The organism is Clostridium aromativorans (assembly GCF_020908015.1).
Classification (GTDB): Bacteria; Bacillota; Clostridia; order Clostridiales; family Clostridiaceae; genus Clostridium_B; species Clostridium_B aromativorans.
The window spans coordinates 115,344-230,686 of record NZ_JAJJPB010000002.1; the positions used below are offsets into that span (position 1 = coordinate 115,344).

Consider the following 115,343-nt stretch of genomic DNA (forward strand, 5'->3'; position numbering starts at 1 on the left):
GAGTTCTTGAAGTCAACTTCCAGACCGTCTTTTTTTAAAGACTCCATAAGTCTTCTCACCTTTTCCTCACCCTTACAGTTTTTACCGGCTATTTTATTGTAGTGTTTCCCGTTTTTAATGGAAAATATGGTACCTATTATTCTGTCAACATATTCTATTCTATACAATTCTTTCAAATAGAATTCCGCTGAAGCAGAAATCAGATATATCTTACAGCCTTTATTTTTCAATTTTTTCATAGTATCTAAGCCATCTCTATATAATATCTTACACATTCTTTTTTCGTAGAATTCTGCCGTCAGGCATTTCATCTTTTCCTCACTTATGCCGTTTATAAATGAAATAAAATTTTCCTTGGCCTTTTTTGCAGTGAACAATCCTATTACGAATAAAAAAGCAGAAATGATGCTGAAAGGTGCATACACTATGAGCTTTGGATCTTTTTTCACCATGAATATGTAAAATTCCATAAGGGTTTCCCGGCTGGTTAAAGTAAAATCAACGTCAAATATAGCAAGTTTTGTCAAATAATCACCCCATCTATTCTTTAAGCAGTAAACCTTGTTCTTTTCTATAATATCATATGGATAACTTGATTGAAAAGATAATTTAACTATGATATAAATTGCAGGCAGTAACAAAGTCACAATATCTGATATTTGAGCCTTGAACAAGGTAGGAAATTGTTCAGGATAATGATAAAATGTAATTATAATATTAATATTTTATTAAATTTTAAAGAAGGGGTTTACAATGAGTGAATGTGTTAGTAACTTTTTTTTATACAATGATGAAATAAGAAAAAGGGAGGAATTTGAAGATAATATATTTAAAGAGGGAAAGTCCCTGTATGAAGTAATTCGAATAATAGACGGAAAACCTTTATTTTTAAAAGCTCATCTGGATAGACTGAACAATTCTTCTAATATAACAGACTTAAAACTGTGGCTCGGCAGAAAAGAAATTGTGGACAGTATCTTTAAATTGATACATATAAATGAAATTTACAGCGGCAATGTAAAGCTTATATTTAATTTTTATAAAAATAATAAGTTTTTGGCATATTTTGTAGAACACCATTATCCAACTTCAAGGGACTATGAAGTGGGGGTGAAAACCGATTTTTTTCACATTGAAAGAGAAAATCCAAATGCCAAGGTGATAAATAGGAAGTTTAAGGTCCGGGTGAATAAGAAGATAACGGAAAGCGGTATATTTGAAGCAGTACTTGTGGATGATGAAGGTAATATAACTGAAGGCAGCAAGTCCAATATATTTATGATAAAAGGTGAAAAGGTTATAACGGCACCTTTTAAAAGGGTACTGCCCGGGACTACCAGAAATATTATAATGCAGATCTGCCTTGGATTGGGATTGGAGGTACTTGAGGAAGATGTGAATTACAGGGAAATAGATAAATTTGACGCCATATTTATATCAGGCACTTCTCCCAAGGTACTTCCTGTAAAGAGCGTGGGAAATATTGAATTTAATTCTTCAAATAATAAAATACTACTTCAAATAATGGGGGCATATAACGAGAAGATAAGAAAGGATATAGAGAATTTTGTGTTTTAAATAAACAGGGGAGTGATTGTTTAAGATGAAAAAGATATTTAAGGGAGTTTCACTGGAAGACTGTTTGAAATCCGCCAGTTATGAGTTAAATAAACCCAAAGAACAGTTAAAATATAAAGTGTTAAAGCAGAAAAAATCCTTTTTTAAAAAGAAGACGGTAATTGAAGTCTTGATAGATGATGACGAAAAAGATATGGCACCTTTAAAGTCCTATGAGAATAATGGAACCATCAAAGTGGTTAAGGGGAAGGTAATTGTAAAAGATCCTGCAGCGGACGGGAAACCTGCAGTAATTTGTAGAAGTAAGCATATGTCGATTTCTGTAGATGGGGCTGAAGTTGAAAAAAAGTGTGAAGTTTTTTCAAACAGCAGTATAGAAGTGACTTTTCATAAGGATGAACCCAGAAGAGAACTCAACATGCACGTGTCCTATGATAAAATGAAGGCTTACGCGGAAGTTAAATATATACCTGAAAATAAATACGCATTGAAGGATATGGAAGAAAGCCAGAAAGCCAGCTTGAAAACTGAAATATTAGAGAGTGTTTCCCCTGCTAAATACACTGTGGAAGAAATTAAAGAAGAATTATCCAATAATAAAGTAGTTTATGGTATAATAGAAGAAAATTTGAAAAAAGCTGTAGAAATTAGTGAGAGGGTTCTTGTAGCACAGGGAAAGGAACCTGTAAATGGAAAAGATGATCTAATAGAAGTGAAATTTAAAACTTTTGCAGACCTGGAAGAGGATGTGGGAGGCAATGTGGATTTTAAAAGCATAGGAGCTGTAAATGCAGTAGAAAAGGGAGATGTAATTGCAGTAAGACATGTGGGCACTAAAGGTGAAAATGGATATGATGTATACGGGAAAATAAAAAAGTGTAAAAATGGAAAGCAGTTGAAGCTCAAAGCTGGAACCGGCTGCCTTCTTAAAGATGAAAATACAGTTGAAGCAGCTGTCAGCGGAAAACCTTCTGTAAATGGGAATACTTTTTATGTCCATCAGGTCCATGAGATCAATGGCGATGTGGATCTGAGTACTGGAAATGTAAAGTATATAGGAGATATAGTTGTACACGGTGATGTAAAAGAGGGAATGGAAGTGGAGTGTGGAAATGACCTTGTCATAGACAGGGAAGTGGAGAGAGCTACTATAACTGCATTAGGCGATGTAGCTGTAGTTGGCAGTGTTGTTGCATCGAAAATATGCGGTGGAGGAGAAAATGTAACAAAGCTCCATGCTCTGGAACATCTGAAAAAATTCAATGAGAATTTGACCAAATTAATTGAAGTGGTAAAGGAGATAAAATCCTATGATTTGCTTGGACGCGATAAAAGTGATGGAGAAATAATAAAAGTACTATTGGAAAATAAATTTAAAGTTCTTTTGAGGTTGGGTATAAATGTAATTGCAGATTTGAACACTCAAAATGAAGAGGATGGAGAAGATGAAATAGTTAGATATATAAGGACAAAACTTATGGGAATAGGACCTATAAGTATAAAAAATTATTTGGAATTAAATGAGTTGATAGATGAAATAAGTGATAAAATAAAGTATTTTGAGGATACCCTTGCGCTTCCGGTAAACGTGAGTTTATCATACTGCCAGGACTCAAATATACAGAGTTCGGGTAATGTAATAATTACAGGAAAAGGAGAATATGTATCGACTATTACAGCTAATGATTCTATTGAATTTGCAAGGGAAGGAAGTGTGGCAAGAGGAGGAATTCTAAAATCTCAGAGGGAGATCAAATGCAAGGTTGTTGGGAGTATGGCAGGAGTGTCTACAAAACTCCAGGTAGGAAGCAAGGGCCATATATGGGCTGATATAGCTTATCATAATACTGTATTTAAAGTGGGAAACAGGGAGATGGTTCTGGATTCACCAAGTAAAAGTGTACATGCTTACTTAAAGGACGGACTTATAGTAGTAGATAAATTCGTCCTGTAAAAGTCATAGATTATTTTAAAATAATTAAGGAGGATTTTTGACAATGGGCAATAAGGAAATAAAAGTGTTGATATTTAGTATAGGCGAAGAATACTATGCTACAGATATTATGGAGATAGAGAGAATTTTAGGATATGAAGAAACTACAAAATTGCCTGATTCACCTGATTTTGTGGAGGGGGTAATAAATTATGAGGGAAATATACTTCCTGTAATATCCCTTGCTAAAAAGTTTGGACTTGAATCCCAGCAGAAAAAGGATCAGGCTAAGATCATAGTTACAAAGCAGGATGAAAATAAAATAGGCGTAATAGTTGATGTAGTATCTGAAGTAAGAGATATAAATACCGATAATATAGAAGTACCACCTGAAATAATAGCGGGAATATCAAAAAGATATATCAAGGGACTTATTAAAATAGATGATAAGATAGTAATATTTTTAAATATGGCAAGGATATTGACGGAGAAGGAAAAGGAACTCATATAATTTAAATTGAAAGGTTGCATATTTATGGAGGGAAAAGAAATAAAGGTAGGAATAGCAGACATGAATACAGCCGGTTCCCCAGATAAAATTATAACCATTGGTTTGGGTTCCTGTGTGGGCATAGCACTGTATGACGATAAAATAAGTGTAGGAGGATTGGCACATATAATGCTGCCGGACAGCACTCAATTCAGCAATAAAAAGAATCCCATGAAATTTGCTGATTTGGCTATCCCTCTGCTCATAGAAAAATTGGAGAAATTAGGTGTAAATAGAAAGAACTTAAAGGCAAAAATAGCGGGAGGAGCATCCATGTTCAACTTTTCAGATAAAAGCATGATTATGGATATAGGAAATAGAAATGGAAATGCTGTAAAACATATACTAGAGGAGTACTCTATTTCCATATTGGCGGAAGATCTGGGGGGCAATAAAGGAAGAACCATGATATTTGATACTTACGATGGCAGGGTTAAGATAAAGACAGTAGGAATAGGAATAAAAGAAATTTAAAGGTTAATGGAGTGATAGCAATTTGGAGGAAATTAAGGTTTTAGTAGTAGATGATTCTGCGCTTATGAGGAAAATAATTTCGGATATGATAAACAATAATCCATCTATGGAGGTCATAGGCACTGCAAGAAATGGTGAAGATTTTTTAGACAAGCTTTCCACGAATTTTTGGAAAGGCATGCCTGATATAATAACCCTTGATGTGGAAATGCCAAAGATGGATGGTATAACTGCCCTCGGTGAGTTGAAGAAAAGAGGTATTGAAATACCTGTAATAGTTTTAAGCAGTATCTCCAAAGAAGGTACGAAGCTTACTATGGAATGCCTTGAAGCAGGTGCATTTGATTTTCTGCCAAAGCCGTCCGGCACCATATCTCTAGATATAAATAAAGTCCAAGCTGAACTCATAAAGAAAATAAAGGCAGCTTATAGAAATGTAAGCAGGATAAAAAATATACCAGATCCAGTTTATAAAGATGAAGGCCCTAAAAGGGCAGCTGCTGATTACATAAAGGCAGATCCGGGAAATGAAATGGACGGTGGAATTGAGCTCAGGAGAAATGTAGATGCCGTAGTAATAGGAGCTTCTACAGGAGGACCCAAAGCGCTGTATACAGTCATAACGCAATTCCCAAAAGACATGGGGGTGCCTGTATTTGTGGTGCAGCATATGCCTGTAGGATTCACAAAAGCTTTTGCAGAAAGACTTGATTCCAATTCAGATATAAAAGTGATGGAAGCACAGAACGGCATAGATGTAATGAAAAATACTGTTTACATAGCTCCGGGCGGATTTCACATGGAAGTCTGGAGGGACAGAAAAATACATTTAAATGAAGAACCTGCCATATGGGGGGTAAGACCTGCAGTGGATAAGTTATTTTTATCTGCTTCGAGGGTATATGGAGAGAATATCATAAGTGTGGTTTTAACTGGCATGGGAAGAGACGGTGCAAATGGAACCGTCGAGATCAAGAAAAGTGGTGGAATCACCATAGCAGAAGATGAATCCACCTGTACTATTTACGGCATGCCTAAGGCAGCTTATGCCACCGGCAAGGTAGATTTGGTCCTGCCCATAGATAAAATAGCAGACGAAATTTTGAAGATAATAAAGCTCGGCAGGAGGTAGACTTATGGTTGTGGATATGGATTATTTTGAAAAATGGGTTCTGAGAGAATTCAATATAAATCTGTCTGCCTACAAACCAAATCAGCTGCACAGGCGGATAAACAGTCTTATGTCCAGGGTTGGAGTGAAAACCATAGAGGATTATATAGCGCTTTTAAAAGTGGATAGGATGCAGAGGCAGAAATTCCTGGATTTCATAACTATAAATGTATCTGAATTTTTCAGAAATCCAGAGATATTTGAGGAGCTTAAAATCAAGTTAAAAGGAGATCTGCTTTCTCGAAATAACTATTTGAAGATATGGAGTGCAGCATGTTCCATCGGAGCTGAACCCTATTCGGTGGCCATCTATTTAGATGAACTGAGCCCCGGGGGAAGGCATAAAATAATTGCAACAGATATAGACAGTACTATAATTGAGAGGGCCAAAAAGGGTGAATATGTTTCATCGGAAATAAAAAATGTAAAAAGGGAATATTTAAATAAGTATTTCACATTAAAGGACGATAAATATATTATAAGTGATAAGATAAAAAATCTGGTTACCTTCAAAAAACACGACCTGATATTGGATAGCTATGAAGACAATTTTGACTTGATAATATGCAGAAATGTGGTGATATATTTTAATCAGGACATAAAAGATAAAATATATAAAAAATTTAGTCAATCCCTGAAAAAAGGGGGACTGCTGTTTGTTGGAGCTACTGAAAGCATCTATAATTACAGGGACTATGGTTTTGAGAAGGCATCTACCTTTATGTACAGAAAGCTATAAGGAGGGGGAAAATGGATACATCACAGTATATGGCTATGTTTCTTGAGGAAGCAATGGATAATTTACAGACACTTAATGATTCGCTGCTTCAGCTTGAACAGGAACCGGATAATATAGATAAGGTGAATGAAATTTTTAGGGTTGCACATACCATAAAGGGAATGGCAGCTACCATGGGATTTAATGAAGTGGCGGAATTGACTCATAAGATGGAGGACGTATTGTCTGAATTCAGAGACGGCCAACTTAAGGTTACGCAAGATGTAGTAACGGTATTGTTTAAATGCCTGGATACCCTTGAGCAGATGATAAAAAATATAGAAGATGAAGTAGATGAAGAAGTGCCTATTGAAGGCATTATAGAGGAACTTGAAAAGATTTCGGGAAATCCTCAAGAAGCATCCGCCGGCAGGGAAAATGTGGGAGCTGAAGACAATAAAACAGACAGTGAAGTAGAAGCCAAAGACATAGACAATTCTTCTGTAAAATTGAACGAATATGATATAAATGTGGTTAAACAGGCAAAGGATAAGGGCTTTAATGCCTATGAGATAAAAATCAACCTCAGCGAAAGTACACTGCTGAAGTCGGCCAGAGCTTTTCTGATATTTAAAAATTTGGAGGAGATCGGGGAGATAATAAAGTCCATCCCCGGTACAGAAGATATAGAAAGTGAGAACTTTGAATTTGAAATACAGCTTGTTTTTCTGACTAAAAGTGATGAAGAAAAAGTTTATAATACCTTGAAAAATATATCCGAAGTGGAAAGTGTGGATATAGAAAATGTGGATATAAAATCGGTAAAGGCGAAAAAAGTTAAGGAAGATGCGGCCAAGGAAAGCGAGATAAAAGCTAAAGTTAAAAGTCAGGCTGAAAATATAAAGCCCAAACCTGCTGCTGCGGACACTAAGAAAAAGGAGAGCAAAAAAACTTCGAAAAAGGAAAATCACAAGAAGATCCACCAGTCTGTGAGAGTGGATTTGGAAAGATTGGACAAGTTCATGAACATGGTGTCTGAGCTGGTTATAAATAGGACAAGACTTGAGCAGATAAGCAGCAACTACAAATTGACGGAATTGAATGAAACTCTGGAGCAGGTTGCGAGGACCACTTCTGATCTCCAGGATCTGGTAATGAAAATCAGGATGCTGCCGCTGGACACAGTATTTAACAGATTTCCCAGGATGATAAGGGATTTATCCGTTGAACTGGATAAGGAAATGGAACTTATAATTCAGGGAGCAGACACGGAACTTGACAGGACAGTAATAGATGAAATAGGAGAGCCTCTTATCCACCTCATCAGAAATGCAGCAGATCATGGTATAGAACCTAAAGAAGAGAGAATTGCAAAGGGAAAGGATCCCGTGGGAAAGATAAAACTCATTGCCTATCAGGAAGGGACCAAGGCGGTGATAAAAGTAGAAGATGACGGAGGCGGAATACCTGTAGACAAGGTTCGGGAAAAAGCAGAGGATATGGGTATAAATACCGATGGAATGTCGGACAGTGATATAAAAAATCTGATATTCATGCAGGGCTTCAGCACCAATAAGGAAGTAACTGATATTTCAGGCAGGGGAGTTGGCATGGATGTAGTAAAGACCAAAATATCCTCTCTCGGGGGAACCGTAGATCTCATAAGTGAAAAAGACAAGGGTTCTTCCTTTATAATAAGACTGCCTCTCACACTGCAGATAATTCAGGTACTGCTTATAGGGGCGGGAAATGAGACCATGGCCATATCGCTTGGATATGTAGATAGAGTTATAGATTACAGCGATGATATGGTTAAAATGACAAGCAACCGGGAAGTTATAATATATAATGGAAATGTTATACCGCTTATAAGGCTGTACGAGAAACTGGGAATTGAAAAATCGGACAGCAAGAAGAAATATATTGTTATAGTTAAAGTAGGAGAGAAAACTGTAGGACTCATGGTGGATTCACTTTTGGGGCAGAGAGAAATTGTAATAAAACCTCTTGGAAAAACACTACAGAACCTGAAAGAATACATGGGGGCAACAATACTTGGTGATGGACTTGTAACACTTATATTAGATGTTGCTTACCTAGTATGAGGAGGATAGGTATGAATTATAAGGAGCTCACTCCTATACAGTTGGATGCACTGAAAGAAGTTGGCAATATAGGTACAGGAAACGCTGCTACAGCTCTTTCCCAGCTTTTGAATAAAAAAGTTGACATGACTGTACCTTCTATAAATGTTGTGCCCTTTGAGGACATCTTCCAGAGTATAGGAGGAGATGAAATAGTTGTAGGGGTAATAGTCAGAATACTGGGTGATGCACCTGGAAATATACTATTTATATTTGAAAAGAATACTGCACTTGATCTCATATACATGCTTACGAGCCAGAAAAAAGAGTATATTGATGAGATGGGAAATTCCGTTGTATGTGAAGTTGGAAATATAATAGCCAGTTCTTATATGAATTCCATGGCTAAATTTACAGGATTGTATGTTATACCTTCTGTACCTGCAGTTACCTGTGACATGCTGGGGGCCATACTTTCAACTACATTTATAGAATCAGGACAGTTTGATGATTATGTCATTGATATAGAAACACTGCTTATGCAAAATAACAGCAAGGTGAGCGGGCATTTTTATTATATTCCTGTGCCCGGATCTCTTGAAAAAATTTTAAATGCTTTAGGAATAGGATAATAACAGTAGTATATAATTTTGGAGGGAAAAAAATGGCTAAAATATTAATTGTGGATGACGCTGCATTTATGAGGATGATGATAAAGGATATATTGGAGAAAAACGGATTTGAAGTGATAGGAGAGGCAAACAATGGTATAAAAGCTGTGGAATTATATAAAAAGGAAAGACCTGATGTAGTGACAATGGATATAACAATGCCGGATATGGATGGTATTGAGGCCGTAAAGGCCATAAAGGCTTTGGATCCAAGCGCCAAAATAATAATGTGTTCCGCGATGGGACAGCAGACCATGGTTATGGATGCAATAAAAGCTGGTGCGAGAGATTTTATTGTAAAGCCATTTCAACCGGATAGAGTACTGGAGGCAATAAGTAAAGTTGTGAATTCATAGTAAGATGTAAAATTAAAGTTAAAATTTCACAACCAATATAAAGGTAATATAATTTATAACGAAATATTTTAGTAGTATTAAATTCAATGTTAAACTTTGTTAAAATACGTATAAAACTGTGACTTTGATATGCCAGCTTACAAGTACATAGTTTATGTATCCATATGCGCATGGAGGTGTAGATATGCAGGTTGTTATATTTAGATTGAATAACGAGCAATTTGCTGTGGAAACAGCTAAGGTTCAAAGTATAAATGATGCAATGGAAATAACGAGGGTCCCCAAGGCACCGGCCTACATAAAAGGGCTTATAAATTTAAGGGGAAATGTAATATCACTTTTGGATATAAATCTTTTAATGGACATTCCCAAGAGTGACAAGAGTGAAAACAATATAATAATACTGGAAATGGAAGATGAACTGGTAGGTGTAACTGTAGATCAGGTGGATGAAGTTTTGGATCTAGAAGAAAATGTTATTGAGAAGATAAATGATGAAAGAAAAAAAGCCTATATAGAGGGAATAGTAAATCTTGAAAATAGAGTAGTTACACTAATCGATATAGACAAGCTTCTTTCAAATTAGAATTTTCACGAGAAATGAGGGAAGAGAATGGCAGATGTATTATCACAGAATGAGATAGATGCCCTTTTAGCTGCCTTGTCTGCAGGAGAACTTACTCCTGATGAAGTGCCTAAAGAAGAGGAAAAGCAAAAAGTAAAGCCCTATGATTTTAGAAGTCCGCAGAAGTTTTCTAAGGATCATATAAGAACTCTGGAACTTATTCACGACAACTATGCCAGAATAATTTCAAACTATTTGACTGCACAGGTAAGAAGTAATGTAAAAGTAAAACTGGAATCAGTACAGCAGATAACCTACGAGGAATTTATTCACTCTGTGCCAAATCCTACTGTACTTACCATATTTAAAATGCCGCCTTTAAGCGGCTCCGTGCTGTTTGAAATAAATCCGCAGTTCGTATTTGAAATTATAGATCTCCTCCTGGGGGGAAGTGGAACGGGTAAGTATAAAGCCAGGGAATTCACAGATATAGATAAAAATATTATAAAAGTGGTGAATGCAGGACTTATATCCAATTTAAAACTGGCCTGGGAAGATGTAATGTCGGTGGAGACAGAAGTAGAGGGAATTGAGACGAATCCCGCATTAAATCAAACTCTTGCACCTAATGATCCCGTGGCGCTTATAACTTTTTCTGTGGAAATGGGTAAAAGCAATACTTTCATAAATATATGCATTCCCTATCTGAGTATAGAGAAGGTATTGGATAAGCTGGTGGTACAGTACTGGTTTCAGGACAGCGATGAGGATGTAGTAAATGAGTCCAGAGAAAAGCTCAGAAAGAGACTCAATATAGTTGAAATGCAGCTTTCTGCCGTACTTGGAACTGCCAGACTCACAGTGGAGGAATTTTTGAATCTGAATATAGGAGATGTGATTACCTTAAATGAAAACACTAAAAGTCCTATAAAGATGATGGTAGAAGACAAGGTATATTGTTATGGAAAGCCTGGCATAATAGGAAAAAACATGGGCGTTGAGATACTAGATATTATAAGTAAGGATGTGGAAAATTATGAATGATGGGAATGGGTTTCTTTCACAGGAAGAAATAGATGCACTTTTAAACGGAGGAGACAATAAGAAAGATAAAGAAAATAAAGCAGATCCGGCGTCAGAAACTGGCTCCCAGGATACCTCCGAATTGTCGGATGTAGAAAAAGATCTGTTGGGGGAAATAGGAAATATATCCATGGGATCTGCATCCACAGCGCTTTCTACAATAATAAACCAGCAGGTGAATATAACTACTCCGGTGGTGACTTTGACCACTTTGAAAAAATTGAGAAATGAGTTTGAAATTCCCAATATTGCGCTGGAAGTTCAGTATACCAAAGGAATAGTAGGTGAAAACCTTCTTGTGATGAAAGTGACAGATGCAGCTGTTATAGCAGATCTCATGATGGGAAACAGCGGTGAACTGGATGGAAAGAAATCTGAACTCAGTGAAATAGAGGTAAGTGCGGTATCTGAAGCCATGAATCAGATGATAGGTTCTGCAGCCACTTCCATGGCCACCATGTTTATGAGAGAGGTGAATATATCCCCTCCTAAATCAAAAATATGGACGGATCTCACAGAGCCGCTGTCCGAGGGAATAGGTGACGAGGAATCTGTGATCAAGGTGTCCTTTTCACTTAAAATAGGTAAATTAGTAGACAGCCATATAATGCAGCTGTTTCCTCTGGCAACTGCAAAAAAAATAGTTTCCATAATGATGGGTCAGGAAGGAGAGGAGGAAGCAGCAGCTGAATCCAAAGCCAAAGCAGTGGAAAACAAAAGTGAAGCACCTTCTGGTGATGCTGTTTCACAGGCCGCAGCAGCTTCTTCCGTTCCGCCGCAGCAGAGCAATTCACCTTCCGGCAGCGGCATAAATGAAAAGCCTATAGAAACAAGTGCGGTTAAGAAACAGGTACCGGTGCAGCAGGCGGCATTTCAACCCCTTGGCAAACCTAAAACCGTGGAGAATGTGCCCAGAAATATAGATCTGATATTGGACGTGCCACTTGAGATATCGGTAGTGCTTGGAAGAACCAAAAAGAATATCAAGGACATATTGAATCTTGGTACGGGATCTCTGGTAGAACTGGATAAACTGGCCGAGGAGCCTGTGGAGATACTGGTAAACGGAAAGAAGATAGCTTACGGCGAAGTCGTAGTAGTGGATGAAAATTTCGGTGTGAGGATAACGGGTATTGTGAGCAACGAGGAGAGGATTAAATCCCTGAAATAGGTTTTATTACAGTTGAGAGTTGAGAGTGAAGAGTTGATGGTTTTGGTTGGTTTTCAGTTTCTGCTGAAAATCTTCATTTTCTGTTGGCTCTTCAATTTTGATATTAGTAACCTTTAATGGGAATTATAATTGAATTGATATATAGCGTTAAAGTGGGAATTTAAGGGGACTTTGGTCCTAAAATAACATGTTTATCTTTTATCCAAAGTATAAACCTTAAATATATATACCCGATAATATTATTAATGACAAAGAACATTTGGAGTCGTTGAATTTAAGGGAGTGTATTTATATGAAGATTAATGGGATCATTTTGAACCAGGCATTGAATATCTACGGGGGAAATAAGAAAGAGCACGTGACAATTAAAAATATGGATAAAAAGGATTCCATTGAAATTTCGTCTGCAGGAAAAAGTTTGAGTTCTTATTCTCCTGAGGATAAATTCATAAGTTCTGAAGAAAAAATAGAAAGTATAAGAAAGGCTGTGGAAAACGGAACCTATAATGTAGATAAAAAATTGGTGGCATCTAGAATTTTAGATGCCATGAAGGGGAAAATATTATAGTTCTCCCCATAGTTCTATGGAGGTGAGATGCGGTGTCACTGCAGTTGATGAACATAATGGAAAACGAGTATTCAGTTTTAAAAGAACTTCTTAAGGCCCTGGAGGATCAAAATCAGTACCTTTTAAAAAGAGAAGTGTTTAAACTGGATAAAATAGTGAAAGTACTGGAGGAGAAGAGCAAAACCGTAGCTTTCTGGGAAGTGGAAAGAAGAAAAATTACAGACAAAAGACCTATGAGAGAAGTTATTGCAGAATCCAAGGATGAAAATATGAAAAAAACCTATGAAAATATAGTGGAATTACTCAGAAAAATGCAGCTGCAAAAGGATACAAACGAGGCCCTTATAAAACAGTGGCTTGTATTTACCAACCAGATGCTCAGGGCACTCAATCCAGCCAGAAAAGCAGTTACCTACAACGCACTGGGAAAGAGCAGATAGTTTAGCAATGCACAATGCATAATTGAGAGTTAACAATTGATAATGGACAATTAACAGTTAATGATGAAATTTTTAATTCTATTAAAAATTTCTACCTAAAATTGTCAACTGTCAATTGAAAATTGTAAATTGGAAAAAAGGAGTTGATTAAATGCCGGGATTGTTTTCAATATTCAATACAGCAAAGAGCGGGCTTTTTTCGCAGCAGACGGCAATAAATGTGACATCTCACAATATAGCAAATGCAAATACAGACGGGTACTCCAGGCAGAGGGCGGATCTTGTAACCACCCCGCCCTATACCATGCCCAGCATGAACAGTCCAGCTAGCGCAGGACAGCTGGGAACAGGAGTGACGGTGGCCTCTATAGATAGAATAAGGGACATTTTTCTGGACTACCAGGTAAGGGTGCAGATGGGTGTAAGCGGCCAGTATACAGCTAAGGATAAATATCTGACTCAGGTGGAAAATGCCCTGAACGAACCTACGGATACTGGAATTTCCTCGCTTATACAGCAGTTTTTTAGTTCATGGCAGGACCTGTCAGGCTCCACAGAAAATACAAGCACCGTTGCCCAGCAGGCTTATCAGCTGACTAACAGCATAAACAGCACTTATTCACAGCTTACAAGTATCAAGGACAATACAAATACCGAGATAAAAAACCTGGTGGTGGACATAAACGGCATGCTGTCCCAGATATCCAAATTGAACCAGCAGATTAAAGATGTCAAGATATCCGGACAGAACCCCAATGATCTCATGGACAGCAGGGATCTTCTCCTGGATCAATTGAGCAGTGAATTTGGCATAACCATCAACCAGAGATCTCTGGACGGCATTGACGTCACCACCTCAAGCGATGGAGTCGATGGTACAGCACCTATTGGAACTGACGGTAATCCGCTCAATATAGTCCAGTCCGATAATCCGGACAGTTATGATGTAGCCAGTTTTTCTTATATAAATAGCATAGATCCTAACTCAGTCGATGCCAGCGGAAACGGTACTTATACTGTTGTATATTACAAGAAAGGGGATACTCTTACGGATGCTAACAATAAAGTTACACTTACAGTCACTATGACAGCAGATGAGGCAAAGCAACTGGATGAGAGCAGGGTGCTCTGGGCCGACAGTACTGGTATGGCTTATAAGGATACAAATGGAGATAATAAAATTGCTACAGACGGAAAAAAGCTTGATGGCACTGAACCTGTGGATTTTAAGCAGCTTATGCTTTTCAAGCCGCCTACGGGTGAGTTAAAGGGATATATGGCTGTACAGCAGAATGTGGATGATTATCAAGATACGCTGAATAAATTTGCTAAGGCACTTGCTCTTTCCGTAAATTCCATAATAAGCCAGAGCAGCACTTGGGTTGCAGATGGAGACAATGCTGGGTCTCATGAAGGCGGCATAAACAATTTCTTTGTAAATGCAGATCCTGCATCTTCCACTTATGGTGCTGATGATGAAAAGAACATAAATGCTGGGAACATAACAGTAAATGTGGCCATCTTAAATGATCCTTCAAAAATAAAAACTGCCACCAAATACGATTCAAAGGGAAATTCCCTCAATGACAGTACCGATGGAAACAGGGCCGCAGCAATAGCACAGCTGGCAAACAGTCTTATGAATATACAAAGTGTGACTTCAACTTCAACTAGAGATGAATTGGTTGAAGACATATTTTCCACAAATGACAAGTTGAACAATGTGTATTCTGTAGGAAGCGTGACGGGAGGCTCCACTATTGACAATTACTTTGATGATCTGGTGAACAAAGTTGGCATGCAGGAGCAGGAGGCAAAAACTCAGGTGAGCAATGAAGCCACCCAGCTCGCCAACTATACCCAGTCAAGGGAATCTGTATCAGGGGTTTCCATGGATGAGGAGATGACAAATCTCATACAATTCCAGCACTGCTACCAGGCAAATGCAAAGATGATATCGACAATTGATGAACTTTTGGATGTAGTGGTAAATGGACTTAAAAAATAGTTATACAATGGATAACTGACAATTGACAATGCACAATGGACAGTTAAAGGAATATTTATTTGAAATGTGGAGATATTTTAAATAAATATTATTGTTCGAGGAGTTAAAGTATGAGTTTGAATGTAATAGAGAAAAAATCCTTTCAGTTTTCCATTGATATAGTGCATTTGTATAAAAAACTATGTGAAGAAAGAAGAGAATATATTTTATTTAGGCAATTTCTTAAGTCGGGAACCAGTATAGGTGCAAATGTTAAAGAGGCGTTAAGCGGCCAATCGAAGAGAGACTTTCTTTCTAAAATGAATATAGCATTGAAAGAAGCAAATGAAACGGAATACTGGATTGAATTGCTGATTAGCACAGGTTATATAAATAAAGAGAATTCTATATTGTGTAAATGCAAAGAGTTATGTAAGATACTAAATTCCATAGTTAAGACTACAAAAAATAATTGTGAATCGTGAATTGTTAATTAAAGAAAGGGGTGTGTGATTTTTGAGAGTAACAAATAAATTATTGTCGAATAATTTTCTTTCAGATATGCAAAGAAATCTTACAAATTTAAGTAAAATTCAAACGCAGATGTCTTCCATGAAGAATTTCTCGAAGCCTTCGGATGATCCCATAAATGTGCAGAGAGCAATGCAGCTTCAGACTTCAATAGATTACAATGCCCAGTATGCCGTGAATATAAAAGCTGCCCAGGGATGGATGCAGACCACGGATACAGCTCTTGTTCAGCTCAATACTGTGCTTACAAAGATAAGAAACAACCTGGAGAAGGGCGGCGGAGATGGAGGCTATACCCAGGATGAAATGGATAAGATCAACGATGAAGTAAATCAGGAGGTATCACAGATTGCACAGCTTTTAAATACAAACTTCAAGGGAGAGTATGTATTCGGGGGTACTGCAGGGCTTTCAAAACCTGTAAGTACTTCAACTTATGATATAATCCGCAGCACGGATGTTTATAAAGGCTGTGTCAGAATAGATTATTCAGATAAAGATGGGAATACGGTAGATTATCTCCCTGATGTGGTGTCAGATGGATTTGATAAAGACCAGTGGACAAGTGGAAATATAAAGCTTGATCTTTTTGAAAGTGATGGAACAACTGTTGATAAAGAAATAACGACGTTAAATGCCAAAAGCTTGGATGGAGGAGATCCTGAAAACATAGATGATGCAGTTAAAAATTTAAATGCTCAAATACAGTCCAATCCTGATTTCAGGGATAAAGTAAATGTTGTGAAAACCAATGACGGCAATATAAAATTTCTGGCTGTAAATAGTAGTGAAATCATAAAAATAAGCAGTACTGATATTGATAATTTATCAGGGGTCAATGGCAAGCAGCTTTCCAGCATGGATCTGGAAAACATAGGAGCTTCCAAAAATATAGAGGTATCCCAGGGAGTTGTTCTGGATTACAATACCACAGCGGTGGATGTGATGAAATATGGTTCCGGGGATAATGATGATATAAGACTTTTGATGGACAGGATAGAACATCATATGGCGGGACAGGTATGGGACTGTAAAGATGCTGAGGGGAATAAAATAAAGGCAACTGATGAAGGGGCAACGCCACTATTGAATGCTGATGGAGATATAGAAAAAGATGCTGATGGAGATGATATTTACTATACATGGGTTAACAATCAGGATAAGGCTAAAGAGCAACTTACAAATCAGGATCTTATAGATATAGATGCAGCTTCGAAGCAGGTGCTCAAGGTGGATTCCCAGATAGGCGCCAAGGAAAAGAGAATGGATGGATTATCGGATCAAAACTCTTCTTCTAAAGTGGACATGACTGACATACTCTCAAAAACAGAGGATATAGATATATCGGAAAAAACCATAGAATATGCAACCATGATAACAATCTATCAGGCATGCCTTCAGACTGGAGCCAGGATAATGCAGCCTACGCTTATGGACTATATCAGTTAAAAGTTAATAGTTAATAGTTAAAAGTTCAGGAAGAAATTTTTTAACTCCGTTAAAAAATTTCCACCATTACTATATACTGTACACTATACACTCTTAACTAAATAAAGGATGATAATATGGAATTAAAGACAAAGTATCACGGTGTGAAACATTATGATGAAAAAGATATAATAACCTTTAAAAAGGGTATTCCCGGATTGGAGCACTTAAAAAAATACATAATATTTCCTGCAGAAGAAAATGAAATGTTTTATGTACTCCAATCCATAGAGGATTTAGCCATAGGTATTATTCTCGTTTCACCATTTAATGTAGTAGGGGGTTATGAATTCAAATTAGACGAGGATAAAAGGCAAGAACTGGGCATAAGAAGTTATGAGGATATGCTGGTTTTGAATACGGTGACTCTCAGTTCGAAAATAGAAAATATAACAGCAAATCTAAAGGCTCCGCTGATTATAAATATAAATAAAAAAATTGGGGAACAAATAATACTGGATAATTCAGATTATCCCATAAAATACCCACTTTTTGAGGAGGGAGCATGATTGCTGGTTATAAGCAGAAAAAAGGGAGAATCCTTTTTAATTGGTGATAATATAGAAGTAACTGTTTCAAAAATAGAGGAAGGTACAGTGAAGCTTTCTATATCCGCACCTAAAAATGTAACTATACTTAGAAAAGAACTGTATGATGAGGTAAAAAAGGAAAATAGGGATGCAGCAGCTTCAGATATGAATCTGCTTAAAAAATTAAAAAAATAAATTCAGGTGCAAAATAAATAAAGAGGTGTTTAGCATGGAAGTTACAGGTATGGGTCAAGGAGGACAGCTGCCTTTAAAATTAAGCACAGGTACATCTGGAACAACTGCCGGAGTTTACAATAATGAAGTTTCAGAACTTCTGCAGAATAGGACAGTACAAAAGGTCAATCAGGAAAATATAACTGTAAAAAATGCGAAGGATGCAGCAGATGAAGCAAATAAAATAATGAATGAAAATCAGACTCATCTAAAATTTGAAATCTACGGTAGATTCAAGGATATTGTAGTACAAGTGCTTGATGATGACACCAACGAAGTTATAAAGGAAGTACCACCTAAAAAAATACTGGATATGGTTGAGAAGTTTTGTGAAATGTCAGGATTTTTTATGGACGAAAAAGCTTAATTCAATACACAATTTACAATGCACAGTGTACAATTGACGAAGGAATTTTTAATTTCATTAAAAATTCCAACCTGAATTGTGAATTGTGAACTGACAATTGTGAATTGAAAAAGGGGGTGTTGTTATGGAATTCAAGTTAAATAAGATAGACCCTGAAGTGAGGCGTAGAGTAAAGGAAACTACCAGTGCCGATAAAGTCCATAATAAAAGAAAGATATTTATAGACAATAATAACAAGAATAAAGGAAAAAAAGAGCAGGGAAATTTTGAAACAGAACTTGGAAAATATAAACAGGGAAAAAACAAAAAGAAAATAGTAGTAAAGGCTACCAGGGTGGAAGAAGTAAAAGTCGATGCCTTTAGAGAGGAAAAAAATTCAACTTCAAAAGTGGACAACAGGGGAAGTATTATAGATGTTAAAAAATGAGTTGATAGTTGAAAATTGAAATTGGAGAGTAAAGAAAGATTTTCTAACGAAACTCTCAAATTTCCACTCTCCACTTTCAACTAAATAAGGGGGGAATTAGCATGTATACTGCTAATGCTTATAATACCTATAAAACCAACAGTGTAAATTTTGCTTCCAAGGATCAGCTGCTTCTGATGCTGGTGGATGGAGGAGCTAAATTTGCGAAAATAGGCAAGCAGGCAATAATGGATAAAGATGTTAAGAAAGCACACGAGAATATAGTTAAAGCTGAAAATGTATTTTATGAACTGATGTCAACGCTTGATGTGAAAAAGGCAGGAAACTGGGGACAGTCCCTAATGGCCGTATATGACTTCATAGTTAGAAAACTTACGGATGCAAATATAAAAAAAGATGCAGCAATAATGGATGAGGTAATTCCCATCATAGAAAATGTAAAGGACACCTGGGAGCAAGCTTACAGGATTTCAAAGACAGGGAAGAACAATTGAAAATTCACAGAGCACAATGCACAATTAATGAAGAAATTTTTTAATTTCATTAAAAAATTTTAACCAAAATTGTGAAATGTGAATTGGCCAAAGATTGTCAATTGAATAAAGGGAGGTATAAATATGGCAGACAGTACAAGCAGCATGCCTGTGGGTGCAACAGGTGCCGGCGGCGGGAACATGCTGAGGATTACAGGACTGAACACGGGGCTTGACATAGATGCAATGGTAAAAAAAATGCTGACGGCAGACCAGACAAAAATAGATCAGGCAAAACAGCAGCAGCAGTTAATACAATGGAGGCAGGAAGCCTACCAGAGCATAATAAAGGACGTAAAGGATTTACAGAGCACCTATTTCGATATAACAAATAGTACGAGTTATTTACTGTCTTCAAACAGCTATAACAATATGACAGCATCAAGTTCCGATGCCACTACAGTAAGTGGAAAAGCATCAGCAACAGCTACAGCAGGGAATTATAAGATATTGATAAAACAGCTGGCATCAGCTGCAAATTTAACTGGCTCGCAAATAAGTGCACAATCAGGCAGTGCTACTAAACTAAGTGATCTTGGGATTAGTGGTAATATTTCACTTGCTTTGGACTATAATAATGGGGGCACTGCAGGAAGTAAAACTGTTACATTTACTGCAACGGATTCATCAACCATACAGGATCTGGAGGACGCCATTAAAAATCAGACAGGGGGAGCTGTTACTGCAAAATTCAATGAACTGACAGGACAGTTTTCAATTCAGACTTCAACGACTGGAAGCAGCTCAACGATTTCTGTTACTGACAACAATGGTGTTTTAAGTAAGCTTGGAATAACAGATAAAACAGGAACTGGTAATGATGCCCTGGTTGCTATAAAAGAACCAGGTTCAAGCAGTTATATAGTGAGCAGGCAGAGTTCAAATAATTTTACTGTAAATGGAGTAACATACAGTATTTCAGATGTGAATTCTACAAATTCCGATATATCTAAAGATAAGGTAGGTCAGAGTGTAGTTGTTGATGCTGTAGCAGATAGTCCTGTAAGCATATCTGTAACTCAGGACACTTCAAAAGTACATGACCTTATTACAAATTTCATAGATAAATACAATAACTTGGTTGGAGAAATACAGGACAAACTCAGCGAGAAAAAGGACTATGATTATGCTCCTCTTACAGATGCGCAGAAAGAGGAAATGAGTGATACTGATATAACCAACTGGGAGAACAAGGCCAAGGAAGGTATACTTAGAAATGATGACAACTTGCAGCAGCTTTTAGATAACCTCACAAGTGCTTTTAATACTCCGGTTGTGGACAGCAGTGGCAAAAGTGTATCCACAATTTATTTTGGAAGCATAGGTGACAATGCACTGGGAATTGATACTTCAGATGACTATAGTGAAGGGGCAAAGCTGAGCATTACAGATGAGCAGAAGTTTACAGATGCTCTTAACAATCATGCAGATGAGATAATGAAGCTTTTTACTACTACTTCCGATAGTACAGATGCTACTGACAAATTCAATCAGTCAGGGATATTCCAGAGAATAAGTGACATAATAGACAAGAATGTGGGAGTAATAGGAACTACGCTGAACAGCGGCACACTTACAAAATATGCTAATCTTCAGGACGATTATAGTGTAACAGGAGGATCAGGAACAGGTACACTTCCGGATCAGATATATCAGCAGCAGCTTCTCATAAACACGTTAACCGACAGGATGAATGATGACCAGACAAAATACTACAATCAGTTTACACAGCTGGAAGTGGCCATGGAACAGCTCAATGCACAGCAGTCCACGCTTTCACTGTACCTGGGGTAAGAACAGTTAAAAGTTGAAAATTAATGAAGAAATTTTTTAACAGAGTTAAAAAATTTTCACCATAACTCTATACTATTAATTTTACACTCTTAACTGAAATAGAGGTGTGATATGAAAAGAACTGTTGAAGAGATATTGACCGATTATAAGAAATGTACGGAAGATATTGTAGAAATACTTAAAAAAGATGATTTTGATGATCTTCAGGATAAAATGAAAATAAGACAGTGCATCTTAAATGAACTCATTTCTAACAATGACAGAAAGGTTGAATCCAAAAAAGTTTATGAGAAACTAAATATAAGGGAAGTTGAAAATGAAGCAGGCAGACTCATGAAAGAGAAAGCTTTATTTATAAAAGGAAAACTCAATAACATATCCAGAAACAAAACTGCCAGCAGTGCCTATGGCAATGTCGGGAGTGGGGCGAAAATATTCAGCAGAAAAATATAAAAAGGTATAAAGGCGGACTGGATGAAGTCGATAATTAAGTGAAAGATGATATGAGTTAAGAATGTATAGTGAATAGTTAAGAGCAAATGAGGGAATTTTTTCATGAATCAAAAAATTTCAACCAATGTTAAGATCAGGAATCAGTATTGGAGCGAATATTAGAGAGGGTTTATTTTCACAGAGTAAAAGAGATTTTTTATGGAAAATGAATATTTCTTTAAAAGAATGTTCTGAGACCCTATATTGGTTAGAATTATTAACTGCAACTAATTATATTGATATTTCAAAGTATGAATTTTTAATAGAGAATTGTACTGAACTGAATAAGATGTTAGTTGCAATTGTAAAAACTACAAAGAAGCAGCTTAATATAAGTTAATAATCAAGAGTTAAGAATGAAAAGTAAATGAAGGAATTTTTTAATGAAATTAAAAAATTCCAACCATAACTCTACACTATTAATTCTACACTATTAACTAAATAAATCTGTTAGTACTCTTCAGTTAAGCTTATAACCGTCAAATCAGTTGTAACTTAAAAGAAGTAACTATAAATAAAATGGACAAGGATGTCCAGTAAAAAAATCAAGGAGGAATAAATATGATAATCAATCACAATCTTATGGCAAACAATGCCCTGAGAAACATGAACATCAATTCAAATAATGCTTCAAAAGCAATGGAAAAACTTTCTTCAGGTCTCAGAATAAACAGAGCTGGAGACGATGCAGCAGGTCTTGCAATATCCGAAAAAATGAGAGGACAGATAAACGGACTCAACCAGGCATCTTCAAACTCACAGGATGCTATATCTCTTATTCAGACTGCCGAGGGTGCATTGAATGAAACTCACAGCATACTTCAGAGAATGAGAACTCTTGCTGTTCAGTCAGCTACCGATACCAATACAGATGATGACAGAACTAAGATACAATCAGAAGTTGATCAGCTTGCAGAGGAAATTACAAGAATTTCAAATACTACTGAATTTAATACACAGAACTTATTGGCAGGTGGATTAAATGATACTTTTCAGATAGGAGCAAATCAAAATCAAACTATTTCTTTACATGTTAATGCAATGGATGCGAAGTCGTTAGGTGTTTCAGCAGATTTAATTAATACATCTATAACAGCAGCACACGGTGTTACAGGTATATCAGGTGTTACAGAAGATCTTGGAGCTGGTGCAAAAGTGACAGCAAGTGACATTACTGCAGCAACTTATACAGCTGCACAAGGCTCAATTAAAGGAGCACTTGCTGATGCGAGTTCAGCATATACTGGTTCTGAAGATGTAAATTATCAGATTAGAATTAAAACAATAGGAACACCTGCAACAGGAGATGTAACTTCAATTGAATATTCTAAAGATGGAGGAACAACTTGGGAGGGAGCTTCAGGAACTGGAACTTTTAACCTTGGAGATGGAGTAAAAGTTTCAATAGCAAATGATTCGACAAATGCAGTGGGACAAACTGGCACTATGGCAGTAACAGCTGAATATGCTACACTCCAATTAGCGAATACTGCAGGAAATATTGGAGATGTTGTAACTGTTCATAATAATCAATCATCAGTGGTAATTGGAGATGACGAGACGGGCAGAACTGCTACAGCAGCATTTACGTTTGCATCATTGACATCAGGAGATGCAGGCATTGCTCAAAATACAACTGCATCTACAGCAGCAGTTATAGATGCTCAAGGTAATGTAACATCAAATGCAGTAGTACAAAAAGGTATTAATGTATCAACTCAATCAGCAGCTGGAAGAGCAATTACTACTATAGATAATGCAATTAAGACTGTATCTGAATCAAGGGCTAAATTAGGTGCTTACCAGAACAGATTGGAACATACCATAAACAATCTTGGAACTTCATCAGAAAACTTAACTTCTGCTGAATCAAGAATCAGAGACGTTGATATGGCATCAGAGATGTCTGAGTACTCAAAGAACAATATTCTTTCTCAGGCTGCTCAGGCAATGCTGGCTCAAGCAAATACTCAACCACAGCAGGTATTACAGCTGCTTAGGTAATAGGGGTCTGACCCCAATACAAAAATTGGAAATTAAATGTGGTTAAGTATTTATAGGGTCTCTTGGAGAGTGATCTTCAAGTACATTGGGTGAATTGCTGGAACTTCCTTAAGCTGTTTCCCTAAAGCAAAGTCCGAAAGGGCAGGTGTGACAGGCTGAAAAGCAAACAGATTGGATAATCAGCAGCCAAGCTCCTGTGCCGAAAGGCTGGAGAAGGTTCAACGACTAGAGTATACCATCTAAGCAGGGGGCAATTGACACTTATAGAAACTTGTATGGTGATGAAACTCGTAGGGAGGAGGCTTCCCGAAGTGCCCAACCCCGGAAATTAGTTGAAAGTTTAAAATGAAGAGTGAAGGAGAAAATTCAGTGAACTGAATTTCAAATATGATTATTAATTTTTAATTTATAACTTTTAACTAAAAAATGGGTGAAGATATAGTCTGGCAGTGATTGAAAGGTCATTGGTGAAACGCAAGCAAATCAACAGCCTCAACAGGTTCTTCAGTTATTGAGATAAGCAGAGAACCAGATTTAGCGGTAGCTAAATCTGCGTGAATCGGTTAAGCAGATATACAAAATCTATGATTTTGATATAGTCGCTTACTCTGTGAGTACTCCACCGACGTGAGGAGGCGGAGTTTCCTTTAGAGGAGAACTTAAAGTAAAAATAAAGAGTTTTAATAATTAATTGAATAGAATGTAATAACATTAAGAGAGGACTAATCGGTGTGATTGGTTCTCTCTTTTTAAAATTACCAAATAATATTTGTAAATTGGTAGTTTTTATATAGAGGTATTAGTGATGGGGGTGTGTTGTATATGTTACCAATAGTAAAAGTTCGAATTTTTTTGGATGATAATGTTCCTGAATATATGGATGGAATTATAAGATGTGGTAGCGTACTTTCTTATGACAAGAATAGTATAGAGGTGGACCATCAAGAGTTGATTGATAATACTGAGTACCACTCTGAGGATGAACTAGTTGAAGATATTGCAAAAAGATTAGAGGTTAATAAATCTATAATTGAAATTATAGAATAAGGAAATTAATATAAGTATTTATTTGTAGGAGTACTTATATTAAAAGAATTTTAGAGTATAAACTAATTGGATATATATGGATATGATAAATATTAATAATATTATTGGGGGCACTATGTTTTGAGGGAATTCATCATAAGAAAAATGTACGAAATATTAAAAAATTTTAAAAGCAATATGGAAGAACAACAAAGATATTGCCAATTAAAAACTTTTAGATTTGACGGAGGAAATATCCCTGATTACAGTGAATTAATAATACAGGAATACTATTTATTGAGATATTTACCGGCGTATACGACAGAATATTATTTAATATATAGTGAATTACTAGAAAAAAACTTTTTAAACAATATAAATGTTATATCTCTAGGTGCTGGATGTGGAATGGATTCGTGGGGATTGAACTTTGCAATACAAGATAGCAATTATAAATTACCAGTAGCATATACGGGATTAGATAAAGTAGAATGGGAATATTGGGATAATTTGAACATTGACAATTATAATCTTTTCAGCCGAGATTTAAGTGCTATAGATAAATTTATAGGAAAGGATTACAATGTTATTATGTTTCCTAAATCCATAGGTGAATTTAATAATTTTACTTTTAACAATCTAAAGAATATAATTATAAATACGGAGTTTAGAAGCGATAAACTAGTATTGATATCTTCTGTTAGAAAAAAGAGAGATATTATTGATATAGATAGATTAGAAATAATAGCAAACACTCTGGAAAAAAATCAGAGATATAAATGTTTAGATGATAAACGAAAATATACGTATTACTCTAAGAATGGTATGGATGAGTATTCTAAATTAGAGGATGTATGCGATAAATATATATATCCTGGAGATATAGAGAATTTCTTGATTAATTTAAATGAAAATTGTCAAAAATATATAGAAAATGGATGCAATCCATGTGATGATGATTGCAAAATAATGAATCATTATCCAATAAAAAGATGTTCGCAGATAGAATATCAGATATTAAGATTAAAAAGAGAGGATACTAAATGATATTGAGTGTAAGCAGGAGGACTGATATACCAGCTTTTTACAGTGGGTGGTTTTTTAATAGGATAAAAGAGGGTTTTGTATTGGTAAAAAATCCATTTAACGCCAAACAGATTAGCAGGATAAATTTAAATCCAAAGGTAATAGATTGTATAGTATTTTGGACTAAAAACCCTAGAAAAATGCTTAAAAAACTTGATGAAATTAAAGAATATAATTATTATTTTCAATTTACTTTAAACTCTTATGACAAAACTTTAGAAAAGAATGTACCTGCTAAAAGGTATTTAATAGATACTTTCATTAAATTATCTACTAAAATTGGTAATGATAAGATAATATGGCGGTATGATCCTATAATATTAACTGATAAATTTACACGAGAATATCATTATAAATGGTTTGAATATCTTGCAAAAAGATTAAGTCCATATACTAAGAAATGCGTTATTAGCTTTTTAGATTTATATAAAAAAACTGAACGTAATTTAAGTAAAATAAATATTTTACCTATAAAAGAAAATGATATGCTTGAATTAGCTGAAAGGTTTTCTAAAATAGCTTTTAAATATGATTTAACACTTGAAACCTGTTCAGAAAATATAGATTTATCTCAATTTAATATCGCTCATGGAAAATGTATAGATGATAAACTTATTTCCCGTATTGTCGGGCAGAAACTATCCATCGATAAAGATCCAAATCAAAGGGAAGTATGTGGATGCGTAAAAAGTGTTGATATAGGAGCTTATAATACCTGCAACCATAATTGTCTGTACTGTTATGCAAATTTTAATAGGAATGTTGTTGAAAAAAATTTATTGAAGCATGATAAAAAATCTCCATTGCTGTTTGGCAAATTAGATAGAGATGAGAAAATTGTGGATAGAAAAATGAAGTCATATAGGAAAGGACAGATATCCTTTTTATAGAATATCTAATTATAGATATTAGTTTAATGAAATATGGTTTGATTTTGACATAATCGATTTTGTGAAGACATTGGGGGTTACCAAACCAAAGACTATTGAGAATGAGAAAATGTATCTATTGAACTAATATCATATTGTTTTAATATATTACGAAAGTAGCATAATTAAAAGAAAAAATGTAGGGAGATGGAAAGTATGGAAAGTTTGTGGCCAAAAAATTTTGACTGTGATTGTAAAGGAATAAGTTTTCCTGAAAAGATTTTAAATGAACAGGCAAATATATTAGGAAGCCTTACTGAAAATAAAGTTACAGCTCACTTATTATTCGGATATTTTGACCCGTATATAAAAATTTATAAACAATTTTATGATCCTCAAAATTATGATTGTGCATCAACTTTTAGGTTATATTATGAAAAAAATAATTTTAGTGATGTATTTAGCATTAGTCATGATTCTAGAATATATCCATTGAAAATTCATATTTATAACCGTTTTTTAAAGGATGAGATTAAATCTGAAGTTAACGGTATGAATATAAAAGAATACGGACAAGATGATATTATGTCAGTAGATTATTTTGTTGTTGATAATAAAGAAATATTTATTGATTTTATTAAACTAATATTTAATAGTAAATTTTTAAGATTTTATATATATTATCTTATGGAAGAAGAATTTCCTTTAGAAACAGAAGCCTTTAATAAAAGGATAGATAACAATGTTTCAAAATGAAAAGGAATATTGCAAAGATGATATATGACAAATATTGGAGATAATAAAAGATAGTTGGACAGTTCATGTTTGCCATTGATAGGTATGTAGTGTATATATCTTCAATTTATAATTTGAAGATATAGATTTAATAAATGGGAATACTTAGATATCAATTAGCAAAAATAATGAGCTTGGCCAGATAAAAATTTATAAAAAAATATGGGACATTTGAAAGTGAAAGAACTTGTGGAGATGATCCATCTCCACCGAATTAAGTATATCTGCAAGGGAGATTTTAGAGTGATTAATAATCCGGAACTTGGGAACGTTTATATTATAATTGGAGAGGCTGATGTAAAAAAGTCTTCAGTTATAAGATGCTTAACAGGTCTTTATAGAGAAGGCATCTATAAAATTAAGCATTCAAATGGAACTATTATAGACACATTTATTAAAACTTCATCTCTCCAAGAATTAGGTTTAACAGAGATAGAATTTGTGAATAAGGTTACAAATCATGCAAAAAGTAAACATATAGATGTATTAATAAGTCTTAGAATTAATAGTATAGTGCATCCAGGATCTAAAAGACATATGAATTCTGCAGAAGATTATATTAATTATTTTAATAAAATTGGATGGGATATTTCTAAAATAGTATATTTTCAGGATGTAAATAACAGTCTTTCTTTAGGGAATATAATTCCTACTTTAACGCTTAGGATTACTAAAAATCAACCATCGAATGAAATAGCTGCAATAGTGAGAAATTATTTCCAGTGGGAATAGATATTATAAATAGTAATCAAAAAATATTATAAAGTTTTCAGAAAGCGATTAAAAAAACCTAGAAAAGATTATGAGAAAACGGGTTTCAGATTTGAAAAACCCTATATTGCAAGAAGAAAAGGCCAGAACTATTTCATGCTTACTTTAAGGCTCCAACTTAACAGTATTGATGTTTTTGTCAGGACAGACGGTATGCCTATAGATTCACAGATACTGGATCTTGATAATGTTGGAAATAAATTTAGCGGTGGTTTTGAGTGGTATGAATTTTTAGTAAAAGAGAAAGGAGATATCCCTGAAGCTGTGAGAATCGCTTCTGTGTTGTATAAATATGACTGATAAAAATGATGTATTTGAGGAATTGCAGTGGGTAAAGTATAGATTGAGTATGCTCGACGTTATTGAGAAAAAACTTTTTGCCATGAAAAAGCTTGTACAAAAGTCACAGAATTCCAATTTGAGTAAATCGGAAATAGATGAAATAAATCATAAACTCAATAATCTGGCGGCACAAATCAAGGCTTTGGATCAGGAGAGCAGAAAAGATTGCATTTAAATCCTGCCTTGAAGTTTTAGTCTTCTGACTTTATCCACTATTCCCCAATAGCTTCTATTCAAAAGACAGGCTATTTCTTTATCTGTATTTCCGGCTTGTTTTGATGTTATTATAAAATTTTCTTCCTCTCTGGAATATTTGTTTTCTGTTATGCTTTCAGACCATTTGTTTATATTTTTATAACCTTGATTCATTAATTTCAATCTTTTATTTTCAAATCTTTCTTTAAGTTTGATTTTATAGTACATGCAGGGTACTTCCTCTATAAATGGACTTACAGCATTTATAAACTTTACAATATCATTTCTTTTGTTTATTTCCAGAAGAAAGTGTTTCCCATCTTTTCGTTCTTTTAACTTTGTATGAAGATTAAAAATTTTGTTTATGTGATCTTTAAGTATTATATTTTCATTCTTTGAAAAATTGAGAGTGTAAATGGATATTCGTGGGAAAATGTATATGGAATCATTCCCTCTTTTACTTGAATCTATAACCAGAGAGCCGTCGTCCATATAGAGACATGCCAATCCTATGGGATGATCCAGAAGCAATATGTTTTCAGAGGTGATTGTTTTTTTACCGCCTTTGTAAAACATATTGTACAGTTCAGTGTAGGTTTTGCTGCTGGGTGAACACAGTTTTGGATTTTTGCAGCTTTTAAGCAGTTTGAAGTCAAGATTTTTGAGCCTTTCAGCTTTCCATTCTCTGTAGGGAATTTGCTTTGCACATCCGTGTTCCCTGTAATAGGCATTTCTACTCCTGCCGTAAAGTGCAAGGCTTCCATCACCAATGAGACTTCCTATGATTATATTTCTTTCTATTTTATTCATTTTGTATACTTTGGTGTTTTTTTTAAATGGCATTTCCTCTTCTCCTGTTTTTTAGATATATGGTTATTATCTGTAAAGTATAATTGAAATATTCCGATAATTATCACAAATAATATTACATTTTAAAATTGGACTTAGGATGAAAGTGTAAATTAAAAATAAATTGCTGTAATATTTAATATTTACTAAAGTGTAGGTATGTAAGTTAGGCTGAGGTAAGAACATAAAACCTTTATAGTATAAATATGATGCTGACCTTAATAGATTTTGTTATTTTATAAGTTTATAAGAACGTGAAAATAATTTTTTAAAATATGATTTAATATTGAATTAGGATATTATGGAGCAAAAATATCATTATATATTGAAATGGGGGATTTTAATTTATGGGTCAAGGATATGAACGTAAATGTAAAGAAGATAAGCCTGTTGTTGCAATATGTTATGACTTTGATAGAACCTTGTCACCAGATGATATGCAAGCTCAAGGATATATACAAGATGTTGGTTATGATGTACAAAAATTTTGGGAGGAATCTAATAAATTAGCGTGGGAAAATGATATGGATACTAACTTAGCTTATATGTATAAAATGGTTGAGGAAGCTGAAGGGAATTTTGTTCTTAACAAAAAAGAGCTTGCAAAATATGGATCAAAAGTTAAATTATTTCCCGGGGTAAAGGAATGGTTTAGTATAATTAGGGAATATGGAAGACAAAAAAATGTTATAATTGAACACTATATAATTTCATCTGGATTAAGAGAAATGATTGAAGGAACGGAAATGGCTAAAAATCATGAGTTCGAGAAAATATATGCAAGTTCATTTTTTTTTAATGATAGAGGAGTGGCCAAATGGCCTGCACAAGCAATAAATTATACAAACAAAACTCAATTTTTATTTAGAATTGAAAAGGGAATTCTAGATGTAAATGATATGGGAGTTAATGAATATTTTAAGCCAGAAGATGTAAGGGTTCCTTTTAGAAATATTATATACATAGGGGATAGTGATACAGATATCCCGTGTATGAAATTGGTTAATGCAAATGGAGGACATTCTATTGGGGTGTTTGATCTAGATAAAAAATGTAAAGACAAAGTTTATAATATGATAAGAACGAATAGAATTAAATATTTTGCACCAGCTGATTATAGAAAAGGCTCTCAATTAGATGTTTTGGTAAAATCAATAATAGATAAAACAATGACCTATGAAATTCTTGAAAAATATTGTGAAGGAAACAAACGAGAAGCTGAAACTTGTTTGGAGAAGATTGTTCAATAAAAGGGAATTTTATTGATTAACCGCCAGCATTTTTTGAATTTTTAGTGCTCGTTAATATGATATAAAAGAACAAATGTTTGAATAAGATTAACTTTTTGTGAGCATAATGTATGATATAATAAAAATAACAGAACAGGCGGTTGATTGATTTGGCGGATGAGAAGGTAAAATGGCACCCGGCCTTTGCGGCAGCAGTGCAGCTGGAACTCAAGGAATACAGAAAATATCTGGAATTTATAACGGAATATCAGCTTACGGATGAGCCCCTCAGGATAGATGTGCTGGTAGTTAAAAAGCTCAGGGAAATTAGGATAGACAAATCTTTGGGTAGGATATTTAAAATTGCTTCAGAATCAGCAGCAGGACAGGGATTTGATGAAAAACTGGCTGGCAGAATACATAGGTAATATAAAGGATCCACTTTATGCGGTGATAATGGATGTACTTGCAAAAGTGAATCCTGATGAAATATTGGAGGTGTATAAAGATATGGGAATGCCGAAAATAAGTGAAAGCAATATGGAATTTTTGATGGATATGATGAAGAAGTTTGAACTTGACAAAAAGCTTGAACAGAAAGGTAAAGAAGAGGGAAAAGAAGAAGAAAGAGAAAAAGGCAGGAAAGAAAAGGCAGAACTGCTTATTGAGCAGTTGAGAAAAAAGTTCAATGGATTGCCAGAGAACTATGAAAATAAAATAGAAAATCTTTCTAATGATAAAATTAAAGCCATTGGTGTGGATATATTTGATATAGAAAAGATAGAGGATTTGGAGAGGTATTTTTAGGAATTCAGTTAATAGTGAAGAGTTGATGTTTGTATGGATATAGCAGCACTGTCAATTGTACTGAACCAGTCAAAGGTTCATTAGGATGCAGGTATAGCAATTATGAAAATGGCCATGTATAGAAATAATCAGGTTGCAGCATAGATGACTGAAATAATGCCGAATATTTCAATAGATCCTAATCTGGGAAACAAGATAGATGTCAGGACATGAATTAAAAATATAGTTTTTTATTCATTGAAATGGCTACTTTATGAGGTTTATTTTATATGAATATGTTAGTGTTTATACTACTATCTCTAACAATTATTTTAAAATTTGGTATGATGTTGAATATCAGGGGGATATATTAGATTCTATGTCTGAAGGTAAAAAGGCATTTGTAATTGTTGGTTTTTCATATTGGGAAGTTGATCAAGAAGAATTTAATTGGTTTGTAGATAATCTTCCAGTGTTTAAGTTATGGAGGTGATTTGTGGAATTCTTCTACAATAGATTCTTATGATTTAATTTATGGTGGAATAGTAGATGAACTTAAAATAGAGATGAAAATAATGATCCTTATAATCCTGCAAGTATACTTGAAACTATTTCTCAATATATTAGCCAATTAAATTTAATAAGTATGATCCTTTAACTACAAATATATATCGTGGAAGGATGCATAAAAAAGATGAGACTTTGTCAGGAGTTGTTGAGTTTGCACCACCTCCTATCAGAAAAAGCAAAGGCTAACTAATAATATGATTGTGATATAATAATAAAAAGGAGGTTTGAGGTTTATGGAATTAAGGAAAAACAATGTTGTGATTATATCGCAAGATGTAATTCCGTTATTAGATGATTTGGCACATGGTGATTCACTTGATGAAAATGTACGTATTTCAATAGCAATAAGTTTGTTTGTGGCTAATAGTGTTTCTTTAGCAAGAGCATCAGAAATTGCAAAACTTTCATTAAATGATTTTATATATACGCTTAAATTAAAAAATATACCCTGGAGTGAATATACCGATGAAGATATGAAGGAGGATGAATTAGCATTAAAAGACTTGATGAAGGAGTACAAAGATGATTAAAGTTATCTGCAATTCTAGTCCTATCATAGGTTTATGCATTATTAAAAAATTAAATTTACTATGGCAACTTTTTGATAAAGTGTATGTAACTGAAGAGGTGTATAGGGAAGTTGTACAAAATAATGAGTTAAGACATTATGGCGAGCAAGAACTCATTAATGCAGTGAGAGATAATAAAATGATAATTTATAAAGTAAAAAATAATGAGTTGGTTGAGGCAATGATGGGAAGATTGCATCGAGGTGAGTTGGAAGTAATACAAGCAGCTAGAGAATTAAATATAAGTAGAGTTATTATTGATGATAGATCTGCGAGGAATAGAGCCAAAGATATGCTGCTTAAGCCAATTTGAATCATAGGTATTTTACAGCTGGCAAAGAAATTGGGCAAAATAAATCAAATTAAGTCATATTTGGATATCCTTATTCAAGAAGATTATAGAATTTCAAAAAGATTATATTTGGAATCTTTAAAGATAGCTGATGAAGAGGACTGTGACAGACCGGCAAAGTAAAGGACTCTGGCTGCTTTATATCCAGCATCTATCCACTTTTTTGCTATAGAGACCCTGTCGGTTACCTGGGGTTTGATTTACTCCTGAGTTCCCTTAGAATCGAAAGTTCAAGTTCTTTATCCGCAACAATCTTTTTTAATCTATCATTTTCAGTACTTATGGATTTCAGCCTGTTTTCAATCTCTTTCAACCTGCTGTCCTTGTTTCTTGGAAGTGGACTTACCGATCCTCTCTTCTTGCTGGCCTTCACCCATCCATAGACAGTATCTCTTGAGATATCATGGCGTCTTGCAACTTATGAAAATTTATATAACTTTATTTAAAATTACTATGTACAATAAATAAAAATCCGTATATAATAAAGTTAGAAAGTAAGAAAATAATAATTTAAGAAGGTGATCATATGATTACTCAATTAAGAGAAAAGTCTCAGATTACAATTCCAAAGGAAGTAATAAAGAAATTGAATTTAAAGACTGGGGATTCTATAGATATTGATATTGAAGATAACAAAATTATTCTGAAACCTGTAGTTGTAGTTCCGAAGGATCAAGCATGGTTTTGGAGTAAAGAGTGGCAGCATGATGAAAAGCAGGCAGATAAAGATATAAAAAATGGAAAAACTAAAAAATTTAATTCTGCACAGGAGTTGTTTGACGATCTTGATAATTGAACGTACTGATAAATTTAAGAGAGAATATAAAAAACTGCCTGATGATGTTAAAGGATCTTTTAAAAAACAATTTTCTAAATTTATCGAACATCCATATGCTGAATTTCATCCATCTTTACGTATAAAGAGGATACAAGGTACTAATGGTATTTTTGAAATGACAATTACTATGAGTATTAGAGTAACGTGGCAGTATATAGATAATGGAATATTACTAAGAAATATAGGTAAACATGATAAAACTTTAGGTAATCCATAAATTTGATTATCTAAAGTTTTATTTAATGGGGTAGAAGGAGCGTCCGTGTCATGTATGAGTATTCCGGCTTTAAATCCATCATCTATCCGGTACATAGAAATCATCATTCCAGTTTTTAAGAAATCATCATTCCGTTATGCAGAAATCAGCGTTTATAAATCTTATAATGAAGTTATACATCTAAAAATGTAAATTCATTATAAGGAGGTCATGATTATGACCAAATATCGGGAAATCTTAAGGCTAACCAGTCTTGGATTCACCCAGCGTAACATCATGCAAAGCTGTGGTGTTGCACAGAAAACTGTTGTCAAAGTCCAGCATCGTGCAAAAGAATTAAATCTTGTATGGCCATTGGAGCAAAATATTACAGACAAGGCTTTGGAAAATCTAATGTTTCCTAAAGCAGGCAAAAACAACAGCAACAAAAGAATGCCAAATCTAGCTTACATCCATAAGGAACTATTCCGCAACGGGGTCAGCAAAAAGCTCCTATGGACAGAATACATGGAGGATTGCCGCCTCAATGGTGAAGAACCACTTATGTATTCAAAATTCTGTTATTACATACAGCAAGACGAGCAGAAACGTCGCGCTGCTATGCATATCAACCGTAAACCCGGTGAACAAGTTGAAGTTGACTGGGCAGGAGATCCAGCGCATATCATTGATCCAGATACCGGTGAAATCATCAATGCCTACATCTTTGTCGGTGTTATGACTTACAGTCAGTATGCCTATGTTGAAGCATTTATCAATGAGAAACAGCAGGCATGGATCAGTGCCCATGTCCACATGTACCAATACTTTGGCGGCGTGGCAAAAATTCTCGTACCAGACAACTGCAAGACGGCTGTGGTATATAATGGCGGATGGCATAATCAGCAGTTGAATACCATTTACCATGAGATGTCTGAACACTATGGTACAGCCATTATACCTGCAAGGGTCCGCCGTCCTAAAGATAAACCAAATGCGGAAGCCTCTGTCAATGGAATATCCACCTGGATTACTGCTGCATTACGCAATGAACAGTTCTTTTCACTGGCCGAATTGAACAAAACTATCCGTGAGAAACTAGAAGCTTTCAATGCAAAGCCTTTCCAGAAGAAAGAGGGCAGACGGAAGAACCCAAACTGAAAACTACACGGAATAAATATGGCATCACAAGGGGTGCCGATTATTACAGGAGGTAACACACTATGACTAATCAGAGCACCATTGACAAATTAATTGAAATGCGCCTGACCGCTATGTCAGATGCATTTTGCAGCCAGCTGAATGACTCTAAGATTAAAGATGTGCCTTTTGAGGATAGATTCGGTATGCTGGTCGATATAGAATTCAGCAGCCGTAAGAACAAACGCCTGAAAAGGTTGATTAATAAGGCTGAATTCGACCAGCCTGAAGCTTATATTGAAGACATTGATTACACTTCAGGCCGTAAGTTGAATAAAGATCTCATCAAAAGAATTGCAACCTGTGAATATATCACTGAACACCGGAATTTATTACCGGCGCAACAGGCTGTGGAAAAACTTATATGAGCTGTGCTTTTGGTATGGAGGCCTGCAAACAATACTATAACACGAAATATGTAAGGCTTCCTGATCTTCTCATTGATCTTGAGATGTCAAGGAACGAAGGCACATATAAGAAAGTTATGGTTAAGTATGCCAACCCTGTGCTCCTCATCATTGATGAGTGGCTTCTGCTGAAACCAAATGAAAATGAACAGAAGGATATCTTTGAACTTCTCCATCGGAGACGGAAGAAGTCATCCACCATTTTCTGTTCCCAGTATCGTTCAGAAGGCTGGTATGAGCAATTGGGCGGTTTTGACAGCCCTCTGTCAGATGCATATAAAATCAATATCGAAAGTATTGACCCATCAAAGGATATATCAATGCGGATTTAGGGAACGTACCTAGATTTGTGTAAATCAAATCCAGGTACGTTCCCCCTTCTTGCACATTGGTCTTTTCAAGAAGGTTTTTCAGTTCTTCAGACCACTGGTGCTGCAGATTGTCCGTCGTTTTCTGAAGATCCCTCAGCAGATGGACATTGCACTCAATATTGCTGAAGCTGTACTCCCTGTTATAATTCACCTTGTTGTGGTCATGCATGACTGTTGTTTCCTCCGGCAGCAGCTTTAATATTCCGTTATCATCAATCCCTTCTTTATTTTTATGTGGATGTGCCTTATAAAGTGCCGTCTTTTCATCGCCATAGAATGTTATTATGAGGAGCCGTATGCGGGAAAGCCGCACGTACGGATTCTGTGGAGGGATTATGTTGTAAGGTGTAAGTCTACTCGACTGAAAATTCGAAAGGATGTCTTATTGCAGGAGAATTATCAAAATTGCCTGATATCGGAAAAGAAATTGAAAGGCAGTTGAGAGAAAAATAAAATTAGTAGTAATAAGATTTGAATTAAAAGAACAAATGTTTGAATAAGATTAACTTTTTGTGAGCATAATGTATGATATAATAAAAATAATAGAACAGGACGGTTGATGGATTTGGCGGATGAAAAGGTAAAATGGCACCCGGCCTTTGCAGCGGCAGTGCAGCTGGAACTCAAGGAATACAGAAAATATCTTGAATTTATAACGGAATATCAGCTTACGGATGAGCCCCTCAGGATAGATGTGCTGGTAATTAAAAAGCTCAGGGAAATTAGGATAGACAAATCTTTGGGCAGGATATTTAAAAAATACAATATACTGGAATACAAATCTCCCACAGACTATATATCAATAGATGACTATTACAAGATCAAGGCATATGCTTATCTCTATAAAGCACTTTCAAGGGAAACAGATAAGATTAATATAAATGAAATGACCATAACTCTGACTTCCAGCAGATATCCCGGGAAATTGCTTGATTATTTGAAAAATGAGATAAAGGCTGATATAGAAAAAGCTGGCAGCGGCATATATTATATAAAAGATACGGACATAGACACTCAAATTTTAGTGTCAAAACAATTGGATGACGGAGAAGCCGGATAATTAAAACTGCTTCAGAATCGGCAGCAGGACAGGAATTTGATGAAAAACTGGCTGACAGAATACATAAGTAATATAAAGGATCCGCTTTATGCAGTTATAATGGATGTACTTGCAAAAGTGGATCCCGATGAAATATTGGAGGTGTATAAAGATATGGGAGTGCCGAAAATAAGTGAAAGCAATATGGAATTTTTGATGGACATGATTAAGAAGTTTGAACTTGACAAAAAGCTTGAACAGAAAGGTAAAGAAGAAGGTAGAGAAGAAGATGCAATAAATTTTCTGAAACTTGGAATAGATGAAGAAATGATAGCCAGAGGAACGGGATTAAGTATTGAAAGAATACTGGAACTGAAGGAAAAATATCAGATTGAGAGTTGATAATGAAGATTTTCTGTGATAGCTGAAAATCTACCAATACTGTTAACTCTTAATTTTCAACTTTCCACTATTTAATGGGAGGTGTATAAAGATATGGGAATGCCGAAAATAAGTGAGAACAACATGGAGTTTTTAATGGACATGATGAAGAAGTTTGAACTTGATAAAAAGCTTGAACAGAAAGGTAAGCAAGAAGGTATAGAACAGTTGATATTAAAACAGTATGGCAAGGGACTTTCAGTAGAATATATAGCAGATATAAATGACATTGATGTTGAGATTATAAGAAAGATCATAGAAAGATCTGATTTATCAAATGATTCTTAGAGAGTGTCCATAGATTTGTGTAAAATAAAATTTATTTGGAAATTACTATAGGATTATAAGCTCCTGTAGTAATTTTTGTTTGCAATAATGCTATTATTATCCATCCCTATGTAAAATAGTACAGGCAATAATTTTACATAAATGGTTCTATTCTATCTTTAAACATTTGTTTAATAAATTTCATTGTGTACAGTTCCGTCAGTATTCTTTGATTTTTCATTTAACTTAATTTCATTTTTTTATAAAGCTTCCTCTCTTTGAGTATTTCGTTTCAATGACCGTGTTAGTTGTCTTATTGAAACGAAATACTCAGAAAATTAATTAAAATACTATTTTTTGAGAAATTATTATAAATAATTGTCTTATTGAAAGGAAAAATAAATAAAATGTAGAAATTATATGTAATACAACAATGATGTATAAATTTTGAATCTACATAAGGAGAACTGATATGGAAAAAATTATATTAAAATGCAGGTTTATCACACCTGCATTTGTATATGGTAATGGTAGTGAACCTGAAATAAGAGCATCTTCTATAAAAGGGCTTATGAGGTTTTGGTGGCGTGCTGCATATAAAGAATTTAAAAATGTTATTGATATGAGAAATAAGGAATCGGAGATATTTGGAGGTAAAATTATAGAAGGAAAAGAGGAATTTTTAAAGAAATCTAAAGTAAAAATTATAGCTGAACTAGGAGATACTTATACAATATTAGGAAATGGAAATTTAAAACAAACCTGTAATCATATGAAGGGATATGAATATCTCTTTTATTCTATACTCTATTTGAATAAAGACAAAAAATATTTTGATGAAGGAACAGAATTCAGTGTGACATTACAATTTCTAGATAAAAATAAGGAATATGTGAAAGAGTATTTAAAGGCATTTAATTTACTTGAGATTTTTGGGGGGATAGGTACTAGAAGCAGAAGGGGAGGAGGGAATTTTGTTGTAGAAGACATAGATAATAAGTCCAGCCTCAGTATGGATAATATTAAAAAATATTTATATACAGAGTGTTTCAAAAACGAAAAACCATTAATAAATTACTGCAAAAATATACTTGAAGTTAAAGAGAGTTCGGAATGTAGAAATTATCCTAATATTATTTCGGAAGGATGTAAAATCTATCTGTGTAATCTCAATATGGAGAATAGTAAAATCAAAAATAATTTTATGGACAATTTGAATTTTATAGGGAGAACATATAAAGAGATAAGAAATAATTATTTAAAATCTGAATCTTCAAGCTCTAAACCTGTAAGAGGAGCATCTCCTTTGATTATTAAGATTTTAAGGGATGGAGCTGATTGTAAGATATTATTGATAAAATTAGCAGGTGTTTTTAATTCAACTGAAAAAAATAAAAAGGCTTATGAAGGAGAGAATGATATTGTAGATCTTTTATTTGAAAAATATGATGAAATGCTAAAGAAAGGTAGAATAAAAATTTGTAGATTGAAATAATTTTGGAGGAATTATGGATGAATGAATTATTGTTATATAAATGTGAAACGCCTCTTCATATGGGATCGGGTACTGAAATGGGATTAGTGGACATGCCAGTTCAAAGGGAAAAACATACTGGATTTCCCAAAATGGAATCTTCAGGTATAAAGGGCATTTTTAGATGTGATTTTGGAAATAAGACGGAAAATAGGGAATATACCAATATATTTTTTGGCCCTGATAAAGATAATAATGATGCTTATACTGGAAGTTTAAAATTTACAGATGCCAAAATTTTATTTTTTCCGGTGAAATCTGCTAAAGGTATTTTTGGATGGATAACTTGTCCATTTGTGCTTGACAGGTTTAACAGAGATCTGGAGATTATGAATATTGATAGTAAAAATAAATTTACAAAAATAGAACTTAAAGATGTAATGCCTTCCGGAAATACAGCTTACATAATTTCAAATGATTCGAACTTGATAATTAGTCGTAATAGTGAAAGATATATCTGGCTGGAGGAGTTTGGATATAAAGTTACAGAATTACCCGAGAATTCTAAACAACCTATATTTAAACTTTTAAAATATATAAAAGATAATTATATTTTCGATAAATTAAAAAAGGATATAGTTGTTGTGAGCAATGAAGTATTTGATTATTTTGTAAATATGAGTACTGAGGTTAATACAAGAATTAGAATAGGATCTGATGGAGTTGTAGATTCAGAAGATGGAGCTTTATTTACAGAAGAATATATTCCTGTTGGATCCATAATGTATGGATTTTTAGATACGCAGATAAGGATATCAGAAGAAAAAGTAAAAGATATAGTCGGAAAAAATTATAGTGGTAAGATTGATAAAATAAGTGAAGTGTTTGAAGAATATTTAAAAAATGTAAAAATTCTTCACTTTGGCGGTAATGAAGCTCTTGGAAAAGGTATTGTTAGTTTATATAAATTGGGATGTGAAGAATAATTATGAATGATAGAGAAAAATCTAAATTTATATTCAAAAATTTTAAAGAAAAATACAGAATAAATGATTTTGATATCCCTGGGATAAAAAAGTTACCTATGATGATTAGAAATAATGGTCTTATTTCGTCTCTTGAATATTTTATTAAAAAATTTAAAAATGTTAAAAATAAGAACAAGAAGTACATGTTGACGCTTAGGTTTGTTTGTGATTATATTTCATATACATGGTTTAATTCAAAGAGTGTTAAGGAAATTGAAATAGTAAATAAAGTCATGGAACTAGACAGCAGCAGCTATATGTTCCTGCAAAAAGATGTATATGATTTTTCAATCCAACTTAGAAATTTAATATCAGTTCTCGAAAAAGGAGAAGATTTAAAATAATGGATTATAGTAAATTGTATTTTGATATAGATAATCTTAAGTTTCATAATTTATATGATGGTAAAAATAAAAAGCATGAAAATATTTCATTAAATATAAGAAATATTAACTGCAATTTATTGATGAACAAATATGTAATATGGCAGGGGGATGAAGCAAAAATTTTATGTCCCAAGTATTGTAACTCTGATAATTATAGAAACCTTATGGAATATATAAGCATTAAAAACAACAAAATTATGAATTATTACAAAGAAAGATATAAATATGAGGTGGCAGAATGTCTAAAAGTGGAGAATTGTTCAAAACTTGTAATTGGACATGGTGAAATATCTGTGAGGGAGACATCTATTAAATTAGATCATATATATGGTATTCCCTTTATACCTGCAACTTCCATAAAGGGTGCTTTTAGAAATTATATAAATAATAAATACAGAATTAATGATGATGACAAAAAATCTGTTGAAAATACAGAACAGATAATAAAAATGTTTGGCAATAATGACAAGAAAGGTGAAATAATATTTCTGGATAGCTATCCTAAAAATTTTGAAATAGATGTGGATGTTATGACACCTCATTACGGAGAATATTATTCTAATTCTAAATTGCCGCGAAATGATTTAGAACCTAATCCTATAGAATTTCCAGTAATAAAAAAAGGATCTGAATTTGAAATTATAATTTTATGCAAGTATAAATGTTTTAATTTAAATGGAAAGGATAATGTAAATATAATAGATGAATTTAAAAGCTTTTTAAAGGAAATGCCTTTGGGAGCCAAGACCTCTGTAGGATATGGACGTATAAAATGTAAATAGGGAGAGGAGAACTTTGCAGAATAAATTAATGCTTGTAACAGTGTCAGGTGTTCAGAATTTTATAGCTAATGCAAGAAAAACTGTTGATTTTTATAATGGGAGCAGTATCATAATTGAATATTTGAGGAAAATATACAGAATTATAAAGGATCATATCAGTTGTATAGAAAAGCTTGAGTTGTTACTGCCTTCTAGATTGGAAGATGAAAGCTATGATATACCAAATTATTTTTTGTTGAATATTATTTCAAGTGAAGAAAATAATGATACTCTTGAAAAAAAAGTAAGAAACAACTTGAAGAATTACATTAATGATTTAAATTCTAGTAATGAAATACTTAAGTTTATTGACTTAAATGTTTATATTATAATTGTAGATTATACCGATAATGATTATAAAAAGGCCTATAAAAATTTATACAGAAAATTGGACAGCTATAAAAATGATAAATTCAAAGATAGATCGTTAATAAATTATAATATTGATAAGGATAAAAAAAGAGATAATTGTACTGTTTGTGAGATTAGAAGGGGAAAGTATATCTCAGAGAATAATCCTTTTGTAAAAAATAAAGCAGATTATGAATTTAAAGGTGAATGTTATAAAAAATGTTATGATGATATACTATGTGAGAGCTGTTTTCAGAAGAGAATAAATAAAACATCAAATGAAAAACAAAGATACAGTTCTGTCGTCAGTATAGCAGATAATAATAGCAGTTATTATGCTTTGATTAAAGCTGATATCGATGATCTTGGAAAGCATTTTTCAGGGAAATACTTGGATGAAAAAAAAGATTTGCTGAATTTCCAGAAAGAAATGTCTGGTGAAATACTGGAATTTGGTAAAAGAATAAAAGATAAAATAAGAAATACTAATTTTAAAAATGAACTTTATATTTATTCCGGTGGAGATGACTTATTGCTTTTTTCTCCTCTTTCCATGCTTTTTAAATTTATTGAATCAATTGATGAAGAATTTAAAGAACTAGCGGATAAAAGAAAATTAAGTTTATCCAAGTCAATTGTTATTTCCCACACTTCCATTCCACTTAAAAAAGTCATCAACTTGTCTAGGATAAGTTTGGAAAAAACCAAAGAAAAATTTAAAAATCATGGTAAATGTGCATTGGCGCTATCACTTATAGATTCCAGCTGTAATGTTAGAATAACTTATTTAAAAGATAAAAAGGAAAATATAAAAGCAATTGATAAATTGGTTTATGGCTTTGAAAATCATATATCACACAGCCTGATATATGATGTGGAAAGACAGATATCGCTTCTTGGAGAAAATATGGATTTTGAAGAATATGTGGTTTTAAAAAATATTATGGATAATATAATCCAAATAGTTGGAAGTAGAAAGATTCCTGACAAGAATAATTGTGAAAAATATGTTTCAAAAATGAAATTACTGTTTTCTGAATTTGTTTACGTAAATTCTACTGATTATTATATGGATATTAACGGGTATTTTAATTTACTTCACATAATAGACAAATATTCTAGAGAAACAGGTTATGTACTGTGTGAAAAGAAGGTGGAAAATTGAAGCAAAAAATATGTTATTTTAAAATAAAGCCTAGTGATACTATGTTCTTTAGAAGTGGATCAATTTTTAAAAAAAGATTTGGCAATTATATAGAAAGCTTAGATATACCGTATCCTTCTGTATTTTATGGTGCTATATTTTCAATGCTTTTAAGACAGAAAAAATTCAAATATATTTTAGAGTATATAAAAAATAAGTCAGGTAATATTCCAAAGGAATTAGAAAAAGTATTTAAAATAGATGGAATATATTTATATGATGAAGGTAAAAAACGGATGTTTATAAAAGCTCCTTTAGATCTTTTTGAAAATAAATTTGGCACGGCTTTGGGAATTTATAAAGATAATCATTTTTATAGTCCTATAAGTGATATAAGCAAATATGAAAGAGCTGACGGAAAATTTATAGGGTTGGATGATTTAATTAATAGTTACTACAAGGGATTTATAAATAAAATTCAATTATATTCAAGAGATTATTTTTTTACTACATATATTAAAACTGGAATTGAAATGGATAGAGGAATTGGGAGTGCTAAAAATAACTTTATGTACAGAGTTAATATGGTAGAGTTTGCTGATAAGAGATTTTCATATATAGTGAAATGTAGAATTGATCCTGAAAATATTCCTTTTGAAAATGATATTTTAAAACTTGGAGGCGAATCAAAAATAGCATCTCTTGTATTTACAGATAAATCTATAAATATCTTAGATGATTTAGAAAAATATTTTAATAGAATAACTATTTTTAACAATAAAATAAAAGTTATTCTGACAAGTCCAATGATAATTGATGGACAAGATAATAAGGAGAAAAAAGATAAAATACTGATTAAAATTACGGGAAGACCAAATTATATTGGTGGGTTTGATATGGCTTTAGGGGAGCAGAAAACTATAAATAAAGCTATTCCAGCAGGGAGTGTTTTAATACTGGAAAATGATTGTTTTAAAGGTAAAAAGATTGGTGAAATATATAATAAATTTATACTAGATGCTAAAGAAAAATTTAAGGGATTTGGGAATGTAATTATAATGCCTTTTGAAAGGGGAAATAAATTATGAAATTAAGAGATATTTGGGAAGATATAGATATATATGCCATATGTTCAACTTTAAATCAGATTGTAAATTATATTCCAATTAAGGTTGTAAGATCACAAAATTATAATAAACCTATTAAAATACTCAATATTACTGTGAAAAGTGAATCAGAAAAGGATAGCGTCTTTAAACGGTTTGACAATAAAGAGTGGGATAAAAATTTATTTGATGTTCTTAAAAAAAGAGAATCTAATATAATCTATTCTGATGAAGATGAAAGAAATGTTATTGAAATTGAGAGAAAAGAGGTTAAATACATAAAAGATGAGCTTTGTAAAAAAATAATCAGTAAAAATAAAGATGATGGCTTGAAATTTTTGGATAATATATGTAATTATATGAACGGGGTATCTTCGGAAAATAAAATACTTTGGAATATCACGGGAGGCCAGAGAAGTACAGTATTTGCCATACAGGAATTTATAAAGAAAAATCAGAGGAAAAATGATTATTTATTGTATTTGGAAGGAAATTCAAATAAGATAGTTTATGGAAAACTGAACAATTCAGGATTTCAATATGAAATATTGGATGAAAAATACAGTATAGATAATTTACATATAAGAGATGTATTTCAATTGGCTGGATTTAAAATAACAAACAGAAAAAATGAACTAATTAATTTTCTTGATGATTGTAATAAAAATATTGATACTAAAGAGTGCAAACAATTAAAATTATGTGAGAAAATTTATAAACATTATAGGAATGAAAATGATATGGAGCTTGGAGAATTTTTTAGAGAAAGGCTTTTAGAATTAAATAAACATAAAGATAAAAATGGCAACATGATATGTAATGAGGAAAAAGTTGAAAAGTTTTGGAACGAGCTTAAGAAAAAAGATTTTAAAAATGAATTTGATAATGAGGATAAGAATATATTATTAAATATGAGAAATGATAATCAAAATAAATTCGGATATATATTGGAGTATATGTCAATATCATCTATAGTGAATACTATAATACAAATTCCTGAAATGAAAAATTATTTTATAGGAGTTTATCATAGTATTAATTTAAATAGAATAGATAAAAAGTTTAAGGAAAAGGATACTACTCAATTATGTGAATTTGATATAGTATTATTATCAAAAAGTGGACAGGTTGTATTGTTTGAGTGCAAATCAGGAGTAATGTCAAGTGATGTTGCAAAAGCAAGACAGTATACAGCTTATGCAGCAGGTGGTGTATATGGGAAACCTGTTTTGATAACGCCGATTCTGCAATATGATAGAAAACTTATAAATAAAATTTTCAAAAATAAAAGTAGTTTAGATAAAGCCGATAGAGAAAAAATTGGAAAATATAATTCAACAGTTATATATGCATTGAGGGCAGCTGCAAGGGCTAACCTGGAAGTTTGGGGTATAGATGAGATAGGTGAGAAATTAAAAGAATTATATGAAGAGGCTCTATAAAAGTGAGGGATTTAAATGAATAAGTCAAAAATGTTTTTTTTAAAAACAATAGCACCAATGCATGTTGGAGCAAGTGAAGGTTTGGGAATGGTGGATATGCCCGTACAAAGAGAGTCTTCTACAAATATACCTAAAGTTGAAAGCTCCACTTTTAAAGGAGATTTGAGAGAAGCTTGTAGAAAATTATTTAATGAAAAGGATATTCCATTGTTGTTTGGAAAAGAGGGAAAAAGTGGGAAATTGGCATTTACTGATTTAAAATTATTATTTTTTCCAGTGAAATCATCTGTGAACATATATTTACTAATATCCTGTCCTTATATATTAGAAAGATTTTTTGAAGAGAGTATTTTATATAATACAGATTATGATATAAATGAAGAAAAATCGGGAGAGCTAATAGATGAATGTAAATATGTTAAAGATGATATGGTGCTGATACCATTTGATATTGATAAAAATATTCCTAAATATATTTATTTGAATGATTATTTATTTAAAACAAGAAAAATAAAATTTGAAGACATGTTTTGTGGTATGCAGGATTTCAATACTGTTTTGAATAGAATTGTAGTTGTATCTAATAAAAATTTTATTGATTTTGTTACTTATTATACAGAAATTGTTATGAGAAATGAAATAAATAATGATGTAAAAGCTTCAAAAAATAAAAGTCTGTTTACTCAAGAATATATCCCTTCTGAAACTATATTTTATGGAATAATTAGTAAATTCAATGATATTTTCGATAAAGAAAATAAAGACCAAGTTTTTAATAAGTTTATGCAAAAGCTTTCTAATGGACAATTGAAAATTCTACAAATTGGTGGAAATGCTACATTGGGAAAAGGATTAGCTGAGATAATTAGTTTGGGGATGAATTTTGATGGATAATAAAAGTAGAATAATAGATTTAAACAGGAAAAGGGCAATAACTTCCTATATAAATTTAAAAAGATTCTTAAAAGATTGTAATATAAATGATAATAACAAGAAAAGAATGAGGAGTTGCTGTAGAAAATTACCTTTGCTGATAAAAAACAATGGACTGTTAAATACATTAAATTTTATAAAAGAAAAAGATAATGGAAAAAATGAATTTTCATATTTGTATTCATGGATTGAAGATTGGTTGAATAGGATAGAAGATGATCATGGAGGAGATATAATAAAAAAATTAGTAACTTTGGATAATAGTGGATACTATATTTATACTAAGGAAGCAATTCAAATATCCATTTGGTATAAAAGACATGCAGAATCGATGATAGCAGAAGCGATGTAAAGGTAAAAATAATTAAAGTCTGAAAGTATTAAAGTAGGGTTTCCCCATTAAATCGGCTTATTATACAAGAGGTGTGAAGAGTTTTCAGAATGTTGTCAAATGGTTGCTTTTTAAGTGGCTCAATAGAAGAAGTCAGAGAAGAAGTTACACATTTGATACATTCTTGTTATTTTTTACAATAAATCAGCAGGGAAAATTCAGAATAAAGCAGATAAAAGTCCGGAATAATTTGCAGGATTATCAGGTTATTTGAACATAATGAAAAATAAATTTCACAATATTTAGGCTGAAGTTTTGCAAATAATAAAAGGATTTTGTGAATCCATTCTGAAATTGAAGAGAAGGCAGATATCATTTAGGAAATGACTTGAAACCATATGCATTTCATCAAGAATGAAAACAGGAGTGATTTTTTGATTGCAGTAAAAATTGAGAATTGCCTGCTGCAGTTGGGCAAAGAGATCAGCCTTGCGAAATCGGGGCTCTTTACCAAGACCATAGGCTATGCCCTGTAGAAATCACTAACAGAGACAGTTGAAAGGGGAAAATATATAAATTTATAAAGAGGCTGGTTTAAGGATGCAGTAAACTTTCTTAAGAGGGTAGTTTTGCCGCATCCGGGTTCACTGGTAACCGTACCAATACCTCTTGAACTTTTAAGATATTCAAGCCTTGCAAAACCCTCTTTAAAGTTTGAGGACATAAAGATATCATCAGCAGATAACTTTTTTGAGAAAGGTTCCTTTGAAAAAGAACAAATAGCAAAAATAAGACCACTCTGAATGAGGTGTATAAAGATATGGGAATGCCGAAAATAAGTGAAAGTAATATGGAATTTTTGCTGGATATGATGAAAAAATTCGAACTTGACAAAAAGCTTGAACAGAAAGGAAAAGAAGAAGGTAGAGAAGAGGGAAGGAAAGAAAAAGCAGAGTTGCTTATTGAGCAGTTGAGAAAAAAGTTCAATGGATTGCCAGAGAATTATGAAGATAAAATAGAAAATTTTTCTAATGATAAAATTAAAGCCATTGGTGTGGATATATTTGATATAGAAAAGATAGAGGACTTGGAGAGATATTTTTAGAAATTCAGTTAAGAGTTAATAGTAGATGAACATTTTCGGTGGACACCGAAAATCCACCAGAAGATATGTTGTCCATGACATTTCTGCCACTTATGAGTGGCAGCGGAAAAGGTATTTTTGGAAATTAAATTTAAAGAGGGTTGATTCCGAAATTTTATTATTAAAAATACTAACAATGAAATCTGATTCCTGAAATGGTTAATGTATTAAAATCAGAGAACGATAATAGGGTAAATTGTTAAAAGGGGAAAGCTTAAAATGATTAATATTATTTCAAGGGTTATTAATAGAAATAAAATGATGAATATCCGCATAAAGAATAAAAATGCACTGGGTGATTTGAATGAAAGAATGAAGGAGCAAAAACCTTTCGATGCTGATGATTTCAAAGTGGATCAGTTGAAGATGCAGCTTAGAAAGGGGCAGCTGGCCGAAAGTCATATACAGGAGGGTATGTCACTTCTTCAGCAGAAAAGGAAAGCTGTGGATGAGCTGAAGGATATGTCCAAAGATTTGAAGAAACTGTCGGAAAAATATAATGACGTCAACTGTACAGAAGATGAAAAGGAAAAAATAGAAAAAAACGCGAGAGAGATTATAAATAGCATGGACAATATAATGAATGATATATTTGGTGATAAAAGCTTGTTTGCAGGCAGACAGGTCAGTATAGAGACCAGTCATGGCTCAAATATTGTAGTAAGGGGAAATCTGGATATAAGTCTGAATTTTTATGGAGATGACGGTCATAAAAGTGAGGACATACATGGTATACATATAGAGGGAGATTTGAGTATTGTATCAATACTTGAAAATACAGCTCAAATAGAAAAGAGGCTCATAAAACCTCTGGATGATACTTCCGATGAAATAAAAAGCCAGATGGTGTCTGTGGTAAATGATGCTATGTATCAGGATATGATAGTGGAAATGGCAGCTAAAGGTCTGGCGGATTTGAAAGAAATTGATGGATACACTGAAAGCAAAATTATAAACAACTCCAAGGATATTCTTGAGAATGCAGCAGAAGCTCTTTACTGCCAAAGCTCTAATTTGGACAGAAAAAGAACTTCAGCACTTTTAACATGAGATTTTTGGTTCACGGAGCTGGATTTGTGTAAATCAGATCCAGCTCCGTTATTTTTATATATGTATAAGTGATGATAAATGGTAAACTGTGATTGACAAAATTACAAATTAAAAATTGATGCTGAGGCTAATAAGAATCTGCTATAATAAAATAAAGAGATAACCGGTCGCCCAGGCTTTGGGGAAAACCGGTTCATCATAAATTTTAAAAACATTGGGGGACAGTAAAATGGTACTTAAAGAAATTTCAGAAAAAATTACAGGGTTAAATACAGAGGCGGCTGAGTGTGCACGCAATCTGCAGGACAGTCTCGTAAAACCGGCTGGTAGTTTAGGTGTGCTTGAAAGTATCAGTATTCAGATGGCGGGCATTACGGGCAAAGCAAAAAGCAGTGTAGAAAAAAAAGTGCATTTCGTGTTCGGGGCGGATAATGGCATCTATGCGGAAGGTGTGACCGCAGCTCCACAATATTTTACAAACTTTTTAATGCGCGGCTATGCTTCAGGGAAAAAATGCGGGATAAATGTTCTTTGTGAGTACAACCATGTGGATCTTCGGCTTGTTGATATGGGCATTATCGGTGAAATTGAAGATCCCCATATTTATAACAGAAGGCTTATGCCAAACGGAACTAACGATTTTTACAAGGAGAGGGCCATGAGCCGTGAAATAGCTTTAAAAGCAATAGAAGTGGGTTTTGAATTTGCGAAAGCTGCATCCAGTGAAGGCTACGATATCATCGGAACTGGCGAAGTCGGCATGGGCAACACCTCCACCGCGGCAGCCTGCATCATGGCGGCACTTGGAATAAACAATGCCGAAAAAGCGGTTGGAAGAGGCGGCGGCCTGAGCGACGAAGCTTTTGAAAATAAAAAGCGGGTGATCACTGCGGCACTTGCTATGCATGAACCTTATGCAGACGACGTTGTTGACATACTTTCCAAGGTGGGCGGACTTGACATTGCGGCAATGACAGGATTGTACATAGGCGCGGCTTATTACCGAAAACCGGTGATTATCGATGGTGTGATTTCAATTGCCGCAGCATTGCTGGCATATAAATTCAATCCTCTTACGAAGGAATTTATGATTCCCTCCCATATTTCTGAAGAACCTGCGTACAGGCTTGCGGCAGATGCAATGGAATTAAAACCGATGCTGAATCTCGGCATGCGTCTTGGAGAGGGTACTGGCTGCCCGATCGCCATGGGAATTGTGGGCAATGCCATGGCTGTCATCAATAACATGAGCACCTTTGAAGAGGTCAATATGGATAATGAATACCGCAAAGGCAAAGGCATCAAAGCGTAAGTGTAGGTTCTAAGCATATTGAAAGCCTGGCTAAAAAGCATAATGAAACTCAGGTTGGATGGAGAATCCAGAATAAAGGCAGAGGAAATATTGGAAAAATCCAGTCGGAGGGAGGTGGATTCCATGGTATCAAATTTAGGTAAAACTATAGACAACATTATAAAGGAAGGAAAGATGAAGGGTCTGGAAGAAGACAGGAAAGAAGGCAGAAAAGAAGGTAAGTCAGAATTAATTATCAAGATGCTTTCTAAAAAATTTAACAAACTTCCAGAGAACTATGTTCATAAGATAGATGATTTATCAGATGAAACCCTTGATAAAATTGCTGTGGATATATTTGATATGAAAAGGGCGGAAGAACTGGAGAGATATTTTAAAAATTGAATTAGTGAGAGATTTAGAAGCAGGATAATAGATAAATATATTATCCTGCTTTTATAATTTGTTAGTGTAAAAAGTTAAAGGTTATTTTGCTATTAGATCAAGAGCTTGTTTTAAGTCATCTATTATATCTTCTGCATTTTCCAGGCCGACAGATAACCTTACGAGGCCGTCACTTATTCCAGCAGCATGTCTTTCTTCTGCTGAATAGGGGGAGTGAGTCATGGAAGCAGGATGTTCGATAAGAGTTTCAGCATCTCCCAGACTTACTGCAAGCGTAGCTAGTTTTAAGCTGTTCATAACTAGTGCACCTTCTGCTACACCGCCTTTTAATTCAAAGGAAATCATGGCACCAGGAAGTTTCATTTGAGATTTGGCTAGATCATGATATTCGAAGCTTTCAAGACCAGGGTAGTATACTTTAGAAACAGCGGGATGTGATTCCAAAAACTTGGCAACTTCCATGGCATTTTCACAATGTTTTTCCATTCTTATAGGTAAAGTTTTCATCCCTCTTATAATGAGGTATGCGTCAAAAGGACTGAGTACTGCACCTGTCATATCTTTTAATCCGAAAAGTTTAACCTGATCTATGAATTCTTTTTTACCAACTGCAAATCCGGCGATAACATCTCCATGGCCATTTAAGTATTTGGTTGCAGAATGAACAACTACATCAGCACCTAATTCCAGAGGCCTTTGGATATATGGAGTACAGAAAGTATTGTCTACAAATACAAGACAGTCCCTGTTGTTTTTGTGGGCTGCAGCAGATATTTTTTTGATATCGTTGATTTTTAATGTTGGATTTGCTGGGGTTTCGAGATAGACAACTTTAGTGTTTGGTTTTAAAGCTTTTTTTAAATCTTCAATATTTGTTGCGTCAACAAATGTCACATCAACACCGAATCTTGTAAGGCCGTGATTTAGAAGAGAAAAAGTACATCCATATAAAGTGTCTGATGCAACTACATGATCGCCAGCCTTAAGTGCAGTCCAAAGTGCGGCAGAAATTGCTCCCATGCCAGATGAAGTGGATACGGCAGCTTCACCGCCTTCTAGTAAAGCTAATTTATCTTCAGCTTCTGAACAAGTTGGATTTCCAAGCCTGGAATATATATATCCGTGTATATATATAGGTATTACATTTAGCCTATAATATAAATCTTCTCTAAAAGTATTTTTTTTGATCATATCTTCTAAATTTCTATTGGTTGCCGCAATTATTCTTACATCTATTTTTTCTTCTACAGTACTGCCTATCTTTCTTATAGTACCTTCCTGTAAAACTCTTAGAAGTTTTGCCTGAAGAGGAAGGGACAGTTCTCCTATTTCATCCAAGAATAAAGTACCATTATTTGCTGCCTTAAATAAACCGTCTTTGCCATTTTCTGCTGCACCGGTAAAACTTCCTTTTACATACCCAAAAAGTTCACTTTCTATAAGATTATCCGGGAGGGTGGCACAATTTATAGCTGTGAAATTCTTATCTGCTCTTGAGCTTAATTTATGTATAGCCCTTGCAAATAATTCCTTGCCTGTACCGCTTTCACCGCGAAGGAGTATAGTTGAATTGCTTTTTGCCACAGATGTACATATCTTTTTAGTTTTTATAATGGAGGGACTGCTGCCTATAATATCTTTAAATGCAAACTCTTCTTTTGAAGTAATGACATTTGACATTTCTAAGGCCTCATTGATGTCTTTAAGTGAGGCAACGGCAGCTATGGTTTTCCCTCTATCATCTTTCACAGAACGTCCTGAGGTGATATAGTGGAAACCATCTTTGGCATCTTTTGTAAGCACTTCGATATTGTCATAATTTTTACCGCTTTTTAGAAGGTTAATGATAGGTCCATCGAAGCCTAAAAGTTCTTTTATATTTTTCCCAACTATATTTTCTTTTTTTCTGTGAAATATTTTTTCACAATAATTATTGAAGAGTTCTATTTCTCCTCTGTGGTTTATAGCTAGTATACCATCTTGTACGGCATCTATAATGGCGCGAAGCCGCCTTTCGTTTTTTTCATAAGAAAGTAATTCGATTTCATGAACTCTTAAAACTCCATCTATATTGAGCAGATTTTCAATTGTATTTGATTTTTTTTCTTCTTGTAAGGTTTCAGACTTTACGTATACTTTGTTTGGAAAAACCTCGAGAGAATGAATACTGATGTTATTTTCATAAAGCTTTTTTAAAATATCTAAAACCATTCCTATTCGATCATGTGAGATTATTTCAAGTCTTAAGTAAGTTTTCATAAACGCCACTTTCCTTTTTAATATAATAGTGAATTGATTAAATGCCTACTATATAATTTTATATTTAAAACAGTAATTGTTTCAAGTAAAAATGAAATGCTATAACATAATTTAATAGTCTAAATGTCAACTATTAGTGACTGCAAATTGACAATATAGGTAGTTACTTCCTTTAAATAGTATTAAATTATAACTGTAAAGAAATTTTTACAGTTGTAAATATTTCTTTGCAGTTTAATTGGCAAAGTGGTTTGAAACGTTTACGAATTTTTTAATAGTTAAATTATTTTGCTAAAATTCTAGCTATTGCAATTTTTAAGTCCCTTGGCATAATAAGTGCTATTATTAAACATGTTCAAATTTGCATAAAAACATTGAAGGAGGTATTCAGGACAATGAACGAAAAGAAAGGTAATGCTATAGCACTGCTACCCTTGGCCGTATTCATGGTGCTATTTCTTGGTGTTTCAATTGTGATGAAGGATTTTTATAAAATGCCAGTAGTTGTAGCTTTAATAATTGCATCAACTATAGCTATACTTCAAAACAGAAAAATACCTATAGAATTAAAAGTTGAAAGATTTTGTAAAGGTGCCGGAGATTCCAGCATAATACTCATGTGCTTGATTTTTATCCTGGCAGGTGCTTTTGCGGAAGTGAGCAAAGCTATGGGAGCTGTGGATTCTACTGTAAATCTTGGACTAGCTGTTTTCCCACCTGGCTTTATGGTAGCTGGTATATTTATAATTGGCTCTTTTTTATCCATGTCACTTGGAACTTCTGTTGGAACTATAGTGACGCTAACACCTATTGCAATTGGGATTGCACAGAAAACGGGTTTACCCATTGCATTTTTAGTTGCTGCTGTTGTCAGCGGAGCTATGTTCGGCGATGGACTGTCTATGATATCAAATTCTACTGTAGCTGCTACAAAAACCCAGGATTGTGAAATGGTAGACAAATTCAAGGCCAATATAAAAATAGTATTTCCTGCAGCTGTTATAACTCTGCTCATATATTCCTTTTTAACTTTTGGCATGCAGGTCAATCACACAGGAGCTTATAACTATCAGTTTATTAAAATACTGCCTTACATAGCTGTACTGGTAGTGGCTTTAACAGGCTTTAACGTAGTATTGGTGCTGGTTGGAGGTATCGTATTAGCAGCTGTAATAGGTCTTATTTATGGTTCTTTTGATATATTTACGGTATTTCAGCTTTGTGCAAAAGGTATTGCGGGTATGGAAGACATATCTATAATATCCATATTAATTGGTGGTATAGGTGAATTGATAAAATTCAACGGCGGTATAGATTTTTTGCTGAATACAATACAAAAAAGAATTCACTCCAAGAAAGGTGCCGAATTTGGCATTGGTGTGCTGGTTAGTTTAGTAGATCTATGTACTGCCAATAATACTGTTTCTATAATTATAGTCGGTTCACTAGCTAAAGATTTATCTGAAAAATATGGTGTAGATAGAAGAAAATCTGCCAGTCTTTTAGATACCTTTGCCTGCTTTGTACAGGGATGTATACCTTATGGTGCCCAGCTTTTGGTTGCTTCCAGCCTTGCGGCAATTTCACCATTTTTAATAATGAAATATCTCTGGTATCCGTATCTTTTGGGGGTTGCATCAGTGCTGGCCATAATATTTGGAATACCAAAGTTTAAAACTCCGGCTAAGGGGTGCGTAAAATTAAGCGCTTAGACTCCTGAGGGTAATGAACAAATATCAATTTATTTTTTACTCAGAATATATTTGATATGGATGAAATAGAGGAACTTGAGAAATATTTTTAAGAAAATATTAAGGAAGTTGTTCTAAAATTACTATGATTATTTTGAAAGGAGGTTTTACTAATGGGTATTTCTTCGATTTCATCCATATCAAGTTCGCAAATATCATTTAATAGTAATGATTCGAGTAAGCTTGAAAGTGAAATAGAAAGTATTCAGCAGCAGATAAATCAGGAAAATTTAAGCAAGGATGATGAAAAAACAAAGAAAGTCAAAATTCAAGAATTGGAGAACAAACTGTATCAATTGGAATCACAGCTTCGACAGGGGCAATCACAGAAAATAGAGAATGTAAAAGTTAGCGGCAATGATAATTCCAATAATCTGTCAGACAAGAATTCAGATAGCACAATCGATGTATTTGCGTGATTATGGAAATTAAATGATGTAAGAAAAAGGTAAGTCAATAGCTGATTAAGACTTACCTTTTTTTTTATGATAACGATTTGTTTGCAAAGCTTATCTTTTTTGAATGGTATAATGGTATAATAAAAATGTAGAACAATTTAAGAAGGTGAGCCAGCTGGTAAAAAATTATATGGAGGATGTGGTGGATAAACTTTTGCCTGAGGTTTTAAAAAACTATGACAATATATGTAAATGCCCCAAGTGTATTGATGATATAAAGGCTATAGTTTTGAACAACCTTAAGCCTAGATATATATCTACGGAAAAGGGGCTTTTATATACTAAAATTAACGAGCTTTCCAGAGAATTTAACACTAATGTGATAAAGGAAATAGCATTGGCTATAAATATAGTATCTGAAAACCCACATGATTGTTAAAAAACCAGCGTCATTTAGACGCTGGAAATATTGAGTTTTTTTCTTTTAGAAACAATTATGACTGTGAATTATTTTGCAAGTTCGTATATTGCATGAGCATATATTTTGGCGTTCGTTATTAGATCTCCTATTTCGATGTATTCATTGGCCTGATGGTCAAGATCCGGTTTCCCGGGGAATATTGGTCCAAATCCAATTATATTTGGAAGTTCTTTGGCGTAAGTTCCTCCGCCTATTCCATAAGCTTTTCCTTCCTTACCCGTCTGTTCAGTATAAACTTTAAGCAGGGTTTTGACCAATTTACTGTCTTCTGAAAAATAAAGAGGTTCATCAGCTGCCACTCTTTCTATTTTTGCACCACACTCTGCAAATTTTTTGGAAAGGGTGTCCATGATTTTTTCACCTTCCACAGTAACGGGATATCTCATGTCTATCCACAGGTCAGCTGCTTCTTCATCGATTTCGGCAACTCCTACATTCCAGGATAATTTTCCCGAGGGTTTGTCTTTGCAGGCTATTTCAAGTGAAATACCCTCTGTATCAAATCCGATGTACTTGTTGAAGAAGTTTATATAGTCTGCGAGAGGAGAAGATTTTTTTACAATAGTTCCTAAAAAGTCAAAAGTCTGCATTATGGCATTTTTACCCAATTCAGGTGTACTTCCATGAGCTCCTACTCCAAAGGTATGCAAAACTACGCCGTTGTTTACTATTTCGGTTTTCATGTTGTAGCCTTTTTTATCTGCAAATTCCTTTACTGCTTTGACAATACTTTCTGTGTCTTTTGTGGCTATCACAGTTTCACATTTATCGGGTACCATGTTGGGCCTTATTCCGCCTTTTAATGATTTGATTTTGATTTCACAATTACAACAAGAACTTAATTTTTTGACAACGTGAAATCTTCTTATGCCCTTTTCAGCATTTATAAGTGGATACATGGCATCTGGAGTAAATCCGGATATAGGAGCCTTTTCCTTTTTATTATAAACGTGCATTTCAGAACTTCCAGTTTCTTCATTTGTTCCGAAAATAACTCTTACTTTTTTTGAAAGCGGTATTTTAAGATCTTTTATGGCCTTTAGTCCGAAAAGGGATGCAATTGTTGGACCTTTGTCGTCCAATGTACCCCTTCCGTAAATCTTGTCTTCATGAATTTCAGCCCCATAAGGTGGATGAATCCAATTGTCTCCTTCCGGCACTACATCCATATGTCCGAGAACTGCTACATAATCTTCTCCTTCACCATATTCTGCATATCCGTAGTATCCATCCTCTTCCTTATATGTTTTGAACCCAAGATCGGCTGCAATTTCGAGAGCCTTATCCAGAGTTTTCCCTACGCCTTCGCCAAAAGGAATGCCTGGTTTTCCTTCACCCTGGGTGCTTTTGATTTTAACTACCTCTTGAGTTGCCTTAATCAATTCTTCTTTCATCTCATCGATTTTTTTATTAAGTTGCATGCATATTCCTCCTTGTTTTTGATACTCTTTATCAAGTTATTGATGGATCCAGCTGGAGTTCGTTCATAATTTATTTAACATGATTATTGTATACCTTTTTCTGTAATTTTTCAATATGCATGAATTTTTTATTGATTGAATTTATTTTTATGATTAATTTAATTCAATTTTCTTAAATTTAGCACATCTTGTTTTTATTTTATTGGCAGACTACTGCGAACATAGGGATCAACTTATCTAGGTGTGCAGCAGTGTTTATTTCCGTAAGTATTAGCAATGACAGCTTTCGAATAAGACAACAGGGAAGATGTCCAGGGCTTGTTTATACATCCCCGGACATCTTCCCTGTTTTAAATGGAATCTGGAAATTTGTGAGATTTATGTCAGCCTTTTATTGAAGATGCCCAGAAGCTGGAGTTTTTTGATTCTATTTCGGATTCTACCGGTATCTATGGAATATAATCCCTTTTCTTTCATCCTGTTAAAATATTCTGCCCCGGCAAAAGTATATCTGTTTTTTCTGCCTTCAGGAGTTTTTATTCTGCTGTTGGCATAACTTATTATGTCGCCTACAGCGGTATCTGCGGGCAAAACAAGAGTTGGAAATTTAAGTGCAGATCTCACTGCATTATGGCCTGCTAGTGATCCCGTACATATAGCTTCAGTGTGTCCCACAAATAATCCGCTTTTTTCGCCGCCGCAGAAAAGATTTTCAAGGCCCACTACTTTCAAATCATTGGATACGGGAGCTACAGAAAGATATCTTATGGAATTTCCCTTTCCGCCGGAATAGGGATCGATGAATTTTACGTTTTCGAGTCCGTGTATTTTTCTGAGCTTACTCAGCGGGTAATATGAGGTCATGAGCTTTACATGTCCCGTATCAAGTAGGATTATATTTTCTGCAAATTCTTTTAGGGCATACTGTTGGCATACCTTTGCCTTTAGTTTGTCTAAATTTACATCCTCCTTTGGAACCTTTAAAACAACTACCCCTTTTTTCTCGAGTTCATTCACAAGTTCTTTATCCAGGGTTTCTTTGGCTAATTTGCAGGAACCGCTGAAAGCTCCGTAATTTCCATCTGTCCTCTCACCGTGAAGATCATCTATACCGGCACACTTACTTATGCTAACTCTCGGACCGAAGGATGGACACCTGAGTACACACATGGAACATCCGTTGCCGTATCTTATACAGTTTCCCATGGGACCTGTAGAACCGGTAGTTTCAACAAATACATCTGCTTCCTCATAATTCCCGGTTGAGGTATATATACCTTTGATTTTACTGCCATCCATTTTAACATCCACTACCCGTGATTCAAAATTTATCTTTATACCTTTGCTTAAGATATATTTTCTGACTTCGGGCTCTATCTTATTTACATCGTAAAGCCATGCATGTGCATGATTTGGAAAATCCAGATTTTTATGCCTGGTAAGCTTGTCTGTAATGCCTATGAGATCTCCTGCTCCTAGAGCTGTTATTTCCTCGGCAGCTGTGTATCTGCCGTTGTTTCTCATTATTCCTCCTACATTTCCAAGTCCGAGAACCATATCGGTTTTTTCATAAATAACCACCTCGGCACCTGCTTTCACTGCTGTTAAAGCTGCTGCACATCCGGACCAGCCAGCTCCAATCACTATTACCTTCATAAAAAATGACCTCCTATATAAATTTTCTATCTTTAAATAATTCCCTGGGATCCATTTGTACCTTGCATAACCTCTTCACTACATCATTTTTGTAATGCTTGGTACAGCTGGAACATATGCCCTCACCGCAGTTCATTTTGGAATTGTTGCAGCAGGAAAGAGCAATTGACTTATCGGCAAATTGAATAATTCTGTATATTAGAATATCTGGACCGCCGCAGTGGATGAGATTTATATTTCCTCCGGATAGACAGTCTTTTAGAATGGATTTGAAGTTTTCTGTAAGGTATCCATTTTCAAGTATTCTGCAGTTTACAATTTTAGAACTGTAGTCATTGAGGTATTTTTCGCTGAAATTATTTTTGAATTGGGTGTCTATGAAGGAGATAATCTTGTTGTTGTTTGAGTGCAGTTTTTTCATAATGGGAATTGAAGGCGCAATTCCTATGCCGCAGGCTATAATCAGTGAGGTGCCATTTTTAGCTTCATATATATTTGAAAGACCCATTATTCCGTTGAAAAAAGGACCCCGTACTGATATCCTGTCGTTTTCATTTAAAGAAAATAAATTTTTAGTCTTGATTCCATTCAGTTTTATGGCGATCTTCAGGGTGTTTCTGATGACATCAGCCTCCATTATTGATATCGGAACATCATAATAAACCGGATTTTCAGTATTTTTTAGGAATACGAAACTTCCTGGGTAAACAAGTTCTCTTGTTAGATCTTCAGGAGCTTTTAAAGTGAGTATGCATAAATTTTTATCAGGAGTTTTCTTTTTTAATATTGTACATGTATAAGTTCTTCGCAGATTTTGAGCCTTACTGCCATTGGATATATATTTATCATATATGCAAACGCCGCACCAGTTTTTGCACTGACAGAATTTTTCACCCGAGAGTTGTGAGCAGAGCACGCAATCCAGGGTTTCTGCAAGATGACATGGGCAGTATTCACCTCCAGCATCGATACAATTCATAAAAATAACCTCCGTCTATAATATAAGCTGTATAATATTAGATTATTTTCCAGCAGAATTTTTGTTACTTCTCATGGATATTGAAATGACGTATTTTTATTTTGAAGTAGTCTGCATAATATTTTTAAACAAGCTAAAACTACTAGGGGTGATACTTATGGATAATTTCAGTATAAACGGCAATATACAGAGGATCATCAGCGGCCTTGGAGATACAGAAACGGTTATAACAAGGTCCTTTGAAATAGGATATAAGCTTCCAATACAGGCAGTACTTATTTATGTAAATTCTCTTGCAGACAAAGAATCTATAAATCGAAACATATTAAATCCCCTTATGCTGCATACAGATGACAATTTGTACCTGTCGTCGAATCTGTGCAGTACAATATGCAAGAAATATATAACTTCAAGTAATACGCTTATAGAAAAGGATATTGCTCAGGCCATATTTGCCTTGAAACGTGGAGATACTGTGTTGATTATAGAACATATAAGTGAATTTATAATAATAGATACAAGGGACGGAAAATACAGGCAGATATCAGAGCCTTTGAATGAGTATGCAGTCAGGGGATCGAGAGAAGGATTTGTTGAAAACCTGGAAACAAATGTAAGCTTGATTAGGAGGATAATAAAACATCCGGATCTCACTATCGAAAATTTTACCTTGGGGAAATATACTCAAACAGATATAAAATTGATATATATAGACAGTATTGCAGATGAGAAGATCATGAAAAACATACGTGATAGGCTGGCTGTTATAGATGTGGATTCGATAACGGGGGTGGGTATTGTAGAACAGTATATAGAAGATCATCCCTGCAGTTTGTTCCCTCAATGTTTTGCAACTGAGAGGCCTGATATAGTCATAAATGATTTAATGGAAGGAAGAGCTGTAATACTGTGCCAGGGGACACCTTATGCTCTTGTAGTACCGGCATTGTTCACAGAATTCTTTCAGGCAATAGAGGACTATTATGAAAGAAGTGTATTATCTTCCTTGATTAGGATTTTGAGGTTGATCGCAGTTATTTTAGTTATAACTCTTCCTGCTGCCTATCTGTCTTTTATAAAATTTAATGCAGAGCTTATACCGATACAATTTCTCCTGCCTTTAGTATCTACAAGAAGGGGGCTGTTATTGACTCCTCTAATTGAAATATTGTCCATGGAAATGGTAGTGGAATTTTTAAGAGAAGGAGGATTGAGGCTTCCGGGCAAAATAGGGCAAACTCTTAGTTTAGTTGGAGGGTTTATTATTGGCGATGCGGCATTAAGAGCGCGTCTGGTTAGTCCTGCTACTCTTGTAGTTGTGGGAACAGCTGTAATTGGAACATTCGTCATTCCCAATTATGACATGTCACTTTCTATACGTATAGTGAGGTTCCCGATGATAATACTTGCTGATATATTTGGAATTGTAGGTATTGCTGCTGGCTGGTATCTCATTTTGTTACATCTGTTTTCAATGAACAGTTTTGGAGTACAGTATCTGTCTTTTAAAAGGAACGACTTGAAGGATATATTCATCAGGGCACAGTTGTGGAATATGGATGAGAGGCCTGAAGCTATACCAAATAAAAACAAGATCAGGCACGGAGGCTCTATGAAAAAATTCAGGAGGAAGCATTGATGCAGAACAGCCTAGAAAATAAAATAACTTCATATCAGCTGCTTTGTATTTTAACGGGTACTGCTGTAGGCATAGGTTTGATAAGTCTTCCAAATGAAGTAACTCAAATAGCCAAGCAAAATGGCTGGATTTCAGTTATTATCGGTGGAGTCTATCCTCTATATCTGGTGTATATTGCGTGTATATTGCAGAAAAAGTTCCCAGATAAGAATATATTACAGTTGAGCAGACAATTTTTAGGAACTTTTTTAGGAAACTTTCTAAATTTGATCTTTATGTCTAATTTTGTACTGTACACTACGGCTGTTGCATCCGGGCTGACCATTCTTTTGACAACTTTTATAATGTATTTTATGGTTCCTGTGAGATTACTTATATTTATAGTGTTTCTAGGAGCCATATCGAGTTACAGCGGATTAAAACCTTTGGCAAGTATAAATGAACTGATCTTTATATTTACTATAGTGGTTTCTCTTATCTCACTTGTTGCACTGGGCAAAGGAAAACTTATAAATGTACTTCCTATATTTGATCTGAATACTAAACTTTTGCTCAGAGGAAGCATTGAATCGTGTTTCTCATATGGTGGTACGGAAATAATTTTTTTGTTTTATCCTCTGTTAAGCGATAAAGAAAACTTTAGAAGCTGTGCGTTAAAAGGTGTACTATTTATAGTGATCTTGTATTCATCCTTAACTTTTTTGACAGTATATTATTGTGGAATAGACTTAGTAAAGAAATCTTTCTGGGCAGTACTTATAGCTGCTAAATCTATTGAAATACCGATAATAAATAATTTCAGGTTTATATTCATGTTTCTGTGGAGTATAGTAAATTTTAAAACTATTTCCAACAATTACTTTGCATCTGTATTTATTTTACAGGATTTGTTTAAAAGGTCTTCGATAAAAAAACTGTCTGTAATTATATATCCCCTTATAATATTGATATCTTCTACATATCTAAATGAAGAATCTCGGAGAACTTTTTTAAAATTTATAATTCCAAAATACACTTTATTCAATATAGCATACCTGACCATAGTATGCTGTATGGCACTTATAAAAAAGGATGGTTTAAATGAAAAAAAATAAATTTTTAATTATAATACCGTTATTAGTTATAGTATTTTCATTTTTTATAACGGGGATAAAAGATTCAGATGTGGTTGAAAACCTGGAAATAGTAGCTGGAATAGGATCAGATATTGAATATGAAACTCCTGATATAATATCATACAGCACACCTTTGTCCGTCTATATATTTGGCGATACCAGTGAAAATGATGAGAACATCAGGGTAAGTAGTGCAATAAGAAGGGGAGTTGGAGGAACTTTAGGTAAAACCAGGGAGAACAGACAATCCTTATCAGACAAAAAAAGCATATTTGGATTTGAAAAGGTATATGTAATAAGTGAAGACAGTGCTGTTTGCGGAATTGGACCGGTAATAGATATATTATTCAGAAACCCCCAATTAAATGATACAGGCTATTTTGTAATATGTAAATGTAAGGCTGAGGATATGCTTTCCCATAAAGTAAAAGGTTATCCAAGTTCCTCTGATTTTATAGAGGGCCTGTTAAAAAATGAGTATAATTATTCCTTTTTCCCAAAAGATACAAAGATAACGGATTTGTACACTTCACTTTATGTTGAAGGTATCAATCCTGTAGTACCTTACATTGAAATAATCGATGACAATATAAAGGTATCAGGCATGGCCTTATTTAAAGAATCACGCATGGTGGCAAAATCAAGTTTTGATGACAGCAAATGGCTTAATCTAATGGGAAATGATAAAGGCCGCGGAATTGTGAGTCTACAAAAGACTGCAAAAAATTATGCAGACTTCTATGCGTATTCATCAAAGAAAGTCTATGTAAATAAAATCGGAGGAAAACTTCATTTTACAATAAATTTAAGGTTGAAAGGAGATATAATTACAAATACCTATTTTAAAGATCTTTCAAAAAATAAAGATGTTAAAAAGACCTTTGAAAATGAAATTGAAGAGAAGGTACGCAAGAATTGCTGTTCAATTATAAATAAAATGAAGACGGAGTATAGAACAGATTGTATAGGTCTTGGCCAATATGCTGCAGCTAAATATGGAAGATGGAGCAATACGGATTGGAACAAAGAAGTGCTTAATTCCAATATAGATATAAATGTGAAAGCATCTATAGAGAATTGGGGACGTGGTTCTTTTGAAAAATAATTTTGGATCACATATTTGTATTGGAGAACAATTTATTATATAATATATATTACTAGGGAGAATAAGCTAGCGGTTACAGTATAAGGTAATATGTATGACAATTTAAAATATTTCATAAATCTAAGTACAAGGAGGAGGTAGGTTACTATGCCAAATTTTGCAAATCCATTTCAAGGAAATGTGGACAGAAAGATGACTAAAGAGGAGCTTATTCAGGCTGTGAGACTTGATATTGCAGGAGAACTTGAGGCCATATATCTGTATGAATCACATGTGCTGGCAACAGATAATGCTGCAGCCAAGAAGGTGATAGCAGACATAAGGGATGAGGAGAAAGCACATATAGGTGAATTGATGTCCTTGTTGAAGATACTTGATCCTGAAGAAGCAAAACATTTTGCAGACGGTGAAACAGAAGTTGCAGAGATGATGGAAGAGTTGAATATTCAAATTCCTGAAGTAAAAGAAAAGCCTAGTCAGGACAAATCCGCCCATAAAACTGTGGGCAGTTTGATAAAGGATTGAGGGGGGAAATAGTCATGGATTATTTATCAAGAGAAAGTGCACCTTTTTCAGATGATTTGTGGGGAAAAATAGATGATACAGTTGTTAATACTGCAAGCCGCGTGTTGATTGGAAGACGTTTTTTAGATATTTTTGGACCTCTTGGTGCGGGTATACAAAGTATAAGTTCGGACAATCTTGATGAGAGCGGATCGATAGAAGAGGAAACTTCAGAGGGAATATCGAGAATTAAGAACAGAAAATATGAGGAGATACCACTTGTGTATAGTGATTTCACTCTTCTTTGGAGAGACATTGAAAACAGTGAAAAACTGGGTTATCCACTGGATCTATCAGCAGCTGTGTCCGCTGCAGAAGCATGTGCGCGAAAAGAGGACAAGCTGATTTTCCTGGGAAATGAGAATTTTGGATATGAGGGAATTTTTAATGCAAAGGGTACTAATAAAGTAGAGAAGAGTGAATGGAAATCGGGAGAAAATCCATTTACGGATATTGCTTCAGCTGTCGAAATTTTGACCAAGCAGGGTATTTATGGAAGACTCGCATTAATTGTAAGTCCTGATCTGTACCTGCAGATGCAGCGTATACAACCTGGAACAGGAGTGCTTGAAATTGATAGAATTGGTAAGCTCCTGAATGGGAATATATTTACAAGTCCTGTTCTTGGAACAAATAAGGGGGCACTTTTATGTACTGAACCTAATTATATAGACATTGTAATAGGTCAGGATATAGCAACAGCATACCTTGAACTCAGGGAATTAAATCATACTCTTAGAGTTTTAGAAACGGTGCTTTTGAGAATTAAAAACAGAAAATCCATAGTTATTTTTGAATGATTGGATTTTAATTAGAGAAGCAAATTCTTTAGGGAATTTGTTTCTTTTTTACGATACAATATATTGTGATTGTGCTTGACAATTCTGTGAGTTTGTGAGAAACTGAATTTGTCATATAATAACTTTATTAAAAAATAAAAGAAAAATATATAGGTGAATTTTACTTAAAAGGAAAGCAAGATGAAAAGTCTGCACGGTCCCGCCGCTGTGAAAGAGGAGCCCTTATAAAATATGCCACTGGGAAACTGGGAAGGCTATAAGGGTGATGAATCCAAGTCAGAAGACCTGCCTATATATTAGTGACCATTCGACTCTACGAGTGATAGGGAGGTGACTAGATGGTGAAATTTTATGATTCTTTATATAAATCATAACCCCTTAGCATTTGCTGAGGGGTTATGATTTATTTGGCTTTGGTTTAAAATATTACAATTAAACTAGGGGGTATTAAAAAATGCATATTGAAGATGGTATTTTATCGCCTCAAGCGTGGGGAACATGGTATGCAATAAGTGCTGTGTTTATGGTACCTGGAGTTAAAGAAATCAAGAAAAGAGTTAAAGAAAATTTATATTATAAACCATTTTTAGCAATGGTAGGAGTAGCTGTGTTTGTCATATCATGTATGCATATTCCTGTACCTGTGACAGGTTCCTGCTCTCACCCATGTGGTACTGCACTGGCGGCTATTATTGTTGGGCCCTTTGCTACAGGAGTGATTTCAGCTATTGTATTGTTTTTTCAGGCTATATTTCTGGGACATGGAGGTATAACTACTATTGGTGCCAATACTTTTTCTATGGGTATAGCGGCAGGTATTTTGGGATATCTGTGCTGGAAAATTTTAAGATATTTTAAGAGTCCCATCTGGCTGGCAGCGGGAATAGCGGGTTTCATGGGTGACATAATTACTTATCTGGTAGCTGCTTTGGAGTTGGCAATAAGTTTACATGGACATGTTCCTTTGATGAAGCAGTGGATGATATTCTTTTTAGGCTATGGACCTACGCAACTGCCTTTAGCTATTGCAGAAGGTGTGTTTACAGCTTTGGTTCTTCAGGTTATGGTAAAAAGGAGACCTGATTTGTTACCTGGTATACTTAAAAAAGGGGAGGCGAGGTAATTATGGAATCAAGCAACAGTATGGGCAGCAAAAAAGGCAAGAGTATTAAATTTTTAGACAAATTTACACGTGTTATGTTAACAGTTATGATAATTATATTTATATTTATATTTGGAGCATCGAAGTACATGGTCAATCATAAAATGGAAGCCGGAGGTACGGATGACAAAGTGAATACTATGGCTTCTGTTACAGCTAAGACAGACCATAAACCTTTTATCGAGCTTCCTGGTGATGCACAGGTAGGAGCATTTTCTGTAGCAAATTTTTTCGCAGGTTTAATAGTGGGACATCATTGGGAAAAATTATTTGGCGATTCCAGTAAAAATAAGTTAAAGGAAGAATAAATTATGGAACTATCTTCATTTGGCAGGATATCTGGCAATAAAAGTTTTTTACACCGTTTAGATGGAAGAGTAAAAACCGTACTGTTTTTAAGTGCAATTATAATAACAACTTTTTTGTCCAAGTGGTATCTTATAGTATCTCTGTGGATGCTGTCTATAATTGGATATTATACTTTGGGTGTTCCCTGGAAAAGACTTATAAAAAGGCTTCTCATACCTTTTAGTATAGCATGGCTTGTATTTGTAAGTGTACTTTTTACAAATGGGGAAACTGTTTTAACATATATTCCCTTTGGAACTTATCATCTGAATATATACAGAGAGGGACTTGCGCTTGGAACTTTATTGATGCTGAGAATAATGGCTGCAGTTAGTCTTGCATGCATACTTTCTTTTTGCACTCCGATGATTGAAATACTGGAAACCCTCAGAATACTAAAAGTTCCTTCGATTATAATAGATTTAGCTGATATGATGTATAGGTACATATTTATAATTGAAGATACGGGCAAAAATATGAGATATGCACAACTAAGTCGTATGGGGGATAGATCCAGCTGGCTGCGTCGTATAGAGGATACGGGCAAAATAGCGGTGTATATTATGATAGAATCTTTAGATCGAAGTGTAAGAGTTTATAATGCTATGCTTTCAAGAGGATATAATGAAGATAGTAGACAAGCTAAGTTTTTTACTTACCCTATTCCAGCTGGAGATTTTCGTTTTGGAATTTTGATAATGGCTTTATTGATGGTTTTAATTTTGATAAATATATTTGTTTAAAGGAGAATAGTTATGTCACTTATTGAAGTGGATAAAGTCAGCTATGCCTATAGTGATGGCAGCCTGGCACTTAGAAATGTTAATATGAAGATAAAAAGGGGAGAAAAAGTGGCAATACTGGGGCCAAATGGAGCAGGTAAATCGACACTTTTCCACCTATTTAATGGAATTTCAAAACCTAAATCCGGCATTATTACGATAAATGGACTGAAAGTATGCAAAAAAAATTTAGTTAAAATAAGACAGATGGTAGGCATGGTATTTCAGGATTCCGATGATCAACTTTTTAATTCTACAGTTCGCCAGGAAATAGCCTATGGTCTTTTAAACATGGGAATGAGCGGAAAGAAGTTAGAAGATACCATAGCATGGGCGTTAGATGTGGTTGGAATGAAAGGATATGATGACAAAAGTCCCCATAATTTAAGCGGAGGACAGAAAAAGAGGATTGCACTTGCAAGTGTTCTCGCTATGAAGCCCGAGGTGATGGTGCTGGATGAACCTACTGCAGCTCTTGATCCCAGGGGAGTATACAAGTTGATTAAGCTTTTGGATCTTATAAATAAAAAGCTGAAAATTACTTTGATTTTTGCCACCCATGATGTAGATACAGTTCCTCTTTTAGCTGATACAGTTTATCTTTTAGATAAAGGAAGCATTGTGATGGGAGGTACTACTGAAGAAGTATTCAATCAAAAAGAGCTTATTCGAAAAATTAATTTAAGGCTTCCAAGAGTAGCTCATTTAGTTGAAATACTAGGTAAGGATGGAATGTTAAATGTGGATAGCCTTCCACTTACTATTGGTCAGGCAAAAGAAGTTCTGGAAAACCACCGGGGGTCGTGAATAAATTGTGAACAAAGCTTAAATTTTTCTAGAAGCACAGTTTGATTATTATAGGTATGGTTATTATGGACAACAGGGAAGAAAAAGATACTATAAAGGCTGAATACTCCTTGTCCTTGTTGAAATTTTCTGCAAAGATTGTTGTAAAAGCGCCGGCAGGCATAGCCTGCATTAAAATCAGCGTTTTTATGACAATGGAATTTTCACCACATAAAATTGAAATAAGATACAGTGCTCCAGGTAAAATTATGAGTTTTATGAGTGAGCCATAGTACAAACTCTTGTCCTTTATAATCTTTCTAAGCTCACTTCTTGACAACAAACTTCCTATTATAAGCATGGATATTGGGGTGGTAAGTCCTCCCACCATATTTATGGTATCCATGAGTATAATAGGTATTTTTATTGAAAAAATCATTATTATGAGTCCTATAAAAGAGGAAATTATTCCAGGATTTTTTAAAGATTTTTTCAGGCCTTTGAGGCTCTTTTTATTATTAAAGAGCATTACTCCGTAAGTCCATACAAAAATGTTGAAAAGTATATTGAAAACAGCAGCATACACCACTCCTTCCTTTCCAAAAACGCTTTGGGCCACCGGAAATCCCATGAAACCGCAGTTGGAAAACATCATGGCAAACTCAAGAGTATTTCTTTTTTTCTTATCGATTATAAGGAGCAGTGGTTTTACCAAAAAGGGAGTCAGTGCAAATATTAAAAAGCTGTATATAAATGATTTTGTTACGTTATCTGCTATCTCGGGTCCGTAAGAAATACTGAAGGAGGAAATGATCAGAAAAGGGGTTGTTATCTCTACCAACAGCTTGGACAATCCATTTGAAAAATTTTCTCCTATTATGTCTTTTTTCCCGCCGTAAAAACCCACCAGGGCGACTAGAAATAGTGATGTTATCTGTGTGATTACCGTGTTAACTCCCATATTTAAACCTTCCTGTAAATTTTATTCCCGTTGACTAGCATAGCAAGTATTGTTATAAAAGTCAACAATCAGCATATCTTTAAGTTATGAATAGAAAGTACTGTTGTTTATGAGTTTTAAATAAAAATGTGATATATTATCAAAACTTCATGCAGACCTTGAGTATGAAAGTCCTATGCCCTATTTTTTTGATATTGTGGATTATACGCATTTGAATCATCAAAAATTAAAAGAACACATCGATAGAGTAGGAAAAATTATTTACAAGAATAAAAAAAGAGGTTAGATCAAGTGTTTCTTGGGTTCAGATGGAGTTTGTTTATAAGAAATACTTTTCTCCATCTGAACATTATTTAATATTTGTTCTTTGCACTTTTTTTCAAGTTTGTTATCTGCGCCTTTGATATTTCTGTATAAATCTATGAAATTCATATGATGGGTATTTTTAGAGTCATATTTTCCTATTCTGAAGGTAAATTCCACAGCAGGTCCAATTCCCACTGCAGATATCAGAGTGCCAATTCCAGCAGGGCCTCCTAAAAAGAATCCTATTATCAAAACTGTAATTTCCATGCTTCCTCTTATAAGCCACACTGGTTTATTCAGCTTTTTTACAAGACCTTCCATGAGTCCGTCTCTGGGACCAGCGCCCAGCTCAACTCGCAGATAAAAATATGTGGATATGCCCATGAGTATAATAGATAGTATGAGCATCAATATTTTCCCTGTAATATTTTGAGGTGTTCTAAATATACCTGTGTTGTTCATTAAATCCACGAAGATTCCAACGAAAAACATATTAAACACGCTTCCAATTCCGGGAATTACTCCGAGAAAAATCGAAAGCAGTATTATGCCAAGGCCTACGATTTGAGTTACTTGTCCTAAAGAAAAAATGGAATGATTTACTATACCCATGTGAAAAACATCCCAGGGGCTCATTCCAAGTTTTGAATAGAGTGCCAGAAGTATTGATATAGAACATAAAAAAAAGCCAAAAAATAGAGAAGGCATTTTAAATAATAATTCTATACATATGCTTTTATAAAATTTCATGATTTATTCCACCGTCTCTTTCCACAATGTAATTTTATATTAGAAGTTTAATAGAGAATTGTCAACTACTATAATATTTAAAGCAATTCCGGCCGCTTTTTTTTGCAAGATAAAGTGCTTTGTCTGCATTATTAATGCATTTTTGTATATCGTCTTCGCTAATTATATGCATGGAAAATACACCTAAACTCACAGTTATAAAAGAAGAGCACTTTAGAGCCTCATTTGAGACTTGAATTTTAGAAATAGCATCCATTATATTTTTGGCAGTTTTTAAAATGTCTTTTTTTCCTGTATTAAAGGCTGCATAAATGAATTCATCACCGCCCCACCTGGCAGCAAATCCAGAAAATTGCTTGGCAATTGAATTTATCTGTCCGGCTGTTTTTACAAGCACTTTATCTCCATATATATGTCCATAACTATCGTTAAACCATTTAAAATTGTCAATATCTATTACTATTATGGAAAGCAAAAAATTTGTCTGATTGGTATTTTCGAAAGGTATATGCATATAGTTGTTGAAGCTTCTTCTATTTGCAATACCTGTCAGCTCGTCAATAGATGAAAGGCTTTTAAGCAGTCTGTTTGCCTCTTCCAATTTATTGTTAATGGATTTATTCAGTAATGTTTCATACCTCAAAAGCCGGTTTGATTTTTTTAACATTGTAGTGCTCTTATATGTTTTACAATAATTATTATATATAACTCTTGAAACAAAAAAACAGATTGGAATAAATAGGCCCAGATTAAAATAATGTGTAATCAATGTGATACTGTATTTTTGAAAAAATGGTAATCCTATAATTAGAACCAGGGAGGATGATAAAATTGAAATCAAAAAACTGCCTGTAGACATTATAAAAAAGCTGGAACAGGTCATCATATTTATCATAAAAACCATCAGGTGGCCATAGTGTTCCTGGTCAATTAAGGAAATGATACTTCCCCATATCATGATAAAATTTATATAAAGCACTATTGTAAGTTCATTTTTCCTTATTGTTTTGACAGTGTTATTTGCAATTTGGAAGTTTTTATAATATATTGATAAAAATAGCAAGTTCATTCCGATAAAAATTATATAAAATGGCAGATAAATAAAGATATAATCTTTATAGGGATAATATATTGAGCCTGCGATATTTACGATTATGAACCATATTTGACAGATAATAAATACTTTTGCCAGTATCCTTAATCTTGAGATATTATTTTTGACCATATCTGTTCTGAAATTTATATCATCGTATTTTTGGAAAAAGATCTTCTTAAAAAAATTGTTTTTCATAAGACATCCCTCTGAATAAGTTATGGACAATTATATCATTCTATTTTATAAAAATCAATAAAAAGGACAACTATCCTATGAAGTATTTGAGTACATTCACTTTGACAAATAGGGTAAAATAGATATTGATGGGTGACACTATATTTGCTGTAGGAGAATAATAATGTATAGAAAATTAAAGATAGTGAACAGGGGAACTGATCCCGAGGACAACAGGTGGTTTTCAAAAGAATCTGTTTTAAAGCTTCAAAAAGCACAGCAGGAGGTAGAATGGCTTCTTAACAGGAATTATAAAGTATCTTCTATTTTAGAGATGGTTGGGAATCATTATCAGTTCTCCTCCAGACAAAGAGATGCTTTGAGGCGTTCAACTGCATCCTATGAAAAAATAAAAATAAGAAAATCGAAATGCCTTCCTCCTGATTCATTGAGAGACGAGTTTTTGTATATAGATGGATTTAATCTTATTATTACATTGGAAACAGCCTTTTCGGGGGCTCCTGTGATTTTGTGTAATGATGGGACTTTCAGGGATTTAGCAGGTCTTAGAGGTACCTATAATATTGTTGACAAAACCCATTATGCTCTGAATGCCATAGGGAAAAAACTTGATGATATGCATGTCTGCGGGGTCAATTTCCTGCTTGACAGGGGCGTATCAAATTCGGGAAGGCTGAAAAAATTTATTTTGGAACATTCTGTAGAATGGCATGCCGATACGGAAGTAAATCTTATGAATGGGGTGGATTCTTTTTTATATGAAAAGGAAAATATAGTGACAAGCGATTCTATAATACTTGATGAATGTTTCAGCTGGTGCAATCTTGCCAGGTCTATTATAGAGGATTACATAACCGATGCTAATATAGTGAATTTAAGCGGTAAAATATAAGAAAAACTTAAATGGGCATAAAGTTCAAAGATCCAAACTTTGAACTTCATTTTTAAAACAGCCGATTTTTTTACCCTAAAAATTTTTTTATGGTGATTTTCAATTTTTCAAGAGGAAATGGTTTTGAAATATAGTCGTCCATACCACTCCCAATGCACATTTCCCGGTCTCCCAGCATTCCATATGCAGTCATTGCCACTATGGGTACATGATTTCCAGTATGGATTTCATTTTTCCTTATTATTTTTGTGGCTTCAAGTCCATTTAATTCAGGCATCTGTATATCCATGAGTATTAGATCCACAGAAGTATTTTTCAAAAGCTTCAATGCCTGTTTTCCTGTATATGCGCATTGATAACTGTATTTTAAATTTTTTATCATATTTCGGACTATCTGCATATTTATATCATTATCTTCAACTATGAGAATGGTTTTATCCATGTTTTTTGATGATGATTTCCTGTTTTCATCAAAATTAGATGAGGAGTTGTTAGATGATTCACTAAAATCCAGAAAGAATTCTGATGTGAAATAAAAGGTGCTTCCGAGATTTTCTGTGCTTTCAAACCATATATCACCATTCATGATTTTTACCAGTTCTTTTGATATTGAAAGGCCAAGTCCCGTGCCTGAATAATCTTTGCTGTATGATATACCCTGCTGAGAAAATTTTTTAAAAATTTCCTTTTTAAATTCATCCTTGATTCCAATGCCAGTATCTTTTATGGAAAATTCAAGTATTATTTTTTCATTTATCTGTGATAATAATTTAATCTTAAAAGTTATTCTTCCGCTCTGTGTGAATTTAAGTGAATTATTAAATAAATTTATCAGCACTTGTCGTAATTTTAATTCGTCACCGGCCATTTTATAAGGTATAAGGGAATCCATGTAATAAGTAAAACCTATATTTTTCTTTTCACAGGCAAATGAAACTTCCCGTACGAAAACGTCAATCATATTTTTAAAATTAAATACTTTTATACAGAGATCAATGTTTCCCGATTCTATTTGGGATATATCTAAAATATTGTTTACTATACCAAGTAGATGTTTTGAGGAATTCTTTAATATTTCAATGTATGACTCTTCATCTTCATTTATATTCATTAATCCAAGTAATTCAATAGCTCCTATAATGCCATTTAATGGAGTTCTGATTTCATGGCTCATGTTGGCTAAAAACTGGCTTTTGGCCCTATTTGCATTTTCTGCTTCTATTTTAGCTTTTTCTGCCTGTTGTTTAGCCTTGCTCAATTCTTTATAATTAGTTCTCAGCTCTTCCTCGGTGGCTGCCAGTTCTTCATATATAGAAGAGAGCTCTTCATATTTATTTTTCAATTCCTGTTCAGATTTTATCTTTTTAGTTATGTCTCTGGCAATAGTAGATGCTCCTATGACTTTATTGTCCTCATTGTAAATAGGTGAAACACTTATTGATATGGGAAGTTTTGTACCATTTTTGCGCATACGTACAGTTTCGTAATGATTTATCCTTATGTTATTTTTTACTTTGTCTAATATTGAAACAATATCTTCTTTACTTTCATCGGGTATAATCGTGGATATACTTTTACCTATGATTTCTTCTTTGCTGTATCCGTAGAGATTTTGAGCTCCCTTGTTCCAGCTCGTAACAATACCCTTTAAATCCTTGGTTAAAATTGCATCTTCAGAATTTTCAATAATGGAAGCTAGTCTTCTTAAGGTATCTTCTTTTTTTACTCTAACTGTAATGTCTTTTATTACAGTTAAAAATAGTATTTCTGAATTATATTTAATTTTAATGTAGGACACTTCAACGGGAAAATTTGAGCCGTTTTTGGTGTGATGCAGGGTTTGAAAGTTTATTTTTTTACCTTCTGATCTTTCAAATTGCTGGTCCATATGAAATGATTCGTTTGAAGATCCTAGATCAGATATTTTCATGGATAATAGTTCTTCCATTGAATATCCGTAACATTCTACTGCATTTTTATTGGCATACAGGATTTTTCCTTTTAAATTAACTACCAATACAGAATTTTTAGAGTTTTCCAGTGTATCTTTGTCTATTATAAAATTGTTTTGAATATTTTTATTACTTGCTGGATCAATCAATTTAAATTCCTCCAAAGTTCCTTTTTTTAATTAGAATTTTTTCAGCTTTATCCATAGTAAGTGGTCTGCTAAAATAATATCCCTGGATTATACTGCATCCAATTTCTGAAAGTAAGTTCAGCTGTTCTTTTGTTTCTACGCCTTCGGCAATTATTTCATAGTTCAATGATTTTGACAGGTCAATCATGCATTTTATTATGGATTTATTTTTTTTGTTGTAGATATTATTGATAAATGATTTGTCTATTTTTATTGTACTAATTGGCAGAGTGGTCAAGTAATTCAGTGAAGAATAGCCTGTCCCAAAATCATCTATGGAAATTTTAACTCCCCTTTTTAGAAGTGTATTTATAGTTTCAATTTTATAGCTAAATAGATCTATTAAAGTACCTTCTGTTATCTCGATTTCAAGCAGAGAAGGTGAGATGCCATATTTTTCATATATGCTTATAAACCTGTTTGCAAAATTGTACTTTTTTAATTGAATGGGGGAGACATTTATAGATATTTTTTTCAAATCATGATTTTTTGCTTTCATTTTATTGATTGTTTTACATACGGAGTCCAGTACCCATTCACCGATTTCTACAATATTTCCTGTCATTTCTGCTATTGGTATGAATTCATCGGCAGGAACAGATCCAAGTTTTGCATTTTGCCACCTCAACAGAGCTTCGAAGCCTACTACCTGGTTTTTTACAGTATCTACCTGAGGTTGATACAGTACATAAAATTCATTGTTTTTTACAGCTGACTTCAACTCCTGCTCAATATCGATTTTTCTGCGATATGAGTTTAATATTTGACGTTGAAAAAAGGTAAAAGTATTTTTCCCGTTAATTTTGGACTGATATAATGCTAAATCGGCATATTTGTATAGCTCGTCTATATCACTGGCATCTTTCGGAAATATAGTAATACCCATGCTTATTGTTATATATATTTTGTCACCTTTAACTTCAAATGGCTTTTTTAAATAATTGAATATATTGCCGCATAATTTTAATAGTTCATCAGATGAATTGAATTCATTGGTAAGTATTATAAATTCATCTCCACTTATACGATATAATTTTCCTAAACATTTTATACATGAAATAATCAGCTGGCAAAAGATAATCAATAGTAAATCACCGTAATCATGGCCGAAAGTATCATTGACTAATTTAAAGTCGTCTATATCCATAAACATCAATGCGCCCTTTTGTGAATTGTCCAGAGCTGCTTTGAGGTCGTTTACAAATAGAAGCCTGTTTGGAAGATCTGTTAAAGAATCATAATAGGCAAGATGATCAATGTGTCTTTCCAGTGTCTTCTTTTCAGTAACATCTTCTATTGATCCAGATATCAAGCTGATCTTACCTTGAATATCCCTAGAGGCTTTTCCCCTGATAAGTATAAATTTAATTTCTTCAGCATTGGTTGAAACTCTAAACTCACTTTTATATGTGGAGGCATTTCCATTGAGGAAAAAAATCAGATCATTTTTGGCACTTGCTGTATCGGCATCAGCAGCAGTTTTTTGAATAAAATCAAATAGATCTTTAAAATTGTTTTTACTATTTTCAATTATGTGACTATAATTGCTGGATAAAAAAAATGTACTATTTTCTATATTCCACTCCCAAAGTGCTATGTCAGCTCTTTTTAAGGCTCTTAAATAAATTTGTTCATTTCCTTTACTGTGAATGCACATATTGACCTCCTTTCAATTTAAGTTTGACAGGTTAATGTTGAAGGTTAGGGAAAAATATCATATTTAAGGTAAATTTATTAATATTATATCATAATATGGCATGGTTATTTAAGTATAATTAGGTATACCTAAAAAATTGAAATCAATTATCTTTTTCTAACACAGAGCTGCTTTTATCCAATGGTAATTCTTCAACTGACCTCAATTTTCTCTCTATTGTCCTGGATTTTCTTGAGGCTGTTTCTATGGTATTGCTGGCTTCCTGAAGCTTTTTCTGGGTCTTTTCAAGTATAGCACCAAATTTTGAGAATTGAGTTTTTACTGCACCCAGCAGTTCCCAGACTTCACTGGAGCGTTTTTCAATTGCCAGAGTTCTGAAGCCCATTTGGAGGCTGTTTAAAAAAGCTGATATTGTGGAGGGGCCTGTTATTATGATCTTAAGATTTCTTTGCAGCTGTTCCATAAGACCAGCTTCTTTTGCTACTTCTGAATAGAGGCTTTCCGTGGGGAGAAATATAATACCGAAATCCGTTGTATTTGGAGGATCTAAATATTTTTTATTTACGTCCTGAGCTTCGGATCTTATTCTGGCAATCAGGGCTTTTTTTGATTGTTCCAGTAACAGCTTGTCTCCATTTTCCTCTGCATCCAGTAATTTTTGATAATCCTCCTGGGGAAATTTTGAATCTATAGGTAGATATATAAATTCTTTTTTTTCATCTTTGGATGGAATCTTAATGGCAAATTCAACTCTTTCATTGCTGCCTTTTTTTGTTGCCACGTTTGTTTCGTATTGTTCTTTTGTCATAATATCCTCCAATATGGACTGCAGCTCAATTTCACCAAATGTTCCCCGCACTTTTATATTTGAGAGAGCTCTTTTTAAATCATTGACACCATTTGCAAGGCTTCCTATTTCACCCAGCTGTTTGTAGAGAATTTCCAGTCTCTGACTTATGGAGGAAAAGGATGTGCTGAGCTTTTTATCCAGGGATTCATTGAGTTTTTTGTCAACCAGAGTTCTCATTTCATCGAGTTTTTTACTGTTTTCATTTTGCAGTCCTAAAATTCTTGTTTCTATTGTATCTCTCATCTTGTTGAGCTTTTCTTCATTGGAATTTGTAAGAGCTAGAAGCTGTTTTGAAAAACTGTCAAGCTGGTTTTTCTGTATATCGGAAATATTTTTGAGGTTATTTGAAAGCTCAATATTGCTTTGAGTTTTTAAAGAACTGTTTTCTTGTCTATTTCTTGAAAATTCATCTTTTATTGTAGAATCAATATTTATAAATATGTCTTTTATTGATCTATGTAAATTTGAAATATCTTTTGAACTGATGCTGGTGTTTTTTTTAATTAACAATATAGATGTTAAAATCACATTTGCCATTATGAGTAATATAGTAATAATCTCCATAAAATCACTCCATTTACAAAACTATTGTATAATTATTATAATATTGTTTTTCCGGAAAATAAATAGATCCTTTTGAAATAGCTTTTTTATATTTTATATGAATTTATAGTATTATATTGTGAATTTTGATAAAATTAATATATAAATGGTTATTAACTCGTATGGTAGAATATTTTATAGAGGAGGATTTTTCATGGATGATAGAATTGTAAATTTTAATGATATTAAAAATAAAGCTCGGGAAAAGGATGTTGAAAAGTTTGAAGATTACGTATATGGACTTTCTTATGACATGTCTCAGGGAAAGCTCTCTATGGGCGATTTTTATAAAAACATTCAGGAGTATATGGAAAAAAATAATATATCCCAGGAGAAGCTGTTTAATATTCAGAAAGAGCTTATGAAAAGGTATGGATTTAATATGGAGGATATAGAAAAACAGATGAAAAGTATGGGCATTGATATGCCTGCTATGGGAAAAGGTGTAGATTATGAAAGCCTGAGAAAAAAGATGGGCTTTCAGGAAAAATACAAAAGCAAAATGGGAAATATAACTATGATTACGTATAGTATAAAAAATTCCTTGAATGATTTAAACGTATTTATAAGCGAGGAAAAAATTATTTTAAAAAGTGGTGGGAAGATAGATTTAAAAGATCCGGAACTGAATGAATTCCTGTGCTCTTATAAAAAAGTGATGAAGGATAGAGAACTTCAGGTATCTCTGTGTGAAAATGCAGGAACGTTTCAGTATTGATTGCAAGGGCAGGGAGCCCTGCAGGAGATATTTTTGTGCAGGGTTTTTGTAATTTTAAATCATCACAGCATATTTTTCAGTGAATTTACATCTGTAACAGGTTTATGGCAGGTGAAATTTTCACAAATGTATACGGTGGTTTTTCCTCGTACAGCCAGATAATCTCTGATGGAAGGGAATATGTTTTCCAGATTTTCGTTTAAATGGGAGTATAAAAGCGAAATAGAAAAAGGGTTATATTTTTTGTTTATTAGAGCAACTGCTTTTTTTGTATCTTCGGTATTGTCACCAGCTGATAGAATGATCTGCCTGGTGGGGTATTTGTAAAATAATATTCCGCACAGCAAAAATGAATATGCTGTGGGAAAACTGTTTACTTCGCTGGCAAAGTTTTTAAATAGTTTCTGAATTTTATCCTCAAATTCATATACTGGGGTTAAATGGGATAATCGCAGCATATTTAGTACAGCTGCAGAGTTGCCGGAGGGAATGGCACCGTCATATATTTCCTTTGGTCTTGTAATAAGCTGCTCACTGTCGCTGCCGTAAAGGAAAAAGCCTCCATTTTTTTCATCCCAGAAAAATTTAAACATGTCTTCGTTTAGCTCAAGGGACTTTTCCAGATATTCTGGATTATAGGTGGATTCGTATAGTTCTATCAGTCCCCATATCAAAAAGGCATAATCGTCCAAATAGCCGGCAATAGAGGATTCACCCTTGCAATAACGTGCCATTAGGCGGCCGCCTTTCCCGATCAATTCTTTAAAGATAAAATCAGCTGCTTTTTTTGCAGCTGCAGTGTATTTTTTGTTGTTCAAAACCCTTCCAGCTATGGAAAGGGCTGCAATCATGAGGCCATTCCAGGAAGTCAGTATTTTGTCATCTTTGTGCGGATGTATTCTTTTCTCCCTGCAGTCAAACAATTTCTTTCTGCAGTCTTTTATAAAGTCTGTATCTTCCTCCGAAATTGAGGAATCAATTAAGTTGGGTATGCTCTTACCTTTAAAATTGCCGGAAGCTGTTATATTGAAACAGCGGCAGAATTTAGTGCCTTTTTCTTCTCCCAGTACTTTTTTTACTTCCTCAGGGGACCATACATAAAATTTGCCTTCTTCACCCTCGGAGTCCGCATCTTCTGCAGAATAGAAACCGCCTTTTTTTGAAGTCATATCTCTTAAAACATAGGTAAGTGTGTTTTCTGCCGTTTCGGAATATTTTTTATTGCCCGTTATCTGAAAAGCTTCTACATAGGCTATAGCGAGCAGTGCATTGTCATAGAGCATTTTTTCAAAATGCGGAACAAGCCATTTCCTGTCTGTAGAATAGCGGCTGAATCCATATCCTATGTGATCGTATAGTCCTCCTCTCTGCATGAAGTCCAATGTTTTTTCCACCATTTCAAGAGCGCAGCTGTCTTTGGTTATGTGGAAATATCTCATGAGAAAAAACAGGTTATGAGGAGTTGGAAATTTTGGAGAACCGCCGAATCCTCCGTATACACTGTCAAAATTTTGCTTGAATTCGGAAAAGGCTTTTTTAAATATATCTTTTGATATACCTTTTATAGGAGCTCTACTTGGTTCCGATATTGAATTCATTATGGAATTACTTACCTGCAGGAGCTGGTTTCTGTTGTCCTTCCAGGCAGAGGAAAGATATTTCAAAATACTTGTCAGTCCCAAAGTTTCACCTATATCCTTTTTGGGAAAATAGGTCCCGGCAAAAAAAGGTTTCTGCTCCGGAGTCATGATCACTGTAAGGGGCCATCCGCCGCTGCCTGTAAGTGCTTGACAGACTTTCATATAGACGCTGTCTATATCAGGTCTTTCCTCTCTGTCTACTTTTACAGATATAAAATTATTGTTCAGTATTTCAGCTATCCCTCTATCTTCAAAACTTTCCCTTAACATCACATGACACCAATGGCAGCACGAATAACCTATAGAAAGGAATATTGGTTTATCTTCGACTTTCGCCTTTTCAAAGGCCTCCTTGCCCCAGGGATACCAGTCCACAGGATTGTGTGCATGTTGAAGCAGGTATGGAGATTTTTCATTTATTAATCTATTAGGTGTATTTGTTGAATTATTCATAAAACCACCTCCTCTTTTCAAGTTTGATTATAGTATATCCTAAATAAATTATAATATAACAGGCCTTTAGTGCTCAATTAGCTTCTAAGCCTATATCCTGCGCCCCAAACTGTTTCTATATATTGGGGATGTGAGGGATCAAACTCTATTTTCTCCCTTATTCTCCTTATGTGTACGGTAACTGTAGCATTGTCTCCCATTGAGTCAAGTCCCCATATGTTTTCAAATAATTCCTCACGGCTGAATACTATGTTTGGATTTTGAGCCATATAGAGAAGAAGGTCAAATTCCTTTTGAGCCAGAAAAACTTCAGTGCCATTTACGAATACCTGTCTGGAATCCTTTAATATTTCAAGTCCTCTTATAGTTACTTTAGAACATTTTGAAGTGAATTTATTTTTTATTCTCTCGTAATTTTGAATGTGGGATTTTACTCTTGCCACAAGTTCACTTGGACTGAAAGGTTTTGTGATGTAGTCATCTGCCCCCAAAGTAAGACCTTTGATCTTGTCTATTTCCTCTTTTTTGGCAGAAACCAGGAGTACGGGAATATCTTTTTTGTCCTGTATGCTGCGTAGAATACTGTATCCGTCTATTTTAGGAAGCATTACGTCTAAAATCAAAAGATCAAATTCATGTTTATTAAGTGTATTTAGGCCCTCCATACCATCTGTGCATATTGTGACTTCAAATCCCTCCAGTTCAAGATAATCTCTTTGAAGTTCTGCTATGCTTAAGTCATCTTCAATTATTAAAATTTTTTTCATAATTACCTCTCTTGTCTGTATGTATTTATAATTTTACCAAGGGATATTATTATGCTTGTGCCCTCAGTTCCATGGGAAATAGCCCATATTTTTCCATTGTGACCTTCTACGATCTGTTTTGATATGGCAAGTCCCAGGCCGCTTCCACTGATGTTGCTTCTCGATGAATCTTCCCTGTAAAATCTGTTGAAAATTTTATTTACGTTATCCTGACCAATTCCGCAGCCGTTGTCTCGTATTTCGATTATAATGCTTAAATTGGTTTCCCTTAAAAATATAGTTATCTGTCCATGGGTTTTGTCCATATATTTTTTTGAGTTGCCTATAATATTTAATACAACTCTCATAAACCTCTCTCTATCTATCATAACATATTTTGAATTTTTAAGATGATTTTCCAGTTTGATTTTTATATTGGATTCTTCGAGTTCGGGTTCATTCTCTGAAATACAATAGTTGAAGTATTCTACAATATCCGTTTTTTCATAATTGAAGGGAATCTGCTTCAGATCCAGTTTGGAATACAGAAGAAGATCGTCTATCATGGAGTTCATCTGTCCAGTTTTGGAATATATGGTTTTTAAATAATGTTCTAATTTTTGGGGAGTGCTTGCCACTCCGTCTAAAATTCCCTGCACGTAGCCTTCTATAGAGGTTATAGGAGTCTTCAAGTCATGGGATATGCTGGATAAGAGCATCTTCCTGTTTTCATCATATTTCATTCTCATTCTCACAGAATCCTTAAGCTGTATTCGCATTTTTTCAAAATCAGCACAGAGTTCCTTTATTTCTCTGTCTCCGCTTTCCACAATTTTAAAATTAAGGTCACCATGACTTATTTCTGCCGTAGCCTTTTTTAAAAGGGTGATGGGTTCCAGTATTTTTTTGGAAAATATATAAGATATAATTACACTCATCGAGGCAAAACAGATAAGAAATGTAAGAAGTATGGTTATAATAAAACTTTTAAAAATATCCGGTTCTACTGCAGCTGGAACCAGGAATATAACTTTGCCGTAAGTCCCGTCCCTGAATACCAGTGGAAATCTGTCAATTGAGTAATAAATATTATCTATCTGCAGGGAATTATTCAGCCTTTTGTCTGATTCCTTTAAAGATTTTGCTATGTCGATTTTTTCCAGATTCTGTGAAGAAAATTCAATATTTCCGTTTTTGATTATTATAATTTTTCCATTTACAACGGAGAGCTTTTCCGTCAGATATTTTTGAAATTCTTGATCTCCCTTTATACTTTTGGTACTTGATTTTGCTATGTCTTTAGTTACATTTAACAATTCTGATTTTACGAGGGAAACTTTTTTGAAATCTCTGTAAGTTATATTTGCATTAAAAAATTTTGAAGAAACAAATATAAATATTAAGGCAACTACAGCTGTAACTATGAATGGAACTATTATAGTCAGATTATTGTAGATTATAAGACGCTTTTTTATATCCATTTTTATTCCTTTCATAGGCTAGAAATCTTTATTATCGAATATATAATATCCAGCTGTATACAATATTATAGCATAACTGAGCATCATCATGAATTCTCGAAAAATTTTAAGGAGAGGAATATTGTCCATGATCCACAGGTTATACCACCCGAACATGGATGTGAAAAAAATGCCGGAATAAGCAGGTAAGAAGATTTCCAATGCCTTAAAGGCAATGAATACAAGTATGGACAGGAAAAATACGGCTATTCCACTTTTAAATATATTTGCAAATAGAACAATTACAAGGCATAGAATTACCATGGGAAACAGAGTTACTGCATAGGAAATTATTATTTTAAGTATATACGACAGATTGAGGGAATTCGAATTGAATATAAGTCCTGATATTATGGAAAATATCATGGACAATGCCAGCATTGAAAATATAAATATACATATGGATGCTATTTTTGCTGAATACAGTTTTAATCTGGTAATGGGTCTTGTCAGGGTTATTTTCATGGTGTTTTGAGAAAATTCACCGCAAAAACTATCTATAGTGACAAGCGCTACAAATAGTGGAAGCAGGGTATTTATAATTATGGAAAGAATGAGGAGGGGAAATTCACTGCTGGAAACTCCCTGTACACCAAAATTATTTCTCACCAGGGATATGAAAATTTGCCCAAATACAATAAAGATCAGAGAAAGCACAACCGCCGCCGTGGCTTTTTTCTTTTTATACAATTTTTCCATTTCATTTATTAAAGCTTGTTTAAATTCTACCATTTCTCTCTACCTCGCTGATAAAATAATTTTCAAGGGAAGCATAGTTATTCAATATGTTTTCTGTGCTGTCCACATTGATAACCCTGCCGTTATATAGTATTCCAATATGTTTGCAGGTCAATTCAATATCATGGATAAGATGGCTTGAAATAAAGAAAGTGGTTCCTTCCTTTTCCGCCAGGTTCTTGATGATATTTCGAACATTTATCATTCCCTCTACATCCATGCCGTTTAAAGGTTCATCTAGAATTACTACTTTGGGTTTTGACAGCAGCGCAGATGCAATTCCAAGTCTCTGTTTCATTCCAAGGGAAAACCTTGCAGGCTTTTCGTCCTTGTGTTTCAGGAGTCCTACAACATCTAAAATTTCTGTGATTCTGCCGGTATCCACATCTTCATAATATCTGGAGAACTGTCTTAAGTTTTCAAAAGCAGTCAAATATGGATAGGTCTCTGCAGTTTCAATGATGCATCCAACGTTGTAGATTGCCTTTTCAAATTCCGTCAAAATACTGTGACCAAGTATCTTCACATCACCTCGATCCGGCTTCATGAGACCTGTCATTATTTTCATAGCTGTGGTTTTCCCGGCGCCATTTGGCCCCAGAAAGCCAAATATATCTCCTTTTTGAATATCGAGGTTTATGTCGTCTATGCCTCTTCCATTTTTGTATGTCTTGCATAAATTTTTTATTTCAATAGCGTTTTCCATCTATACACCTCTCTTATTTAAAGTTCAATTACCAGTGTTTAAATATTAAATTTGGAAGATTTTCGGCATTAGCCGAAAATCTTCACCATAAATTATTAGTCAAATACCTTATTGTACTGGGAATCAGAGTTTGTAAGGGTATTTCCCTCTATGCTAAATTGTATGCCTGCATAGTTTGGATCAAGATATAAATTGCCTTTTACAGTTCCCTTTGCATCTGCAGTTGCAGTTATGTCCGCATTGAAATCATTACCACCAATTTTCTGTTTATCAAAACTGCCGCTGAAATTCAATTTCTGATTTCCCTCTTCATAGCCCTTTATATATTTTGCTTCATAAGTTCCGCTTACAGTATTGGTATCTATTTTTTCAATATTTACTGTTCCTTCACCTATTTTTATAAATTTTCCATCCTTTTCAATTACTATATTGTGGGTATATTTTCCAAGGTATTTTTCAGGATTGGATAATTTGTCTGTTTCAGAGGATTTAGCAGTCTGTACTATTGTCTTTTTACCTGAAAGATCGGGCTTTTTAACTGCAGTTGAATTTATGCCGCTTATTTTCAAAAGCAGCTCAAAAGTCAAATTGTGATTTTGCCCATTTTTATCGGTACCTGAAATGACTCCTGAACCAAGTATGGTTTTGATTAAGCCGTTTTTGTCAACAGAGGCAGTTCCCTTGACATTTTTTACAAATATATTATTTGTAAGTTTGGGAACGCTGATCCTGTCGCCGGTTCTTCCTGTGCTTTCAGCAAATGAATTTTTGAATTGAAAGGATACAAGTGCATTTATAAGTGACGGGATCTGTGTGTTGTTTAAGGATCCGGAAATCTCCCTGGAGCCATCCTGCTTCACGTTGACTGAAACAGAATCTTTGAGATTTCCTACAATGGCATCTGCTATCTTTTCAATATCTGAAGCTCTGTCTTCATCAAAGGGATTTGTTATATTCCAGTTTGTGCCGTCTGTATAATTAGTCACATAGTAGGAGGGAGAATCCTTGGGTTTATTTATTATACTATTCTTGTCCATATAGTAATAATTTTCAGCTTTTTTTGAACCGTTGTAAACTGTACTTATATCCTCCTTTGATTTATTTGATAGATCGTATTTGAATATATTGTCACTGGAATATACTGTATTGGTGCCGTCCTTTATGACAAAGGACATATCTGCAGTATAGCTTGAAAGTCCGCCGGTGCAGGCTTTTGCAGTGTATTTTACCGAGTCCTTGAGCTGGTCATAACCGCTTTTGGATGTAACTTCGGCAAAAGCTGTAGTGGCAAACATTGCTATTCCTATAGTAAAACTTATTACCACAGCTGTTTTTTTACCTAGTTTCATTTTCACATCTCCTTGTATTTTATTTGGAAGTACTTCCTGATTATATTTTAAAATATATATCTCTATTTTGTATAAACTAATTATAAACAAAATCTAAACTCTTTGCCTGATAAACAGCAGCGTTTGTATTATAATAAGATTGTCATATTATAATAGGAAGAAGGGATAAACATGGAAGATAAAATTTTACAGGGGAAATCTATAAAGTGGTGGAAAGAGCAGTTCCCATTGATGGATAATATCATCTCCACAAAAGAGGTTTTCTGGGCAAATCCAAAGGCTAAAAAGTTCCTGGATGCTGTGAAGAATATTTCGCTTAATGAAGAAGACGTGAAGGATGCAGAAAAAAGACTTGAAAGATTTGCAGCCTATGTGTCAAAAGTCTTTCCGGAAACTCGAAAAACTAGAGGCATTATAGAGTCACCTGTTGTAAAAATACCTGCTATGCAGAAAAAGATGGAGGAAATGTCCGGCGGGAAGATACAGGGTCAGTTGATAATGAAGTGTGATAATGATCTTGCTATTTCAGGTTCCATCAAGGCCAGAGGAGGTATTTATGAAGTATTAAAGCATGCAGAAGATCTGGCAATGAGAAATAATATGTTAAAAGAGAGCGATGACTATTCAATTATTGACAGTGATAAATTCAGAGAATTTTTTTCCAGATACTCTATTGCAGTGGCGTCAACGGGCAATTTAGGTCTTAGTATTGGCATAATGAGTGCAAAATTGGGATTTAGGGTGTATGTACACATGTCTGCTGATGCAAGGCAGTGGAAGAAAGATCTCCTGAGAAGCAAGGGTGTTACTGTAATTGAGTATAAAGAGGACTACAGTAAAGCCATAGTAGAAGCTAGAAGGCAAGCTTCACTGGATCCAAATATGTATTTCGTGGATGACGAGAATTCCACCAATTTATTTTTGGGATATGCAGTGGCAGCTTATAGGTTAAGAGATCAGCTGAAAAAAATACATATTACAGTTGACGAAAATCATCCATTGTTTGTTTATCTTCCCTGTGGAGTTGGAGGTGGACCCGGGGGAGTTGCCTTTGGAATGAAATTGGTTTTCAGGGATAATGTCCATTGCTTTTTTGCAGAACCAACTCATTCACCCTGTATGCTCCTCGGGCTTATGACCGGACTTCATGATAAAATCTGTGTTCAGGACTTTGGTATTGATGGAATTACCGAGGCAGATGGACTTGCGGTTGGAAGGGCGTCAAAATTTGTGGGGAAAACTCTTGAAGAATTGATAAGCGGTTGTTATACGGTAGAAGATGAAAAATTATACATGCTTTTGAGCGCACTTATAGATTCGGAAAATATTTTGCTGGAACCTTCAGCTCTGGCTGGAGTTTCGGGACCTCTTCAATTATTTAAGGACGAAGCAGGTAAAAAATATATGGAGGATAATGCTCTGAAAGATAAGATGAAAGGTTCCTGTCATATTGCATGGGCCACAGGGGGAAGTATGGTTCCAGAGGAAGTGATGAATTCCTATTATAAAACAGGAAAGGATATTTTACTAAATAGGAAGTTTTCGGATAACTAGTTTAAAATAGTCCATGGATAGCTTCCTATCTGTTCCATGGACTGCTGTCTTTTACTCTATGTTCTCGATTTTTACGTAATATTGTCCCTCAGGTGATTTTACGGCAACGCTGTCACCTGTGACATGTTTATATATTGCAGCTCCCAGGGGGGATTCTATACTTATTTTATTTTTCATAGGATCTGCCTCTATGGTAGTTACTATTTTGAATTTTTCAATTTCATTATCGCCGGAGAATTTTAAATGTACCGTTTTGCCGAGCCCCACCTGGTTTTTTGAGGTGGTATCTTTTATGAGCTTTGAAGTTCTTATCATTTTTTCCAGATACCTTATTCTGCTTTCATTGTGGGCTCTATCCCTTTTGGCAGCCTTGTATTCAAAATTTTCACTTAGATCTCCCTGGGCCCGGGCTTCCTTTAAATCTTCGTTTATCTTGTGTCTTACCACCACTTTTCTGTGTTCAATTTCCTCCTTTAATTTATCTATAGCTTCCCTGGTAAGATAATTGTACATAGTTATAAACACCTTCTTAAATAATTACTTAATATAGATAATAACATTTTTGTAATGACATTTCTATTGTGTTTTTCAAATTTTGATGGTATTTTATTAGTAGAATCTTAACTACATAGAGAAAGAGGAAGTATAATTTATGAAATTGATGATAAAGAAAATAAATCCAGAAGCTAAAATTCCATTTTATGCCCATAGCGGGGATGCAGGCCTTGATCTGTTTTCAGTGCAAAAAATACTTATAAGGCCAATGGAGAGAAAACTTGTATCTACGGGAATAAAAATTCAACTGCCTGCAAATACTGAAGCTCAGGTGAGACCCAGGAGTGGACTTGCTTTGAAATATGGAATTACTCTGTTGAATTCACCGGGAACTGTAGACGAGGGTTACCGGGGTGAGATAAAAGTGCTTATGATAAATCTGGGAGAAGAGCCTTTTTTGGTGGAAAAGGGAATGAAAATCGCCCAGATGGTGGTGAAACCCGTAGAACAGGTATCTGTGGAAGAAGTGGATAGATTAAGTGATACGGACAGAGGCCAGGAGGGATTTGGGTCCACGGGGATGAAATAAAAAAGTTCAAATCCACTGGGTTTTCCCCCAGGAAACTATTTCGGATAAAGACTCCTTCAGGGATTTTAGGACTACATTGGCCACCATTTCTCCCATTAATACATGTTTCCCGCAGTAATCTATTTTTTGGCCTGTACCTGTAAAAACTACACAGGAGTCTGTGCCTGTTCCCGTGGCAATTTTTTTGCTTACAGGACTCAGTATATTGAAATCCTGCATTATGCAGGCCTTGGCTTCTGTAATGATCATAAGGGCTTCTACCATGGCAGACTTTGACAGCCTTGCGTTTGTGCCTAAAATTATATTTATGGTACCGGGTTTAAGATTGTTGGAATTAAGGCTTTTCCAGTCAGCAGTGTCTCCCGCCCTTCGTGCATTGGATACTCCCATGGTAATAAAGCTCTGTACTATTACACTGTCCTTAACAGCACGGCTGCTTCTAAAAGATTTCATATTGGCAGCAGTCATCATTCCAACGGATTTGCCCCTCCATTTTTTTGACTCTATATATTCCTTGATGGTAATTTCAGGAGAGGGGAAGGTTTTATGACTGTCTGAGTTCTTATTTTGACGGACTTTCATATTTACTATATTGCTGGCATTGGTAAAGCCGCCATTCAATATAGCAGAACTCAATATTTCCACTGGTTTTAAAAATTCAATATGAACATGATTTTCAGTTACTTCTAATTTGGCATCGTTGAAATTTAGATTTTCATTTAAACTTATCAATTGTTTGTGTCCTCTCTATGTAAAATTAAAAGTCTGCCCTCTGTGATCTATGACAAGACATTTTGTAGAAGAATGTTTTACAAGCTCCGCGAATTTTTTGGTTATATAGTTGCTGTTCCAAAAGTGCATGGGTATGAAGAACTCAGGATGAATTTCATTTATAAAATATTCTCCTCCTGAACAATAGTATTCTTCCAGCCTTGGGTCCACGGGGAAAAATGCAAAATCTATGGTTTCTCCCTTTATTTTTTTTATCTCTGCCTTGAAATTTTTTTCAGCAGCTATTTGTTCTACTTCGGTGTCTTCCTTCCAGCGCCATAAATTTAAATCACCGGCGTGAAATATAGTGATCCCCTCTACTTTTATCAAAAATGAAATACCTATGTCTGTAGAACCATAAGTTTTTATATGCACATCTCCTAAATTTACGCTTTCATAGGGAGACAGCCTGTAATAATTTTTAGGGGGATTTTTGATTTTTATATCACTGCTCAATATGTATTTTATATAAGGGTTTATTTTCTGCCATTTTAATATTGCAGGATTAAAGTGATCCGGGTGCTTATGAGAGCAGAAAACCAATATGTTCTTCCTGCCTTTTATGAGTTCTTCTGAAATAAAACCGTTTTCTAAAGTGTGTTTACGGGGGTCAGAGGAAGTCATATAGTAATCAAATATAAAAAAATTCAGTGGAGTTTCTATGGCGAAACTGCTGTGGTATAGATAATGGATTTTAATATTGTATTTTTTCATGTATTTCACCTACTTTATAATTTAAATTATTTTCATTATAGCACAAGAAAAAGCAATTTTTACAATTTAGTTAACATATGTGAGAATATAGGATATAATTGTATGGAGAATATGGTAATTACAAATATGAAGGGATGATGGATAATGAAATTTGTATTTGATCACAACAACATAAATGTGTTTGACTTGGATAAAAGTATAAAATTTTATAAAAAGGCTCTTGGTTTTAAAGAAATCAGAAGAAAAGAAGCAGAGGATAAAAGTTTTACGCTGGTTTTTATGGGAGATGGAGAAAAAGATTACAAAATAGAGCTCACCTGGCTTAAAGACAGAAAGGAGCCTTATAATTTAGGGGATAATGAAGTTCACATGGCAGTTAGAACAGACGATTTTAAGGCTGCCCATGAGTATCATAAAAAGATGGGCTGTATATGCTATGAAAATAAGAAAATGGGCCTTTATTTTATATCAGATCCTGACGGATACTGGACAGAAATTTTACCTCTTGAACATTAAAAATTGTAAATTTGTAAAATATTTATTCGAAAATTTATGGTAAATAAGAATTATGTTGAATAAGACCTTCCCTCTGGGACATAATTATAGAAAAACTAACAGGGAGGTAAAGGTGTTGAATAGTGTTACTCTTATTGGAAGACTTACCAAGGATGCAGAGATTATTAAGATGGAAAACAATGTAAGAAGTGTAATTAAATTTGTCTTAGCTGTTAACAAGGATTTTGTAAACAGCAGCGGTGAAAGGGAAGCAGATTTTATTCCAATTTCCTATTGGACTAACAAGGGAGAAAAATTGTATCCCTATTTGAAAAAGGGAAGGCTGTTAGGTGTTAATGGCAGGATAAGCACTAAGAACTATGTAAAGGATGGAGTAAAGAAGTTCTCCACTATTGTGGAGGCAGACAAGATTCAGTTCCTAGAGTATAAAGAGGAAGCTTTAGCTTGATTTGAAATTATACTTGTAGGTCTGTTTGAAATTGTTTGAGTTTAAGTTAAGAGGATACGACATATAAGCCTGTCAAGGCAGGCTTATATCACTATTAATTGATATAAGCACTTTTAGCTTTAAAATAAGTGTACTAGCTATTGAATCAGGTGATTCTTGAGGACAGTTCCTTTGACATTATATTACTTCAGTTGGTAAAATATAAGGTAGGATAATTTAAGGAAGGATGGGAGTTTTTATGGGAAGTGACAAGTCGGAGAAAATACTTATTAATAAGAATTGTATAGATATGTTGATTTCGGGATTGAAAAATATAAAGATAAGCAGCAGGGAAAAGTCCATAAAAAAAGAAGCAGAGAAAATGTTGAATTTAATAGAAGAAGAACTTTACAAAAGAAATATTTCCCTTAAACAGAAGATACTTGAAAAGATGAAGGAAACCAAAAGTACAGATCCAAATATGAATGCCAATTTATATATATTATATCGCAATTTAGATAGTGGACAGATAAGTGAGGAACAGGCACTGGAATTATTTAAGATGTATGTAAAAATGGAACCCTATGACAGAACTATATAGGACATGCAATCCATAGTGAAGTTGTCCATAAAAAATTATGATTTAAAGTAGTTGTATAATTCATATTGAAATTTCCACTAAAGCATTTTATAGGAGCTTTCGATAATAATATTGTGTAATATTGTTGTGTGGGCAATGAAAAGAGGAGTGGGGTTTTTATGAGAATAAGCTATAACATGCCGGCATTGACTTTGAATTTTCTTCAAAACCAGGCTTTAAAGAGACAAAGCGGAAATTTAATTAGAATATCCGGCGGCCTTAAATTAAACAGTGCCAAGGACAATCCCAGCGGAATGGTACAGAGCCAGAATATTAAATTGCAGATAGGCGGGCTTCAAACTGCAGCTAGAAATGTACAGGATGGCGTGAGCATGCTTCAGACTGCAGAAGGAGGGCTTCAGGAGATCACGAGTATGATTCAGAGAATAAGACAGCTTACACTGCAGGCGGGCAATGGGACGACTACTCCATCGGACAGAAGTGTGATACAAAATGAAATAGATCAGCTGCTGGATGGAATAAGTTCTATGGCGGATCAGACGGAATTCAACGGATTGAAGCTGCTGGGACAAAATGAAGAGGATAAGGTCTTAAGTATGCAAATAGGGGCCAATGCGGGAGAAAGTGCAGACATACCACAGCTGGATTTGACAAATAGTGAACAGAGCGATATATCGGAGTTGTACCTTATTAAAAGTGGTAATGATGAAGATAAAAGTAAAGATGTATTGGATGGTAATGTAGATGATGCTCTTACTGCGATAGACAGTACTTTAAATAAGGTCATTTCTTACAGGAGCAAATATGGTGCACTGGAAAATAAATTTGAATCCAATTATTATAACATGCAGGAGTTAACAGATCGGATGATTGATGCAGACAGCAGTTTAAGTGATGCTGATATAGCGGAAGAAATAGTAGGTTACTCAAAGGAATCTATAATTGTGCAGGCATCCAATGCCATGATTGCACAAGCCAATGAACTTCCGCAGGATGTACTTAAAATACTGGAGAATACCCGAAAATAATTTTTTACAGCGGGGAACTACCTAAATATAGAGTTTATCTATGTTTAAGTAGTTCCCTGATGTTTTTTGCTGAAAACAATGTGAATTTTTATATGAAATAACGCAAATATAACATATCTGTAACATGAATATTGGAAAATAAATAATATACTATGTATTTATGTATGCTATTAATGGCAGAAAAGAAAATATTTTCATAAAAATTGTATTATAATATCGTAATTTCTTGTTTTTGATTAAAATTTATATTAATTAGAAAAAATTTCATATAATTGTAGCATTAACATATAATTTTGTGGTAATATAAGTTATATTGAATGTGATTTTAATCAAAAATAAAATGTGATTAAATATATTTCCTTTTTGGAAAATTTGTAAATGAAAATATATACAATTATATAGAATAATGGAAATGGAGGGATAATAATTGAACATATCTCAGTTGCCTAATGACGAATTAGTGTATACTCTGCTGCAGAAAGGATTGGATGCATCCCAGGCCAGGAGCAGCGCAACAGCCGAAAATATATCCAATATAAATACCAAGGGGTATAAAAGGAAATATGTCACTTTTGAAGAAAATTTAAAAAAAAGTATGGATGATTTGGAACTTAAGACAGATGATGAAAAACACATGAAAATAGACAGTGATTATGGCTCCGTTGAGTTGGAAACAGACAATAGTACCAGCATGCGGGAAGACGGAAATAATGTGGACATAGACAATGAGATGGTAAATCAGTCAGCTAATGCTCTCATGTACAATGCACTTGTAACACAGATAAACAGCAGACTGGCCATGAAGCGGTATGTAATAGATGGAAGATAGGGGTGATAATTGTGATTGAAGCTTTTAATACAATGAGAATAAGTGCCAGCGGACTTTCAGCAGAGAGACTAAGAATGGATACCATAGCTTCCAATATGGCCAATGTAGAGACTACTAGAGGAGCTGATGGACAACCATATAGAAGGAAAGTAGCGGTTTTTCAGGAAAATTTACAGAGTGAATTAAATAAAAATGGACAATATGAAGATATACCCAGAGGTGTTAAAGCTGTGGGAGTAGTTGATGATCCTTCACCATTTAAGAGGGTATATGATCCTACTAATCCAGATGCAGATGCTGATGGTTATGTGTCCATGCCTAACGTAAATATATTAAATGAAATGGCCGACATGATGGTGGCTACCAGATCCTATGAAGCAAATGTAAGTGCCATTGATGCGGAAAAGAGCATGTTTTCGAAAGCTCTGGAAATAGGAAAATAGAAAAGGGGATAAGTACATATGAGAATAAATGAATATGTGCCTGACAGCAGTGTATTTGATTTTAACAAGTCTGTTCAGGACAGCAATCTAAACGGCAATAATACAGTAGTTAATAATCTTAATAACGCCATATCAGAAGATGGCAAAGTAGATGGAAGTACAGATGAAAATGACAGCAGTATATCCGATTTTGCGTCAATGCTGAAAAATGAGCTGGATGAGGTAAATGACCAGCAGGTGCAGGCGGATAACAGCACCAAAGAGCTTATAGAAGGTGACAGAACGGATATACACAATGTAATGCTGGATACGGAACAAGCTAAGATGTCGCTGGAATTGGCGGTGCAAATCAGGAATAAACTTGTAGATGCATACCAGGAATTGAATAGAACACAGTTGTAGAAGGAGTGCTAATGGATGGGTAAGCTATCGCAATTTTTTAAGAATTTAATAGATAAATGGAAAAATTTGAGTAGAAATAAAAAGATAGCTTTTGGAGTCATAGCTGTGGGAATTATAGCGGCGATTATATTTGGAGGAATGTCCTTGGGAAAGAAAAAATATGCAGTGCTTTTTTCAAATATGAATGAAACTGATTCAGCAGCAGTGTATAAAAAACTCCAAGATGATAAAGTAGATGTCAAAGTAGAGGGAAATTCAATTCTGGTACCTAAAGATGAGGTAGACAGTGATAGGATGAAGGTGCTTTCAGAAGTACAGCTCACCAATGGAAGCCAGGGCTTTGAGCTGTTTGATAAAAGTAATTTGGGCACTACAGATGCAGAGATAAAGGTGAACTATCAGAGAGCTCTCCAGGGAGAACTGGAGAGGACTATAAAATCTCTTCCGCAGGTTGAAGATGCCAGGGTGCATCTTGTACTTCCAGATGACACTGAATTTGTAAAAGATACTCAGCCCGGAAGTGCTTCTATAACTTTGAAGCTGAAGTCCGGACAAAAATTGAGCCAGGATCAGGTAAAGGCTTTGGTTGCACTTATATCAGGCGGTGTGAAAAATATACCTAAGGAAAATGTTCAGGTTATAGATGACAAGATGCAGCTTTTGTCCAAGGATCTATATCAAGATGAAGGCACTGGTACTGAAGACAGCACCGTTCCTGCAGAAAAACAGCAGCAGCTTCAGCAGCAGTATGAAAAAGATCTTGAGAAGAGGCTTTTAAGTATGCTGGAAACCGTATATGGCAAAGGTAAGGTTCAGGTGAGAGTAAATGCGGACCTGGATTTTGATGCTGTACAGCAGGACGCCACGACTTACGATCCCAATAGAAGAGCAGTGGTAAGTGAACATACGATAAACAGCACAAATGCCGGGGGTACAAATAATGCAGGTGCCAGCCCCGTGGACAATAATATGAGCAATACCACGACTACTACTGGAAATAATGGAAATTCAACCTACAATGAGGCCACTAGAAATTATGATGTATCCAAATCAGAGCAAAAAACTGTAAAAGCTCCTGGAAGTGTAAGGAGGCTTACAGCTTCTGTGGCATTGGATGGAAATGTAGATGATGCTACTAGGAATTCCATAAGAAATCTTGCAGTTTCTTCCATAGGTTATGATGCAAACAGGGGAGACACCATAAATGTAGAGGGTATACCTTTTGATACCACTGCCCAGGACAATGCGAAGAAAGATATGGATGCCATGGATAAGGCAGAGCAGCTGGCAAAGAGAAACAGGCTGATTGCAATTATAGGCGGTATTGCAGCAGCAGTGATTGCCACTGTAGTTGGAGTTATACTCTGGAGAAGAAAACATGAGGAGGAAGATTTGTTTGATGAGGAAATGGAGCCTCAGGGTATAGATGCAGTTGTAGGAGATGAAACCCAGGTTAAAGAGAAGCCTAAATTTAAACCTGTAGAACTTGAATCGGAAAATGAAGATACTCACGTTGAAAATGAAATAAAGAAATACGCTAAAGATAAGCCTGATCAAGTTGCAGACATAATAAAATCATGGTTAGCAGAAGATGAGAGGTGATAAGAATGGCTAGGGACAATCAAAAATTAACTGGAGTACAGAAGGCTGCCATATTATTTATAACTCTTGGACCAGAAGCAGCTGCAGGTATAATTAAAAGACTGCCGGAAGCCGAGATACAGAAGATAACTTATGAAATAGCCAATATAAGTTCAGTGAAATCGGATCAGAAAAAGGAAATACTTCAGGAATTCGTACAGATGAATAAAGCCAAGGATTATCTATTGGAAGGCGGCATAGAGTATGCCAGAAATCTTTTGTCAAAGGCCCTTGGAACTCAGAGGGCAGTTGAAATACTGGATAAAGTTACAGAGGCGACGCAGCAGTTCAGACCCTTTGCCATAGCTAGGAAGGCAGATGCTCACCAGCTTTTGAATATAATATCAGATGAGCACCCGCAGACCATAGCGCTTATACTCTGTTATCTTCAGCCTGACAAAGCCGGGCAGATACTTTCAGCACTTCCTGAAAATGTTCAGGCTGAGGTATCCTATAGAATTGCTACAATGAGCACTACTTCCCACAGGGTTGTAAAAGAAATAGAAAAAGTACTTGATGACAAATTATCTTCCGTAGTTAAGTCTGATATGAGAGTAATTGGTGGTGTCCAGACCATTGTGGATATATTGAATCAGGTGGACAGGGCTACGGAGAAAAATATTACAGAGGGATTGGAGAAGGAAGATGCAGAACTGGCAGAAAAAGTCAAAGAGTCCATGTTCGTATTCGAGGATATTGTCACTCTGGATGATGTATCCATTCAGAGAGTACTCAGAGAGGTGGACTCAAAGGATCTTTCACTTGCACTTAAAGGATGCTCTGAAGAGGTGGCTGAGTGTATTTTCAGGAACCAGTCCAAGAGGGCTTCCGCAGCACTGAAGGAAGATATAGAATTCCTGGGACCTGTAAGACTTATGGATGTGGAAAAGGCCCAGCAGGGTATTGTGAATATTATAAGAAGGTTGGATGAAGCCGGAGAAATAGTTATGGCGAGAGGTGGAGAAGATGCGATCATCATATAAGATTATAAAAGGTGACAGCATAAATAAAGATGGTACTCACGATATAGTTACGGTATTTAAAAAACAACCTCCTCCTAAAAGGAAGAACAATGTCGATTCACCTGAAGGTAATTATGACAGTCTGATACAAACCATGTTGAAAGGTGCGGCCGAAGAAAGAGAGAAAATACTTTCTAAAGCCAGTGTTGAAGCTGAGGAAATCAAAAAAAAGGCCTATGATGCTGCCAGTAAAAAGGGATATGAGGACGGCAGAAAAAGGGGGCAGGAGAAAGGCTTCAAAAGTGCTTATGATGAAGGATATGTGAAAAATATAGAAAAGGCTAAAATTGAAGGCGAAGATATAAGAAAGAAGGCAGATGCTGTCTTAAAAGCTGCTGTAGAGGAAAAAAACAGATATTTGACGGAAAAAGAAGAGGAAATCAAAAAATTTGTAATAAATACTGTGGAGAATATTTTAAAAGAAGAGATTAAAAACAAGGACAGTTTGAATCAGATGGTGTTTAATGCACTTTCACAGGTTAAGAATTCTAAAACTTTCATCATAAAGAGCAGAGAGAAATACTGCTGTGAATTTAAGAAGCAGGTTGATCTGTGGAGAGAGCAATTGCCTTTTAAGGGGGATATATTCATAATACCGGATGAGTCTCTGGAAGAGGGCAGTGTAGTTATAGAAAGAGATAATGGGAAAATTGTGCTGTCCGTGGACATAGCTGTGAAGAAATTGAGGAAAATATTTGAGGGCGTCAATTAGCAGATTTTTTGCCATAAGGGTGATGATTTAGTGATAAATTTAAACTTTCAGGAATTGAATAGAAAAATAAGCGAGGCCAATTTTTCCTACCAGGAGGGAACTGTAAAAAAAGTAATAGGACTTACTATAGAGGTTCAGGGAATAAAGGCCTTCATAGGAGAAGTATGTACTATATATAATGAAGAAAATCATAAAATTGTATGCGAAGTTGTGGGCTTTAAAGAAGATGACATAATACTCATGCCCCTGGGGGAGCTTACTGGAATTTCCACAGGATGCAGAGTGGTTCCTGAAAGAAGGCATCTAAATGTTGAATGTTCAGAGGAACTTTTCGGAAAAGTTTTGGACGGACTTGGCAATCCTCTTCAGGGAGATCCGTTGAAATCCGGCAGTTTCTACGAACTGGATGCGGAACCGCCGGATCCGCTGAAGCGGAGAAGAATCAGCAGTGCCATTTCTACAGGTATACGTGCCATAGATGGTTTTTTGACCTGCGGAGAAGGTCAGAGAATTGGTATATTTGCAGGAAGTGGGGTCGGTAAAAGTACAACTCTTGGCATGATTGCAAGATATGCTGAAGCAGATGTGAATGTAATAGCACTTATAGGTGAGAGAGGAAGAGAAGTAAGGGATTTTATAGAAAAGGACCTTGGGGAAAGTGGATTGAAAAAATCCGTCATAGTATGTGCAACTTCTGATAAGCCTGCACTTGTCAGGCTGAAAGGAGCTTTTACCGCAACTGCCATTGCAGAGTATTTCAGGGATAAGGGAAAAAAAGTGATACTCATGATGGATTCTGTAACCAGGTTCGCCATGGCACAGAGAGAAATAGGACTAGCTGTTGGAGAACCTCCTGCTACAAAGGGGTATACTCCTTCAGTATTTGCAAAGCTCCCAAGGCTTATGGAGAGAGCGGGAATGTCAGATAAAGGATCTATAACTGCATTTTATACTGTTCTGGTGGATGGTGACGATCTGAATGAGCCCATTGCAGATGCGGTCAGAAGTATATTGGATGGACATATAGTGCTGTCAAGGACTCTTGCCAATAAAAATCATTATCCTGCTATAGACATACTTGCCAGCATAAGCAGGCTCATGCCTGAAGTAACCACCGAGGAGCACAGGAAAAGTGCATCTTTTGCAAGAGATATGTTATCTACATACAGGAATTCAGAAGATCTTATAAATATAGGTGCCTATGTGAAGGGCAACAACAAGAAGGTTGATACGGCCATAAGATATTATGATGATATAGTTGATTATTTGAAGCAGAAAATGGATGAACACTCTACTTTAGAGGAAAGTGTAGACAGATTGAAGAACATGTTTGACTAAAATCAGGGAGGAAAAGCCAATGAAGTACAATTTTAAACTGCAGAAACTCTTGGATATGAGAATTGATAGAGAAGATAAAAGTAAAATAGAATTTCAAAAGGCTCAAAGTGAAAAGCTGAAGGTAAAAGAGAAGCTTACCCAGATGGAGGAAAAATATAATGAGTATAAAAACAGACCTCTCCCCACATCAGCCATAGAGCAGAAGATAACGCATATCTATATAAATGCCCTGGACTATAACATAAATGAAACCTCCCAGGAACTCAGCAAAAAAGAAAAGATTGTAGAGGGAAAAAGGGAAGAGCTGAAGCAGAGACAGATTGACAGAAAAACTGTGGAAACATTAAAGGACAAGGGATACAGAAACTTCGTCAAGGAACAGAATAGAATAGAGCAGAAGTTGAACGATGAATTTGCCCTCTATGGATTTATTAGAAATTTAGGTACAAGGTAATGATTTGATTAAAGATTGTTATTTTGGAGTACATATGCAGGAAAGGAGGTGAATACAAAGTGGCTAACATAAATGCTGCAGCATCTGTAAATGCCGCGGATGTTCTAAACAACACAGCATCAAATGTTTCCGGAGACAGGACAAATGTGAAAAATTCCGGTGATTTCAAAAATACATTAAAAGATGCCTTTAAGGATGTCTCAAAATCCGATAATTCAAATGAAAATGTAAAAGCAAGTAGAACATCAGAAGACAGTGTTACAGTTAATGACAGCAGCAAAGATCAAAATTTAGATGAAAAACTGAAAGGGCAGCTGGAAAAGGCAGGTTTCAGTCAGGAGGAAATAGAGAAGATAGAAGATGAAATTAAGCAGGAAGATGTAGATCCCAAAAATTTGTCTTATATACTCAATATGTTGTTTTCCTATAATGGTAATTTGAATGACAGTGAACTGATGGATAAAATAAGTGATCTTCTAAGTGACAACATAAGCAGTGATATTTTGAAAAACCTTCAGGCTATAATATCGGACAATACAGCTGGGAGCAAAAATATCATAGATAAAATAGTGGAAAAAAATATAGACGGACTTGCAGATATTCTGCAGAAACTTGGAATCAGCGGGGAGTTCAGTGAAAAATTGGAAGCAGGTATTTTATCCAAAGTATCCCAGGGAGCAAATCTGGAGCAGAACATATACAACAAGATAAAAAGCGAGATAAATTCTGCCCTGGCTGCACAGATGCGCACAGATACTACAGGAGAGAGCTTAAATGCCGGTTTGGCCGGAACTAGGATGCAGGATATTATCCAGAATGGACAGTCAAATATGGACAATAGTACGGTATCTTCTCAAAATGACCAGTTGAGTACGAATAATAACCTGATATCTTCTAAAGACGGAAACGTGTCCCAGAATAATTCTGATAAATCCAGTGACAAGGGCAGTGGAAATCTCACCGGTAGTGGAGATGAAATATTGAAGAAAATAATAGAAGGCGGAGATGGAGACAAGATCTCCAAAGCTGCCAATTTTATGACACAATTCTCAAACATAAACGGAGACAACACTGTAGAAAATCTGAAAAATCTGGTCATAAACAAAAATTCCTTTACTTCTGATATCATAAAAACTTTAAAATACATGGATCTCAACAATGTGAAGCAGCTGACAGTAAAGGTAAATCCCAGGGAACTGGGGGAAATCACCATAAATCTGGTTATGGAAGCTGGCAAAATGAAAGCAGCTATCACAGCCTCCAATCAGGATACCTACAATCTTTTGAATTACAATCTACAGGATTTATCAAACAAAATTCAGGGCAATGATATAAGAGTTCAAAGCTTTTCCCTGAATCTTTACAACGAGGACACTACCTATTTCAGGGATGAAAGCAGAAAAGGACAGCAGAACAAGGGAAACGGCAGTGGAAAGAATATGACCGTTGACAGTATATCCGGGGAAGAAGCCCCCCAGGAGGACTATTATGAGGAAAACAATGTAAATATACTGGCTTAATTTGGAGAGGAGGTAATTATTATGGCTATATCGGTTGATAATAGCTTGAATCGAAATTATAATATGGCTGCTGCAGCTGCAGATCAGAATGCTGTAAATACAAATGAAACAACTGATTCATCCAGTGACGATGACACTACCATCGGTGATTTTTACAGTGATCCTACCAGAACTGAAAGGGGAACTAAAATAGTAAAGGCCAATGGTGACATAGATAAGAACATGTTCCTTAAAATACTGGCAGCGGAACTTTCAAATCAGGATCCTACAAGCAGCGATTCCCAGAGCGGAACGGAGTATGTCAGCCAGCTGGCACAGTTTTCATCTCTGGAGCAGATGACCAATTTAAACAGCAGCAATAAATTGAATTCAGCCAATTCACTTGTGAATAAATATGTCACCTTCAGCGATCTGGATTCCAATGGAAGCAATTATAACGGCCAGGTGGTGGGAGTCCTAAAAAATGGCGATGACATAACACTGAACACACTTATAGGCCAGGATGCGGACGGCAATGGCATATACAAGGATTTTGACATAGACGATGTGATTAGAATCGATGATCTGGGAGATGCTTTTGATCCAACTACGAATAATATGATGCTTTTAAATGCAACCTCACTTATAGGCAAAAAAGTTGATATAGATGAAAAAGATGAAGATGGAAATGACTACAGCGGTGTAGTCCAGTCCGTATCCAGGGGAACCGGCGGAATAGTTATAAAGGTGCAAATTGGGGACAATGAAACCAAGGACTTTTATTTTGATCAGGTTTCCAGGGTAGAGAATTCATAAAGTGCAGGTGTGATGAAACCATGGGATATAGAGTCGTAAATGGCAAGCTGCATTTTACACAGGATATAGCTGCAGCATACGGCATTCAAGACAGTACGAATAATGTGGAGAACAGCCGCCAGAGGGAAATATCCTTCAAGGATACCTTGAAGACTGAGATAGACAAGGCCAATAGTTTTACTATATCAAATCATGCTGCAGAGAGGCTTAAAAGCAGGAACATAGTGTTAAGTGAAAAGGACATGAAAAACATAAACTCCGCCATAAACAGGGCGGATGACAGAGGGTGCAGGGAATCCGCGCTTCTCTACAAGGATACGGTGCTCATCACTTCCATAAAAAACAGGACTGTGATTACAGCACTGAACAAGAATGCGGACAATGACAGCGTATTTACCAACATAGACAGCATGGTGATAGTGTAATTATTTCAAATATAATTGATTTTCGGTGAAACCGAAAATCCTCATTAATTGTCAATTGTCAATTGTTAATTGTTAATTGTTAATTGTTAATTAAAAAAAAGCTGGCCGGACCACAAGGTGGAAGCCAGGTCCTGCGGAATGAAAGAAACAGGACAAAAAATATCAAATATAATTGATTTTCGGCAGCAGCCGAAAATCCTCATTAATTGTGAATTTAAAAAAATTGGAGGGAAATATATGTTACCATCATTGTACTCGGGAATAAGCGGCCTCAGGGCCAACCAGCAGAAATTGAACGTAGTTGCAAACAACATAGCAAACTCCACTACCACGGGATTCAAATCCCAGAGTATGAACTTTCAGGATACCATAAGCCAGACACTTTCGGACCCAAGTGCCCCCAGCAACAGCATAGGCGGTGTCAACGGAAAGCAGAGCGGCCTTGGAGTGAAAGTGGCAGGCATAAGCACGGATTTTACAACAGGAAGCGTAGGAACCACCAACAGAATTCTGGATTTTATGATAGACGGACCGGGATATTTTGTAGTGGGAACTGGTGCTTTGGGAGATAATTCTGATGATACAGGAATATCAATTGATGATACTACAAATGCCTTAGGTGGTACAGGTGGCAGTACAGATATGAGTACTGATTACACAAGAGATGGTGCCTTTTTCCTGGATACCCAGGGAAATCTTCTCACTGTGGATGGTCACAGGGTTATGGGATATGTGTTTACAGGATCTGATGCAGATGGTAATGCAGTTACACAACCAATCATAACATATACAAATGAATCAGATGAACAAAATAAAATAAAGTTTGTAAATGCCAATGCTGATGTAACAGTAGAGGATGGAAAATTGGTGCCATTATCAATTCCTGATACCGTAGGAGATTCAAAAGTAAAATCTTTTTCCGTGGGAAAGGACGGCTATATAACCGCACAGCTGGCAGATGGAACTACGGCGGCACTGGGTCAGATAGCCATGGTATCCTTCCAGAATGAGGGAGGGCTTGTAAAGGAGGGTGGAAATCTCTACACCACCTCTGCCAACTCGGGACAGCCTATAGTGAGAAGCGGAAAAGGAGCAGATAACGACAATAGCGGCAGTTATGGAAACATGATTCAGGGTGCCCTGGAGATGTCCAATGTGGATCTGGCACAGCAGTTCACGGACATGATAATAGCCACCAGGGCCTTTCAGGCAAACGGCAAGATAATAACCACAGACGACGAGATACTCCAGGATCTGGTCAACCTGAAGAGATAACAGATTGATTTAAATATCAAATATGGTTGATTTTCGGCATCTGCCGAAAATCTTCCTTAATTGTAAACTGTACATTGCCAATTGTGCATTGTAAAAAAGGTATTACATATTTCTGCAGCCATAACAAATTATAGAAATCATCCCGGGTTATTCTGGCAAATTCATTATTGTATCTTGTGCCCGATGATGGTAAAATTCTAACAGAACCAGCACGAGGCAGGGCAAATATCAAAGTTCAGATATCAAATATTGTTGATTTTCGGTGTAGCCGAAAATCCTCATCAATTGTGCATTGAAATGTGAACTGTGAATTGAATAAGGAGGTTTCTATGATAAAACTTACGGGATTAAATGACAGGGAATTTGTTATAAATGCAGATCATATAGAAAAATTGACGGAAACTCCCCAGAGTGTGATAACTCTTACAAACGGGAACAAATATGTGGTGAAGGAATCCAATGATGAGATAATAAGAAAGGTTATAGAGTACAAGAGAAAAATATACAGGGGAGATTTTAAATAGTGTTTCAATAGCTTATACATAATATTTTGAAAGGAGAGAGTGTGATGGAAAATGGAGTGGAAAAAAAGAGTGGAATAAACTTCAAGATAGTTTTGATAACTCTTTTGTTTTTGGCTGCTATAGGTGCAGGAGCTTATTTTGGATACAACAAGTTTTTAAAGGGCAGCAGCAAAAGTCCAAATGTAGTTGCACAGAACAACAGCTCATCGGTTCAAACCCAGCAGACATCCAGCCAGGGAAACAGCAGCAGTTCAAGTTATCTGCAGCAGGTTGTAGCCAAATATACTTTTGACTTAGGTGATTTTACAGTAAATCTGGCAGATGAAGGCGGGAAAAACTACTTGAAAATAAGTGCATATCTCGGATATGACGATAAAAAGTTAAATGAAGAGCTTACAGACAAGAAGCCTATGATAAGGGATGCTGTCATAGATATTCTGAGGACCAAAAAGGTGTCCGATATAAACCCCAAGTATATGGACAATATAAAAATGCAGATTATCCAGAAAATAAACCCCATGCTGGAAAATGGAAGATTGAATAATGTATATTTTGACGATATACTCACCCAGTAAAAGTATATGATTTGGCAGTTTTGTATAAATCCCATTGGAAAGGTTGAAATTTAAATGGACTTACAATTTTGGTGGATGCTGTTTAAAGTGATTTTGTCACTGCTCTTTATAGTTTTCCTCATATATATTTTTGCCAGGTACGGAGGACAAAAATTCAAGAGTATTCAGGGCAGCAGATATATAAATATACTTGAGAGAACTCAGCTTTCCAAAGAAAATAGCTTGTTTGTAATAAAAATCGGTGAAAAAGGATATGTGATTTCGTCTTCAAATGGAAAAGTTGAAATAATCTGTGAGCTGCCGGAGAAAGAATTGTCAAAAGTTGAAAGTATGAAAAATGTCTACGAATATAAAAATTTAGGGGATTTATATAGGAAAACCGGCCTGCAGGATTTGGTGAACAAAGTCGGCCGCAGTATTTCAGCTAAAAAACTTAAAGTGAAAAAGGAAGATAGAGATGAGCGTTAAGCACAGCAAAAGCATTATAGTTATTTCATTTTTAATATTTGTTTTTATTGTTCTGGCAGGTTTTAGAGCACATGCAGCCCCTACTGATTTCCCAATACCAAATGTGAATGTTTCTGTAGACAATGCTTCCACGCCCCAGCAGTATGTGGGCAGTATAAAACTGCTTATAGTGCTTACCATTTTGACACTGCTTCCTTCATTTGTAATGATGATGACAAGCTTTGTGAGAATAATAGTTGTATTTGGATTCTTGAGAAGTGCCATGGGAACACAGCAGTCTCCTCCAAATCAGGTATTGATAGGACTTGCGCTTTTTATGACGGTATTTATAATGCTTCCCGTTTATGGAAAAATAAATTCTACAGCCATACAGCCTTACTTAAACAATAAAATAACCCAGGAACAGGCTATAGAAACGGGGGCAAAACCACTGAGGGAATTCATGCTGAGGCAGACAAGACAAAAGGATCTGAAGCTTTTTGTGGACAATGCCAAGCTCAATTATAAGGTTACGAAAGACAATGCACCTCTTTATGTGGTGATTCCAGCTTATATGATAAGTGAGCTGAAAACCGCTTTCCAAATAGGTTTTCTGCTGTACATACCGTTTATGATAATAGATCTGGTGGTATCAAGTGTGCTCATGTCAATGGGGATGTTCATGCTTCCTCCTGTTATGATATCACTGCCTTTTAAACTGCTTTTGTTTGTCATGGTAGATGGCTGGTATCTGCTGGTGAAATCTTTGATTATAAGTTTTTCGTGAGGTGAATTTGAATGAGTGAAAATATGGTAGTGGGTATCATAAAAGATGCAATACAGACGGGACTTTTGATTTCAGCTCCAATTTTAATAGTTTCAGTACTGGTGGGACTTATAATAAGTATATTTCAGGCTACTACACAGATACAGGAACAGACACTTACCTTTGTGCCTAAACTTATTGCCATTGCCATAGTGGGACTTTTTACCGGAGTTTGGATGCTCCACCAGATGGTTAGTTTTACTGAAAGAATTTTTACATACATAGCACATATAACCCAGTGATCAGTTAATAGTTAAGAGTGTATAGTTTATAGTTACGGAGTGGATTAGTTTGATAAATACACTGTATTTTACGGCTTTAGTACTTGTTAGTATTAGAATGTTCTGTTTCTTCATGATGGTTCCCATATTTTTTCCCAATGGTACTCCCAATACGGTTAAAGTGGGATTGACACTGGTTATGGCATACATACTTTTACCGGGTATAGATTATTCTACTGTGAATAACATAAACAGTACTATTCCGTTTATATACAATTGTATAAATGAAGCCGCGGCAGGCCTCACCCTGGGTTTTATGGTGAGCTTGTGTTTTACGGCATTTAGAATTGCCGGCAGTTACATGGATTTACAGGTGGGACTTTCCATGATGAGTATGTTTGATCCCAATTCCGAAAGTACCTCCACTCTTCTGGAACGTCTTATGTACTGGCTCGGTATGGTGGTTTTTCTGGCAGTGGATGGCCATCATATGCTTATAAAATCCCTGCTGGAAGGTTTCAGCACCATAAAACTTGGAAGTTTTTTATTGACACAGGGATCCATCAATATTGTAATAAAAGCTTTCATAACATATTTTTCCATAGCAGTGAAAATAGCAGTTCCCATACTCATCATAATGCTGGTGGTTAATTTGACTATGGCTCTCATAGCAAGGACTGTACCGCAGCTTAACATAATGATACTGGGGCTCCCAATACAGATATTAGTCGGCATGGCTTCCTTTTGCTTTGCACTCCCTATATTTTTGAATATTATGGAAAAGACTTTTTATGCCATACCGGATTCCATAAGGGGATTTTATCATACTCTGCCGCTGCTTATAATATTTGCCTCCGATGACAAGACGGAGGAAGCCACTCCCAGAAAGAAAAGTGATGCAAGAAAAAAGGGACAGGTTGCTAAAAGTAAGGAAGTGGCTCTAGCACTGACTCTTTTAGCTTCCACGATAGCTATACTTGTCTTTGGAGGATATATAGGTTCCCAGATGAAAGATACCATGGTGGCATTTTTAAATAATTATCTGTTGACTTCCTTAAATTATGGAAGTGTCCAGAAAATAGCTTTTATAACTGTATGGAGACTGGCACTTATATTTTTACCCATAGCTCTGCCAATATTACTCATGGGAGTTTTGGCAAATTTACTGCAGACCAGGGGGCTTGTGACGGCCCAGACGCTGAAACCTGATTTCTCGAAATTGAATCCCATAAATGGGTTTAAGAGAATGTTCTCCATGAGAGCTGTAATGGAACTTTTTAAGGATACCCTGGTAATTGTAATAGTTGGAATTATAGGATATAAATTTATAAAAGACAATTACATGTATATAATGACACTGAGCAGTTTGAATTTTGAGAGCGTGATCAAGGCACTGTCAAAACTTACTGTGAACATATTTTTTAGGATAACTATAATAATGCTTGCCATAGCTATTATAGATTACATATTTCAAAATTTTCAGTACAACAAGGATCTTAAGATGTCAAAACAGGAGGTAAAAGAGGAGTACAAGCAGGATGAAGGAGATCCCCAGATTAAGAGCAAGATAAAACAAAAACAGAGAGAAATAGGCATGAGAAGAATGATGCAGGAAGTTCCAAAGGCAACAGTTGTAGTTACGAATCCTACCCATGTAGCAGTGGCCCTCAAATATGAAGACGGCAAAAACAGTGCTCCGGTGGTAGTGGCAAAAGGACTGGATGCAGTGGCTTTTAGAATAAAAAAGATGGCTGTGGAAAATGATGTGCCTGTGATCGAAAACCGTCCTCTTGCAAGGCTCCTATATGATGAAGTGGATATTGACAGGGAAATTCCTGTAGAAATGTACCAGGCAGTAGCGGAGATATTGGCACTGGTTTACAAGATGAGGTGATATTTTGGAAAGAAGCAGAAACAGGTTTAAACTGAAAGACAATGTGGATATACTCATGGCACTTTTGATCGTAATGGTAGTCTTTATGATCATAATTCCACTTCCGGCAAAATTACTGGATATATTCATTGCATTTAATATAACGCTGTCCATAGTTATAATACTTTTGACTATGTTTACTACGGAAGTACTTCAATTTTCAGTATTTCCCACATTGCTTTTGATAACTACACTTTTCAGACTGGCACTGAATATTTCTTCTGTAAGGCTGATACTCAGGGATGCCTATGCAGGGGAAGTTATAAATTCTTTCGGAGAGTTTGTAGTTGGCGGAAGTTATATAGTTGGAGTAATAATATTTTTGATAATAATCATCATACAGTTTATTGTAATAACCAATGGTGCCAACAGAGTGGCAGAGGTATCTGCCAGATTCACGCTGGATGCAATGCCTGGAAAACAGATGAGTATTGATGCGGATTTGAATTCAGGTTTGATAGACGAAAAGGGAGCCAGAGACAAGAGAGCAAAACTTCAAAGGGAGGCGGACTTCTATGGAGCCATGGATGGAGCTTCTAAATTTGTAAAAGGAGATGCCATAGCTGCTCTGGTAATTGTAGTTATAAATATAATAGCTGGTATAATCACAGGTATAGTTGTGAAGGGCATGGATGCCTCCCAGGCTGCCCAGACTTATACTAAGCTGACCATAGGAGATGGACTCGTGTCTCAGATTCCGGCACTTCTCATTTCTACAGCTTCAGGTATACTTGTAACCCGTTCTGGAAGTGATGAGGATTTTGGAACCATGGCTGTAAAGCAGCTGCTTAGTTTTCCCAAAGTAATAGCCATAGCCGGTGCCGTACTGCTTTTCCTTTCCATGATACCCGGTCTTCCACATATGGCATTTTTAATACTTGCAGCAGCTTGTATTATAGCAGCCTACCTGCTGCACAAAGATGAAAAGCAGCAGCTCGTACAACAGGAGGCAATGCAGAGTCAGGAAATGACTGAAATAGAAAATAAGGAACCGGAAAATGTTATGAATCTAATATCCGTGGAACCTATGGAGATAGAGATAGGTTACGGGCTGATACCACTGGCTGACGAAAGCTCGGGAGGTGATCTTCTCCAGAGAATAACTTCAGTTAGAAGGCAGTGTGCAATTGAAATGGGAATAGTAGTACAGCCAATTAGAATCAGGGATAATCTGCAGCTTAAGACAAATGATTATGTGATAAAGATAAGGGGTACTGTAGTAGCTAAAGGTGAGCTCATGCCAAATATGCTGTTGTGCATGGATCCCACTAATTCAAACAGTGATATCCAGGGCATAAGTACTACTGAACCTTCCTTTGGACTTCCAGCTATCTGGATAAACAAGGATCAGAGGGAAGAGGCTGAAATAAAAGGACTGACTGTAGTGGATCCTACTACGGTACTGGTGACGCACCTTACGGAAACCATCAAGAATCATTCTTATGAACTCATGGGAAGGCAGGAAGTTAAACTCATACTGGATTCCGTTAAGGAAAAATATCCTACTGTAGTTGAAGAACTCATACCGGATCTACTGACCATAGGAGAAGTTCAAAAAGTGCTGCAGAACCTTTTGAGAGAGAGAGTATCTATAAAGGATATGGTTACCATTCTGGAATCCCTTGCGGATAATTCCAGAAATACAAAGGACATAGAGCTTTTAACGGAATATGTACGCTTTGCACTGGGAAGAAGCATATGTAATTCACTTATAGATGATAAGGGGGCAATTTCTGTAATTACATTGTCCCAGGATCTGGAGAAATTGATAGGAAGCAATATTCAAAAGTCCATGCAGGGATCTTTTCCTGCGGTGGATCCGGATACTACAAGCAGGATATTGAAATCCCTCAGAAAAATGCTGGATTCAGTTTATTTTTATGAAAATCAACCTGTAGTTTTGGTTTCGCCTAAAATAAGGGCACCTTTTAGAAGATTAATTGAGATGGTATTTCCAGCAGTGAACGTACTGTCATTGAATGAAATACCAAATGATGTGGAGATAAAGACTGAAGGGGTGGTTTCAATATAATGATTGTTAAAAAATATAAGGCCAACAGCATGAATGAAGCTATTACCAGGATTAAATATGAGCTGGGCAGCGAGGCTGTTATAATAAGTCAGAGAAAGATAAGGAAAAAAGGCATATTGGGATTTTTCTCCAAAAAAATTCTAGAAGTAACTGCTGCTGTGGACAATAGAAAAAAAGAAGATAATATGAATTACGGTATTAAAACCATAAAGAGAATATTGAATAATGGAATAAGAAATGAAGAATCTGAAAATAGCAGTTTGAAACAGAACTCCAGCATGACAGGAGGTGTCTATGAAGACAGTATAGTAGAAAAAAATAATGATGCACTGGTAAAAGAAGTGCATCAGATGAAGGGCATGCTGGATAAAATGATGAATAACCCTTATGGAAATATCGGCAAAAGTGAACTTCAGGTAAAACTTGAAAACAGTGATTTAAATGAAAATGTAATAAAGAAGATATTGAGCAGCATAAATATTATGGAAGATGATAGAAAAGATGAGGAAAAATTAAAAGAAGTAGTACAGAATATGATAAAAGTGGATAGTGGAAAGCTTTCCCGTGCAGTGGTGTTAATAGGACCTACTGGTGTTGGAAAGACCACCACTATTGCTAAACTTGCAGGCAGAATGGCCCTTATTGAAAAGAAGAAAATTGGACTTATAACAATAGATACGTACAGAATAGGGGCTGTGGAACAGCTTAGAACTTATGCGGATATAATGAATATACCCTTCAAAGTAGTACTTACCATGAAGGATATGGAGAAAGCCATCGAAGACATGGGAGACTGCGATGCTATTTTAATAGATACTACGGGAAGAAACAGCAAAAATAAAATGCAGATATCGGAGCTGAGGGCATTTATAGATAAAGTCAAAACAGATAATATACATTTAGTGATAAGCTGTACTACTAAAAACAGGGACATAGATGCCATAGTGAGCGGCTATAGACAATTGAAATATAATTATGTAATAATCACAAAATTGGATGAAACTTGTACTTATGGCTCAATATTAAATATTCTGCAGTCTGCTAAAAAGCCTATAAGTTTTGTAACTACAGGCCAGAATGTACCTGAGGATATAAAATCTATGAGTTCTGAAGAATTGACGAAGTTGGTATTGGGAGAGGATATCATATGCTAGACCAGGCTGAAAAATTGAGGAGACTGGCTTCAAAAGGCAAAGAGGTAAAAAAAGATTTTTCCCAGTGTGCTGCAAAACCTACAATAATAACAGTTACCTCCGGTAAAGGAGGAGTGGGTAAAAGTAATTTTGTGGTTAATACAGCCATAGCACTGCAGAAGATGAAAAAAAAAGTTCTTATACTGGATGCAGATATGGGCATGGGAAATGATCATGTGCTTATGGGATTTTTACCGAGATACAGTGTGTATGATGTGATCTTTGGAAATAAGAAAATAGATGAAATTATTGTAACAGGGCCCTTTGGAGTGAAATTGCTTCCCGGAGGAACGGGAATATCAAAGATTGAGGAGATAACAAAATCACAGAGAGAGAATTTTATAGAGAAGTTGTCTTTATTAGGTGATTTGGATTATATAATACTGGATACAGGAGCAGGTATAAACAGAGATGTGCTTGGGTTTATCGCTTGCTGCGAAGAGGTTATTGTGATTACTACACCGGAACCTACATCTCTTACGGATGCATATAGCCTGGTTAAAGCTGTAGATCATTTTAAATTGAAGAGTTCAGTAAAAATCGTTATAAATAAGGTCATGAACATTGAAGAGGGCAAAAAAACCTTTAATAAATTTAACAGTGTAGTGAACAAGTTTCTAAATATTTATACTGAATATCTTGGAAGCATGTCAGAGGATAAAAGGCTTATACAGGCAGTTAGGCAGCAAACTCCATTTTTGATAAGCTATCCTAATTCGAAGATTTCCAGAGAGGTGAATTTTATAGCAAATAGGCTGATTGGAGTTAAAACAGATGACGGGGGAAAGGGTATCCAGGACTTATTTAAGAGAATTTTTGATATTTTTTCGTAGAAAGAAGGGATAAAGTGAAATGCAATATTGAATTTACAGTGAACAGCAGGATTGAAATAGAGATAGGCGGCGAAGTCTATAAGAGCAATATTCAGGACCTTTCGGACGATTGTATAGGCATAAATATACCCGTAAACAACCATAGATATATAGCTTTAAAAAAGGGTGACAAGATAGCTGCAGTATATTATTCGGGGAAAAACATATATAGCTTTCATACAGTAGTTGTAGGACGAAAAATAGAAAAAATACTTATAATAATGATAAAAAAGCCTACTGAAGTAGAGGTTGTACAGAGAAGAAATTTTGTCAGGGTTCCAATAATTTTTGATGTACTCTGCGCCATGGTACCTGTGAGAAAGGATCTACATAATCTAGATGATCAGGTAAGGGTGTTTAATGCTTATTCTGTAGATATGAGCGGCGGAGGAATGAAAGTAGTTGTAAATGACAAATTGGAATATAAATTGCAAATTGACGATATTATTATGGTAACCATTCCCATGGAAAACGACAGTTTAACTGTAAAGGGGAAAATAGTCAGGATTGACCGAAATAAGGATAATTCAAAATTAATACTTGGGCTGGCTTTTACAGACCTGGATAAAATGAGCAGGGAGAGGATCATAAGATTATTGTTTCAGATAATGCGGGAACATATAAAAAAAGGAGCAAAGGAGGATTAAAATATGGCTTTGGCGAATGAGTTAAATGTAAAAGAAGAGTTAGTAAAAAAATATCTTCCTCTGGTAAAATACATTGCCTCTAGAGTTATAATAGGGAAAAACAAGTATATAGAGTATGAGGATTTAGTGAGTTACGGGATGCTGGGGCTGATGGATGCGATAAACAAATTTGATAAGGATAGGGGCATGAAATTCTCTACCTATGCCTCTATAAGAATAAAGGGCTCCATGATAGATGAATTGAGAAGAAACAGTCCCATTTCCAAAGGATCCATGGACAAGCTTAATAGGTACAATGGGGCGGTGGAATCTCTTCAAAAGGAACTTGGGAGAGAACCTAAGAGTATTGAAATAGCCGATAGACTCAATATATCTCTTAAGGAAATGATGGAAATTGAAAATTATATAAATTATATATCCATAGTGTCTCTGGAGGATTTGATATTTTCAGAGGAAGATGATATTCCGCTTATGGGAACTGTAGAGGATCCTAAAAGTCCAAGCCCTGAAAGAAGTCTGGAGGAAAAAGAAAAATTAGAATATTTAGCCAAAGCTTTAGAACTTTTAAATGAGAAAGACAATTTAGTTCTCACCTTGTATTATTATGAGGGGCTTACATTAAAGGAGATAGGTCATATTTTAAATGTATCGGAATCACGGGTATGTCAGCTTCACGGCAGGGCTATCATGCATTTGAGAAGGGCTATGGTAAAATTAAAATATATGTATAATTAATTGCAGACTTTGATTTTGATAGAAAGGAAATTTTTATGACTTCGATTATATTGATTGCAGTTGGAATAATTCTGATAGCTTTGAATTTAAATGCGGTGTTAAGGGAAAAAAAATCTTTTAGGGGACAGCTGGATATGAGGCAGAATGATATGGAGGATTATAAGATAGAAATTGGAAAAATAAGAAAAGAATTTGCAGAAACAGTATTTGAACTCCAAAAAGAAATCAAGAGCCTGAAAGAGGAAAATAAAAATAATATGGATAAGATGATATTATACGATAGAGCGGGTAACAAAGTGATTGGTGACTCCAGTCCTAAAAAGCACCATCAAGCGACTGAGGTTAAAGCTGAGCCCAAAAAGCACGAAACAAAAGGTGTAAACAATGTTAAGATCGATGAGGTGAGAAATTTACTTCATAAAGACATGTCGATAGATGAAATATCCAAGAAAACAGGTATTGGCAAGGGGGAGGTTCTATTAATAAAAGAATTGTACATAAAATGAAGGAAGTTTTTGATTTTCTCAGTGATAGAAAACTGCTGATAGGTGTGGGAATAGGAATTTTACTAGCTACTTTTATTATGAGTGGAGTTAAAATACAATATCAAATGAGTAAAAGTCAGATTGAAGATAAGGCCAGATCCATGGGAATGCAGTATCCTGATGAAATGAAGGTAATTAACAGCGGAGGTGAAAATAAATGATAAGAAGTTTTTATACGGCGGTGTCTGGAATGATAACTCAGGAGGCAAAACAGGACGTTATAACAAATAATTTGGCCAATGTGAATACTGTGGGATTTAAGGGAGATACGCTGGAGGTGAAACCATTTAATGATGTGCTCTTGCAGAATTATGACAAGGTAGTGGCAGGCAGAAATGTGAGAAATGTCATAGGAGGTATAAGTCTGGGAAGTGGAATAGATTCGGTTAATACTGGATTTACCCAGGGAACTATACAGTCTACTGGTATATCTACGGACTTTGCCATAGACGGAAGGGGTTTTTTTACGGTCAGGAGGCCTGATGGGAATGAATTTTATACAAGAGATGGACATTTTCATGTAAACATAAATGGAATACTTGTGGATGATTCAGGCAATGAAGTTATGGCAAGAGATGCTGCTACGGGCGATATCGGAGCTATAGATGTAGGTGGTGGAAAGATGACTTCAGATCCCTATGGCAATATAAGTATAAATGGAACTCCCAGGTATAAGATTTACACTGTAGATTTTAATGATTACAATACACTTACTAAAGTGGGAGATAATTTGTATACAGGCACAAATCCTGTGGAATACAATGCGGTGGTAAGGCAGAACTCGCTGGAGAAATCCAATGTAAATGTAGTAAATGCAATGTCGGATCTGCTCACAACCATGAGAAGCTTCGAGACAGATCAAAAGGCGGTACAGTCTATTGATGAAACCTTAGACAAGCTTGTAAATGAAGTGGGAAAAGTATAAATTCAAAGAATAATTGAAAAGGATGGTTTTGTTATGCTTAGAGCTATATGGAATAGTAGAAGTGCCATGAACGCACAGCAGGAAAAACTTGACAGTATATCAAATAATATAGCCAATGTGAATACGGTTGGATATAAAAAGGAAAATGTAGATTTTCAGGATCTGGTGTACGAGACTTTGCACAGGGTTGGGTATCCTACTAATGCAGGAGGAGTAAATACAATTAACGGAACAGGAGTTAAAACTACGGAGTGGATTAGGGATACCTCCCAGGGAAGTATGGTGGAAACCGGACTTAAGACGGACATGGCCATAGACGGAGAGGGATTTTTTAGAGTGGCTTTGCCAAATGGCACATCAGCCTACGAAAGGGCTGGCAATTTTAGCATAGATGCAGCTGGAAATTTAGTTGATCCAGATGGAAACAGGCTTGAGGTAAATCTGACAGCTGAGGGTTCAGCTCTTTTTAATTCAGGTACAGTATTTAAAGAGGATAATTTTACTGTGAATCAAAAGGGTCAGATATATATGAAGATAAATAACAACAGTGTATTGTACGGTAAAATTAACATATACAATACTATTGGGCAGGACTCCATGAGATCCGTAGGGGATAATTTATATGTACCACGAAATGGTGTCCAGATGAATTTAAACAATAATGCCGATATACTACAGGGTTATCTGGAGCAGTCAAATGTGGATTTAGGGCAGGAAATGACAGATATGATACTTGCCCAGAGGTCTTTTGAACTTGCCTCCAAGGGACTTACAACTGCAGATGAGATGTGGGGACTTATAAATAGCATGAAAAGATAACTGCTTCTAAACTTTTATGTAAACATATGGAATGTAACTGCATATAATGTATGGATGTAATATTTTCAGGGGGAGTTAA

General features: G+C 35.0%; 127 protein-coding genes, 4 pseudogenes and 1 riboswitch (1 of these 132 only partly in view). Of the genes and pseudogenes, 107 read left to right on the forward strand and 24 right to left on the reverse strand.

All coding sequences use genetic code 11. The features are described from left to right. Window positions 1-527, reverse strand: the 5' portion of a protein-coding gene (locus LN736_RS03185; RefSeq protein ID WP_229980834.1) for an HAD-IB family hydrolase. 118 nt of this gene lie to the left of the window's left edge; the window shows 527 of its 645 coding nt (coding positions 1-527); its start codon is at window positions 525-527; its stop codon lies beyond the left edge, outside the window. Window positions 528-753: 226 nt separating this feature from the next. On the opposite strand from LN736_RS03185, the gene LN736_RS03190 reads away from it, so the two are divergent. From LN736_RS03190 to LN736_RS03350, 33 genes are all read left to right on the forward strand, one after another. Further along, window positions 754-1,578: an aminotransferase class IV gene (locus LN736_RS03190; protein WP_229980836.1), complete on the forward strand. Its 825-nt coding sequence runs from the start codon at window positions 754-756 to the stop codon at window positions 1,576-1,578. Between the two features lie 25 nt (window positions 1,579-1,603). Continuing rightward, the gene (locus LN736_RS03195) at window positions 1,604-3,532 is read left to right on the forward strand and encodes a DUF342 domain-containing protein (protein ID WP_229980838.1); all 1,929 of its coding nucleotides are present in this window, start codon (window positions 1,604-1,606) and stop codon (window positions 3,530-3,532) included. A gap of 43 nt (window positions 3,533-3,575) precedes the next feature. Further along, window positions 3,576-4,022 carry a chemotaxis protein CheW gene (locus LN736_RS03200; protein WP_150355749.1) on the forward strand — a complete coding sequence of 149 codons (447 nt, stop codon included), beginning with the start codon at window positions 3,576-3,578 and terminating at the stop codon, window positions 4,020-4,022. A gap of 24 nt (window positions 4,023-4,046) precedes the next feature. Continuing rightward, window positions 4,047-4,535, forward strand: coding sequence for a chemotaxis protein CheD (locus LN736_RS03205; protein ID WP_179977050.1), 489 nt, complete (start codon window positions 4,047-4,049; stop codon window positions 4,533-4,535). Window positions 4,536-4,557: 22 nt separating this feature from the next. Then, complete coding sequence (locus LN736_RS03210; RefSeq protein WP_229980840.1) at window positions 4,558-5,667, forward strand: protein-glutamate methylesterase/protein-glutamine glutaminase; 1,110 nt, start codon at window positions 4,558-4,560, stop codon at window positions 5,665-5,667. A 10-nt stretch (window positions 5,668-5,677) separates the two neighbouring features. Further along, complete coding sequence (locus LN736_RS03215; protein ID WP_150355778.1) at window positions 5,678-6,445, forward strand: CheR family methyltransferase; 768 nt, start codon at window positions 5,678-5,680, stop codon at window positions 6,443-6,445. A gap of 11 nt (window positions 6,446-6,456) precedes the next feature. After that, the gene (locus tag LN736_RS03220) at window positions 6,457-8,529 is read left to right on the forward strand and encodes a chemotaxis protein CheA (RefSeq protein ID WP_150355752.1); all 2,073 of its coding nucleotides are present in this window, start codon (window positions 6,457-6,459) and stop codon (window positions 8,527-8,529) included. Between the two features lie 11 nt (window positions 8,530-8,540). After that, window positions 8,541-9,140, forward strand: coding sequence for a chemotaxis protein CheC (locus LN736_RS03225; RefSeq protein ID WP_150355753.1), 600 nt, complete (start codon window positions 8,541-8,543; stop codon window positions 9,138-9,140). Window positions 9,141-9,172: 32 nt separating this feature from the next. Then, window positions 9,173-9,535 carry a response regulator gene (locus tag LN736_RS03230; protein WP_150355754.1) on the forward strand — a complete coding sequence of 121 codons (363 nt, stop codon included), beginning with the start codon at window positions 9,173-9,175 and terminating at the stop codon, window positions 9,533-9,535. Window positions 9,536-9,719: 184 nt separating this feature from the next. Beyond that, complete coding sequence (locus tag LN736_RS03235; RefSeq protein WP_150355755.1) at window positions 9,720-10,121, forward strand: chemotaxis protein CheW; 402 nt, start codon at window positions 9,720-9,722, stop codon at window positions 10,119-10,121. 27 nt (window positions 10,122-10,148) lie between these two features. After that, window positions 10,149-11,144, forward strand: a complete 996-nt coding sequence (gene fliM, locus LN736_RS03240) for a flagellar motor switch protein FliM (RefSeq protein ID WP_150355756.1) — start codon at window positions 10,149-10,151, stop codon at window positions 11,142-11,144. Then, window positions 11,137-12,354, forward strand: a complete 1,218-nt coding sequence (gene fliY / locus LN736_RS03245) for a flagellar motor switch phosphatase FliY (protein ID WP_268253746.1) — start codon at window positions 11,137-11,139, stop codon at window positions 12,352-12,354. Before fliM ends, fliY begins: the two co-directional genes overlap by 8 nt. 292 nt (window positions 12,355-12,646) lie before the next feature. Then, the gene (gene flgM / locus LN736_RS03250; protein ID WP_150355758.1) at window positions 12,647-12,922 is read left to right on the forward strand and encodes a flagellar biosynthesis anti-sigma factor FlgM; all 276 of its coding nucleotides are present in this window, start codon (window positions 12,647-12,649) and stop codon (window positions 12,920-12,922) included. 32 nt (window positions 12,923-12,954) lie between these two features. Then, window positions 12,955-13,362: a flagellar export chaperone FlgN gene (flgN, locus tag LN736_RS03255; protein ID WP_150355759.1), complete on the forward strand. Its 408-nt coding sequence runs from the start codon at window positions 12,955-12,957 to the stop codon at window positions 13,360-13,362. Between the two features lie 151 nt (window positions 13,363-13,513). Next, window positions 13,514-15,370 carry a flagellar hook-associated protein FlgK gene (flgK, locus tag LN736_RS03260; protein ID WP_150355760.1) on the forward strand — a complete coding sequence of 619 codons (1,857 nt, stop codon included), beginning with the start codon at window positions 13,514-13,516 and terminating at the stop codon, window positions 15,368-15,370. 110 nt (window positions 15,371-15,480) lie between these two features. Continuing rightward, window positions 15,481-15,834: a four helix bundle protein gene (locus tag LN736_RS03265; RefSeq protein WP_150355761.1), complete on the forward strand. Its 354-nt coding sequence runs from the start codon at window positions 15,481-15,483 to the stop codon at window positions 15,832-15,834. A gap of 31 nt (window positions 15,835-15,865) precedes the next feature. After that, the gene (locus tag LN736_RS03270) at window positions 15,866-17,329 is read left to right on the forward strand and encodes a flagellin N-terminal helical domain-containing protein (RefSeq protein WP_150355762.1); all 1,464 of its coding nucleotides are present in this window, start codon (window positions 15,866-15,868) and stop codon (window positions 17,327-17,329) included. 116 nt (window positions 17,330-17,445) lie between these two features. Continuing rightward, entirely contained in the window at window positions 17,446-17,877 is a 432-nt protein-coding gene (fliW, locus tag LN736_RS03275) for a flagellar assembly protein FliW (protein ID WP_150355763.1), read from the forward strand. Continuing rightward, window positions 17,878-18,093 (forward strand): carbon storage regulator CsrA, encoded by a 216-nt coding sequence (csrA, locus tag LN736_RS03280; protein ID WP_150355764.1) that lies wholly within the window; start codon window positions 17,878-17,880, stop codon window positions 18,091-18,093. A 34-nt stretch (window positions 18,094-18,127) separates the two neighbouring features. Beyond that, window positions 18,128-18,499, forward strand: coding sequence for a flagellar protein FlaG (locus LN736_RS03285; RefSeq protein WP_150355765.1), 372 nt, complete (start codon window positions 18,128-18,130; stop codon window positions 18,497-18,499). A gap of 124 nt (window positions 18,500-18,623) precedes the next feature. Then, window positions 18,624-18,926 carry a hypothetical protein gene (locus LN736_RS03290; RefSeq protein ID WP_150355766.1) on the forward strand — a complete coding sequence of 101 codons (303 nt, stop codon included), beginning with the start codon at window positions 18,624-18,626 and terminating at the stop codon, window positions 18,924-18,926. Window positions 18,927-19,027: 101 nt separating this feature from the next. Further along, window positions 19,028-19,420, forward strand: coding sequence for a flagellar export chaperone FliS (fliS, locus tag LN736_RS03295; protein WP_150355767.1), 393 nt, complete (start codon window positions 19,028-19,030; stop codon window positions 19,418-19,420). 123 nt (window positions 19,421-19,543) lie between these two features. After that, window positions 19,544-21,253 carry a flagellar filament capping protein FliD gene (gene fliD / locus LN736_RS03300; RefSeq protein WP_150355768.1) on the forward strand — a complete coding sequence of 570 codons (1,710 nt, stop codon included), beginning with the start codon at window positions 19,544-19,546 and terminating at the stop codon, window positions 21,251-21,253. 111 nt (window positions 21,254-21,364) lie between these two features. After that, on the forward strand, window positions 21,365-21,706 hold the full coding sequence (locus LN736_RS03305; RefSeq protein ID WP_150355769.1) for a hypothetical protein: 342 nt from the start codon (window positions 21,365-21,367) through the stop codon (window positions 21,704-21,706). A gap of 124 nt (window positions 21,707-21,830) precedes the next feature. After that, a complete protein-coding gene (locus LN736_RS03310) occupies window positions 21,831-22,085 on the forward strand; it encodes a four helix bundle protein (protein WP_229980842.1) in 255 nt (84 codons plus the stop codon). Window positions 22,086-22,306: 221 nt separating this feature from the next. Further along, window positions 22,307-23,749: a flagellin N-terminal helical domain-containing protein gene (locus LN736_RS03315; RefSeq protein WP_229980844.1), complete on the forward strand. Its 1,443-nt coding sequence runs from the start codon at window positions 22,307-22,309 to the stop codon at window positions 23,747-23,749. A gap of 822 nt (window positions 23,750-24,571) precedes the next feature. After that, a complete protein-coding gene (locus LN736_RS03320; RefSeq protein ID WP_150355771.1) occupies window positions 24,572-24,796 on the forward strand; it encodes a hypothetical protein in 225 nt (74 codons plus the stop codon). Window positions 24,797-24,916: 120 nt separating this feature from the next. After that, entirely contained in the window at window positions 24,917-25,822 is a 906-nt protein-coding gene (locus LN736_RS03325; protein ID WP_150355772.1) for a hypothetical protein, read from the forward strand. After that, window positions 25,819-26,751, forward strand: coding sequence for a DUF1848 domain-containing protein (locus tag LN736_RS03330; RefSeq protein WP_150355773.1), 933 nt, complete (start codon window positions 25,819-25,821; stop codon window positions 26,749-26,751). The genes LN736_RS03325 and LN736_RS03330 overlap by 4 nt, the downstream gene beginning before the upstream one ends. A 195-nt stretch (window positions 26,752-26,946) precedes the next feature. After that, on the forward strand, window positions 26,947-27,486 hold the full coding sequence (locus LN736_RS03335; RefSeq protein WP_229980846.1) for a hypothetical protein: 540 nt from the start codon (window positions 26,947-26,949) through the stop codon (window positions 27,484-27,486). Window positions 27,487-27,768: 282 nt separating this feature from the next. Next, the gene (locus LN736_RS03340) at window positions 27,769-28,257 is read left to right on the forward strand and encodes a hypothetical protein (protein WP_150356257.1); all 489 of its coding nucleotides are present in this window, start codon (window positions 27,769-27,771) and stop codon (window positions 28,255-28,257) included. A gap of 192 nt (window positions 28,258-28,449) precedes the next feature. Beyond that, the gene (locus LN736_RS03345; RefSeq protein ID WP_229980848.1) at window positions 28,450-28,596 is read left to right on the forward strand and encodes a hypothetical protein; all 147 of its coding nucleotides are present in this window, start codon (window positions 28,450-28,452) and stop codon (window positions 28,594-28,596) included. After that, entirely contained in the window at window positions 28,589-28,813 is a 225-nt protein-coding gene (locus LN736_RS03350; RefSeq protein ID WP_150356259.1) for a hypothetical protein, read from the forward strand. Before LN736_RS03345 ends, LN736_RS03350 begins: the two co-directional genes overlap by 8 nt. On the opposite strand, the gene LN736_RS03355 is transcribed toward LN736_RS03350, so the two are convergent. Further along, the gene (locus LN736_RS03355) at window positions 28,810-29,676 is read right to left on the reverse strand and encodes a hypothetical protein (protein WP_229980850.1); all 867 of its coding nucleotides are present in this window, start codon (window positions 29,674-29,676) and stop codon (window positions 28,810-28,812) included. The two genes, LN736_RS03350 and LN736_RS03355, sit on opposite strands and share 4 nt — an antisense overlap. 353 nt (window positions 29,677-30,029) lie before the next feature. Here LN736_RS03355 and LN736_RS03360 point away from each other — a divergent pair, with 353 nt between their 5' ends. The 6 genes from LN736_RS03360 to LN736_RS19175 all read left to right on the forward strand — a co-directional run bounded on the left by LN736_RS03360 (window position 30,030) and on the right by LN736_RS19175 (window position 33,311). Next, on the forward strand, window positions 30,030-30,932 hold the full coding sequence (locus LN736_RS03360; RefSeq protein ID WP_150356260.1) for an HAD family hydrolase: 903 nt from the start codon (window positions 30,030-30,032) through the stop codon (window positions 30,930-30,932). 149 nt (window positions 30,933-31,081) lie between these two features. Then, complete coding sequence (locus LN736_RS03365; RefSeq protein ID WP_150356261.1) at window positions 31,082-31,339, forward strand: hypothetical protein; 258 nt, start codon at window positions 31,082-31,084, stop codon at window positions 31,337-31,339. After that, the gene (locus LN736_RS03370) at window positions 31,308-31,718 is read left to right on the forward strand and encodes a DUF4351 domain-containing protein (RefSeq protein WP_229980852.1); all 411 of its coding nucleotides are present in this window, start codon (window positions 31,308-31,310) and stop codon (window positions 31,716-31,718) included. The genes LN736_RS03365 and LN736_RS03370 overlap by 32 nt, the downstream gene beginning before the upstream one ends. A gap of 782 nt (window positions 31,719-32,500) precedes the next feature. Further along, the gene (locus tag LN736_RS03375) at window positions 32,501-32,797 is read left to right on the forward strand and encodes a UPF0175 family protein (protein WP_150356263.1); all 297 of its coding nucleotides are present in this window, start codon (window positions 32,501-32,503) and stop codon (window positions 32,795-32,797) included. Beyond that, complete coding sequence (locus tag LN736_RS03380) at window positions 32,790-33,149, forward strand: DUF3368 domain-containing protein (protein ID WP_207707994.1); 360 nt, start codon at window positions 32,790-32,792, stop codon at window positions 33,147-33,149. The genes LN736_RS03375 and LN736_RS03380 overlap by 8 nt, the downstream gene beginning before the upstream one ends. Window positions 33,150-33,158: 9 nt before the next feature. After that, window positions 33,159-33,311, forward strand: coding sequence for a DUF3368 domain-containing protein (locus LN736_RS19175; protein ID WP_407647105.1), 153 nt, complete (start codon window positions 33,159-33,161; stop codon window positions 33,309-33,311). Here LN736_RS19175 and LN736_RS03385 read toward each other — a convergent pair. Next, window positions 33,284-33,606 (reverse strand): annotated as a pseudogene (locus LN736_RS03385) (transposase); the annotation flags it as partial. The gene LN736_RS19175 and the pseudogene LN736_RS03385 overlap by 28 nt on opposite strands. A gap of 108 nt (window positions 33,607-33,714) precedes the next feature. On the opposite strand from LN736_RS03385, the gene LN736_RS03390 reads away from it, so the two are divergent. The 4 genes and pseudogenes from LN736_RS03390 to LN736_RS03405 all read left to right on the forward strand — a co-directional run bounded on the left by LN736_RS03390 (window position 33,715) and on the right by LN736_RS03405 (window position 36,161). Then, entirely contained in the window at window positions 33,715-33,984 is a 270-nt protein-coding gene (locus tag LN736_RS03390; RefSeq protein ID WP_150356265.1) for an AbrB/MazE/SpoVT family DNA-binding domain-containing protein, read from the forward strand. Further along, complete coding sequence (locus LN736_RS03395) at window positions 33,974-34,243, forward strand: hypothetical protein (RefSeq protein WP_190972171.1); 270 nt, start codon at window positions 33,974-33,976, stop codon at window positions 34,241-34,243. The genes LN736_RS03390 and LN736_RS03395 overlap by 11 nt, the downstream gene beginning before the upstream one ends. Before the next feature lie 216 nt (window positions 34,244-34,459). Then, window positions 34,460-35,368: pseudogene (istA, locus tag LN736_RS03400) on the forward strand (IS21 family transposase); the annotation flags it as partial. Window positions 35,369-35,445: 77 nt separating this feature from the next. Continuing rightward, window positions 35,446-36,161: pseudogene (locus LN736_RS03405) on the forward strand (ATP-binding protein). Here the strand turns inward: LN736_RS03405 and LN736_RS03410 are convergent. Continuing rightward, complete coding sequence (locus tag LN736_RS03410) at window positions 36,112-36,513, reverse strand: transposase (protein ID WP_190972167.1); 402 nt, start codon at window positions 36,511-36,513, stop codon at window positions 36,112-36,114. The pseudogene LN736_RS03405 and the gene LN736_RS03410 overlap by 50 nt on opposite strands. Before the next feature lie 246 nt (window positions 36,514-36,759). On the opposite strand from LN736_RS03410, the gene LN736_RS03415 reads away from it, so the two are divergent. From LN736_RS03415 to cmr5, 12 genes are all read left to right on the forward strand, one after another. Beyond that, entirely contained in the window at window positions 36,760-37,260 is a 501-nt protein-coding gene (locus tag LN736_RS03415) for a hypothetical protein (RefSeq protein WP_150356267.1), read from the forward strand. 39 nt (window positions 37,261-37,299) lie between these two features. Continuing rightward, window positions 37,300-37,641 carry a hypothetical protein gene (locus tag LN736_RS03420; protein WP_150356268.1) on the forward strand — a complete coding sequence of 114 codons (342 nt, stop codon included), beginning with the start codon at window positions 37,300-37,302 and terminating at the stop codon, window positions 37,639-37,641. Window positions 37,642-37,734: 93 nt separating this feature from the next. Beyond that, the gene (locus tag LN736_RS03425; RefSeq protein WP_150356269.1) at window positions 37,735-37,968 is read left to right on the forward strand and encodes a hypothetical protein; all 234 of its coding nucleotides are present in this window, start codon (window positions 37,735-37,737) and stop codon (window positions 37,966-37,968) included. 451 nt (window positions 37,969-38,419) lie between these two features. Next, window positions 38,420-39,442, forward strand: coding sequence for a type III-B CRISPR module RAMP protein Cmr1 (gene cmr1 / locus LN736_RS03430; RefSeq protein ID WP_150356270.1), 1,023 nt, complete (start codon window positions 38,420-38,422; stop codon window positions 39,440-39,442). A gap of 17 nt (window positions 39,443-39,459) precedes the next feature. Beyond that, window positions 39,460-40,407, forward strand: coding sequence for a type III-B CRISPR module RAMP protein Cmr4 (gene cmr4 / locus LN736_RS03435; protein ID WP_150356271.1), 948 nt, complete (start codon window positions 39,460-39,462; stop codon window positions 40,405-40,407). Window positions 40,408-40,409: 2 nt separating this feature from the next. Next, the gene (locus LN736_RS03440) at window positions 40,410-40,793 is read left to right on the forward strand and encodes a type III-B CRISPR module-associated protein Cmr5 (protein WP_150356272.1); all 384 of its coding nucleotides are present in this window, start codon (window positions 40,410-40,412) and stop codon (window positions 40,791-40,793) included. Then, window positions 40,793-41,617 (forward strand): type III-B CRISPR module RAMP protein Cmr6, encoded by an 825-nt coding sequence (cmr6, locus tag LN736_RS03445; protein ID WP_150356273.1) that lies wholly within the window; start codon window positions 40,793-40,795, stop codon window positions 41,615-41,617. The genes LN736_RS03440 and cmr6 overlap by 1 nt, the downstream gene beginning before the upstream one ends. A gap of 13 nt (window positions 41,618-41,630) precedes the next feature. After that, window positions 41,631-43,172: a Cas10/Cmr2 second palm domain-containing protein gene (locus LN736_RS03450; protein WP_229980854.1), complete on the forward strand. Its 1,542-nt coding sequence runs from the start codon at window positions 41,631-41,633 to the stop codon at window positions 43,170-43,172. Further along, entirely contained in the window at window positions 43,169-44,239 is a 1,071-nt protein-coding gene (locus LN736_RS03455) for a type III-B CRISPR module-associated Cmr3 family protein (protein ID WP_229980856.1), read from the forward strand. Before LN736_RS03450 ends, LN736_RS03455 begins: the two co-directional genes overlap by 4 nt. Beyond that, a complete protein-coding gene (locus LN736_RS03460) occupies window positions 44,236-45,699 on the forward strand; it encodes a hypothetical protein (protein ID WP_229980858.1) in 1,464 nt (487 codons plus the stop codon). The genes LN736_RS03455 and LN736_RS03460 overlap by 4 nt, the downstream gene beginning before the upstream one ends. 15 nt (window positions 45,700-45,714) lie before the next feature. Continuing rightward, a complete protein-coding gene (gene cmr4, locus LN736_RS03465; RefSeq protein WP_229980860.1) occupies window positions 45,715-46,593 on the forward strand; it encodes a type III-B CRISPR module RAMP protein Cmr4 in 879 nt (292 codons plus the stop codon). Beyond that, window positions 46,586-46,984 carry a type III-B CRISPR module-associated protein Cmr5 gene (gene cmr5 / locus LN736_RS03470; protein ID WP_150356278.1) on the forward strand — a complete coding sequence of 133 codons (399 nt, stop codon included), beginning with the start codon at window positions 46,586-46,588 and terminating at the stop codon, window positions 46,982-46,984. The genes cmr4 (LN736_RS03465) and cmr5 overlap by 8 nt, the downstream gene beginning before the upstream one ends. Window positions 46,985-47,265: 281 nt before the next feature. Here the strand turns inward: cmr5 and LN736_RS19180 are convergent. Beyond that, a pseudogene (locus LN736_RS19180) lies at window positions 47,266-47,627 on the reverse strand (AAA family ATPase). On the opposite strand from LN736_RS19180, the gene LN736_RS03480 reads away from it, so the two are divergent. The 5 genes from LN736_RS03480 to LN736_RS03500 all read left to right on the forward strand — a co-directional run bounded on the left by LN736_RS03480 (window position 47,593) and on the right by LN736_RS03500 (window position 50,853). Further along, on the forward strand, window positions 47,593-47,766 hold the full coding sequence (locus LN736_RS03480; RefSeq protein ID WP_229980862.1) for a hypothetical protein: 174 nt from the start codon (window positions 47,593-47,595) through the stop codon (window positions 47,764-47,766). The pseudogene LN736_RS19180 and the gene LN736_RS03480 overlap by 35 nt on opposite strands. A gap of 17 nt (window positions 47,767-47,783) precedes the next feature. Next, window positions 47,784-48,068: a DUF4351 domain-containing protein gene (locus LN736_RS03485; protein WP_229980864.1), complete on the forward strand. Its 285-nt coding sequence runs from the start codon at window positions 47,784-47,786 to the stop codon at window positions 48,066-48,068. Between the two features lie 258 nt (window positions 48,069-48,326). Continuing rightward, entirely contained in the window at window positions 48,327-49,157 is an 831-nt protein-coding gene (locus LN736_RS03490) for a hypothetical protein (protein WP_229980866.1), read from the forward strand. 229 nt (window positions 49,158-49,386) lie between these two features. Further along, window positions 49,387-50,469, forward strand: coding sequence for a nicotinate-nucleotide--dimethylbenzimidazole phosphoribosyltransferase (gene cobT, locus LN736_RS03495; protein ID WP_229980868.1), 1,083 nt, complete (start codon window positions 49,387-49,389; stop codon window positions 50,467-50,469). Window positions 50,470-50,487: 18 nt separating this feature from the next. Next, complete coding sequence (locus LN736_RS03500) at window positions 50,488-50,853, forward strand: DUF4351 domain-containing protein (protein WP_229980870.1); 366 nt, start codon at window positions 50,488-50,490, stop codon at window positions 50,851-50,853. An 81-nt stretch (window positions 50,854-50,934) separates the two neighbouring features. Here the strand turns inward: LN736_RS03500 and LN736_RS19290 are convergent, their stop codons facing one another. After that, window positions 50,935-53,112, reverse strand: a complete 2,178-nt coding sequence (locus tag LN736_RS19290; RefSeq protein ID WP_442870508.1) for a methionine gamma-lyase — start codon at window positions 53,110-53,112, stop codon at window positions 50,935-50,937. Between the two features lie 296 nt (window positions 53,113-53,408). Here LN736_RS19290 and LN736_RS03515 point away from each other — a divergent pair, with 296 nt between their 5' ends. From LN736_RS03515 to LN736_RS03525, 3 genes are all read left to right on the forward strand, one after another. Next, on the forward strand, window positions 53,409-54,824 hold the full coding sequence (locus LN736_RS03515; protein ID WP_326839064.1) for a Na+/H+ antiporter NhaC family protein: 1,416 nt from the start codon (window positions 53,409-53,411) through the stop codon (window positions 54,822-54,824). A gap of 152 nt (window positions 54,825-54,976) precedes the next feature. After that, entirely contained in the window at window positions 54,977-55,282 is a 306-nt protein-coding gene (locus tag LN736_RS03520; RefSeq protein ID WP_150356282.1) for a FlxA-like family protein, read from the forward strand. A 169-nt stretch (window positions 55,283-55,451) separates the two neighbouring features. Beyond that, entirely contained in the window at window positions 55,452-55,700 is a 249-nt protein-coding gene (locus tag LN736_RS03525; RefSeq protein WP_378061022.1) for a late competence development ComFB family protein, read from the forward strand. 68 nt (window positions 55,701-55,768) lie between these two features. Here the strand turns inward: LN736_RS03525 and pepV are convergent, their stop codons facing one another. From pepV to LN736_RS03540, 3 genes are all read right to left on the reverse strand, one after another. Then, window positions 55,769-57,163, reverse strand: coding sequence for a dipeptidase PepV (gene pepV / locus LN736_RS03530; RefSeq protein ID WP_150356283.1), 1,395 nt, complete (start codon window positions 57,161-57,163; stop codon window positions 55,769-55,771). Between the two features lie 378 nt (window positions 57,164-57,541). Next, window positions 57,542-58,819 (reverse strand): FAD-dependent oxidoreductase, encoded by a 1,278-nt coding sequence (locus LN736_RS03535; RefSeq protein WP_150356284.1) that lies wholly within the window; start codon window positions 58,817-58,819, stop codon window positions 57,542-57,544. A 13-nt stretch (window positions 58,820-58,832) separates the two neighbouring features. Beyond that, window positions 58,833-59,798 (reverse strand): sulfide/dihydroorotate dehydrogenase-like FAD/NAD-binding protein, encoded by a 966-nt coding sequence (locus LN736_RS03540; protein WP_150356285.1) that lies wholly within the window; start codon window positions 59,796-59,798, stop codon window positions 58,833-58,835. Window positions 59,799-59,955: 157 nt separating this feature from the next. Between LN736_RS03540 and LN736_RS03545 the strand changes: the two genes are divergently transcribed. The 9 genes from LN736_RS03545 (at window position 59,956) to LN736_RS03585 (ending at window position 68,120) form a co-directional block, all read left to right on the forward strand. Next, window positions 59,956-61,437 (forward strand): spore germination protein, encoded by a 1,482-nt coding sequence (locus LN736_RS03545; RefSeq protein ID WP_150356286.1) that lies wholly within the window; start codon window positions 59,956-59,958, stop codon window positions 61,435-61,437. Next, entirely contained in the window at window positions 61,437-62,531 is a 1,095-nt protein-coding gene (locus LN736_RS03550; RefSeq protein ID WP_150356287.1) for a GerAB/ArcD/ProY family transporter, read from the forward strand. Before LN736_RS03545 ends, LN736_RS03550 begins: the two co-directional genes overlap by 1 nt. Further along, a complete protein-coding gene (locus LN736_RS03555; RefSeq protein WP_150356288.1) occupies window positions 62,518-63,657 on the forward strand; it encodes a Ger(x)C family spore germination protein in 1,140 nt (379 codons plus the stop codon). The genes LN736_RS03550 and LN736_RS03555 overlap by 14 nt, the downstream gene beginning before the upstream one ends. A 147-nt stretch (window positions 63,658-63,804) precedes the next feature. Continuing rightward, window positions 63,805-64,182 carry a demethoxyubiquinone hydroxylase family protein gene (locus LN736_RS03560; RefSeq protein ID WP_150356289.1) on the forward strand — a complete coding sequence of 126 codons (378 nt, stop codon included), beginning with the start codon at window positions 63,805-63,807 and terminating at the stop codon, window positions 64,180-64,182. A gap of 14 nt (window positions 64,183-64,196) precedes the next feature. Further along, window positions 64,197-65,021, forward strand: a complete 825-nt coding sequence (locus tag LN736_RS03565) for a family 1 encapsulin nanocompartment shell protein (RefSeq protein WP_179977078.1) — start codon at window positions 64,197-64,199, stop codon at window positions 65,019-65,021. Window positions 65,022-65,155: 134 nt separating this feature from the next. Then, a riboswitch (cobalamin riboswitch) is annotated at window positions 65,156-65,328 on the forward strand. 147 nt (window positions 65,329-65,475) lie between these two features. Next, window positions 65,476-66,144: an energy-coupling factor ABC transporter permease gene (locus LN736_RS03570; protein WP_150356291.1), complete on the forward strand. Its 669-nt coding sequence runs from the start codon at window positions 65,476-65,478 to the stop codon at window positions 66,142-66,144. A gap of 2 nt (window positions 66,145-66,146) precedes the next feature. Beyond that, entirely contained in the window at window positions 66,147-66,491 is a 345-nt protein-coding gene (locus LN736_RS03575; RefSeq protein ID WP_150356292.1) for a hypothetical protein, read from the forward strand. Between the two features lie 3 nt (window positions 66,492-66,494). Beyond that, window positions 66,495-67,274 (forward strand): cobalt ECF transporter T component CbiQ, encoded by a 780-nt coding sequence (cbiQ, locus tag LN736_RS03580; protein WP_150356293.1) that lies wholly within the window; start codon window positions 66,495-66,497, stop codon window positions 67,272-67,274. A 12-nt stretch (window positions 67,275-67,286) separates the two neighbouring features. Further along, window positions 67,287-68,120 carry an energy-coupling factor ABC transporter ATP-binding protein gene (locus LN736_RS03585; protein ID WP_150356294.1) on the forward strand — a complete coding sequence of 278 codons (834 nt, stop codon included), beginning with the start codon at window positions 67,287-67,289 and terminating at the stop codon, window positions 68,118-68,120. A 28-nt stretch (window positions 68,121-68,148) separates the two neighbouring features. On the opposite strand, the gene LN736_RS03590 is transcribed toward LN736_RS03585, so the two are convergent. The 3 genes from LN736_RS03590 to LN736_RS03600 all read right to left on the reverse strand — a co-directional run bounded on the left by LN736_RS03590 (window position 68,149) and on the right by LN736_RS03600 (window position 70,783). After that, window positions 68,149-69,060, reverse strand: a complete 912-nt coding sequence (locus LN736_RS03590) for an AEC family transporter (RefSeq protein WP_179977080.1) — start codon at window positions 69,058-69,060, stop codon at window positions 68,149-68,151. Between the two features lie 282 nt (window positions 69,061-69,342). Then, a complete protein-coding gene (locus tag LN736_RS03595; protein ID WP_179977081.1) occupies window positions 69,343-70,116 on the reverse strand; it encodes a YczE/YyaS/YitT family protein in 774 nt (257 codons plus the stop codon). A 61-nt stretch (window positions 70,117-70,177) separates the two neighbouring features. Beyond that, window positions 70,178-70,783, reverse strand: coding sequence for a GGDEF domain-containing protein (locus LN736_RS03600; protein ID WP_179977082.1), 606 nt, complete (start codon window positions 70,781-70,783; stop codon window positions 70,178-70,180). Between the two features lie 787 nt (window positions 70,784-71,570). On the opposite strand from LN736_RS03600, the gene LN736_RS03605 reads away from it, so the two are divergent. Beyond that, window positions 71,571-72,299, forward strand: coding sequence for a DUF434 domain-containing protein (locus tag LN736_RS03605; RefSeq protein WP_150356296.1), 729 nt, complete (start codon window positions 71,571-71,573; stop codon window positions 72,297-72,299). 70 nt (window positions 72,300-72,369) lie between these two features. On the opposite strand, the gene LN736_RS03610 is transcribed toward LN736_RS03605, so the two are convergent. The 3 genes from LN736_RS03610 to LN736_RS03620 all read right to left on the reverse strand — a co-directional run bounded on the left by LN736_RS03610 (window position 72,370) and on the right by LN736_RS03620 (window position 77,510). After that, window positions 72,370-74,400 carry a PAS domain S-box protein gene (locus LN736_RS03610; protein ID WP_229980872.1) on the reverse strand — a complete coding sequence of 677 codons (2,031 nt, stop codon included), beginning with the start codon at window positions 74,398-74,400 and terminating at the stop codon, window positions 72,370-72,372. A 1-nt stretch (window position 74,401) separates the two neighbouring features. Continuing rightward, window positions 74,402-76,096, reverse strand: coding sequence for a putative bifunctional diguanylate cyclase/phosphodiesterase (locus LN736_RS03615; protein WP_229980873.1), 1,695 nt, complete (start codon window positions 76,094-76,096; stop codon window positions 74,402-74,404). Between the two features lie 142 nt (window positions 76,097-76,238). Continuing rightward, complete coding sequence (locus LN736_RS03620; RefSeq protein ID WP_150356298.1) at window positions 76,239-77,510, reverse strand: DNA recombination protein RmuC; 1,272 nt, start codon at window positions 77,508-77,510, stop codon at window positions 76,239-76,241. Between the two features lie 193 nt (window positions 77,511-77,703). On the opposite strand from LN736_RS03620, the gene LN736_RS03625 reads away from it, so the two are divergent. After that, a complete protein-coding gene (locus LN736_RS03625; RefSeq protein WP_150356337.1) occupies window positions 77,704-78,267 on the forward strand; it encodes a DUF3867 domain-containing protein in 564 nt (187 codons plus the stop codon). Window positions 78,268-78,329: 62 nt separating this feature from the next. On the opposite strand, the gene LN736_RS03630 is transcribed toward LN736_RS03625, so the two are convergent. From LN736_RS03630 to LN736_RS03655, 6 genes are all read right to left on the reverse strand, one after another. Beyond that, the gene (locus LN736_RS03630; protein WP_229980874.1) at window positions 78,330-80,360 is read right to left on the reverse strand and encodes a thioredoxin domain-containing protein; all 2,031 of its coding nucleotides are present in this window, start codon (window positions 80,358-80,360) and stop codon (window positions 78,330-78,332) included. A 77-nt stretch (window positions 80,361-80,437) separates the two neighbouring features. Then, entirely contained in the window at window positions 80,438-81,127 is a 690-nt protein-coding gene (locus LN736_RS03635) for a response regulator transcription factor (protein ID WP_150356339.1), read from the reverse strand. Between the two features lie 2 nt (window positions 81,128-81,129). Further along, window positions 81,130-82,587 carry a sensor histidine kinase gene (locus tag LN736_RS03640; RefSeq protein ID WP_229980875.1) on the reverse strand — a complete coding sequence of 486 codons (1,458 nt, stop codon included), beginning with the start codon at window positions 82,585-82,587 and terminating at the stop codon, window positions 81,130-81,132. Between the two features lie 18 nt (window positions 82,588-82,605). Beyond that, complete coding sequence (locus LN736_RS03645; protein ID WP_150356341.1) at window positions 82,606-83,358, reverse strand: ABC transporter permease; 753 nt, start codon at window positions 83,356-83,358, stop codon at window positions 82,606-82,608. Then, window positions 83,345-84,070 (reverse strand): ABC transporter ATP-binding protein, encoded by a 726-nt coding sequence (locus tag LN736_RS03650; RefSeq protein WP_150356342.1) that lies wholly within the window; start codon window positions 84,068-84,070, stop codon window positions 83,345-83,347. The genes LN736_RS03645 and LN736_RS03650 overlap by 14 nt, the downstream gene beginning before the upstream one ends. Before the next feature lie 95 nt (window positions 84,071-84,165). Then, complete coding sequence (locus LN736_RS03655; RefSeq protein ID WP_150356343.1) at window positions 84,166-85,419, reverse strand: hypothetical protein; 1,254 nt, start codon at window positions 85,417-85,419, stop codon at window positions 84,166-84,168. Window positions 85,420-85,590: 171 nt separating this feature from the next. Here LN736_RS03655 and LN736_RS03660 point away from each other — a divergent pair, with 171 nt between their 5' ends. Beyond that, window positions 85,591-86,973 (forward strand): D-serine ammonia-lyase, encoded by a 1,383-nt coding sequence (locus LN736_RS03660; RefSeq protein WP_229980876.1) that lies wholly within the window; start codon window positions 85,591-85,593, stop codon window positions 86,971-86,973. A 51-nt stretch (window positions 86,974-87,024) separates the two neighbouring features. Here LN736_RS03660 and greA read toward each other — a convergent pair whose 3' ends face one another. Beyond that, on the reverse strand, window positions 87,025-87,486 hold the full coding sequence (gene greA / locus LN736_RS03665; RefSeq protein WP_150356345.1) for a transcription elongation factor GreA: 462 nt from the start codon (window positions 87,484-87,486) through the stop codon (window positions 87,025-87,027). 139 nt (window positions 87,487-87,625) lie between these two features. On the opposite strand from greA, the gene dut reads away from it, so the two are divergent. Next, window positions 87,626-88,057, forward strand: a complete 432-nt coding sequence (gene dut, locus LN736_RS03670) for a dUTP diphosphatase (protein WP_150356346.1) — start codon at window positions 87,626-87,628, stop codon at window positions 88,055-88,057. A gap of 6 nt (window positions 88,058-88,063) precedes the next feature. On the opposite strand, the gene LN736_RS03675 is transcribed toward dut, so the two are convergent. Both LN736_RS03675 and LN736_RS03680 read right to left on the reverse strand, forming a co-directional pair. Next, on the reverse strand, window positions 88,064-88,789 hold the full coding sequence (locus tag LN736_RS03675) for an adenosylcobinamide amidohydrolase (RefSeq protein ID WP_229980877.1): 726 nt from the start codon (window positions 88,787-88,789) through the stop codon (window positions 88,064-88,066). Between the two features lie 15 nt (window positions 88,790-88,804). Further along, window positions 88,805-89,542 carry an MBL fold metallo-hydrolase gene (locus LN736_RS03680; protein ID WP_229980878.1) on the reverse strand — a complete coding sequence of 246 codons (738 nt, stop codon included), beginning with the start codon at window positions 89,540-89,542 and terminating at the stop codon, window positions 88,805-88,807. 144 nt (window positions 89,543-89,686) lie between these two features. Between LN736_RS03680 and LN736_RS03685 the strand changes: the two genes are divergently transcribed. The 31 genes from LN736_RS03685 to LN736_RS03835 all read left to right on the forward strand — a co-directional run bounded on the left by LN736_RS03685 (window position 89,687) and on the right by LN736_RS03835 (window position 115,264). Further along, window positions 89,687-90,058: a VOC family protein gene (locus LN736_RS03685; RefSeq protein WP_150356349.1), complete on the forward strand. Its 372-nt coding sequence runs from the start codon at window positions 89,687-89,689 to the stop codon at window positions 90,056-90,058. A 112-nt stretch (window positions 90,059-90,170) separates the two neighbouring features. Further along, window positions 90,171-90,506 carry a single-stranded DNA-binding protein gene (locus LN736_RS03690; RefSeq protein ID WP_229980880.1) on the forward strand — a complete coding sequence of 112 codons (336 nt, stop codon included), beginning with the start codon at window positions 90,171-90,173 and terminating at the stop codon, window positions 90,504-90,506. A 238-nt stretch (window positions 90,507-90,744) separates the two neighbouring features. Then, entirely contained in the window at window positions 90,745-91,086 is a 342-nt protein-coding gene (locus LN736_RS03695) for a hypothetical protein (RefSeq protein ID WP_150356351.1), read from the forward strand. A gap of 158 nt (window positions 91,087-91,244) precedes the next feature. Next, complete coding sequence (locus LN736_RS03700; RefSeq protein WP_179977090.1) at window positions 91,245-92,114, forward strand: flagellin N-terminal helical domain-containing protein; 870 nt, start codon at window positions 91,245-91,247, stop codon at window positions 92,112-92,114. Between the two features lie 427 nt (window positions 92,115-92,541). Continuing rightward, window positions 92,542-92,943: a flagellar basal body rod protein FlgB gene (gene flgB / locus LN736_RS03705; protein WP_150356353.1), complete on the forward strand. Its 402-nt coding sequence runs from the start codon at window positions 92,542-92,544 to the stop codon at window positions 92,941-92,943. Window positions 92,944-92,954: 11 nt separating this feature from the next. Continuing rightward, on the forward strand, window positions 92,955-93,386 hold the full coding sequence (flgC, locus tag LN736_RS03710) for a flagellar basal body rod protein FlgC (protein ID WP_150356354.1): 432 nt from the start codon (window positions 92,955-92,957) through the stop codon (window positions 93,384-93,386). An 18-nt stretch (window positions 93,387-93,404) separates the two neighbouring features. Then, the gene (gene fliE / locus LN736_RS03715; protein WP_150356355.1) at window positions 93,405-93,788 is read left to right on the forward strand and encodes a flagellar hook-basal body complex protein FliE; all 384 of its coding nucleotides are present in this window, start codon (window positions 93,405-93,407) and stop codon (window positions 93,786-93,788) included. Window positions 93,789-93,803: 15 nt separating this feature from the next. Beyond that, window positions 93,804-95,390, forward strand: coding sequence for a flagellar basal-body MS-ring/collar protein FliF (fliF, locus tag LN736_RS03720; protein WP_179977091.1), 1,587 nt, complete (start codon window positions 93,804-93,806; stop codon window positions 95,388-95,390). 5 nt (window positions 95,391-95,395) lie between these two features. Then, window positions 95,396-96,412 (forward strand): flagellar motor switch protein FliG, encoded by a 1,017-nt coding sequence (gene fliG, locus LN736_RS03725; protein ID WP_150356357.1) that lies wholly within the window; start codon window positions 95,396-95,398, stop codon window positions 96,410-96,412. Further along, on the forward strand, window positions 96,396-97,163 hold the full coding sequence (locus LN736_RS03730) for a FliH/SctL family protein (RefSeq protein ID WP_179977092.1): 768 nt from the start codon (window positions 96,396-96,398) through the stop codon (window positions 97,161-97,163). Before fliG ends, LN736_RS03730 begins: the two co-directional genes overlap by 17 nt. Before the next feature lie 30 nt (window positions 97,164-97,193). Continuing rightward, complete coding sequence (gene fliI / locus LN736_RS03735; RefSeq protein WP_179977093.1) at window positions 97,194-98,501, forward strand: flagellar protein export ATPase FliI; 1,308 nt, start codon at window positions 97,194-97,196, stop codon at window positions 98,499-98,501. A gap of 19 nt (window positions 98,502-98,520) precedes the next feature. Next, window positions 98,521-98,955 carry a flagellar export protein FliJ gene (fliJ, locus tag LN736_RS03740; RefSeq protein WP_150356360.1) on the forward strand — a complete coding sequence of 145 codons (435 nt, stop codon included), beginning with the start codon at window positions 98,521-98,523 and terminating at the stop codon, window positions 98,953-98,955. Between the two features lie 59 nt (window positions 98,956-99,014). Beyond that, complete coding sequence (locus LN736_RS19090; RefSeq protein WP_179977094.1) at window positions 99,015-100,475, forward strand: flagellar hook-length control protein FliK; 1,461 nt, start codon at window positions 99,015-99,017, stop codon at window positions 100,473-100,475. A 21-nt stretch (window positions 100,476-100,496) separates the two neighbouring features. Beyond that, complete coding sequence (locus LN736_RS03750; RefSeq protein WP_229980882.1) at window positions 100,497-101,270, forward strand: flagellar hook assembly protein FlgD; 774 nt, start codon at window positions 100,497-100,499, stop codon at window positions 101,268-101,270. A gap of 20 nt (window positions 101,271-101,290) precedes the next feature. Then, the gene (locus LN736_RS03755; protein ID WP_150356363.1) at window positions 101,291-101,695 is read left to right on the forward strand and encodes a TIGR02530 family flagellar biosynthesis protein; all 405 of its coding nucleotides are present in this window, start codon (window positions 101,291-101,293) and stop codon (window positions 101,693-101,695) included. 237 nt (window positions 101,696-101,932) lie between these two features. Then, on the forward strand, window positions 101,933-102,970 hold the full coding sequence (locus LN736_RS03760; protein WP_229980884.1) for a flagellar hook-basal body complex protein: 1,038 nt from the start codon (window positions 101,933-101,935) through the stop codon (window positions 102,968-102,970). A 329-nt stretch (window positions 102,971-103,299) separates the two neighbouring features. Then, entirely contained in the window at window positions 103,300-103,494 is a 195-nt protein-coding gene (locus tag LN736_RS03765) for a flagellar FlbD family protein (RefSeq protein WP_150356365.1), read from the forward strand. Between the two features lie 44 nt (window positions 103,495-103,538). Beyond that, complete coding sequence (locus tag LN736_RS03770; protein ID WP_229980886.1) at window positions 103,539-104,069, forward strand: flagellar basal body-associated FliL family protein; 531 nt, start codon at window positions 103,539-103,541, stop codon at window positions 104,067-104,069. A 54-nt stretch (window positions 104,070-104,123) separates the two neighbouring features. Further along, window positions 104,124-104,537 (forward strand): flagellar biosynthetic protein FliO, encoded by a 414-nt coding sequence (gene fliO, locus LN736_RS03775; protein ID WP_179977098.1) that lies wholly within the window; start codon window positions 104,124-104,126, stop codon window positions 104,535-104,537. After that, a complete protein-coding gene (gene fliP / locus LN736_RS03780) occupies window positions 104,527-105,303 on the forward strand; it encodes a flagellar type III secretion system pore protein FliP (RefSeq protein WP_150356368.1) in 777 nt (258 codons plus the stop codon). The genes fliO and fliP overlap by 11 nt, the downstream gene beginning before the upstream one ends. An 11-nt stretch (window positions 105,304-105,314) precedes the next feature. Beyond that, window positions 105,315-105,584: a flagellar biosynthesis protein FliQ gene (gene fliQ, locus LN736_RS03785; protein ID WP_150356369.1), complete on the forward strand. Its 270-nt coding sequence runs from the start codon at window positions 105,315-105,317 to the stop codon at window positions 105,582-105,584. Between the two features lie 49 nt (window positions 105,585-105,633). Next, window positions 105,634-107,457, forward strand: coding sequence for a fused FliR family export protein/FlhB family type III secretion system protein (locus tag LN736_RS03790; RefSeq protein ID WP_229980888.1), 1,824 nt, complete (start codon window positions 105,634-105,636; stop codon window positions 107,455-107,457). A 4-nt stretch (window positions 107,458-107,461) separates the two neighbouring features. Further along, window positions 107,462-109,528 (forward strand): flagellar biosynthesis protein FlhA, encoded by a 2,067-nt coding sequence (flhA, locus tag LN736_RS03795; protein WP_150356371.1) that lies wholly within the window; start codon window positions 107,462-107,464, stop codon window positions 109,526-109,528. After that, a complete protein-coding gene (flhF, locus tag LN736_RS03800; protein WP_150356372.1) occupies window positions 109,528-110,682 on the forward strand; it encodes a flagellar biosynthesis protein FlhF in 1,155 nt (384 codons plus the stop codon). The genes flhA and flhF overlap by 1 nt, the downstream gene beginning before the upstream one ends. Next, the gene (locus tag LN736_RS03805) at window positions 110,676-111,554 is read left to right on the forward strand and encodes a MinD/ParA family protein (RefSeq protein WP_229980890.1); all 879 of its coding nucleotides are present in this window, start codon (window positions 110,676-110,678) and stop codon (window positions 111,552-111,554) included. Before flhF ends, LN736_RS03805 begins: the two co-directional genes overlap by 7 nt. A 14-nt stretch (window positions 111,555-111,568) precedes the next feature. Next, window positions 111,569-112,240 (forward strand): flagellar brake protein, encoded by a 672-nt coding sequence (locus LN736_RS19095; RefSeq protein ID WP_179977101.1) that lies wholly within the window; start codon window positions 111,569-111,571, stop codon window positions 112,238-112,240. A 3-nt stretch (window positions 112,241-112,243) separates the two neighbouring features. Next, entirely contained in the window at window positions 112,244-112,975 is a 732-nt protein-coding gene (locus LN736_RS03815) for a FliA/WhiG family RNA polymerase sigma factor (protein ID WP_150356375.1), read from the forward strand. Between the two features lie 35 nt (window positions 112,976-113,010). Then, a complete protein-coding gene (locus tag LN736_RS03820) occupies window positions 113,011-113,481 on the forward strand; it encodes a DUF6115 domain-containing protein (RefSeq protein ID WP_150356376.1) in 471 nt (156 codons plus the stop codon). Next, window positions 113,478-113,681: a hypothetical protein gene (locus tag LN736_RS03825; protein WP_150356377.1), complete on the forward strand. Its 204-nt coding sequence runs from the start codon at window positions 113,478-113,480 to the stop codon at window positions 113,679-113,681. The genes LN736_RS03820 and LN736_RS03825 overlap by 4 nt, the downstream gene beginning before the upstream one ends. After that, on the forward strand, window positions 113,678-114,445 hold the full coding sequence (locus LN736_RS03830) for a flagellar basal-body rod protein FlgG (protein ID WP_229980893.1): 768 nt from the start codon (window positions 113,678-113,680) through the stop codon (window positions 114,443-114,445). Before LN736_RS03825 ends, LN736_RS03830 begins: the two co-directional genes overlap by 4 nt. A 33-nt stretch (window positions 114,446-114,478) precedes the next feature. Then, window positions 114,479-115,264 (forward strand): flagellar basal-body rod protein FlgG, encoded by a 786-nt coding sequence (locus LN736_RS03835; protein ID WP_229980894.1) that lies wholly within the window; start codon window positions 114,479-114,481, stop codon window positions 115,262-115,264. The last annotated feature ends 79 nt before the right edge of the window (window positions 115,265-115,343 follow it).

Excerpts from the sequence above, each read along its gene's own strand:
- LN736_RS03375 (WP_150356263.1), top strand. The coding sequence starts at position 32,501 with ATGGAATTAAGGAAAAACAATGTTGTGATTATATCGCAAGATGTAATT.
- LN736_RS03560 (WP_150356289.1), top strand. The coding sequence starts at position 63,805 with ATGCCAAATTTTGCAAATCCATTTCAAGGAAATGTGGACAGAAAGATG.
- cbiQ (WP_150356293.1), top strand. The coding sequence starts at position 66,495 with ATGGAACTATCTTCATTTGGCAGGATATCTGGCAATAAAAGTTTTTTA.
- LN736_RS03220 (WP_150355752.1), top strand. The coding sequence starts at position 6,457 with ATGGATACATCACAGTATATGGCTATGTTTCTTGAGGAAGCAATGGAT.
- LN736_RS03265 (WP_150355761.1), top strand. The coding sequence starts at position 15,481 with ATGAGTTTGAATGTAATAGAGAAAAAATCCTTTCAGTTTTCCATTGAT.
- fliW (WP_150355763.1), top strand. The coding sequence starts at position 17,446 with ATGGAATTAAAGACAAAGTATCACGGTGTGAAACATTATGATGAAAAA.
- LN736_RS03605 (WP_150356296.1), top strand. The coding sequence starts at position 71,571 with ATGTATAGAAAATTAAAGATAGTGAACAGGGGAACTGATCCCGAGGAC.
- LN736_RS03570 (WP_150356291.1), top strand. The coding sequence starts at position 65,476 with ATGCATATTGAAGATGGTATTTTATCGCCTCAAGCGTGGGGAACATGG.
- LN736_RS03590 (WP_179977080.1), bottom strand. The coding sequence starts at position 69,060 with ATGGGAGTTAACACGGTAATCACACAGATAACATCACTATTTCTAGTC.
- LN736_RS03750 (WP_229980882.1), top strand. The coding sequence starts at position 100,497 with ATGGCTATATCGGTTGATAATAGCTTGAATCGAAATTATAATATGGCT.
- LN736_RS03830 (WP_229980893.1), top strand. The coding sequence starts at position 113,678 with ATGATAAGAAGTTTTTATACGGCGGTGTCTGGAATGATAACTCAGGAG.
- LN736_RS03755 (WP_150356363.1), top strand. The coding sequence starts at position 101,291 with ATGGGATATAGAGTCGTAAATGGCAAGCTGCATTTTACACAGGATATA.
- LN736_RS03585 (WP_150356294.1), top strand. The coding sequence starts at position 67,287 with ATGTCACTTATTGAAGTGGATAAAGTCAGCTATGCCTATAGTGATGGC.
- cmr4 (WP_150356271.1), top strand. The coding sequence starts at position 39,460 with ATGAATGAATTATTGTTATATAAATGTGAAACGCCTCTTCATATGGGA.
- LN736_RS03635 (WP_150356339.1), bottom strand. The coding sequence starts at position 81,127 with ATGAAAAAAATTTTAATAATTGAAGATGACTTAAGCATAGCAGAACTT.
- LN736_RS03650 (WP_150356342.1), bottom strand. The coding sequence starts at position 84,070 with ATGGAAAACGCTATTGAAATAAAAAATTTATGCAAGACATACAAAAAT.
- fliJ (WP_150356360.1), top strand. The coding sequence starts at position 98,521 with ATGAAGTACAATTTTAAACTGCAGAAACTCTTGGATATGAGAATTGAT.
- LN736_RS03765 (WP_150356365.1), top strand. The coding sequence starts at position 103,300 with ATGATAAAACTTACGGGATTAAATGACAGGGAATTTGTTATAAATGCA.
- LN736_RS03305 (WP_150355769.1), top strand. The coding sequence starts at position 21,365 with ATGAAAAGAACTGTTGAAGAGATATTGACCGATTATAAGAAATGTACG.
- LN736_RS03835 (WP_229980894.1), top strand. The coding sequence starts at position 114,479 with ATGCTTAGAGCTATATGGAATAGTAGAAGTGCCATGAACGCACAGCAG.
- LN736_RS03230 (WP_150355754.1), top strand. The coding sequence starts at position 9,173 with ATGGCTAAAATATTAATTGTGGATGACGCTGCATTTATGAGGATGATG.
- LN736_RS03290 (WP_150355766.1), top strand. The coding sequence starts at position 18,624 with ATGGAATTCAAGTTAAATAAGATAGACCCTGAAGTGAGGCGTAGAGTA.
- LN736_RS03195 (WP_229980838.1), top strand. The coding sequence starts at position 1,604 with ATGAAAAAGATATTTAAGGGAGTTTCACTGGAAGACTGTTTGAAATCC.
- LN736_RS03415 (WP_150356267.1), top strand. The coding sequence starts at position 36,760 with ATGGATTTGGCGGATGAAAAGGTAAAATGGCACCCGGCCTTTGCAGCG.
- fliF (WP_179977091.1), top strand. The coding sequence starts at position 93,804 with ATGGGTAAGCTATCGCAATTTTTTAAGAATTTAATAGATAAATGGAAA.
- LN736_RS03350 (WP_150356259.1), top strand. The coding sequence starts at position 28,589 with ATGACTGATAAAAATGATGTATTTGAGGAATTGCAGTGGGTAAAGTAT.
- LN736_RS03390 (WP_150356265.1), top strand. The coding sequence starts at position 33,715 with ATGATTACTCAATTAAGAGAAAAGTCTCAGATTACAATTCCAAAGGAA.
- LN736_RS03235 (WP_150355755.1), top strand. The coding sequence starts at position 9,720 with ATGCAGGTTGTTATATTTAGATTGAATAACGAGCAATTTGCTGTGGAA.
- pepV (WP_150356283.1), bottom strand. The coding sequence starts at position 57,163 with ATGCAACTTAATAAAAAAATCGATGAGATGAAAGAAGAATTGATTAAG.
- LN736_RS03545 (WP_150356286.1), top strand. The coding sequence starts at position 59,956 with ATGGATAATTTCAGTATAAACGGCAATATACAGAGGATCATCAGCGGC.
- LN736_RS03200 (WP_150355749.1), top strand. The coding sequence starts at position 3,576 with ATGGGCAATAAGGAAATAAAAGTGTTGATATTTAGTATAGGCGAAGAA.
- LN736_RS03815 (WP_150356375.1), top strand. The coding sequence starts at position 112,244 with ATGGCTTTGGCGAATGAGTTAAATGTAAAAGAAGAGTTAGTAAAAAAA.
- LN736_RS03625 (WP_150356337.1), top strand. The coding sequence starts at position 77,704 with ATGGATGATAGAATTGTAAATTTTAATGATATTAAAAATAAAGCTCGG.
- LN736_RS03660 (WP_229980876.1), top strand. The coding sequence starts at position 85,591 with ATGGAAGATAAAATTTTACAGGGGAAATCTATAAAGTGGTGGAAAGAG.
- flhF (WP_150356372.1), top strand. The coding sequence starts at position 109,528 with ATGATTGTTAAAAAATATAAGGCCAACAGCATGAATGAAGCTATTACC.
- LN736_RS03555 (WP_150356288.1), top strand. The coding sequence starts at position 62,518 with ATGAAAAAAAATAAATTTTTAATTATAATACCGTTATTAGTTATAGTA.
- cmr4 (WP_229980860.1), top strand. The coding sequence starts at position 45,715 with ATGAATAAGTCAAAAATGTTTTTTTTAAAAACAATAGCACCAATGCAT.
- fliD (WP_150355768.1), top strand. The coding sequence starts at position 19,544 with ATGGCAGACAGTACAAGCAGCATGCCTGTGGGTGCAACAGGTGCCGGC.
- LN736_RS03355 (WP_229980850.1), bottom strand. The coding sequence starts at position 29,676 with ATGCCATTTAAAAAAAACACCAAAGTATACAAAATGAATAAAATAGAA.
- LN736_RS03460 (WP_229980858.1), top strand. The coding sequence starts at position 44,236 with ATGAAATTAAGAGATATTTGGGAAGATATAGATATATATGCCATATGT.
- dut (WP_150356346.1), top strand. The coding sequence starts at position 87,626 with ATGAAATTGATGATAAAGAAAATAAATCCAGAAGCTAAAATTCCATTT.
- LN736_RS03360 (WP_150356260.1), top strand. The coding sequence starts at position 30,030 with ATGGGTCAAGGATATGAACGTAAATGTAAAGAAGATAAGCCTGTTGTT.
- LN736_RS19290 (WP_442870508.1), bottom strand. The coding sequence starts at position 53,112 with ATGAAAACTTACTTAAGACTTGAAATAATCTCACATGATCGAATAGGA.
- fliM (WP_150355756.1), top strand. The coding sequence starts at position 10,149 with ATGGCAGATGTATTATCACAGAATGAGATAGATGCCCTTTTAGCTGCC.
- LN736_RS03520 (WP_150356282.1), top strand. The coding sequence starts at position 54,977 with ATGGGTATTTCTTCGATTTCATCCATATCAAGTTCGCAAATATCATTT.
- LN736_RS03770 (WP_229980886.1), top strand. The coding sequence starts at position 103,539 with ATGGAAAATGGAGTGGAAAAAAAGAGTGGAATAAACTTCAAGATAGTT.
- LN736_RS03655 (WP_150356343.1), bottom strand. The coding sequence starts at position 85,419 with ATGAAACTAGGTAAAAAAACAGCTGTGGTAATAAGTTTTACTATAGGA.
- LN736_RS03225 (WP_150355753.1), top strand. The coding sequence starts at position 8,541 with ATGAATTATAAGGAGCTCACTCCTATACAGTTGGATGCACTGAAAGAA.
- LN736_RS03615 (WP_229980873.1), bottom strand. The coding sequence starts at position 76,096 with ATGTGCATTCACAGTAAAGGAAATGAACAAATTTATTTAAGAGCCTTA.
- cmr5 (WP_150356278.1), top strand. The coding sequence starts at position 46,586 with ATGGATAATAAAAGTAGAATAATAGATTTAAACAGGAAAAGGGCAATA.
- LN736_RS03525 (WP_378061022.1), top strand. The coding sequence starts at position 55,452 with ATGGAGGATGTGGTGGATAAACTTTTGCCTGAGGTTTTAAAAAACTAT.
- LN736_RS03330 (WP_150355773.1), top strand. The coding sequence starts at position 25,819 with ATGATATTGAGTGTAAGCAGGAGGACTGATATACCAGCTTTTTACAGT.
- fliG (WP_150356357.1), top strand. The coding sequence starts at position 95,396 with ATGGCTAGGGACAATCAAAAATTAACTGGAGTACAGAAGGCTGCCATA.
- LN736_RS03320 (WP_150355771.1), top strand. The coding sequence starts at position 24,572 with ATGTTACCAATAGTAAAAGTTCGAATTTTTTTGGATGATAATGTTCCT.
- LN736_RS03640 (WP_229980875.1), bottom strand. The coding sequence starts at position 82,587 with ATGGATATAAAAAAGCGTCTTATAATCTACAATAATCTGACTATAATA.
- LN736_RS03820 (WP_150356376.1), top strand. The coding sequence starts at position 113,011 with ATGACTTCGATTATATTGATTGCAGTTGGAATAATTCTGATAGCTTTG.
- LN736_RS03620 (WP_150356298.1), bottom strand. The coding sequence starts at position 77,510 with ATGGAGATTATTACTATATTACTCATAATGGCAAATGTGATTTTAACA.
- LN736_RS03490 (WP_229980866.1), top strand. The coding sequence starts at position 48,327 with ATGATTAATATTATTTCAAGGGTTATTAATAGAAATAAAATGATGAAT.
- fliO (WP_179977098.1), top strand. The coding sequence starts at position 104,124 with ATGGACTTACAATTTTGGTGGATGCTGTTTAAAGTGATTTTGTCACTG.
- LN736_RS03380 (WP_207707994.1), top strand. The coding sequence starts at position 32,790 with ATGATTAAAGTTATCTGCAATTCTAGTCCTATCATAGGTTTATGCATT.
- LN736_RS03595 (WP_179977081.1), bottom strand. The coding sequence starts at position 70,116 with ATGAAATTTTATAAAAGCATATGTATAGAATTATTATTTAAAATGCCT.
- flgM (WP_150355758.1), top strand. The coding sequence starts at position 12,647 with ATGAAGATTAATGGGATCATTTTGAACCAGGCATTGAATATCTACGGG.
- fliP (WP_150356368.1), top strand. The coding sequence starts at position 104,527 with ATGAGCGTTAAGCACAGCAAAAGCATTATAGTTATTTCATTTTTAATA.
- LN736_RS03335 (WP_229980846.1), top strand. The coding sequence starts at position 26,947 with ATGGAAAGTTTGTGGCCAAAAAATTTTGACTGTGATTGTAAAGGAATA.
- LN736_RS03205 (WP_179977050.1), top strand. The coding sequence starts at position 4,047 with ATGGAGGGAAAAGAAATAAAGGTAGGAATAGCAGACATGAATACAGCC.
- LN736_RS03695 (WP_150356351.1), top strand. The coding sequence starts at position 90,745 with ATGGGAAGTGACAAGTCGGAGAAAATACTTATTAATAAGAATTGTATA.
- LN736_RS03535 (WP_150356284.1), bottom strand. The coding sequence starts at position 58,819 with ATGAAGGTAATAGTGATTGGAGCTGGCTGGTCCGGATGTGCAGCAGCT.
- fliQ (WP_150356369.1), top strand. The coding sequence starts at position 105,315 with ATGAGTGAAAATATGGTAGTGGGTATCATAAAAGATGCAATACAGACG.
- greA (WP_150356345.1), bottom strand. The coding sequence starts at position 87,486 with ATGTACAATTATCTTACCAGGGAAGCTATAGATAAATTAAAGGAGGAA.
- LN736_RS03565 (WP_179977078.1), top strand. The coding sequence starts at position 64,197 with ATGGATTATTTATCAAGAGAAAGTGCACCTTTTTCAGATGATTTGTGG.
- LN736_RS03315 (WP_229980844.1), top strand. The coding sequence starts at position 22,307 with ATGATAATCAATCACAATCTTATGGCAAACAATGCCCTGAGAAACATG.
- LN736_RS03540 (WP_150356285.1), bottom strand. The coding sequence starts at position 59,798 with ATGAATTGTATCGATGCTGGAGGTGAATACTGCCCATGTCATCTTGCA.
- LN736_RS03485 (WP_229980864.1), top strand. The coding sequence starts at position 47,784 with ATGGGAATGCCGAAAATAAGTGAAAGTAATATGGAATTTTTGCTGGAT.
- LN736_RS03760 (WP_229980884.1), top strand. The coding sequence starts at position 101,933 with ATGTTACCATCATTGTACTCGGGAATAAGCGGCCTCAGGGCCAACCAG.
- LN736_RS03600 (WP_179977082.1), bottom strand. The coding sequence starts at position 70,783 with ATGTTAAAAAAATCAAACCGGCTTTTGAGGTATGAAACATTACTGAAT.
- fliE (WP_150356355.1), top strand. The coding sequence starts at position 93,405 with ATGAGAATAAATGAATATGTGCCTGACAGCAGTGTATTTGATTTTAAC.
- LN736_RS03420 (WP_150356268.1), top strand. The coding sequence starts at position 37,300 with ATGAAAAACTGGCTGACAGAATACATAAGTAATATAAAGGATCCGCTT.
- LN736_RS03575 (WP_150356292.1), top strand. The coding sequence starts at position 66,147 with ATGGAATCAAGCAACAGTATGGGCAGCAAAAAAGGCAAGAGTATTAAA.
- LN736_RS03440 (WP_150356272.1), top strand. The coding sequence starts at position 40,410 with ATGAATGATAGAGAAAAATCTAAATTTATATTCAAAAATTTTAAAGAA.
- LN736_RS03805 (WP_229980890.1), top strand. The coding sequence starts at position 110,676 with ATGCTAGACCAGGCTGAAAAATTGAGGAGACTGGCTTCAAAAGGCAAA.
- LN736_RS03730 (WP_179977092.1), top strand. The coding sequence starts at position 96,396 with ATGCGATCATCATATAAGATTATAAAAGGTGACAGCATAAATAAAGAT.
- fliS (WP_150355767.1), top strand. The coding sequence starts at position 19,028 with ATGTATACTGCTAATGCTTATAATACCTATAAAACCAACAGTGTAAAT.
- LN736_RS03345 (WP_229980848.1), top strand. The coding sequence starts at position 28,450 with ATGCCTATAGATTCACAGATACTGGATCTTGATAATGTTGGAAATAAA.
- LN736_RS03685 (WP_150356349.1), top strand. The coding sequence starts at position 89,687 with ATGAAATTTGTATTTGATCACAACAACATAAATGTGTTTGACTTGGAT.
- cmr1 (WP_150356270.1), top strand. The coding sequence starts at position 38,420 with ATGGAAAAAATTATATTAAAATGCAGGTTTATCACACCTGCATTTGTA.
- LN736_RS03680 (WP_229980878.1), bottom strand. The coding sequence starts at position 89,542 with ATGAAAAAATACAATATTAAAATCCATTATCTATACCACAGCAGTTTC.
- LN736_RS03645 (WP_150356341.1), bottom strand. The coding sequence starts at position 83,358 with ATGGTAGAATTTAAACAAGCTTTAATAAATGAAATGGAAAAATTGTAT.
- fliY (WP_268253746.1), top strand. The coding sequence starts at position 11,137 with ATGAATGATGGGAATGGGTTTCTTTCACAGGAAGAAATAGATGCACTT.
- LN736_RS03630 (WP_229980874.1), bottom strand. The coding sequence starts at position 80,360 with ATGAATAATTCAACAAATACACCTAATAGATTAATAAATGAAAAATCT.
- LN736_RS03370 (WP_229980852.1), top strand. The coding sequence starts at position 31,308 with ATGAAAAACTGGCTGGCAGAATACATAGGTAATATAAAGGATCCACTT.
- LN736_RS03550 (WP_150356287.1), top strand. The coding sequence starts at position 61,437 with ATGCAGAACAGCCTAGAAAATAAAATAACTTCATATCAGCTGCTTTGT.
- cmr6 (WP_150356273.1), top strand. The coding sequence starts at position 40,793 with ATGGATTATAGTAAATTGTATTTTGATATAGATAATCTTAAGTTTCAT.
- LN736_RS03425 (WP_150356269.1), top strand. The coding sequence starts at position 37,735 with ATGGGAATGCCGAAAATAAGTGAGAACAACATGGAGTTTTTAATGGAC.
- LN736_RS03190 (WP_229980836.1), top strand. The coding sequence starts at position 754 with ATGAGTGAATGTGTTAGTAACTTTTTTTTATACAATGATGAAATAAGA.
- LN736_RS03700 (WP_179977090.1), top strand. The coding sequence starts at position 91,245 with ATGAGAATAAGCTATAACATGCCGGCATTGACTTTGAATTTTCTTCAA.
- LN736_RS03825 (WP_150356377.1), top strand. The coding sequence starts at position 113,478 with ATGAAGGAAGTTTTTGATTTTCTCAGTGATAGAAAACTGCTGATAGGT.
- cobT (WP_229980868.1), top strand. The coding sequence starts at position 49,387 with ATGGTACTTAAAGAAATTTCAGAAAAAATTACAGGGTTAAATACAGAG.
- flgK (WP_150355760.1), top strand. The coding sequence starts at position 13,514 with ATGCCGGGATTGTTTTCAATATTCAATACAGCAAAGAGCGGGCTTTTT.
- LN736_RS03310 (WP_229980842.1), top strand. The coding sequence starts at position 21,831 with ATGTTAAGATCAGGAATCAGTATTGGAGCGAATATTAGAGAGGGTTTA.
- LN736_RS03285 (WP_150355765.1), top strand. The coding sequence starts at position 18,128 with ATGGAAGTTACAGGTATGGGTCAAGGAGGACAGCTGCCTTTAAAATTA.